Genomic DNA, 115,343 nt, shown 5'->3' with positions numbered 1-115,343 from the left:
CCGTGGTGCGGATCCGCGACATCGGCACGGTCCAGCGCAGCTTCAAGGACCGCGAGACCTACGCCCGGCTCAACGGCCAGCCGGCCATCGCCCTGGAGGTCTCCAAGCGGTCCGGCGAGAACGTGATCGAGACGATCGAATACGTCCGCGCCGTGGTCAACGAGGCCAAGTCCCAGCTGCCCGACGGCATCACGGTCACCTTCAGTCAGGACAAGTCGGACAACATCCGCCTGATGCTGAGCGACCTGCAGAACAACGTGATGAGCGCCATTCTGCTGGTGATGATCGTCATCGTCGGCGCCATGGGCATCCGCACCGCCGGTCTGGTCGGCATGGCGATCCCGGGCTCGTTCCTGCTGGGCATCCTGGTGCTGTCGTCGCTCGGCCTGACAATCAACATCGTCGTGCTGTTCAGCCTGATCCTGGCCGTCGGCATGATGGTCGACGGCGCCATCGTCGTGACCGAGTTCGCCGACCGCAAGATGGCCGAGGGCGTCGGCAAGCGGGACGCCTACCGCCAGGCCGGCCAGCGCATGGCCTGGCCGATCATCGCCTCCACCGCGACGACCCTGGCGGCGTTCTTCCCGCTGCTGTTCTGGCCCGGCGTGGTCGGCGAGTTCATGAAGTTCCTGCCGATCACCCTGCTGGCGACCCTGTCCGCCTCGCTGCTGATGGCGCTGATCTTCGTGCCGGCGCTGGGTGCGCAGATCGGCAAGGCCAGCGCATCGAACGAGTCCGACCGCCGCCAGCTCGCCGCCGCCGAGACCGGCGACCTGAACGACATCAAGGGCTTCACCGGCCTGTATCTGCGGGTGCTGAACGGCGCCCTGCGGATGCCCGGCGCCGTGCTCCTGCTGTCGATCGCCACCCTGATCGGCGTCCAGTACTATTACGCGACCCACGGCAACGGCATCGAGTTCTTCCCCGAGGTCGAGCCGGACCTCGCCCAGGTCTATGTCCACGCCCGGGGCAACCTGTCGGTGGAAGAGAAGCTCGACCTGGTTCTGCCGGTCGAGCGGGTGGTGATGGATGTCGGCGGCTTCAAGTCGCTCTATACCTATGTCGGCTCGGCCAAGCAGGGCGGCGGCGAGGAAGTGGCCGACGACGTGATCGGCAGCATCCAGATGGAGTTCGCCGACTGGCAGCAGCGTCCGCCGGCAAGCCAGATTCTGGCCGAGATCTCCGAACGCACCAAGGACATGGCCGGAATCATCGTCGAGCCGCGCGAGGAGGAAAGCGGCCCACCGACCGGCAAGCCGGTCCAGCTCCAGCTCCGCTCCCGCGACCGCGAGGCGCTGAACGAGGCGGCCGACACTACCCTGGCCAAGTTCCGCTCCATGGACGGGCTGAAGGACCTGGAGGACACCCGCGACGTCCCCGGCATCGAATGGGAGATCACGGTCGACCGGACCAAGGCGGCGCGCTATGCCGCCGACGTCTCCCTCGCCGGGCAGTACGTGCAGCTCGTCACAAAGGGCCTGAAGATCACCGACTACCGGCCGAACGACAGCGACGAGGAGATCGACATCGTCGTGCGCTATCCGGAGGCCTACCGCACGCTGCAGCAGATCGACCGGATCCGCATCGAGACCGCCAAGGGGCTGGTGCCCATCACCAACTTCATGGAGCGCACGGCCGAGCCGAAGGTCGGCAAGATCCGCCGCGTCGACACCCGCGAGGCGATCACGGTGAGGGCCGATGTGCGCGACGGCATCCTGCCCAACAACAAGGTCATGGAACTGCGCGAGTGGCTCGACGGCGCTCCGCTGCCGGCCAACGTGGAGGCGACCTTCAAGGGCGAGGACGAGGAGCAGCAGGCCGCCCAGGCCTTCCTGGTGAAGGCGTTCGGCGTCGCCCTGTTCATCATGGCGATCATCCTGGTGACCCAGTTCAACAGCTTCTATTCGGCCTTCCTGATCCTGTCGGCGGTGATCATGTCGACCATCGGCGTGATCATCGGGCTGATGATCACCGGCTCGCCGTTCGGCATCGTCATGACCGGCATCGGCGTCATCGCCCTGGCCGGCATCGTGGTGAACAACAACATCGTGCTGATCGACACCTTCGACACGATCCGCCCGAACTGCGTGGACACCCGCGACGCGATCCTGCGTACCGGCGCCCAGCGCCTGCGGCCGGTCATGCTGACCACGATCACCACGATCCTGGGCCTGATCCCGATGGTGATGCAGGTGAACATCGACTTCATCTCCCGCGATGTGACGGTCGGCGCGCCGTCCACCCAGTGGTGGGTGGCGCTGGCCACCGCGATCGTCTACGGCCTCGCCTTCGCCACGGTGCTGACCCTCGTTGTCACCCCTTGCGCGCTGATGTTCCGCGACACCGCCGCGGCCGGCTGGCGTGGTTTCAAGGACCGGGTCGGCGGCCTGTTCAACCGCGGGCGCGGCTCCAAGTCGGAAGATGCCGGTGGCGGCAGCGGCGGCCCGGAACCCCAGGCGGCCGAGTAGCCGTCATCCCTCATCCCCGTCATCCCGGACGCGGCCGGACCTGATCCGGTCGCGTCCGGGATGACGAACATTAGCTATCGAAGGATTGGACGGCCTGACCGATACGGCTGGCGGTGGTGAGCCAGCACATCGCGCCGAATATGCCGGCGATCCAGGGGAACCACGCGGGGAACAGGCAGATCGCCACGAAACACGCGATGGTCTCCGCCCCTTCCGTCAGGCCGCCGAGATAGAAGATCGACTTGCGCCCCCGCGCCTCGGTGGTCGACCCGCGCTTGGCGGCGATGATCGCGTAGGCGAGGAAGGACGCGCCGGTGCCGATGAAGCTGAAGATGAGGAAGGCGGCGAACACCGCCTCCTCCGGCCGTCCCAGAGCGACGCCGAAGACCACGGCGCTGTAGAAGATGAAATCCAGCACGATATCCAGGTAGCCGCCGAGATCGCTCGGTCCGGTCGCCCGGGCCACCGCCCCGTCCAGGCCGTCGGCGAGGCGGTTGGCGAGGATCAGCGCCAGGGCGATGTCGTAGCGCTGGAAGGCCAGCGCCGGAACGGCGGCGAGGCCGATCGCGAAGCCGGCGACGGTCACCGCATTGGCGGAGACCCCCGCCCCGGCGAGCCGCCGGCCGGCCGCGTTCAGCGGTGGATCGATGACCCGGCGCAGCGCCGCGTCGAACACGTCACTCCGCCGCCTTGGAGCGCTCCGTTTCCGTTCCCGCCGAAACCTCGGCGTCGCCCGGATTCTGGTGCGGCTGCTCGGACATCTCCTCGGCCGCCCGCAGCAGCTTGCGGTAGGTGTTCACCGACAGGGGGATGGTCGCGAGATAGACGATGAGCACGATGCCCAGCGAGAACCACGGCGCGCTGATCACCGCGGCGATCACCAGACCGGCGCCGATGAGGGTCGGCAGCACCCAGCGCTGCGGCACCTTCATCTGCTTGAAGGAATAGGTCGGGATCTGGCTGACCATCAGCAGACCGATGGCGGTGATCCAGATCGCCACGAAGACCGGTGCGCCCTTCAGGCCGAGCTCGAACTGAAAGTCCAGGATCATCGGCAGCAGGGCGAGGCCCGCCCCGGCCGGCGCCGGAACGCCGGTGAAATAGTTATAGGCGAAGGCCGGCTTGTCGTCGTCCAGGCGCACATTGAACCGGGCAAGGCGCAGCACGCAGCAGGTCGCGTAGAACAGCACCGCCATCCAGCCGAAATTCTGCAGCTCGACCATCGACCACAGGAACACCACGAGGCCCGGCACCACGCCGAAGCAGAGGAAATCCGACAGGGAATCCAGCTCGGCGCCGAACTTGGACTGGGCGCGGAGCAGACGGGCCATGCGGCCGTCCAGCGCATCGAACACCGCCGCCAGCAGAATCATGCCGACCGCGAACTCCCACCGCTCGGCCAAGGCGAAGCGCAGGCCCGACAGGCCGAAGCACAGGGCCATCACGGTGATGATGTTCGGCAGCAGCTTGTTGAAGGACAGGCCGCTGAAGCGTTGACCTCTGCGCCGGCGCAGTCGGGTCATCGCACCGCCCCTTCCCGCGCCTTCTCGCCGCTGTCCAGGTCGGCGATCACCGTCTCGCCGGCGACACATCGCTGGCCGAGCGCCACCAGCGGCGACACGTCCGGCGGCAGGTACACGTCGACCCGGCTGCCGAAGCGGATCATGCCCATGCGCTCGCCCGCCAGCAGGGTCTGGCCCTCGCTGATCTTGCAGACGATGCGGCGGGCGACGAGCCCGGCGATCTGCACGAAGGCGGTGGGCCGGCCGTCCCGGGTCTCCATCGCCACGAGCTGGCGCTCGTTCTGCTCGCTCGCCTTGTCCAGCGAGGCATTCACGAAGGCACCGGGGACATAGGCGAGCTTGGTGATCCGGCCATCGACCGGGATGCGGTTCACGTGAACGTCGAAGACATTCATGAAGATGCAGACCCGCTGCACCTCGCCCTCGCCCATGGCCAGTTCCTTCGGCCAGGGGGCGGGGCCGACCGAGACGACGACCCCGTCGGCCGGGCTGATCACCAGCCCGTCGCGCACCGGCGTCACCCGGTTCGGGTCGCGGAAGAAGTACACGCACCACGCCGTCAGGATCAGGCCGGGGACCAGAAGCCAGTCGGCGATCAGCGCCAGGATGATCGTCGCCACGGCGAAAATCGCGATGAACGGTCGCCCTTCCCGGGCGATCGGTACGAGGATTGAGTTCAGCACGGCTGTTTTCCGTCGATCAGTTCACCGTCGGCAGGCCAAAGACCTGCCCGGGAAAGATCAGATCCGGATCCTGGATCTGATCGCGATTGGCGTCATGGATCTGCACATAGCGCAGGCCCTCGCCGTACACACGGGTCGCAATGACCCAGAGATTGTTACCCGGCTGGATAACCACAAGCCTGTCGTTGGGCAAACCTTTCAGCGGGGCGGCCCGAACGAAGGGGAACGCCACCCGCGCCTGCACCTTGCCGCCGGGCTCGACCTTGTCGACCCGCAGGTTGTAGTTGCCCGGCGCCACCGGCTCCTTCGGCGTGAGCTGCCAGCGCCCATCGTCGTCGGCCTTGGCACTGCCGGCGGACTTGTTGTCGATATAGACTTCCACATCGGCATTCGGCTCGGTCCGTCCGCCGAACACCACCTCGCCCTTGTCGTCGTACTCGATCACATCGACCGACACGTCTCCGGCCTGGGCCACCTCGGCGGCCTCCGGCTGGTCGGCCGAAGACGGTGCCTTGGCCGGTTCCGGGAAGGCCTTCACCGTCGCCGACGGCGCCTGCGTGCCGCCGCTCTGTGCGGTCGCCGCCGGCGGAGTCGCGGTCTCGGCCGCGGTCGGTGCGGTCTGCGCCGCCGCAGTCTCCGGCGCCGTTTTCTGGGTCGCCGCCGTGTTGGTCTGGCTCGTCTCGGTCGCCGCCGTACGGGTTTCGGTCGGCTTGGTCTGATCCGGCGTCGCATCGGCGGTGCCGGACCCGGGCGACTTGGTGTCTCCCGCGGCCGGCGGCGTCGTCTCCGGCGTCACCGGGCCCGCCGTCGGCGCCTGCAGCACCCGGGCGGCGCCGCCCTTCGCCTCGTCGCGCGGCATGACCATCGCCAGCGGCTGGCTCGGCTCGGTCGACGGCCGTCCGGCGATATCCTTGCCGCTCTCCGGCACCACCAGCACCACGGCCTCCTCGGACTCGGAATCCTGGGGCTCGCCGGACTGGCGCAGCGTCAGGGCGAACTGTCCCGGGCCGAGCTGGTGGTCGGGCAGGAAGACCCACTCTCCCCGCTCGTCGCTGGTGACCTTGCCGATCTCGCGGTCGCCGTCGAGGATGGTGACCTCGGCATTCGGCTTGGCCCGGCCGGCGATGACCGTGTTGCCGTCGGGGTCCACCCGTACGATGTCGAAGCTCGGCTTGCGCTTGGCCATGGCGGCCGCGGTCTCATCGGAGCGGTCGGCGCTGGCCGGCGGCTGCTTCGTCGCATCGCGCTTGGGCAGAACCGACCCGTAGTCGGCGGAACCGGTCGACGGCGCGGTCGAACTGCGCTGCTGGTTGCCCGCGGAGGGGGGTGCCGGCGCGCTGACGTTCGTCGCGGGCTCCTCCTCGTCGCCGGGAACCAGCCAAAAGTTCAGACCCAACGCCGTCAGGATCGCGACACCGCCCAGAACGCCCACTATTGCCGGCTTGGAAACCATTAGGCTGCAGCCCTTTTCGTTTCGCTCACATTAAACCTACCAGACGCGTCGTACAATCGCGGTACAGGAGATTGACCTTCCCGGCCGGCGGTGCGAAAGACGGCCCCATGAGCAAGTCATATCCCCAATCCATTTGCGTCTTCTGCGGATCATCTTCCAGGGTTGACGAGGTTTACAAGGCCGCCGCCACCGAAATCGGCGACCTCATCGGCGCCCGCGGCGACACGCTGATCTACGGCGGCGGGCGGGTCGGCCTGATGGGTCTTGCCGCGGACGCCACCCTGGCGGCGGGCGGCAAGGTCGTCGGCGTGATCCCGAGCTTCCTGCAGCACCTGGAGGTCGGCCATGCCGGTCTCAACGAGTTGGTCGTCACCGACAGCATGCACGAGCGCAAGCGCATCATGTACGAACGCGCCGACGCCTTCGTGATTCTGCCGGGCGGGCTCGGCACCCTGGACGAGACCATGGAGGTCCTGACCTGGTCCCAGCTCAAGCTTTCCGACAAGCCGGTGATCATCGTCGACGTCAACGGGTTCTGGCAGCCGCTGCTCGCCCTGATCGAGCACACGATCGGCGCCGGGTTCACCCGCGAGGAGAACCGCGGGCTCTATAAAGTCGTCGACAGTCCCGCGGGCGTCTTCGACGTCATCGGGAACTGGCACGCACCGGAGGGCGACCTGAAGGCCAAGTGGCTGTAAAGGTGGCCTTGAACCGCGGCAAGCCGGTGATATTGTGCGGCCGACCTCACCGAAGTACCGACCCGTCAAACATGTGCAGGAGCGCCCAATGGCGAAGATCAAAGTAGCCAAGCCGATCGTCGAACTCGACGGCGATGAGATGACCCGGATCATCTGGCAGATGATCAAGGACAAGCTGATCTTCCCCTATCTCGACATCGACCTGAAGTACTACGACCTCGGCGTCGAAGCCCGTGACAAGACGGACGACCAGATCACCATCGACTCCGCCAACGCCATCAAGGAGTACGGCGTGGGCGTGAAGTGCGCGACCATCACCCCCGATGAGGCGCGCGTCGAGGAGTTCGGCCTGAAGAAGATGTGGCGGTCGCCGAACGGCACGATCCGCAACATCCTCGGCGGCACCGTGTTCCGTCAGCCGATCATCTGCAAGAACGTCCCGCGCCTGGTGCCGAACTGGACCCAGCCGATCGTCATCGGCCGTCACGCCTTCGGCGACCAGTACCGCGCCACCGACTTCCTGGTCGACGGTCCGGGCAAGCTGACCATCACCTTCCAGCCGGAGAACGGCGAGGCGATCACCCGGGAGGTCTACGACTTCCCGAGCAGCGGCGTGGCCATGGCCATGTACAACCTGGACGACTCGATCCGCGGCTTCGCCCGGGCCTGTTTCAACTACGGCCTCGATCTCGGCTGGCCGGTCTACCTGTCGACCAAGAACACGATCCTCAAGGCCTATGACGGCCGCTTCAAGGACCTGTTCGAGGAGATCTTCGAGGCTGAGTTCAAGTCGAAGTTCGCCGCCAAGGGCATCGTCTACGAGCACCGCCTGATCGACGACATGGTCGCCTCGGCCCTGAAGTGGTCGGGCAACTTCGTGTGGGCCTGCAAGAACTACGACGGCGACGTGCAGTCCGACACCGTGGCCCAGGGCTTCGGCTCGCTCGGCCTGATGACCTCGGTGCTGATGACGCCGGACGGAAAGACCGTCGAGGCCGAGGCCGCGCACGGCACGGTGACCCGTCACTTCCGCCAGCACCAGCAGGGCAAGGAGACCTCGACCAACCCGATCGCGTCGATCTTCGCCTGGACCCGGGGCCTGTCCTTCCGCGCCAAGTTCGACGACACGCCGGAAGTGGCCGAGTTCGCCCAGAAGCTGGAGAAGGTCTGCATCGACACCGTGGAAAGCGGCGCGATGACCAAGGATCTGGCCCTGCTGATCAGCCCCGATCAGCCGTGGTTGACCACGCAGCAGTTCCTCGCCAAGCTGGACGAGAATTTGCAAAAGGCCATGAGCTGAGGACACAGATGTCGCCACGTTCACTGGTTGCTGCCGCCGCGGTCGTCGCGGCGGCACTCGTTTCTCTGAGCGCGGCGGCTACCGCGGAATGCGTCCCCGGTGAATTCAAGGACGGGTGGCTCCTCGAGCAGGAAACCAAGGGGGGTCACACCGTCGACCGCCACGTCGCCAAGAGCGATGCCTGGCTGATCGACCGGCTCAGCCGCGAACCGAAGATTTCCGCCGCCAGTTCCTTTCCAGACCGCGTCACCGCCCGCCAGGTGATCGGCCTCGCCCTGTCGCCGGACAAGACCGACCTCGACGATTGGGCGACCAAGGCCAAGGGCGGCGACGTCGCCGAGATCCGCATGGCCTTCGAGCAGCCGATCGGCCGGCTCGTGCAGCGGGGAACGGCGGCGGCGGTTCCGGCGCACGGTCTGCGGCTGTTCGTGATGGCCGACGGTACCGGGCGGTGCCACCTCCTCACAGCCTACCCGACCACGCACCAGTGATACCCGGCGGTTTCCGCCGGTGATCGAGCCGATGACCGGGCTGGCGCCGCTGCTGATCGCCGCCGTCGCCGGGGGCGCCCTGCTGGGCGGCCTCGCCAGCGGGCTCGCCGGCTTCGCCTTCGCCGCCACGACGCTCGGCATCTACACCCATATCGTCCCGGCGCCGCTGATCTCGCCCCTGATCGTCGCCTGCTCCCTGGCCGTGCAGCTTCAGATCATGCCCATGCTCTGGCGCCGTCTGGACTGGCGCGCCGCCGTCCCCTTCGTCATCGGCGGGGTGATCGGCGTGCCGCTGGGCGTGTGGCTGCTGAGCCGGATGTCGCCGGATACCTTCCGTCTGTTCGCCGGCGTGGTGTTGATCGTCTACGCCACCAGCGCCCTGGCCAGCCGGCGGATGCCCTCCGTCAGGATTGAGAACCGGACGGTCGACGGTCTGATCGGCTGGGCCGGCGGCGTGCTGGGCGGGTTCGCCGGGCTTTCCGGCGTGGTGCCCACGATCTGGTGTTCCCTGCGGCGCTGGCCGAAGGACCGCCAGCGCAGCGTGTTCCAGCTCTTCAACACGGCCATGCATATCGCCACCCTGACCGGCTATGCGATGGCGGGGCGGCTGACAGTCGAGGTCGGGCAACTCTTTCTCGTGGCCCTGCCCGCGGCCTGGCTCGGCGGCTGGCTCGGCTTCCGGGTCTATCGCCGCATCGACGACCAGGCATTCGCCCGTGTCCTGTTGATTCTGCTCGGATTTTCGGGTGTCACCATGGTCGTGCCGCATCTCGTTCGATGACCGCGACAATGGCGTCGGGATATGTTAATTGCTGCACTGCAATATTAAAGAGTGAGCGCCGTATTGTCGGCTGCCGAGTGATAAAATTCATTGAACCGGATTTCAGCGATGACGCTCCCGACTTCGTCGAGCGAACGGATTGGCCGCCTGTTCCGTTACTGGACCGCGCTTCGCAGCCGTGGCGGCGTGCCCGGGATCGCGGCGTTCGACCCGCTCCAGGTGGCGGATCTGATGCCCAATCTCTGGATGGCCGGCTGGAAGGAAGACGTCGGCGACTTCGTCTACCGGGTCGCCGGAGACGCCATCCTGACGACCAACGGTCGGCCGATGCATCGACGCAGCCTGCACGAGATCTATCCCGAATGCCTCGCCGCCAACCTGCGCGACCGTTTCACGCGAATCTGCGCCGAGCGCTGCATCTATCACTCCACGGGAACCGTCTATATCCGCATCGGCCGGTATGGTGTGGGGGAACGGCTGATCCTCCCGTTCCTGGACCGTGATGGCAGCGGCCCCGTCGTCCTCGGCTGCACCGACTACCGGGTGATTTCGAGTGCGGACCGTAGCGGCACCGTCCCCGGGGAAGACGATGTGGAAATCCGGCGTTTTCTCACGCTGGACGGAGATCCGATTGCCAGCGAAGTGGCGAAGGTCACCTCCGGTTCCTTCTGAAACCTTCCTGTTTTTTTATTTTAATTCAATTACTTAAGAGTGTTTCTTAAGAGATCAATTCGCCTGCTTGACAGTTTAAGACTCTTTTAAGCACATTTTATCGACATATAATGAAAGTTTTTAATTTGTTGGGATCCGAGATCGGCAGCACCCTTGGTTCCGTGATCCGAGGCAAACCGCCCAGTGGATGAGGGAAGCGCGATGTCGTTCCCGTTGTGCCGAGACCGCCGTATCGCTCAGTTCTTCGATTATTGGACCGGCCTGAGGGTCTCCGGCGGTATTCCCGAAAATGCGGCGTTCGATCCGACCGAGATCGGCCCCCTGCTGCCCAGCATCTGGAAGCTCCACTGGGAGGACGAGACCCGCGATTTCGTCTACCGGCTGGCCGGTGAGGAGATCCTGGCGATGTTCACCACGCCGACGCGCCACAGGACCCTCGGCGAGGTGCACGATCGCGCGCTGTCGGAGACCTTGCGGAACCGCTACCAGGCGGTCTGCCGAACGCCCGTGGCGTTCTATTCGCGGGGACGGATCTACCGCCATCTCGACCGGTACGGCACCGGAGAACGGCTGGTCCTGCCGTTGATGGACGCCAAGGGTCGACCGCGGATCGTCATCGGCTGCACGGTCTATGCGGCCTCGCGCTGGCCCAACCCGTCCGCCCGCCCGCCCGCGCCGGAGGCGGATCTGGACGTCTTCACCTCGCTGGACGGCGCGCCGCTGGAGCGGATCAGAGAAGCAGGTTGAGATAGCTGCCCGGCGGTGCGTCCGGGTCGATGTTGTCGTTGGCGATCAGCACCATCAGCCGCTGGATCTGACGCTCGATCTCCGCCTCGGTCGTCGCCGTCTTCAGACGATACGCCCGGGTCGGGGCGGCACGTTCGGCCGGTATCGGGGCAGCCGGGGCCGGCGGGGTGTTGACCCGCGCGGGGCCGACCGCCCGGCCGCCCGTGCGGGCCGGGATGCGGGAGTCGTCGGGACCTGTCGGACGCATCGCCATGGAAATCCCTCCGCATCAGCCTCGGATCAGCCTTGGAGCAGGATAGCCGAGTTTCCGGCCGCCGTCAGTCCCCGCGGCCCTGATCGGCGCCCTTGCCCAGGATCGGCTCGAGCCGGTCCAGCCCCTTCTTCAAGGTCTCGGGGCTGGCGGCGAAGCACAGGCGCAGATACCCCTCGCCCGCCGGCCCGAAGGCGCTGCCCGGGGCCAGACCGACATTGGCCTCGTCGATGATCCGCTTGGCCATCTCCAGACTGTCGCTCATGCCCTCGACGGCGAAGAAGGCGTAGAACGCCGCCTTCGGCCGGGCGGCTCGCACCATCGGCCAGGCTTCCAGCCGGTCGAACACGATGTCGCGGCCGGCCTGGCACTGGGCCCGCAGGTCCCGGATGACCTGATCGCCCTCGCGCAGGGCGGCGATCGCGCCGCGCTGCAGGAACTGCGGCACGCCCGACGTGGTGATCTGCACCAGCTTGGCGATCACCGGCGCCAGCTCCGCCGGATGGGTCAGCCAGCCGAGGCGCCATCCGGTCATCATCCAGGACTTGGAGAACGAGTTCACCACGATCAGCCGGTCGTCCGGGCGCGCCACCTGCAGGAAGGACGGGGCCACGTCGCGGTCGAAGACGAGCTGGTGATAGACCTCGTCGGCCACCACCCACACGCCCTTCTCCCGGGCGAAATCCATCACCGCCTTCTGCTGATCCCGTTCCATCAACCAGCCGGTCGGGTTGCCCGGGGAATTGATGAAGATCGCCTTGGTCTTGTCGGTGACGGCGGCGAACAGGGCGTCCAGATCCAGCTCCCAGCCATCCTCCTCCAGGGTGATCGACACGTCCCGCACCGTCCCGCCATGCACGGTGACCGTGGAATAGATGTTGGGCCAGACCGGCCCGACGACCACGACCTCGTCGCCCTGCTCGATCAGCATGTCCATGACCAGATACAGGCCCGACATGCCGGCGGTGACAAGGCTGACCTGGCTGTCGCCGATGCCCACGCCGAAGGTGCGCGCGGTGTAGGCCACCAGTTCGTCGCGCAGCTCCTTGATGCCGCGCTGGTCGGTATAGAAGGTCTCGCCGCGCAGGAGCGCGTCGGAGGCCGCCTTTGCGATGAAATCCGGGGTCGACCGGTCGCCCTCGCCGAACCAGAACGGCACAAGGTCCTTCTTGCCCCAGCCATGCACGGACACCCGCACGATGTCGGTCTCGGCGAGTTCGGCGACATCGTGGCGCAGGTCGGCCAGAAGCGGACGGGACGTGGTTTCGGCGGTCATTCCGGGCTCCCTGATTGAACGCGCCCCCGATACCCCATCGAACCGACAGGCGATAGGGCTTTTTCCGGCGCGCGGGTTGGGCTAATCGAAGCGCATGGACAGCACCATCTACCTCATCCGGCACGGCGAGACCGTGTGGAACCGCACCGGCCGCCTGCAGGGCCATCTCGATGCCCCCCTGACCCATGCCGGCCTCGCCCAGGCCCATGCCATCGGCCGAGACCTGAAGCAGGTGCTGGACGGCGCCGCGCCGGCGATGACCGCCAGCCCGCTCGGCCGCACCCGCCAGACCGCCGCCATCATCGCCGAGCATCTGGATATCGATTTCGAGGCGATCACCCTCGACGAACGGCTCAAGGAGATCACCCTGGGCGACCATGACGGTTATGGCGGCTGGGACAAGATCGACCGGGACCACCCGGAACTGGCCGAACTGCGCCGGCGCGATCCCTGGAACTTCCAGCATCCCAACGGCGAGTCCACCCAGATGGTGCAGGACCGGCTGCGCCCGGTGCTGGAGCATCTGAAGGCGACGCCAGGCATTCATGTGGTGATCGCCCACGGGGTGGTGAACAAGGTGTTCCGCGGGCTGTATCTCGGCCTGTCGAAGGAGGAGACCTTCGCACTGGACCGCCCGCAGAACGCCTATTTCCGTCTCACCGGCGGCACCGAGGCGCGGCTGGACGTGGATGTGGAGGCGACGGTCTCCGCGGGGATCTGAACCACCTCAGGAACACTCCCCGGATTTAGTCCGGGGCCCACGCTGGCCCCCTCCCAAACCTCACCCGATCAGGCACGCCGACGGGTGGACCCCGGACTAAATCCGGGGAATGAGAAAGGGGTTGGGATGAAAAAGCCGTCTCCCCGGCCCTGCGCCGGGGCCCAGGAATGGGGCTGCCGGAGTGCCTGAGGGTCAAGTCAGGCACCCCAACAGCATTTGCTCTCGCTCCCGGCTCAGGGCCGGGACAGGATTCGCCGCGGAGCGGCTAACCCTGCTTCTCGCAGTGATCCCGCACCAGCCGGTCCAGCGCGCGCACGCCGAAACCGGACGCGCCCTTGGGCGTGGTCGGCCGGTCCTTGCGGGACCAGGTGACGCCGGCGATGTCCATGTGGATCCACGGCACCTTGTTCACGAAGCGCTCGAGGAAACAGGCCGCCGTGATCGCCCCGGCCCAGCGCGCGCCGGCGTTCTTCATGTCGGCGACGTCGCTGTCCATCATCTTATTGTAGGCGTCGCCCAGCGGCATCCGCCACACCGCCTCGCCGACCGCGTCGGCGGCGGCCTGAAGCTCGCCCGCCAGCGTGTCGTCGTTGGCGAAATAGCCGCAGGTCTCCTCGCCGAGCGCCACCATCATGGCGCCGGTCAGGGTGGCGAGGTCGATCATGAACTCGGGCTTGTACTTGTCCTGGGTGTACCAGAGCGCGTCGGCCAGAACGAGCCGGCCCTCGGCATCGGTGTTGATGATCTCGATGGTCTGGCCGGACATGGATTTGACGATGTCGGACGGCCGCTGGGCGTTGCCGTCTGGCATGTTCTCCACCAGGCCGATGACGCCGATGACGTTGGCCTTGGCCTTGCGCTTGGCCAGCCCGCACATCAGGCCGGAGACCACGCCGGCGCCGCCCATGTCGAACTTCATGTCCTCCATGCCGCCGGCCGGCTTCAGCGAGATGCCGCCGGTGTCGAAGCATACGCCCTTGCCGATGAAGGCGACCGGTTTCTGGTTCTTCGGCCCGCCTTCCCAGCGCATCACGACCATGCGCGATTCGCGCTCGCTGCCCTGGCCGACGCCGAGCAGCGCGCCCATGCCGAGCTTGGCCATCTGCTTCTCGTCCAGGATTTCGATCTTCAGCCCGAGATCCTTCATCGCGGCGACCCGGTTGGCGAATTCGACCGGGAACAGCACATTCGGCGGCTCGGACACCAGATCGCGGGTGAAGGCAACGCCCTCGGCCACCGCGGCCTCGACGTCATAGACCTTCTTCGCTTCCGTATGGCCGTCGACCGACACCGTGACCTTCGCCAGGGTCGGCTTGTCGTCCTTGGTCAGCTTGGTCTTGTAGATGTCGAAGCTGTAGGACCGCAGGGTGACGCCCAGGGCCAGATGGGCGGCGACCTCGGTACGCTTGTCCTCCGACGCCTCGATCATCACCGTGGCTTCCTTCTCACCGCTGTTGGCGAGGGCCGCGTAGATGGTGCCGCCGGCGGTCTCGGCGAATTTTGCGTCGATCTTCTCCGGATCGCCGACGCCGAGCAGCAGCACCCGTCCGGCGGGCGTGAAAACGGTCAGCGTCTGGTTCGCCTTGCCGGAAAACCGGGAGCCGGCGATCGCTGTTCCGATCAGCCCTTTTGTCTCGCGATCGATCTCTCGGGCGGTGGGCGACAGTTTGCCGCCCTCCATGACGGCGCAGACCACCGCACCCTTTTTCGGGCGGCCGGGCTTGGTGAAGGCGATCTTCATCGAATGCTCCCATGGTTGCGGGCAGGCTGACTTTGGGGTAGCCGTCTGGCTTGTGCGGTGTCAACGCCGCTCCTTGCGGCTATCATGCGCCGCCACAACGAATTTGGCGATACAGGCGAGACTGGCGATCCGGCGCGCGAATGCGGTTGAACCTCTACCTGGTACGACAGATCGTCACCGCGATGGTGTTCATCGTAGTGTCGCTGACCTGTGTGATCTGGCTGTCCCAATCGCTGAGGTTCGTCGATCTGATCGTCAACCGGGGCCTGCCGATCCACACCTTCGTCTATCTCACCGTCATGCTGATGCCGACCTGGCTGTCGATCGTGCTGCCGATCGCCAGCTTCGCCAGCGTGCTGTTCGTCTACAACAAGATGACGGCCGACCGGGAGATGGTAGTGATGGCGGCGGCCGGGCTCAGCCCGCTGCGGCTGGCGCAGCCCGCCCTGATCGTCGCCGTCGGCACCACCGCGCTCTGCTTCCTGATGACCGCCTATCTTATGCCGATGAGCTATCGCGGCTTCAAGGAGCTGCAGTGGCAGATCCGGCATAACTTCGAGAACCTGATCCTGCGCGAGGGCGAGTTCCGCACCCTGGGCGACGACCTGACGGTCTATGTCCGCACCCGCGAGGACGAGGGCACCCTGCTCGGCATCGTCGTGCACGATCAGCGCAACAAGGCGAAGCCGGTCACCCTGGTGGCCGAGCGCGGCGCCCTGGTCAGCACGCCGAAGGGGCCGCGGGTGGTCATGGCCAACGGCAGCCGGCAGGAGCGCGACGTCGAGACCGGGCGCGTGAACATCCTCTATTTCGACCGCTATACGATCGATCTCGGCGGCGCCGACGAGCAGGAACAGCGCAACTACCGCGATGCCAACGAGCTGTTCATCCACGAACTCCTCAATCCGTCGGAGGCGGTGACCACCGGCGGCAATGTCAGCGAGCTGATCGCCGAGGGGCACCAGCGGCTGACCAGCCCGCTGCTGGCCCTGACCCTCACCGCGATCGGACTGGCGGTCCTGCTCTCGGGCGAGTTCTCCAGACGCGGACAGGCGATGCGGATCATCGTGGCGGTGCTGCTCGCCGGCGTGGCCGAGGCGGCCGGGCTCGGCACCAAGTATCTGGCGGCCAAGTCGCCGCCGATGATCGCCGCCATGTGGCTGGCGGTCCTGCTGCCGATCATCATCTCGCTTCTGGTGCTGTCGCGCACGCGGTTGCGCAACCGCGCCGCTGCGTCCTCCGCCCCGTCCTCCGCCGCGGCCGGCTGACGCCATGCGGTTTTCCTGGACCCTCTCGGGCTATATCGGCCGCCAGTTCGCCGTCTGGGTGCTGGGGTCCTTCGCGGCGATCATGGCGATCGTGTTCCTGCTCGACTTCATCGAGCTGCTGCGCCGCGGGGCCGGCAAGGAAAACGCGTATTTCCTCATTCTGCTGCAGATGGCGCTGCTGAAGCTGCCCAACATGGCGCGGCAGATCCTGCCGTTCGCCGTGCTGTTCGGCTCGATGCTCGCGTTCTCCCGGCTCACCCGGACCAACGAGCTGGTGGTCGCCCGCGCGGCGGGCGTGTCGGTCTGGCAGTTCATGATGCCGGCGATCATGGTCGCCCTGACCCTCGGCGCGATCAAGGTGGCCGTCCTCAATCCGATCTCCTCGGTGATGATCGAGCGGTTCCATGCGCTGGAGGATTCCGTCCTGCGCAACCGGGCCGACAGCTTCCTGTCCGTGGGAGCCGGCGGATTGTGGCTGCGCGAGCGGAGCGACGACCGTCAGGTCGTGCTGAACGCCCGCAGCGCCCATGAGCAGGAAGCCCGCCTGGGCGACGTCATGGTACTGATCTTCGACGGCGAGGATCGGTTCCAGCGCCGGATCGACGCCCGCGAGGCGATCCTGGCCGACGGCAGCTGGACGCTGCACGACGTGGTCGTCACCACCGCCCAGAACCGGCCGGAACGGCTCGACGAGATATCCCTGCCGACCAACCTAACCGTCGACAACATCCAGGACAGCTTCGCCTCGCCCGAGACCATGTCGTTCTGGGAGTTGCCCGGCTTCATCGAGGTGCTGGAGAACGCGGGCTTCTCCGCCATCAAGCACCGGCTCTACTGGCATGCGGAGCTCGCCTCGCCCCTGCTGATGACGGCGATGGTGCTGATCGCGGCCACCTTCTCCCTGCGCCTGACCCGGCGCGGCAACGCCTTGTCCTGGGCCTCCAGCGGGCTGTTCTTCGGATTCCTGCTGTATTTCCTGTCCGACATCGTCTTCGCGCTTGGCCTTTCCGCCAGGATTCCGGAAGTTCTGGCGGCATGGACGCCGGCTACCGTTACAATGCTGCTCGGCATGACCAGCCTTTTGCACCTCGAGGACGGATGACCCGCACACAGCTCCTTGCCGCCATCCTGGTTCTCGTATCGGCCCTCGCCTCGACCGCCCGGGTCGCGGCACAGGACGTGAACGTGGAGGAGACCCCGGTCCTCCTGGTGGCGGACGAGGTGGTCTACGACGAATCTCTCGGCATCGTGACCGCGCGCGGCAATGTGGAGCTCAGCCAGGGTCCCCGGGTCCTGCTCGCCGACATCGTGAGCTACAACCGCAAGGCCGATACGGTCATCGCCTCGGGCAACGTGTCGCTGATGGAGCCCTCCGGCGAGGTGCTGTTCAGCGACTATGTCGAGCTGAACGACAAGCTGAAGACCGGAACGATCAACAATTTCCGCGGCCTGCTGGTCGACGGCTCCCGCCTCGCCGCGGTCCAGGGCCGGCGCACGGGCGGTCAGCGCAAGGAACTGGACAAGGCGGTGTTCTCGCCCTGCGACCTCTGCAAGGAGGATCCGACCAAGGCGCCGCTTTGGCAGATCAAGGCGGTCAAGGTGATCCATGACGAGGTCGCCAAGGACATCATCTACGAGGACGCGACCCTGGAGTTCTACGGCTTCCCGGTCGCCTACACCCCGTTTCTGCGCCACCCGGACCCCACCGTCGACCGCCGCTCGGGGCTGCTGGCGCCGACCATGGGGATCTCCGAGGAACTCGGGGTGATCTACGGCCAGCCGTACTACTACGTGATCGACGAGACCAGCGACCTGGTGGTCGAGCCCCGGATGCACTCCACGGCGGGCGGCATCCTGCTGACCGATTACCGCAAGCGGTTCTCGCGCGGCGAGCTCGACATGAAAACCTCCCTCGCCTACGTCGAACAGAGCACCGACGAGCGCGAGTCCGACGAGTTCGATTTCGAGGGCCACGCCGACTGGGAGGGCAAGTTCAGCCTGAACCCGACCTGGCGGGCCGGCTTCGATTTCGAGCAGGCCAGCCAGCGCACCTATCTGCGGCGCTATAACATCGGCGGTCCGGACGTGCTGACCAGCCGGCTGTACGCCGAAGGCTTCCGGGGGCGCAACTACACTTCCGTGGCGGCCTACAAGTTCCAGGACCTGCGCGGCAGCAGCGATCCGGACGACACGCCGATCGTCCTGCCGCTGGCCGAATACAGTCACGTCGGCCAGCCCGGCCGTTTCGGCGGGCGCACCAGCCTGGATGCCAGCCTGCTGGCGCTGACCCGCGACAGCGGCGGCGACACCCGCCGGGCCTCGGCGGTGACCGGCTGGGAGCTGCCCTTCACGTCCGATGCCGGCGAAATCTACACCCTGAACGCCCGCCTGCAGACGGATGCCTACTACGCGACCGACGCCAGCGCGTTGTCGAACGGCGATACCGAGACCACCGGTCGGGCGTTTCCCCAGCTCGGTCTTAAGTGGCAGTACCCGCTGGGCCGGCGCAGCGGCACCACCACCCAGGTCATCGAGCCAATCGCCGGGTTGGTGCTCGGTCCGCGGGGCGGCAATCCGGACGAGATCCCGAACGAGGACAGCCGCTCGTTCGAGTTCGACGAAACCAACCTGTTCCGCCTGAACCGCTATGAGGGCGTCGATCGGGTGACCAGCGGCAGCCACGTGAACTACGGCCTGCGCGCCGGAGTCTACGGCGATGGCGGCGGATCGACCGAGATCCTGGTCGGCCAGAGCTACCGGTTCTACGGCGACGGATCGTTCGAGGAAGGCTCGGGGCTGGAGGAGGATCTCTCCGACGTGGTCGGCGCCCTGTCGGTGCGGCCGACCGGCGGGCCGCTGACCTTCACCTACCGCTTCCGGCTCGATCCCGAGGACGCGACGCTGAACCGCAACGAGGTCGGCTTCAACTTCTCGCAGCCGCGGTTCTATTTCGGCGGCAACTACGTCACCCTGGCCGACAACGCCAGCAGCGACCTGACCGGGGACCGGGAGCAGCTCGACCTGTATGGCGGCGTCACCCTGACCGATCACTGGCGGATCGCCAGCAACCTGACCCACGACCTTTCCCAGGGGCGCAGCCGGTTGCTGCGCGGCCGGTTCGGCTTTACCTATGTCGATGAATGCACCCTGTTCGGGATCGACTTCGAGCGCTCGAACATCAGCGACGAGGATATCGAGCCCGATGACCGGGTCATGTTCCGGCTCATCCTGACCCACCTGGGCGGTCTGGAGAGCAAATAACGCGAAAGGTGTCCCCAACGCGTTGGTGGACATCCGACAACACTGATATTGTTCGCCGCCATTCCGCCCGCACGAGTATGCTGATCCGATGCCTCGACGCCTTGCCCCGCTGTTCCTTGCCGCCCTGGTCTCCGTAAGCGCAGGTGCCATGACCGTGGCGTCGTCGCCGGTGGCGCACGCCCAGCAGATGCAGCGGATCGCCGCCGTCGTGAACGATGAGATCATCTCGGTCCGCGACCTGCGCGACCGCATCGAGATGGTGATCATCACCTCGCAGCTGCCGCGCAACTCGGAGACCGCGCAGCGGCTCGCGCCTCAGGTCCTGCGCAACCTGATCGACGAACAGCTGCAGATGCAGGAGGCCGACCGCCTCAGCGTAAGCATCAGCGAGAGCGAGATGGACCGGGCCCGCAGCGATCTGGAAGCGCGCAACGGACTGCGCCCCGGGCAGTTCAACGATTTCATCACCCAGCTCGGCGTCGATCCGGGCACGGTCGAACGCCAGCTCCGCGCCAACCTGCTCTGGTCCAAACTGGTTCAGCGCCGCTTCGCCAGCCAGGTCGAGATCAGCGCCGAGGAGGTCGACGAGACCCGCGCTCGTCTCGCCGCCGATGTGGGCAAGGAGCAGAAGCGGGTATCGGAGATCCTGCTGACCATCGAGGATCCCACGAAGGAGAACGAGGTCGTGCAGCTCGCGAACCGTCTGGTGGAGCAGATCCGCGGCGGCGCCTCCTTCGGGTCCGTGGCACGGCAGTTCTCCCAGGCGGCGAACGCCAATGTGGGCGGCGATATCGGCTGGGTGCTGTCCGACCAGCTCGCCCCGGAGCTTGCCGAGGTGGTCGAGACACTGTCCGTCGGCGACGTTTCCGACCCGATAAGCACCATCGTCGGCTATCACATCCTGCAGGTTTCCGACACGCGGGTGCTGGCCAAGCCCGACCCGGGTCAGGCGGAGATCCGATTGAGCCAGGTGTTCCTGCCGGTCCGCCCCAGCGACGACGCCGAGCAGCGCCGGACCCAGACGGAGGCCGTGCGGGCCGTCACCGCCCAGGCGACGAGCTGCGACCAGCTGGCGACGCTGGCCAAGGAGGCCGGCTCCCCGGTGGCCCCGGATCTCGGGACGTCGCGCGTGGCCGAGCTGCCCGCGAACCTGCGCACGCAAGTGGCCGATCTTCAGGTCGGCGAGACGTCGGCGCCGATCGACCTGCCGAACGGCGTCATGGCCGTCATGGTCTGCGAGCGCACCGCCCCCGAAAGCAACCTGCCGGATCCGGCGCAGATCCGCCGGCAGCTCGAGAACCAGCGCTTCGAGGTGCTCGCCCAGCGCTATCTGCGCGACCTGCGCCAGGCCGCCTTCATCGAAACCCGTGTCTGACGCCCCTCTCGCCGTCACCCCCGGGGAGCCCGCCGGCGTCGGCGTCGATCTTGCGCTCGGCCTGTGGGCGGTCCGTACGGCGGAGACGCCGGCCTTCTTCCTGATCGACGACCCGGAGCGCGTGGCGGCCCGGGCGCGGCTGCTCGGCATCGCCGCCGCGCTGACGCCGATCGACGATCCGCGCGAAGCGGTCACGGCGTTTCCGAACGCCCTGCCGGTCCTGCGCCATGCCTTCCCCGCACAGAGCGTTCCCGGCCGGCCCGACCCGGCGAACGGGCCGGCCACGGTCGACGCCATCACCCGCGCGGTCGCCCTGGTGCGGGCCGGGGATGCGGCGGCCGTGGTCACCAATCCGATTCAGAAGGAAACCCTCTATCAGGCCGGGTTCGCCCATCCGGGCCACACCGAATACCTCGCGGCGCTCTCCGGCCCGAATGTGGTTCCGGTGATGCTGCTGGCGTCGCCCGAGCTGAAGGTGGTGCCGGTCACCATCCATATTCCCCTCGCCGAGGTGCCGCGTCAGCTCACCACCGGGAAGATCGTCACGACCGCCAGGATCACCGCCGTTGCCCTGCAGCGCGATTTCGGCATCGCGCAGCCGCGTCTGGCGCTTGCCGGCCTCAACCCCCATGCCGGCGAAGGCGGGGCCCTGGGCCGCGAGGACGGTGACATCATCGCCCCCGCCGTGGCCGCCCTGCGCGCCGAAGGAATCGACGCCCGCGGTCCCCTGCCCGCGGACACGCTGTTCCACGAGGAGGCGCGTGCGACCTACGACGTGGTCCTGGGCATGTATCACGACCAGGTCCTGGTCCCGATCAAGACCCTGGATTTCTGGGGCGGGGTCAATGTCACTCTGGGCCTGCCGTTCGTGCGCACCTCCCCCGACCACGGCACGGCCCTGACCCTTGCCGGCACCGGCAAGGCGCGGATCGACAGCCTGCGAGCCGCCGTCGAGTTGGCCCGCGCCATGTCGCGCCGCCGCGCCACCGCGCAATGACCCAGCCCTCCGACGACGACGCCCAGGTTGCCGCGCAGGTGGCTGCTCAGGTCGCTGCCCTGCCGCCCCTGCGCGAGGCGATCGCCGCCGCCGGCATGTCCGCCCGGAAGTCGCTGGGCCAGAACTTCCTGCTCGACCTCAACCTCACCCGTCGGATCGCCCGGTCGGCCGGGGATCTGTCCATCGGCACCACGATCGAGGTCGGGCCCGGACCCGGCGGCCTGACACGCGGCCTGCTGCTGGAGGGAGCCGGCCATGTGGTGGCGATCGAGCGCGACGCCCGCGCCGCCGAGGTCCTCGCGCCGCTGATCGAGGCCTCCGCCGGCAGGCTGACCCTGATCGAGGACGATGCCCTGAAGGTCGATCTCGCCGCACTCGGCCCGGCGCCGAGGCGGATCGTCGCCAACCTCCCCTACAATGTCGGCACCCGCCTGCTGCTGATCTGGCTGCGCACGCCCCAGGCCTTCGAGTCCCTCACGCTGATGTTCCAGCGCGAGGTTGCCGACCGGCTGACCGCCGCCCCGGGAAGCGAGGCCTATGGCCGGCTCACCGTGCTGGTCACCTGGCTGTGCGAGGCCCGCAAGGCCATGGACGTGCCGCCCACCGCCTTCACTCCAGCGCCGAAGATCTGGTCCAGCGTCGTGCGCCTGGTGCCGCGGGCCGCGCCGCTTGCGCCCGCCGACCGCACCGCCCTGGAGACGATCACCGAGGCCGCCTTCTCCCAGCGCCGCAAGATGCTGCGGCAGAGCCTGAAGCGGCTCGGCGGCGATGCGCTGATCAGGGCGGCCGATCTCGACCCGACCCTGCGTCCGGAACGGCTGACGGTCGAGGAATTCTGCCGCCTGGCCAACGCCTATACCGCACTCACCCCACCGGATGGAAACGCCTGATGCAGTCCGACACGATCCTGGCCGAGACCCGCCACTACGACAACGACGTGACGATCCGTCCGGCCGGAGAGGACGACCTGCGCGCCATCATCGCGTTGCTGATCGACGATCCCCTAGGCAAGACCCGCGAACGCCTGGAGGATCCGTTGCCCCGGAGCTATGTCGACGCCCACCGGGCCATGACCGCCCAGGGCGGCAACGTCTATCTCGTCGCCGAACGGGCCGGAACGGTGATCGGCTGCCTTCAGGTCACGTTCATCGCCGGGATCAGCCGAGAAGGCATGACACGCGCCAATATCGAAGGGGTCCGCGTCGCCTCCTCCGCCCGGGGCCTTGGGCTCGGCAAGACGATGATGCGCGACGCCATCGACCGGTCGCGGGAGGCGGGGTGCGGCCTGGTTCAGCTCACCACCGACGCCCGCCGAACCGATGCGCAGAAGTTTTATTCGGCGCTCGGCTTCCACGCCTCTCACGTCGGCATGAAGCTCGATCTCAAGTGATGGATTCAGTCGAAAACCGCCAGCTACATGCTTAACGATTGATTAAATTACCACTTTAAAACATCCGGGCATTCGGGTTTTTCCTTTCTTAGCCGCAGACTCTAAGCGTTATTTTCAGTAACGCTCACCGATCGCTCCATAATGAAATATTAACAGATAAACACTTAATACTCTTTGTCTGGAACACGACAGCCTTTCCTTAAATGGGCCAGTCTTCAGCATACAAGGAGTATTGTCGGTGAACTTGTTTAAAAATGTGCGCATCTCAATGCTGCTGATGTGCCTCTACGGAGCGCTCCTGCTTATCGTGGCGGCGTTCGGGGTGCGCACGATGACTGTGGCCGTTGTCGACGCGCACAGGTCCGGCAAGGTCGTACAGTCGGCAGAGGCGCTCAAGGAGACGTTCGTCGCCCTGCAGAATACCCGGCGCGAGCGTGGTCCGGTCGTCAACATGCTCAAGGCCACCGACGCCGCGAGCGCCGACTTCCTCAAATCCGTGAACGATGTCCGCACCGCGTCGCTGCCCGCCACGAAGACCCTGATCGATCTCTGCGCCGAGATTACCTGTGCCCAGGCGGTGACCGACCAGACGTTGGCAAGCGACCTGGCAAAGATCGAGACGCTGCGCCAGAAGGTCGACGCCGCCCTGAAGCAGCCGCTCTCGGCGCGCCCGCAGGGCCTGGCCGATGAATGGCGCAAGGCGTCCACCAGCATCATCAACCAGTTCGAGACGATCTCGAGCGAGCTGGGCGCGCAGATGCGGATGGTCGATCCGGTCATCGCCGAGCTGGTGTCCATCAAGGACGCCGCCTATCTGACCCGCGACGCGGTCGGTCTGGAGGCGACGGCGATCCAGGCCGCGATCGGCGAGGGCGCGTTCACCGACGCCTCGCGGGCGAAGATCAATCAGCTCCGCGGCAAGGGTCAGGCCGGTTGGCAGCAGCTCAGCGAACTGATGGCCCGCCCCGGCATGCAGCCGGCGCTGAAGACCGACATGGCCAAGGCGACCGACAGCGTCACCAAGGAGTTCCCGCAGAAGCGCGAGGCGGTCGAGACCGCCATCACCGAGGGCAAGGCCGACACGGTCGACCGGGACGCCTGGGAGGCGCTCAACGGCCGCGTGCTGAACGACCTTGTGGCGATCTGCATGACCGCCCTGGACCTCACCATCTCATATGCGGGCGACGAGGCCGCGGCGAACTGGATGGTGGTCTATTTGGTCGGCGCCCTGCTGGTCGGCCTGGTCATCCTCGGCATGGTCAGCCTGCAGGTGATCCGTCGCCGCGTGACCGGCCCGATCCAGAACATGACCCGGACCATGCGGGACATTTCCGGTGGCGATCTGGATGCCGACGTCCCCTATCTCGACCGCAAGGACGAGATCGGCGGCATGGCCGGGACCCTGGAGACCTTCAAGCTGGCCCTGCTGCGCCAGCGCGAGAGCGACGAGGCGGCCAAGGCGGAAGCCGAGGCCAAGCTGAAGCGCGCCCAGGCCATGCAGGAGATCATCGCCGGCTTCCAGAAGGTGGTCGCGGATCTGATCCAGCGCCTGTCGTCCTCCGCCACCGAGATGCAGGCATCGGCGCAATCGATGACCGAGACCGCCGAGCGCACCGAATCCCAGTCCTCGACCGTCGTGCGGGCATCGTCGATGGCATCGAGCAACGTGGAAAGCGCCGCCGCCGCCGCGGAGGAGCTGACCAGCTCGATCGCGGAGATCGGTCGCGAACTCGAGCAGGCTACCCAGATCGCCGGCCGGGCCGTGGATGCGGCCTCGAAGACCAACGAGACGGTTCAGGGGCTCGAGGTGTCCAGTCAGGCGATCGGCGACGTCGTCCGCCTCATTCAGGACATCGCCGAGCAGACCAACCTGCTGGCCCTGAACGCCACGATCGAGGCAGCCCGTGCCGGCGAGGCCGGCCGGGGCTTCGCGGTCGTGGCGTCCGAGGTGAAGGCTCTGGCGACCCAGACCGCCAGCGCCACCCAGGAGATCAGCGGCCGCATCGAGGAGATGCAGACCGCGACCCGGAGCTCCGTCACCTCGATCCAGGAGATCGTGAAGGTCATCGGCGAGATCAACCAGATCGCCACCGTGATCGCCGCGGCCGTGGAAGAGCAGACGGCCGCCACCCAGGAGATCGCCCGCAACGTCAACGAGGCGTCCCGCGGGACCACCGAGGTGTCGAGCAACATCTCCGGTGTCTCGGATGCCGCCCGCCATACCGGCGAAGCCGCCTCCCAGGTGCTGTCGGCCGCCGGCGATCTGAACAAACAGTCGTCGACCCTGGAGACCGAGGTCGGCCAGTTCATCCGCTCGGTGCAGGCTCTCTAAAAACTCCGGGCCGGATCACGAACGACAACAGCCCCGGACCGCAATCCGGGGCTGTTCGCCTTTTCGCTACCTGTTCAGGGGCGGATCAGGCGATCCACTCCGAGACCGGGGCCGCCGCCTCGTGCAGCGGCTGGGAGATGACGTCGACCAGGGTCGGGCCGTCATGCTCCAGCGTCTGCTTCATCACCGAGGCGAAGTCGGCCGGATCCTCCACGGTCCAGGACTTCACGCCGAACGCGCTGGCCACGGCCGCGTGGTCGGTGCGGTTGAAGTCGACATTGTAGTACCGCTGGCCGAAGCCGGACTCCTGGCCGGCCTTGATCCAGCCATAGACCGCGTTGGAGAACACCACCGACTTGATCGGCAGCTTGTTGCGCACGATCGTCTCGTACTCGCCGCAGCAGAAGCCGAAGGAGCCGTCGCCCATGACCGCCAGGACCTGGGAGTTCGGCCGGCCGACCTGCGCCCCCATGGCGGCGGCCAGGGCGTAGCCGAGCGCGCCGTGGGCCCGGTTGGTGATGAAGTGCCGACCCGGAATGCGCCAGCGGTAATGGGCGGAGAAATACGGGCATGGCGTGCCCGGATCGGCGACGATCACCGCGTCGTCATCCAGGATGTCCATCAGCCCCTGGATCACCACTTCCGGCTTGATCGGCCGGTCCCGGCTCGCCGCCAGCGGGCCATAGGCGTCCAGCTTGCCCTGCCAGGCGGCGGCGGCGCGCTCGGCCCCGTTCTGCTGGGCGAGGCCCGACAGGCCCTCCAGCTCTGCCACCAGCGCGTCCAGCGCCAGACGGGCATCGGCGCAGATCGCCACGGCGGTGGAGTAGTTGGCGCCGATCACCATCGGGTCGCTGTCGATATGGATGATGGTCTTGTCGGTCGACGGCCAGCGCCAGCGCTCGGTCGTGACCGAGCCGGCCCGACAGCCGATGAACAGCACCACATCGGCCGCCTCCACCACGTCGCGGGTCGACTGCACGCCGCCATTGGTGCCGACCACGCCGACGGCGCGGGGATCGGTCTCGGCGATGGCCCCCTGCCCCGACACGGTGGTGGCGATCGGCAGGTCGAGAAGGTCCGCCAGCCGGGCCAGCGGCGCCTCGGCTCCGGCGATCACCGGACCACCGCCGCAGATGGCGACGGCGGACTTGGCTTTGGCCAGGATCGCGGCGGCTTCGCGGATCGCGTCCGGATCGGCGCCGGCCCGTTCCGCCGGGTAAGTCTGGTGACGCGGATCGGCCCAGAGCTCGCCAGCGTCCACATAACCCTTCTGGGTGTCGAAGGGCAGTGCCAGATGGACGGCACCCGGCCGGCCGGTGGTCATCGCCCGGAAGGCGGTGCGCATCATCGCCGGCAGGCGGCTGGAATCGTCCAGGCTGGTGTTCCACTTGGTCAGCGGCCGCATCATCGACACCTGATCCAGCTCGGTCAGCGGATAGCGGCCGCGCGCGGTGGTCGACACGTCGGTGGTGATGGCGAGGATCGGCACGGAGCTCTCGTTCGCCTCCACCAGGCCCGGCAGGATGTAGGTGGCACCGCCGCCGGACGGGCCCTCGCAGACGCCGGGCTTGCCGGTGACGCGGGCATAGCCGTCGGCCATGTAGGCGGCGTGGCGTTCGTCGCGGGTCAGGATGTGGTGGATGTTGTGGTCGAGCCGGGCCAGGGCGTCGTAGAACGGCAGCGTCGTGTCGCCGCACAGCCCGAACATATGGGTTACGCCATGGGCTTCCAACATGCGCACCATGGCCTCCGCACCGGTCGGCCGATTGTCGCCGTCACTCGCCATTCTCAGATCCTTCCGTTGATGAAGGCGCGACAATAACCGAGGGTCCGGCAGAAGGACCAGACATGCATGGCGCCGGATGCGCCGCCTCGGGCACGGCTGCGTTTCCGGAATGGGGCGATTGGAAACAAGATGATTGGCGCTGTGCTCCCCGTCTCTCCCCTCCCACGCACACCCCGGCCTCGTGCCGGCGCGAGCGGACGGGTCCGAACCGAACCTCTCCCGCTTCGCATCGACGGACGGGTTCGCCCCGGCCCAAGGCCGGGGAGTGCTCGTACTGAAAGAACGATCCGAGGGGCGTCAGCCCTCGGCGTCAGGGTGTTTCACGCCGGTAGCCCAAGCGAAGCCAACGACCAGCCCCTTCATATAGGGCAGCGCGAGCACGCAGCAGGCGAGCGTCAGCGGCAACCAGATCGACGCCATCACCCAGATCGGCGGCGCCATGTCGCGCGACATCATGACGATGAACGGCATCAGCAGGTGTCCGACCAGGAATATCGCCAGATAGGGCGGAGCGTCGTCACAGGGATAGACGGTGTTGTCCGCCCCGCAGGACTCGCAACGGTCCGAGACCTTGAGGAACTTGCGGAACAGCCGCCCCTCGCCGCATTCGGGGCATTTCAGGCGCAGCCCCCTGCGTATCCCCAAACCGATCGGCCGTTCACTCATCGCGTCCTCCGCTATCCGGATGCCCGGAAGGAACCGCAAAGTGCCGGGCCGCGCAATGCGGCCGACTGACGCCGGGTGTCCGCATCCCGTCGCCCGGTCCGTTGAACTCGGTAAATCCGCGACGGAAGACGACGGGCGCCGCGTTCAACGTGCAGGCCGGTCGAACGCTGCCGCCGCAGACCGCGACGCTTAGCGGACTCCGGGGCTCGCGCGTCATCGAGTTCCGGTCCGTCGGGACCGTCCCCCCCAGTCCCGACCGCACGGCCCCGGATCCCCTCCCCCCTTGGATCCGGGGCCACTGCGCGGGCCGGCGTCAGGCGCTGCGGTACAGCTTGGTGAGCACGAACTCCACATGGCCCAGGGCCTCGGCCGCCGTGTGCCGTCCGTTGGCAGTGCGCACGATCATCTCGATCAGGCTGTCGCCCGCCTCGTCGATGGTCTGGGAGCCCTTCAGCACCCCGGAGACGTCCACGTCCACGTGCTCGCTCATGGTCCGAACCGTGCGCGGGTTACCGGTGATCTTGATGACCGGGACGATCGGGTTGCCGATGACATTGCCCTGGCCCGTCGGGAAGGTGTGGATCACGTAGCCGGCCGCCGCCATCAGGGTGACGCATTCGGCCGCCGCCGAGGAGGTGTCCATGAAATACAGCCCGTTGCCCTTGGCCGGCGCCTCCGCCGGCTCCAGCGCGTCGATATATGTCGAGGTGCGGCCGATCTTCTCCAGGTTGCCGAGCGCCTTCTCCTCGATCGTCGTCAGTCCGCCCAGAATGTTGCCCTTGGTCGGCTGGCTGTCGGACAGGTCGGAGGTCTTGTGCGGCTCGATCACCTCGTCCTGGTAGGCCTGGAACATCTTCATGAACTTGTCGCGCGCCTCGTTGTTGGCCGCCCGGTCGGCGCAGATATGCTCGCCGCCGGTGATCTCCGAGGTCTCGCCGAAGCAGCCGTAGAGCCCGTGCGGCAGCAGCTTGTCGTACATGTTGCCGACGGTCGGGCAGCTCGACAGGCCGGTGGTGGTGTCGCTCTCGCCGCATTTGGTGGAGACCCAGAGCTCGCTCAGCCCGCACTCCTCCTTCTGCTGCTCGGTGGCCCAGTGGACGAACTCCTTGGCCTTCCAGCTCGCCTGACGGATGGTCTCGAAATCGCCCTTCTGCTCGATGGAGAAGCCCTCCACCGGCTTGCCGGTCTTGGCGATGCCGTCGACGATCACCTGGGTCCATTCCGGCTCGATGCCGATCACCACCACGGCGGCGACGTTCGGGTTGGCGCCGGTGCCGATGATGGTGCGGAAATGCAGGTCCAGATCCTCGCCGAACTGCAGCCGGCCATAGGAATGCGGGATCGCCATCGTGCCCTTCACGTTGTTGGCGACGGCCTCGCAGGCGGCGTTGGAGATGTCGTCCACCGGCAGGACGACGACGTGATTGCGCACCGCCACCCGGCCGTTCTCCCGGCGCCAGGCGGTCACGCTCTGATTGGCATAGTCGATCGCGGTTGCCATGGGTCGTTCCTCCTACCAGCGCTTGGTTTTGAGATTGTGCACGTGGACGTGCTTGCCCTTGGCGGCGCTGCCGACCATGCGGCCGATATCCTCGCCGTACTTGATCGCGGTATCGCCTTCGGAGAGGTCGACCAGAGCCACCTTGTGGCCGATCGGCACGTCGTCGAGCACCTTAAGGTGGAACGTCGAGTTGTCTTCGGTGACCCGGCACAGCATGTCGGTACCGGCGGCCAGGTTCTCCACCACGACCACGCCGACATTGTCCCTGCGGTCGTGGACCAGGAGATGCGGTTCATTACTCATGGGTTTCCTCTCTCAGACCTTATTTGCTCCGGGTCTCGTTGACGGGCGCGGTCGAGCCGCGCCCTGAAGGTGCCCGGTCACAGGCAGACTATCGTCTAGGAGGAGAGAACGCCAAGAGACCCAGACCGGCACGGCGGATCGGTACCGTCAGGCCAGCCTGCGGCCGATCCGTCCGAGCTTGTCCGGATTGCGCATCACGTAGATCGCGGCGATGCGGCCGGCACTGAACTCCAGCACCGTCGCCTGCACCGTGTCGCCGATGCGCGAGATCACGGCGGGCTGGCCGTCGACCGTGACGACATCGAGCAGCTCGGCGCGATGGCCGCCGAATTTCTGCGCGAGCCCGCAATACAGCCGCACCGCCTTGTCGACGCCCGTGATGGTGTTGGGAAAGGCAATGACCTTGCCGCCGCCGTCCGACCGCACGGTCACATCCTGCGCCAGCAAGGCGGTCAGTGCCGCCGCATCACCCAGGCGGGCGGCCTCGAAGAACGCCTTCGCCAGGCGCTTGCCCTCCTCCGGATCAACCGGATAGCGCGGCCGCTCGCCTCGCACATGCCGGCGGGCCCGCACCGCAAGCTGGCGCACCGAGGCCGGCGCCCGACCCAGGGTCGCCGCGATCTCCTCCAGCGGCGTGTCGAACACGTCGTGCAGCAGGAACGCGGCCCGCTCCAGCGGCGACAGGCGCTCCAGCGCCAGCATCAGGGAATAGGTAAGGTTGTCGGCCAGCAGCGCCGGATCCGGCGCATCCACCACCGGCTCCGGCAGCCAGTTCCCGACATAGGTCTCGCGCCGGGCCCGGGCCGACTTGAGCTGGTCCAGGCACAGCCGCGTCACCACCCGCCGCAGCCAGCCCGCCGGACTGTCGATGACCTCGCGGTCGGCCTCGCTCCAGCGCAGCCAGCTTTCCTGCACCACGTCCTCGGCCTCCGCCATGGAGCCGAGCATGCGATAGGCGAGACGCAGCAGCGCCGGCCGCTGCGTCTCGAAGTCGTCGGTCGGGTCCTCAGGCCGCATTCTCGGCTCCGGTCGATGCCTCCACCGGGTGACCGTAGCGGAAGCCGACAGCCACGCGGTTCCACACATTGATCGCCCCGACGGCAAGCGACAACCAGGCCCGCTCGGTCTCGTCGAACTGGTCGCAGACCAGGTCCCAGTCGGCATCCGGCGCCCCGGTTTCCGGCAGCCGGGTCAGGGCCTCGGTCCAGGCCAGGGCCGCGCGTTCCCGCGGCGAGTAGAGCGAGGACTCTCGCCAGGCGCCGGTCATGTAGAGCCGCATTTCGCTTTCGCCCTCGCGCCGGGCTTCGGTGGTGTGCATGTGGATGCAGTAGGCGCATCCGTTGATCTGCGAGGCGCGGAGCTTGATCAGGTGAACCAGCGGCTTCTCGATCGGACCGGCCGAGATCGCCTTCTCCAGGGCGACCATCGCGGCGAAGCCGTCCTTGGCGAGCGGATAGGGATTGGCGAGGCGGGGTGTCATGGGGAACTCCATCGTTTGGGATCAACGTGTCGACGGTATCGACACGGACATGACGATGGAGCGGCCCCCGGTGTGACATGGACGGATGGAAAAAGGCGAAGAGGCGCTGCCTAAAACGAAACGGGCGGCCCGTTCTGGACCGCCCGCGCGTCTTCGATCGCTGCCGGGGTCAGGCGGCGCGGACGTCCCGCAGGAACGCCTGAACCCGGTTCTTGAGCCCCTCCGCCTGCTCGGACAGGCTCCGGGCGGTGGTGAGCACCCGACCGGACGACTCACCGGTCTCGCTCGCCGCCTCGCGCACGCCGGAGATGTTCACGTTCACCTCGTTCGCGGCGGTCGCGACCTCCTCGACGTTTCGCGAGATCTCCTTGGTCGCGGAGTCCTGCTCTTCCACGGCGGCGGCAACGGCCGCGGCCACTTCCTGCACTTCGTTCACCCGGGTGACGATCTTGGCGATCGCGCTTACGGCGGTCTTGGTGCGGTCCTGCACGGCCTGGATCTGCGAGGCGATCTCCTCGGTCGCCTTGCCGGTCTGCCCGGCCAGGCTCTTGACCTCGGAGGCCACCACCGCGAAGCCCTTGCCGGCATCGCCCGCGCGGGCGGACTCGATGGTTGCATTCAGGGCCAGCAGGTTCGTCTGCTCGGCGATCTCCTGGATCAGGGTCACCACCGTGCCGATCCGCTGCACCGCCTCGTCCAGCGCCCGGACCTCAGACTCCGTCGACTGCGCGTCGCTCCGGGCCGCACTGGCCAGGCTGTTGGCGTTGGCGACCTGATGGGAGATCTCGCTGATCGAAGCCGAGAGCTCGGTGCTCGCGGTGGCGACGGTCTGGACGTTGGCGGAGGTCTCCTCCGACGCCGAGGCCACCACGGTCGCCCGCTGGGTGGACTGGTCGGCGATGGTGTTCAGCGACTGGGCGGTGCCCTCCAGTTCCGTCGCCGCCGCCGCCACCGCCGCGGTCATCGACTGAGCCTCGGACTCGAACTTCTGGGTGATGTCGCGCAGCGCCTGCGCACGGTCGAGCTCCGCCTTCTGCTTGGCGGCCGCCTCGGCCTGCAGGCGCTCGTTCTCCACCATGTTGCGGCGGAACACCTCGACGGCCTCGGCCATCTGGCCGACCTCGTCGCCGCGTCCCGCACCCGGGACGGTGACGTTGTGGTTGCCGGTGGCCATTTCGCCCATGACACCGGTCATCGCCCGGATCGGCGCGGCGATACCCCGGGTCAGCGCCAGGTAGGCCAGGACGGCGACGAGAACGCCCAGGGCGGCAGAGCCGGCGGCGAACCACTCGACCACCTGAAACACGGAATCCTGGCGTTCTTTGGCTTCTCGAGTGACCTGCGTGCCCATCGCGTTGAGAACGTCGAACTTCTCCGTCAACGCCGCCAGGTACTTCTGCCCGGCGCCGTTGGCCTCGAGCTGGCGCGCCTCGTCGACGGTGAACGGCTGCCGCATCAGGGCGATCTGCCGCTCCGCAGTCTCACGCCAGGTGTGATTGATCGCCACGAACTCCTCGGCAATCTTCCGGGATTCGGCGCTCTGCGACAAAGCGGCTAGAAGCTTGTTCGCCTCCTGGTCGAACGCTTCGCCCTGCTGGCGGTACCGGTCGATCGCGTCCCGGTTACCGGTCAGCAGCAGCTCCTTGATGGAGCCGGACTGATCAACGGCCACGCCCTGCATCGTGTTGAGCGTCATCAGCAGGCCGGTGACCCGCTCGACCTCGTTCGCCGCATCCGACGCGCGGTTGAGCTGATAAAAGGTCAGGGCTCCGGAAGCCACCATGATGGCGACCAGAATGCCGAATGCCGCGGCGAATTTACGCCCGAACTTCAGATCATTGAGAAACGACATGTGTGCCTCCTCAGGCCCCGAGGCCGGCCAGCTTGCGGCGCTCGAGCTCGGTCAGGTTGACTTCCACGGTGATCGCACCGATGGACTGACCCTGGGCGTTTTCGATGGTCAGGTTGATCTGGGCGCGCCAGGTCGCGGTCTCGTCGTTGAGCTCCGGTTCGTCGACGAAGACGCTGCCGGGGCCGACACCGACTGTCTTCTGGAACTTGGCCTCGTCGCCCTGCCAGTAGTCGGAGGTCACCGAGCTCTGGCCGACGTTCAGGCCATTGCGGTCCATGACGAAGACCTCGGTGAAGAGGCCGACCGAGCGTGCCTGGACGCGGTAGAGATAGGACGACAGAGGGTTCGCCAGCACCGAGGTGATCAGGGGCTGGTCTTCCTTCTTGGTTTCCTCGCGCCACTTGGCGTCGAGCGCATCGATCTCGCTCTGCGCGAGCTGGCCGGCACCTTCGTTGCGGCTGCGCAGCGCCTCGGCGACGACCGGGACGTTCACCCACTCGCGGATGTCGGCGATGAGGTCGTCGGTCACGAGTTCTTCAACGGAGAGCGTCAGGGCCTTGGGTTCCGCCTTGACCGGCACGGACGACAGGCAGATCGCAAGCACCGACGCGGCCAGGGTGGCGATGCATGTCCTCCGTGCGGATCGGACACCATCGGCAAGCCTCATTTCCATAATTCCCTCCAGATCTTCGCATTAATCTCCCTCTAATCTAATCGGCAAAAATATAAATATTGGTTAAGAAGCCTGGTTTCTTTACCAAGAAACTCCAGGACTATTAAAACAACAAAAAGTTACCACCGCATGTTTACTTAAACGCATACTCCTTCAATCAGACGGATAAACCGACAAAAGATCGAAAAACCATCATATCATTCTAAGAACGAGCGTGCCCGTTATTGGAACGGCTCTAAAGACGGCCGACAACGAAGGAGCGGTCCATCGGCCCATGGTCGCCGCCTGGCTTCAGTCGGCCCGTCGGGCGACTTTTTCCGGTCCATCGTGAGAATCAACACAGCGGCGCCGTGACCGGTGTGGTCGCATGATCCGGCCTGCAGGTGCAGGCTGAACTCTCGGCGCTCGTCATCTTTGGGGGCAGACCAAGACAGACATAAGAGCGCCTCGCCGGGTCGCCGCCGCATACTCCCGACGGCGGCGGCCCGGCACCCCCGAACTGGAAACGACAGCGGAACCGACCTCTGAAGAATGGATGACGCAGACCCAATCGCCGCCGCCTTTGAACACCTGACTTCGGGGGATGGCGCCACCGTGAGTTGGGCCCGGGACGAAACCGTGGCGGGCTTCGGGATCGGTCTGCGGCAGTCGGACGGTCGCCACATCGACGAGCGGTGTCTCAAGGTCTTCGTTGACGGGAAACGCCCCAGGCATCGCCTCGCTGACCCCGTTCCAGCCTTCATCCTCCATAGAAAGTCCGGCACGGCGGTTCCGATCGACGTCGAGGAGATCGCCCCCCTGCGCAGCCAGGGGGCGGCCCCCGCCGACGGTACGTTGGGAGCCGACCGGAACGCCGTCCGGGCGGATCGTCAGCGCGCCACCTGGGGGTCCTACGGCTATCTGTTGCGACACCGTTTCGACGGACGGACCTACCTGCTGGGCGCGGGCCACGTTCTCGCCGGCGGCCCTGCGCCTCAGGTCGGCGACCGGGTGATGCTCTCCGACGGCACGCCGCACGGTCAGCCCGCGGCACGTCTGGTCGCCTGGACGACCCCGGTCCCGAGCGAGGCGGGCTATCCGAACCGGGTGGACGCCGCCATCGCCGAAATCGATCGACCGGAGACCGTCGCCCGGCTGAGCGGCACCCTGCCCAACGGCATCAGCGGCGACATCCGGTCCGGCATGCGGCTCCATCTGTCGGGTGCGGTCAGCGGGCGCCAGCGCGCCACCGTCGTCTGCGAACGCGCCTCCCTCGCCTTCGAGGCCGAGATCCCCGGCATCGGCCGGCGGCGCGTCGGATTTCGCGACCAGGTCTTCTGCCGGGCCGCGACGCAGCCGGGCGACAGCGGCGCCAGCCTGGTCAACGACCGGGGACGCGCGGTCGGCCTGCATGCCTGGGGCGGCGACGGCCGCGCCGACGAGGGACGCGGGGAGATCAGCGTGTTCACCCCCATCACCACCGTTCTGGACGCCTTCACCAAGACTAGGGAACTCGACCTGGTAACAGACACGGACGTTATCGCCATGCCGCTCGACCGTCCTCCCGTCGACGACCTCGACGACGCCATCGACCTGGTCGCCCGGACTCTCTACGGAGAGGCCCGCCGCGAGCCCCCGGAAACCCGCTTCGCCATTGCCGAGGTGGTCTACAACCGCGCGATAAAGCGCTCGCCGCGGTTCGGCATGAGCGTCGAGGCGGTCTGCCGCCAGCCGGACCAGTTCAGCTGCTGGAACGCGGGCGACCCGAACCGCAACCGCACCCTCTCCATCTCTCTCGCCGACCCCGAGATCGCCGACTGCGTGACGATCGCGCGCGATCTGATCGCCGGCAGGGTCGGCGGGATCACCCTCGGCGCCGACCACTACCACCACCGCCGGGTCTCCCCCTATTACTCCCGCGAACATGCGCCCTGCGCTCAGATCGGCAACTACGTCTTCTTCAACGATATCCCTTAGCTCTTGAAGCTCCCGCCAGGAGACCGGCATGCCCGTTTCCGGATCGCTGATCGACGTGGTTGTCAGCCTTGTCCTCGTCTACATCCTGACCGCCCTGATCTGCTCCGCCGTTCGAGAGTTCTTCGCATCTGCCTTCCAACTCCGGCAGAAGGCCCTGGCCCGGACCATCCGCGACCTGTGCGGCGAGAACGAGGATCCCTGCGTCACCAACAATCTGGCGGGGCGGATCCTGGACCACCCGGCGATCCGCAAGCTCCGCATGCCCGGCAAGATCGGCCCGTCCTACCTGTCCGCGCGGCTGTTCGCCGGCGCCCTGCTGGACGAGCTGACCGTTCTGGCCCAGGCATCGGGCACGGCCCGCCCCAGGGTCGCCGACCTGCTGGCGGCCGCACCGAACAACGATCTGCGGCGAAGCCTCGGCCTGTTCGCCCAGGAAGCCGGGATGGACCGCCAGGCCTTTCGCCAGCGGATCGAGGACTGGTACGACGACGCCATGGACCGCGCCACCGGCTGGTATCGGCGCCGCAGCCGAAGCTGGATCCTGATCTTCGCCGCCGCGGTGGCCGTGGCGCTCAACATCGACACGCTGGAAATCGCACGGATCGTGTGGACCGGCACCGCGGCGTTCGGCGCCGGCGTGCCGGCGGCGGGCTCCCCCCAAGACGCAATTCTCACCGCGGGTCCGGGCATGCCCATCGGCTGGATCTTCGCGGAGGAGAGCCGGCCCTGGACGGCGGGCCTCGCGGCGGTGTCGGTCATCGCCTCCCATCCGTCGAAGCTGCTGGGCTTCCTGATCACCGCCGTCGCCGTGTCGCTCACCGCCGATCTCTGGTTCTCCCTGTTGCGGCGGCGCGGCGGGCTGCGGGCCACCGGCGCCCTGCCCGAACGGCGTATGGCCGGGGTCCACCCGGCCCCCTATCCCGCTATCCAGATGTCCGCCGTCGGTCTGGCGCCGGAGCGGGCGGAAAGCGATCTGGAGGCATCCGGACTGACCCGGGACGATATCGAGGACATCCAGCGGGCCCTCGGCATGACCGGACGCTTCCTGACCGGACATCTCGATCCGGCGACCCGGTCGATGATCGAGGAATACCAGCTCTCTGTCGGCCGACGTCCGACCGGGGTTCTGACGCCGTATCTGGTGGAACGGCTGCTAAATCCATTCGAACGGTAGAAATTTAAATCCTTAATTTCTATTCAAGATCGATGTTCTAAATCGCGGGGCCGATCTACATCTAATTCGCGCGGAGGATCACATCGGTATACGCGGGCGGCGAGAATGTTAAAGTCGCCGACGGTAAACCGATGAGCTGAATATTTATTGCTTCATACGCCTTACACTTGGGGGAAGAGGCGTTGTCAGACGAAGATCGGCGTCCGGTCAAAGAAAGACGCCATCTGACGGTCATGTTCGTCGACCTGGTGGGCTCCACCGGGTTGGTCGACGAGCTCGATCCGGAAGATGCCCAGAACGTCTTCGACGCGTTCTCGGGGAAGTGCGCCCAGTTGATCAAGCAGTTCGGCGGCTACATCGCCCGCATCGAGGGCGACGGTATTCTCGCCTATTTCGGCTTTCCCTCCGCCCGCGAGGATGCCAGCGAGCAGGCCGTGCGCGCGGGTCTGGCGGTCGCCGAGGCCGTCGCCAGGATCCGCACGCCGATGGGCACCAGCCTCGCCTGCCGCACCGGCATCGCGTCCGGCTCCGTGCTTGTCGGCGAGGCCTATACCAGCAGCGGCTCGATCTTCTACGAGGTCATCGGACGCGCGCCCCATGTGGCCCGGCGCCTGCAGGAGCAGGTCGAACCCGGCGAAGTGGCGATCTCCGACGCTGCCTATCGCAAGGCCGGCGGTTTCTTCGTCTGCGCGCCGAACCCGCCGATCCGGCTGAAGGGCTTCCGCAATCCGGAGATGTTCTGGCGGGTGCGCGGCCATCGCGAGCTGCCGCTGCGGTTCCTGGCCCGCGACGCGCTGCAGCGCTGCGCCTTCGTCGGCCGGACCGAGGAGCTGACCGTCCTGCACCGGCTGTGGGACGGGGCGCGGCTCGGCCAGGGGGCCGCGGTCGGCGTGGTCGGCCCGGCCGGCATCGGCAAGTCGCGGGTGATCTACGAGTTCGTCCATTCGGTGGCGGAGGACTCGCCGCACCTGGTGCTGATGCAGGGCAACACCCACCACCGCAACAGTCCGTGGCAGCCGCTGCGCGACGAACTTATCCGCCACCTGGATACCGCCACGCCGCCGGGCGGATCGCGGCTGGAAACCCTGACGCGCGAACTGGCCTCGTCGGCCAGCGCGCAGGAGTTCGAGGACGCCCAGGCGATCCTGCGCATCCTGGAGGACGGGCAGTCCGGTGTCGCCATCTCGCGTCCCGGCGAGGAGCGCGCCCGCGTCGTCGCTGCCCTGGTGCGGCGGCTGGAGGCGCTCGCCGGCCGGGCGCCGGTGATCGTGGTCATCGAGGACGTCCAGTGGCTCGACGACTCCTCCGCCGAGTGGCTGGAGGCGCTGTGCCGGGTGGTGGAGCGGCACCCGATCCAGGTGGTGCTGACCAGCCGGGAGACCCTGTCCGCCCGCCTCAAGCTCGACGTCACCGAGATCCAGCTCTCCGGCCTGACCCAGGAAGACGCGCGGGCGATGGTGGATCTGCTGATCTCGGAAAAGCCGTTCGCCCATCTCGACGCCCAGGCGGTGCTGGCGAAGGTCGGCGGCATTCCGCTGTTCATCGAGGAATACGTCACCCACCAGCTCGACCGGGTCGCCGCCCGCAAGGGGAACGGCGACGGCCGGGAGGTCGATCCGGACGACGCGCCGACCACGCTGATGGACCTGCTGAACGAGCGGATCGACGAGCTCGGCCCCGGCAAGGCCTTCATCCAGACCTGTGCGGTCTGCGGCGACGTGTTCGACCTGCGGCTGGTGGCACGGACGGTCGGGGTCGATGTCGATCACGCCATCGCCGTGATCTCCGATCTGGAATCCCGGGGCATCCTGACCGGCAGTGCCGCGGTCGGCGACGAGTTCCGGTTCCGCCACGCCCTGCTGCGCGACGCCGGCTATTCCAGCCTGCTGAAGGCGGATCGGGCGGCGCTGCACGGCCGGATCGCCCAGGCGATGGAGACCTATGCGGCGGAGGACGGGTTCGCCGCCTCGCCGGAAGTGCTCGCCTGGCATTTCTCCGAGGCCGACGAGGTCGAGAAATGCCTGACCTACCGTCTGGCGGCGGCGGAGAAGTTCAAGGGCCAGTACGCCGCGACGGAATCGATCCACCAGCTCGAACTCGCCGCCGCCGAGGCCGACGCCATGGAGGAAGGCGGCCGCCGCCGGGAATGGCTGGTGCGGATCTACAACCTGATCGGAGCGACCCGGAACATTTTCTACGGCTGGGGCGATCAGGTCGGCCAGGAGATGTTCGAGAAGGCCCTGTCCCTCACGGTCTCCAGCGACGACGGACGCTCGACCTTCGACGCGGTGCGCGGACTCTGGAACGCCAACATGATCCAGGGGAACTATCCGCTGGTCGAGGTTCTTACCCGCCAGCTCAGCGCCATCGCAGCACGGTCCAGAGACCCGATGATGCGGGTCGATGCGGCGAACGCCAACGGCGCCTATCGACTGTGGTCCGGCGGCTTCAAGGAAGCCAACGCGAGCTTTCAGGAGGCCCTGCGACTCTACGGTTCTGCGGGCATCAATCGAGCGATCGGGGCGCAAGGCACAGACCCCGGTGTTGTCGCTCTTTGTCTCAGCGCCTGGAATTTCTGGTTCTTAGGAGATCGAGAAGCCGCTTTCGAGACAATCAAGGCCGCCAAGCAGCGGTCTGAAAGGATGCAGCACGTCTTCGGTCTCGCGTACTCGCACAGTATCTGCGCATCGATGTGGCAGTGCGAGAGAAACCCTGAGCAGGCACTGGCGGAAGCGAACCAGTCAACACTCATCGCGAGCGAAAACAAGTCGGGCATGCGCTACTGGATTGACCGTGGCGGATTTCTCTCTGGTTGGGCGATTTCATTTTCTGGTGACAGGCAAGCTGGAATCACCCGGATTCGCAACTCGATCGACTCCTATAAGAGCAGCGGCGGCGGACAGCTCCTGCCCTATGCCCGAACGTTGTTGGCGGAATGTCTGCTGGCTTCCGACCTTCTTGCGGAGGCCGAAGCCGAACTCACCCAGGCAGGAGCGGACCTCCCGTCAGAGCACCCGTACTATTATGATTCGGAGCGCCTGCGTCTGCACGGTGAGGTGCTGATCCGACGCGGCTATGAGACCGAGGGTGCCGAGGCCCTAGCCTCCGCCTTGTCATCGGCCGAGGCCTTCGACTCTCCGCCCCTTCGAAAGGCGGTCCTCGAAACGCGGGCCCGCCTTCAACGACGTTGACTGGCTTCAAGCGACACGCGGCCACGCCTGGCCTTCCGCCCAGGCGACGAAGGCCCGCCAGGCCGATGTGTCATTGAAGGTGTAGCGCACGGTCTTCGGTTCCAAGAATTCGGCGGCCCGGTCCCGCATCATCGTCAGCAGGGTCTCCGCGTCCTCCGCTTTCACGTCGACGAGCTTTTCGGATACCTGCGCGGCCAGGGTATCGATATCCGCGCGATGACCGCCCCGCTCCAAAGCCCGCGCCGAAATCCGGGACACCGTCCGCTCGCGATATCCCAGGGCCTTTGCCGCGTCCCGATAGAGCGCCAGACTGGTCGGCTCCTCCAGTTTGTCGGCGGGAAAGGCCGCGAGCGTCGCCCGGATGCTGACCATGGCCAGGGTCAGCGGCCGATGGCCGAGTTCCAGCGGCCCATGGGTCACGGCCACCTCGTCGTCATCCTCCAACGCGCCGTCGCGAAACGCCTCGTAGACGCTGCCGACGCCTTCCATGCCGAAGCTTTCGAGCTCGGCCGCGCGCAGGGCGCCGATGCTGGAGGCACCGAGGATATGAACGCCCTGGGCCATGGCCCAGAGCACTTCCTTGTGCCAGACGGAGGGCACGGCATCGAAGAACCCGTCGATGATACCGATTGCCTTGGGGGACTCGCGCAGGGCGAGATACACGTCGCCCTGCCGCGCGGGACCGCGGAGAGACAGTTCCGGGAAGCGCTCCCGCGCGCCGGGCGCCAACGAGGGTCCGCCGAAGACGATCAGGGTCATGACGCCGCTCCCTGCTGCGGATCGATTCCGGCAGCGAGCAGCGCGCGTCGGCCGGGCCGATACAGGCGGGCGTTCGGATTGCCCTCCAGACCGGGCACGATCACCCGCGCCACCGGAATGTTGAACTCGGAGCGGGTGAGATCGACCACGATGACCTGATCCAGACCGATCGCCGAGAGCCGCTCGACCATCCGCTCGATCAGCGCCCGGGAACTGCGCGCCTGAAGGCTGGGAATGTCACCATAGGCCACCGGCGGCGGGGCCGACCGGGTTGCGGTCGCCGGCTCGACGACCGGCACCTCGTCCGGACGCTCGTCGTAATAGGTCGGGTCGATATCGTCGCGCACGCCCGCGATCATGGTGAGCCGACCCTGGGCCGCTTCCGAAAGGGCGCGGGACAGGGCGATATGGGCGAAGGGATGACATCCATGGCCGTCGAATCCGGTGACGGAGATGGGCATCCCGGTGGGCGGCGTCGGGATCCAGACGTTGAAGACCGGCACCCCGATCTCGGAGGTGAGGTTCCAGGCCCGAACCGGCACCTCGGCGGCGGCATAGCGGTCGAGCAGCGCCCGGCAATGGGGATCCGTCACCGTGGACAGATCCAGCTCGCACCGGTCTCGGTCTTCCCGGGATTTCAGCCGCCAGAGCGCCAGGCAGTCGCGCTCGATCACCTCGCTGAGGCCGTGGCAGATCGCCTCTTCTATCGTATTGCCAGAGGCCAGCCCGTTGGAGGTACAGAGAAAATAGCCGCTGCCCTCGGGGAAGGGCGTGCGGAAATCCGTATGGACCGCCTCATAGGGTACCCAGACCGGATCGCCGGAGGTCAGGTCGTAGCCCTGGGTCCACAGCAGCCGAGCCGTCGCCGTCAGATCCTTGCGGGTCGACAGGGCCATCGCCGTGACATCCGCGACCGTCTCGCGGAACCGCAGCTCGTTGTAGGAGCCTAGAAGCAGCGGCGCCAGGATATGCTCGGCATGATGGATCTCGACCGCCTCCATCAGGCCCGAAGCCTTGGCGGCATCCAGGGAGGCGCCCTTGCCCTGAGACACCGAGACGGAGCGGGCGTTCGGGCGGGTGACCATCACCACCGGGATGCCGATGGTGTCGAGGCCGGTCACGTTGGCAACGCGCGTGATGCCGAAGACAGGCAGCAACGGCATCACGCGATCGATCGTTTCGCGCGGTGAACAGGCACGCGTGGTGCCCTCGATTTCGGCGAATGCTATCGGGGCAGCGTCGTTCACCGCTCCCTCCCATCCTCAAAATATGAGGAAGTTGTCCCGTGTTAAGGAACCGATCGGGCTCAGGCCCCGTCGATACCTTCCATGCAGTTGAAGCTGTCGCTGCGGTCGGCGGTGCCGTCGCTGCGCAGCACGAAGGCCTTGTTCGGGAACTGCGCGCCCGCCTTGTTCAGGACCTTCTCGAAATTCGGGTTGCTGTCCAGCCGGTCGAGCAACCGGGCCTTCTTGATCTCGTACCAGTCGCCGTTATCGGCCTGGTAGAAGACACCCACATTCCACACATCGTCGGCCATCGCCCCACTCCTTGAAAATTGCGCACATCGCGGGCCGAAGACTAACACCAACCGGCCCATAGGCTTCACCCATTAGCTGTGTGAGAATTCACACTGACGCCAAGCATGCGCAAGAAAAAGCTGTCGGAGTTCACCAGTAATCTGGCCGGGGGGTTGGGAGCGTGGAAGTCTCGTCGATTGTGGCGCCGAATGCCGATGTGTTCGCGGGCGCCACGCTTAGTCCAACGGCGGTTCCCTGCCCCTGGCCGGCGGCCTCTTCCCCGGCGGCCCCCTCCCCGGCGGCCGGCATGGCCCTGTCGCCGGAGATCGCCGCCGGGTCGTGGTATCTGCTGGCCCTGGCCGAGGACGGATCGCCCGCCCATCAGGGCACGCTGCGGATTTCGCTGGAGGACGGCCGGCTCTGCGTCTCAGGCGACCTGTACCGGGCCCCGCCCGGGATCTCCGCCGCCGACCTGCCCCACCACGGCGAGCGGCTGACGGTCTACGACAGCTGGTTCTGCCAGCCGAACCGCAGCGACTATGCCTGCCACTTCCGCGCCATGGGCGGCGGGCTGGCGGGAAACACCCTGACCGTGCAGACCCGGGTCTTCGCCTGGCAGCCGGCGGTCGGCAGCGCCGCCAGCAACCGGGTCGGCGATTTCGGAAGTTTCGCCGATTGCGTGATGACGCTCGGCCTCCAGCCCTCCCACCATCATCACGCGGCCGCCGCCCCCGCTCCGGTTCTGGCCGGATCGATCCTCTGTGACGGCCGGCCCCACGCGCTGTGGGCGGTCAAGGCCTCGGCCTATCCGCGCGGCATGCGGCTGGTGGTGCATGAGATGGAGGGCCGGCCCTGGCCGGAGGATGAGACCCACAACGCCCGAACCCTGGTGGACATCTACCGCAAGGCCGGCATCGACCTGCACGTGATCCGCCCCCCCGAGAAGCTCCCGGCGGACGACAGCCTGATCCGCAGCGAGCTCGACACGATGCTGGCCGACCAGGTCAATCGTTATGCCGCCGGGCCGCTCTGGATCCAGCACGTGTTCCTGGTGTCCTCGCTGAACTGGTCGGGCCTGGACGGCACCGGCCAGTTCGGCAACATCGCCGGGCTGATGTTCGACAATATCGACCGCCATCGTCAGGGGGCCGCGGTGTTCCTCGATGCCGACCTGGCCAGTTCGGTGGACGAGCTGAACACCCGGATCGACCAGAGCGTCCGCGGCCTGCCGATCGGCCGCTCGGCCCAGGTGACCCTGCGCACCATGGCGCACGAGATGGGACACACGCTGGGGCTGCGCCATTCGCCGGTCGACCGGGCGCAGAATTGCGGGATCATGAACCAGATCCAGGAGCTGCTGCGGATCGTCGACCCGGCGACCGGACCGCTGTTCCCGGCGATCTCCCGGCTGGAGTTCGACGCGGTCGACAGCCGCAACCTGAGCCACCGGCCGGACCCGGAGGTCTGCCCCGGCTGGGGCAACTGGAGCGTGCCGCCCAAGGGGATCGAGATCGGCCTGCAGCCGGATACCGGTCGCACGCCCGGCTTCAAGACCGACCCGGTGCTCGACATCCGGGTATCGGTGCGCCCGGCCAACGAGCTGGCCGCCGAGGACGCGCCCGCCTCGATCAAGCGCAGCTTCGACCTGGGCGAGCCGGTCTTCCTGGAGATGACCCTGCGCAACATCACCGACGCGCCGATCACGGTGCCGGCGTCGGTCACCCTCACCGACGGGCTGACCGAGGTGGCCGTGATGGACCCGGGGGCGGAACGGCGGCGGCTGATCGGTGCGGCCCAGACCCTGTGCGACGGCACCGAAATGGTCAGCCTCGCCCCGGGTGCGCGGCACCGGCATATCCTGCAGTTGCACAGCAGCGGCGACGATCCGGTCTTCACCAAGGTGGGCGACCATGTGGTGGAACTGGCGGTGAACACCCGCGAGCGCGGCTGGATCGAGGGTCCCTCGGTCACGGTGACCGTAAGGGCCGATCCGCCGCTCAGCCGCAGTACCTCGCGCATCACCGCCCGCCGCCCGTTCTGCGACGCCATGGCCCTGGGCTATCTGGCGAGCTATCGCGGGATCGAGGATACCGACATTCTGCTGCGGCAGCCGGCCTATCCGCTGGGTGCGCGGCTCGCCGCCGGCCTGCTGCAGATCGCGACCTTCGCCGCGTCACCGGCCACCGGCAAGACCCGCATGTCGCCGATGCAGCCGAACGCCAAGCGGGTGCAGTCGGCGATCACGGCTCTGAAGCAGACTGGCGTCACCCGGGAGGCGGTGATCGCCATCGCCGACGCGATCAACCCCCTGACGGACAGCCGCTCCGCCATTGCCAAGGCGATTGTGGAGAACTGGTAGCGCCGGTCAGATGTTGGTGATCATCGCCCGCAGCCGCTCGATATCCAGAATCTCGAGAACCTGACGGGATTTCTTGATCAGTCCCTCGCTCTCCAGATAGGCGAGCTCGCGCGAGACCGCCTCGCGGTGGGTGCTGATCCGGTTGGCGATTTCCAGATGGGTCGGCGGGCTCTTGATCCGGCGAACGCCGCCCGCCTCTTCCGGTGCGTCGCCCGCCATGCGCACCAATTCGGCGTGGATGCGGTTGTTCACCGCCAGGGTACTGAACTCGAACACCCGGTCGCTCAGGCTGCGGACCTGCTGCACCAGTTCCTTGATGAAGCGCATGGCGACGGCCGGATGCTCCTGGATCAGTGTCAGGAATTCCGACTGGCCGAGGACCGCGGTCTCGCAATCGGTGAGCGCCACGACGGTCGCCGAGCGTGGCCGGGCGTCGATCGCCGAGTACTCGCCGAACGTGGCCCCCTCGTCGAGGTCGCGGTACGAGACTTCCTTGCCGCTGGTCGAGAAGCGCTTGGCCCGCACCTTACCTGCGGTGAGGATGTACACCACGTTGGTCATATCCTGCTCGCCGACGATCTGGCGGCCCTTCTGGTATCGGCGCCAGTCGCACAGATCGGCGATCCGATCGAGCACGACATCGTCGAGATCGCTGAACAGATAGGCTTTCTTCAGCTTGACGGCGCGCGCGTTCATGGCCCCCACCAGCTCCCCATTGCGTCGGCAATAGCACCAGATGGCGGTCCCGAGAAATCCCAGGCCGCCGAGATGCATACAAAGTTAACTCATCCCGCGGTATCGAAACACCGTTTGAGTGCATCCGGCAACGGGGCCCGTCAGACGCCGATACAGAGGGATCGACCGACGGATACGGGGATCCGCCGACTGAGCGCGCGGACGGCCGTCTCTAGCGCACGGAAAAAGCAGAGAAATCAGGGTATCGAGACGGGAGCGCGACTGGAGGCGAACCAAATGCGCGCCAAGGCTCTGCCTCCCGGAGCAGCTCTTCGGACAGTGTCGCGACGGACCTCAGAGCGGGGCCGCGGCGGCTTTCGCAGTGGCGGCTGCGCCATCGCCATGCACCCGGACCTGGTTCTTTCCGTCCCGCTTCGCCCGATACAGGGCCTTGTCCGCCAGCGTGATCACCTGGGACAGACCCGCCCCATCGCGCGGATAGAAGCCGATACCGACGCTGGCGCCGATCCGCAGGGCCAGCGGTTTGCGGCCGTCGCTCCTGGACACCTGGAACGGCTCCGATATCTGGTCAACGATCCGCGCGGCGACCCGGCGGATCGGGCTGTCGATCGAGGACTCCGCCATGACCAGGAAGGCCAGGAATTCGTCACCCCCGCTGCGGACGAGAAAATCGCCCGCCCGCATGCACCCGCGCAGGCGACCGGCGACCTCCTGCAGGACGACATCGCCGGCATCGTGGCCGTGATTGTCGTTCACCTGCTTGAACCCATCGAGATCGATCGCCAGGACGGCATAGGCCCCCTCGGAGTGCTGCCGCAAGGCAATGAATTTTTCCAGGGACGCCCGGTTTCCGAGGTCGGTCAGCGGGTCGTTGAAGGCCTGGTCGGTCACGGCGTCCAGGTCCGTCTGCTTGGCGATCAGGGACCCGACCAGATCCGCGAACGCTTCGGAGAGCACTTCGATCTCGCGGGGGCCGCGGATCTTCGGAAAGGCCGCCGTCTGATCCTGCCGCAGGGCGTGCGCGGCCCGGGAAAGGGCCTTTACCGGACCGGCGATGCGGCTGGAGATGACCCAGCCCAGGGCGGCGGCGAGGGCGGCGAAGACCAGCCCGATCGCCGCGATCCGCGTGGCCAGATCGGTGATCGGCTGAAAGGCGACGGCCACCGGGCTGCGGGCCAGCACCACCCAGCCGAACCCTTCGAACCGCCCATGACCCCGTACTTCCGTGAACCCGGTCAGGTAGTCCTCGCCATCGGCCCAGGTCTCGATCGCCCAGCCGGTCCGTCCGGCCATCGCTTCGGTGATCGCCGGAAACGCCAGGGACTGACCGAGAAGACTCAGATCGGGACCGAGGAGAACGGTCCCATCCGCGGATACCACGAACAGGTCCACGTCACGGCGGCTGGCCGCCCCACTGAGCAGTGCCTGCTCGACCGATCTCACCCAGCTCCAGCTCAGGTGGGTGGCGAGGACACCGGCCGTTTCGCCGTCCGGGCCATAGATCGGCATGGCGATGTCGACGAACTTCATCGGCTCGCCGGTCGGATTTTCGATCAGCGACGCCAGCAGTACGGCGTCGTGGACGTCGCCGACGAACCGCTCCTTGATGCCTTCGATGAAGACCGGTCTGTGGCTGATATTGACGCCTTCCAGGACCCGGTCGGTCGCGGCTACCACCGTGCCGCCGGTGTCGAGTACACCGATCCAGGAGAACTCGGGGACCGATGTCTGCAGATGCTCGATCACCGACCGCGTCTGCGTCACGTCCTGAACGTCTCCGAGCGCCGGCAGACCTGCCAATACGTTGACTTCGGCAATTCGCACGGCCATTTCTCGGCTCAGGCGATCGGCCATCTCGGTGGAAAGGTCGCTCAGGCTGACGCCGATACGTTCCCGGATCTGGTCTGTCACGAGATCGCCGACCACAAGCGCAAGGGCCGCGGCGACGGCGATCGCCAGACCGAGGGTGGCGCCTATGATCTGGCCCTTGAGGGTCATCGGGTCGTCGGTCTCCTGGTCTGCCGATTGCGCTGGCGTGCGGCGGAGGCGACATATGGAAGCTGCCGCCTGGCACATACTTTGATATAAACCCTAAAACACCGTAAATTTTCATGCTCACTCGACGTCAAATGATAGCCTCTCTCGCTCTCGGGGCCCTTAGCGCCCGGGGAAAACAGGCGTTTGCGCGCTCTCGAAGCGATGAGAACCCCTATCAATGGACTGTCTTTTACGCAGAGGAGGCAGCGTTCGAAACGCTGCTCCCGTACGACCTGCTGATCTTCGATCGCACGGCGCATCCGCCGCTCGAGCCGCTCATCGATGCCGGCAAAACGGTGTTCGGATACATCAGCCTGGGTGAGATGAACCGGCAGCGCGACGTGTTCGCCCGGCTGCAGGACTGGGGAATTCTCGGCGAGGAGAACCCGAACTGGGAAGGCAGCTATTTCATCGATGTGCGCGATACCCGCTGGGTCGCTCTGGTGATCGAGGAGATGGTGCCGGCAATTCTGCGGCGCGGATTCCAGGGTCTTTTCCTCGATACGCTGGACAATCCGATCGAGCTTGAACGGCGCGATCCGGTGGCGAATGCCGGCATGACAAAGGCCTCTGCACGGCTGATCAAGGCCCTGAAGCTGCACTGGCCCGAGGTGCCGATCATCCTGAACCGGGGCTATGAATTGCTCGACCAGGTGGCGTTCGATATCGACCATGTCCTGGGCGAGTCGGTGTATGCCGACTATGATTTTTCTACCAAAACCTATCAGAAAGTTCCCGACCCACTCTATCGAGAGCAGGTCGAAATCCTGCAGCAGGCGCAGCGAAAGAACCCCGATCTCAGCGTCCTGAGCCTCGACTACTGGGATCCGGCCGACACCCGGACCATCGCCGAGATCTACCGCGTCCAGCGCGAAAACGGCTTCTCGCCCTATGTCGCGACGATAGATCTCGACCGCATCGTGCCGGAACCGACCGGCTGATGGTGCACCGCTTCGGCCTGGTCATCGCCCTGATCTGCGGGTGGTTGCTGCCGGCCCCGATCCACGCGCAGACAGACACCCGGCCCGCGCCGCAGGCGGATATTCAGCCCGCACCGCAGGCCGAGCATGTCCCGGTCCCCCGTACCGTCATCGCCCTGGTCGAGGGCGGTTCCGACTTCCGCCTGCGCGATACCCGCAGCCACGTCATGGCGACCATGCCGCTGGAGCAGCTCGGCCTGGTCGTGGAGTACTATCGCGCCGACCGGCCCCTGCCCGATCTGACCGGTCGTCCCGACGTGCGCGGGGTCTTCACCTGGCTGGCGGCAACCTCCCGGCCCGGTGCCGAACGCCTGCTGACCTGGTACGAGCGGGCCGTCGACCTGGGCAAGAAGCTGGTGGTTTTCGGCGAGCTGGGCGTGTCCGCCGACCCGGAGACCGGTCCCCTGCCGAGGCGGCGCATCAACCGGCTGATGGAACATCTGGGCGTGCATATGGGCGAGGGCTACGCGTCCTATACCGCCGGCACCGCCTACCGGGTCCGGGACCGGAACATCTGGGGCTTCGAGCACACCCCGCCGCTGCCGCCACCGTTCTCGGAATACACCATCGTCGACCCGCGGGTCACATCGCACCTGACCCTGGAATCGACCGGTCCCGAGCCGGTCCATGGCGACCTGATCGTCACCGGCCCCAATGGCGGCTTCGTCGCCCCTTTCTTCGCGGCCGAGATGGACCCGCCATCCAATATCCGCCGGTGGCTGGTCGATCCCTTCGCGTTCTTTCGGCTGGCCTTCGCCACGGACGACCTGCCGAAGCCGGATACCACCACCCTCGCCGGCCGCCGGATTTACTACGGTCACGTCGATGGCGACGGCTGGCGCAGCATCTCCGAGGTGAAGATCGACGACGAGCCCGCCAGTGCCGCCCGCGTGCTGCTGGAACGGGTGGTCGAACGCTTCCCCGACCTGCCCGTCACGATCGCGCCGATCGCTGCCGAGCTCGACCCGGACTGGGTCGACGATACCGAAGCCCGGCGCGTCACCCGGGCGTTCTTCGAGCTGCCGCATGTGGAGGCCGGCTCCCACACCTACAGCCACCCGTTCCGCTGGGCCTTCTTCGAGCACTATGATCGGGCGGTCGAGCAGGAGATCGTGCGGCGGAACGGCACCGATCACGATATCCACGCGGGCTATGCCCGGCTTGCGGACGAGCAGGACGCCGCCGGCGTCGACGAGACCAAGCTGGATATCGGCAAGTACAGCCTGCCCCGGGCATTCTTCGCCGAACCGTTCGACCTGCAGCTGGAGATCGACGGGTCGCTCGACCGTATCGCCGAGGTCGGCGGCCAGAGTGTGAAGGTGGTGCAGTGGTCGGGGGACACCTCGCCCTTCGAGGCGGCCCTGGCGGCGACCCGCGAGGCCGGCGTGCCAAATATCAACGGCGGCGACACGCGGTTCGACAGCGACTACCGCTCCTACGGTTTCGTCGCGCCGATCGGCATCCCCGTCGGCGCCGAGCGGCAGATCTACGCCTCGATGAGCAACGAGAACACCTATACCGATCTCTGGACCGGCCGGTTCTTCGCCTATCGCCATGTGCTGCAGACGATCCGGAACACCGGACTGCCGATCCGGGTCAAGCCGATCAACCTGTACTATCACAGCTACGCGGCGGAGAAGCTGGCCTCGACCAATGCCCTGCTGCAGGTGCATGAGTCGATGCGCGGCCGGGAGATCGCCCCGGTCACCACCTCCCACTTCGCCCGGATCGCCGGCGGTTTCTATACCACCCGGCTGATCCCCCTGGGCCCGCGGCGCTGGCGGGTGGAGGAACGCGGCGCGCTGCAGACCCTGCGCTTCGACCGCGCGACCCGCACGGCGGTCGACTTCGCCGCCTCCTCCGGCGTGCTCGGCGCCCGTCCGGCCCATGGCAGCCTGTACGTGGCGCTCGATCCGGAGGTCGCCGCGCCGGTAGTGGCCCTCACCGACCGCGGCCACCCGCTCGACCCGGATCCGGCGCCGCATCCCTATCTGTTCGACAGCCGCTGGCCGGCCTATGCGCTGACGGTCGACGGCGACGCGGCGACCGTCTCGGCCCGGGGATTCGGTGCCCTGTCGATGACGTGGATCGTGCCCCGGACCGGCACCTGGCGGGTCCGCGTCAGCCAGGACGGCGACACGGTCTGGAGCGAGACCGTCGAGATCGACGGGGACCGGCGGCTGTCGATCGCACCGGGTGACGCCGCCGAGGCGACGGCCGAAGCCAGGATCCGGATCGAGCGGATCGGCGACTGATGCGCCAGTTCGCGATCATCACCGCCTTCGTCGTGGTCGTGGCGTTGGCGCTGAGCTTCCTGCTGCTGCCGAGCCAGAAGGAACTCGGCACCATGCTGCTGCGCGACCGCGAGTACGAGGAATCGCGCAGATACTTCGAGGAACAGATCGCCGCCGGCGATCGCTCGCCCCAGGTGGTGACCGGGCTGCTGGAGATCTACATCCGCAACGGCGATGTCGATCAGGCGATCGCTCTCGTCGGCAGCTACGAGGAGGCGATCGGCACCGGGCCGGACATCCTGCGGCGCCTGGCCGAGCTGTACCGCCAGGACCGCCGTTTCGGTCTGTACCTGCAAACCCTCGAGCGTCTGACGGCCATCGAACCGACGGCGGAGCGGATCGGCGACCTGGCCGACGCCTATTACAAGGCCGGCAGGACCGAGAAGCAGGTCTCGGCGCTCAAATGGCTGCGCTCGACCGGTTCCGCCCCGGTGGATCGCCAGGTGGAGCTGGCCGAGCTGCAGATCGCCACCGGGGCCTATGAGGCCGCGGCCGACAGCCTGACCCGGCTCCTCGACGCCTCCCCGGACGCGCTCAGCGCCTCCTACAAGCTGCAGCTCTTCGACCTCGCCCTGCACCTCGGCGACCGGGACCGCGCCGTCCATGTCGCGGACCGGACGCTCACGCCGGACGCCCCGGGCAGCCTGGCCGTCTCCTTCGCCGACACCGCACTCTACCGCCACGCGCCGGAGCTCGGTCTGCGGCTGCTGCACGCGCACCGGGAACTGGAAGCCAGCGATCCGGACTGGCGCCGGCTGCATGCCAACGGATTGCGGGCGGTCGGCCGGGACGACGAAGCCTGGGCGGAACTGAAGGGCTGGTGGCAGGAGGACATGCTGCCGCCGGCCAGCGCCGGCAGCCTGGTCGAACTCGCCATCCGGCGCGCCGAGCTGACCCTCGCCCTCGACGCTTTCTCCCATTTCGGCCTGGAACAGGTCGGCTCCGAGATCGCCCTGTCGCTGGTCGGCGAGCTGCACCGCGCGGGCCGAGCCGACGCCGTGGACGCGATGCTCGCCACCCTGGGGCCGGATGCCCTCGACGCCGATCCGATCCTGGGGGCGGAGATCATGATGGGGCGCGGCGACATGGCCGCTGCCGGGCGCTTCGCCGACCTCGCCCTGGCGCGGAGCACGGCCACGATGGGCGAGCGGCTGGCGCTGGCCAGCGTCCTGGCCCGGCTGGAGCGCGCCGACGAGGCCTTCGACCTGCTGCACCCCTACATCGCCGAACCGGCCCTGCCGGTCGAGGGCGCGCTGCTTCTGGCCGAGCTCTACGTCCGCCTGGACCGGGCGGAGGACGGGTTCTGGGATGTGGCGGCCCTGCTCGCCCAGCGCAGCTCGCCGCGTCTGCGGGCGATTTGGGCGCAGCTCGCGCTGGCGACCGGACGAACCACCCTGGTGGCCGAATGGCTGGAGCGCGAGCCGACCCTGGATCCGAGGACGGCGATCGACATCTACTTCCTGGCCGAAGGACGCCAGGCCTGGGACGCGGCGGTCCCCGCGGCGCGCCGGCTCACCGCCCTGGAACCCGGAAACGAGTCCGCCCAACGCCTGGCCTATGCCCTGTTCCAGAACGGCGAGGCCGAGGCCGCGCTCGACGCCCTGCGGCCCCTGATCCCCGACAATCCGGATGCCGAGCCTCTGTATGCCGACATTCTCGGCGCCCTCGGCCGTACCGACGAGTTGGTCGACCTCTGGACCCGACAGATGGGCCGGCCCGGCCTGAGCGACGAGGACCGGGAGGGCCTGGTCTACAACCTGCTGCAGGTCGGTGCCGATGCCGCCGCCTGGGATCAGCTTCTGGCACTGGTGGAGAGCCAAGGTGGCGGCTGGTGGTATACGGCAGCCGCCGCAGCCAAGCGTCTTGGGCGGGTCGAGGCCTTTGCCGAGGTCGCCCGCAGCAGCCTTCAGGACGTCGACCCGGCGTCCGAGGAGGCGACGGCCATCGTCTATGCCGTGGCCGATGCCGACCGGGACGCCTCGGTCCCGCTGTTCCGCAGCCTGGCCGAGCGCGCGCCGGCGCAATGGGACCCGGCCTATATGGGCGTGCTGCGCGACCTCGGGCGCCGCCAGGAGCTGATCGCCTGGACCACCGACCGGCTGGCGCAGACGCGGGATCCCGAGACCGCCCTGTCGCTCGCCTATGGCCTCGCCGAGATGGATCCGGCCGCCGCTGCCAAGGCGGTGGCACCGCGGGCGGAGAGCAGCCGCGCCTTCGCCGATCTCTATGCCGACCTGCTGCGCCGCGCGGGCCAGCGGGACAAGGCGCTCGCCTTCGAGCTGGCCCTGGCACAGAGCGGCCGCTTCGGCGCGGACTACACCCGCGAGGCCGCCTTCCGGGCGCTGGAGTCCGGCGACCGGGCGACCGCCGAACGCCTGTTCCGCCGGGTCGCCGCCGATGCGCCGCCGGACAGCGACAGCGTGCGCCAGCTGTTCTATCTCTGGGGCCCGCGACCCCGCCCCGAGGCGCTCGACTGGATCGAGGACCGGGCGCGCCGGGCCACCGGAGAGGACCGCGACGCCTGGCTCGACACGCTGATCGAGATGCGCGCCGGCAAGCGGGTCGCCGCCATCATCGGCGGCCTCGACGGCGCCACGACCGACCGCGAGCTGCTGCATCTCGTCAACGCCTATGCCCAGATCGACGACAGGCAGGGGGAGAGCCGCCAGAAACTGCGCGACGCCATGCTCCAGGCGATCGCCCGGATCGAGCAGCCGGAACGGCTGCGCGGCCTCGCCCGGATCGCCGAGAACACCCGCGACCGCGCCCTGATCACCGCCGCCTGGCGGGCGGTGCTGGCGGCGGCACCGGCAGATCCGGAGGCGCAGCGCACCCTCGGCCTCATCGCCTATGACGAGGGGCGGCTGATCGATGCCGAGCGTCTGCTGGGCGCCTACCTGGCCAATGGCGAGGGGGACTACGAGGCCAATTACTACTATGCCGACACCCTGGCGCGCACCGACCGCACCGCCCAGGCGATGCCGTTCTACCGCCGCGCCCATGCCCAGCTTACGCAGATCGAACCCCGCGATTTCACACAGGAGGTCGCACGGGCTAATCTGCTGCGCCGGCTGGGCCGCACCGCCGAGGCAGTGGCGTTGATGGACAAACTGGTGCGGCAGCGACCGGAGGATGAAGGATTGCGTGCCGACTTCGCCGACCTGCTGATCGAGTCCGGGGACCTCCGGCGCGCCCGCTCGATTCTGAAGCTGAAGTGAGCGGCGTATGCGCCTTCTCCTCGCCCTGACCGCCTCGGCCCTGGTCTGGAGCCTGCTCCAGGCGCCGGCCGCGCACGCACAGGTGCCGGTGACGCTGCAGGCCAATCCGGGCAACGGGACCGCGCTCGACCTGGTGATCCGCGGGGCCGCGCCCCAGGACACCGAGCTGGACGGCCGGGAGGTGGTGCTGCGCTTCGCCGGACCCATCGATCCGCGCGAGGTCGAGGCGGCCGCCCAGGACGGTGCCGCCTGGATCGAGACCATCGAGTACGGCTACGATTCCCTGCTGATTCGCTTCGCCGAGGGGGTCGAGGTGCTGGTCGAGCCGGCGGCCGACGGGGTCACCCTGTTCGCCAGCCGGCCCGCCATCGAGGCAGCCCCCGCCGCCGAGACGCAGACCGATCCCCAACGCATCCGCCTCGACTACTATCGCGCGCTGGCGCAGATCGAGTCAGGCGCGGTGGCGGACGGGCGGGCGATCCTGGTCAGTCTGTTGCGCGCCGATCCGCGCAACATCGAGGTCATGCTGCTGCTGGCCCGGGCGGAGGAGCAGCTCGGACGGCCGCGCCATGCGGTGGCGCTGTACGACCGGGCGCTGGCGCTCGACCCGAACCTTCCCGGCGCGATCCGCGACCGCCAGCGCCTGGCCCGCGACCTGGCCGACACCGCCCGCATCGCCACCCGCTACCAGGACGTGGAGAACGGCGAGACCCAGATCATCACCGCGGTCGACGGACAGGTCTCCAGCGGCGAAGGGCTCAGCCTGGCGTACCGGCTGGAGAATCGGCACATGGTGGCGGGACAGGTCACCCGGCGCGACGGCAGCGTCGAGCGCTTCGAGGGCGACCGCCAGCGCGCCTCCCTCACCCTCACCCCGCCGCGCACCGGCAACCTGCAGGTCGCCGGCAACCTCTACGCCTCCAACTACGTCGCCGGCGCCGGGGTTGCGCTCGACCTGGACGCGGGCACCAGCCGGATGGGGCTGGAGGCGCGCTGGTCGGAGCCGGACTTCAACTTCGTGGAAGGCATCGTCTCCGGCGGCGCCCGCGACCGGGTCGCGGTCGACTGGCAGTGGCAGGCGGCCGAGGTCTACGAATTCACCGCCGGCACCGCGCTGAACCGCTACAGCCTGGAGGGCGACCATGCCGGCACCGGCGCCGAGTTCGTGCTGGAAGCCCGCCGTCGGCTGCCGGAGCACTGGCCGCTGTCGACGGTCGGCTACCGCTTCGACGCCGAATACATCCTCAATTCCCAGACCAATCCGGCCAGCGGCGCCGACCTGCTGCCGCTCAGTTCGCGCGAGGGTCACACGGTGGATGCCACGGCCGAGCGCGACCTGGGTCCGTATATCCGCGCCCAGGGCCTCGCCGGCTACACCTACGACCGGCTGAACGGCGGCGGTCCGCTGGCCGAGGTCAACCTGATCTACGAGCCGCTGGTCGATCTGGAGATAAGTACTACCCTCGGGACAAGTCTCAACGAATCCCGGGGCACCGAGAACCAGCTCTTCTACGGAGGGCTGTCCCTGAGAACCCGGTTCTGACCGCGTCCGGCGCGGCACAGAGGAGGAACTATGACGACGATCGCAACCCCGCTGGCGACGGCCGCCCGAAGCCTGGCGGTCCTGGCCCTCTGCCTGGTTCTGGCGAGCTGCGCCTCGACCGACCGCCAGGCGCGCGACTATGTCGATCCGACGGCGGATTTCGCCGCGATGAAGGTGGCCGTGCTGCCGTTCGAGAACCTGACCAACTACCCCAATGCCGGCCGGATCGCGACCGAGCTGCTGGCCACCGAGCTGTACCAGCGCGGCGTGTTCCAGCTGCAGGAGGATACCGAGACCCGCCGAACGCTCGCCCAGCTCAAGATCGACCCGGAGAACCTGACCTCCGTCGCCGCCGCCCAGCAGGCGGCCGGCCTGCTCGAGGTCGACGCCATCATCGTCGGCAGCGTGTCCGAGTTCGGCTATCAGCAGGGCCTGCGCGAGGAGCCGGTGGTCGGGTTGAACGCCCGGCTGATCGAGGCCGGCACCGGCAACGTGCTGTGGGCGTCGAGCCACTCGGTGATGGGCGGCGGCTACCTGGAGCGCGGCTCGCTCAACGCCACGGCCCAGCGGGTGGTCAGCTCGATGGTCGCGCCGCTGGTCGACCGCTGACCGGCCGGTAACGCCCCGCCTCCCCCGGACGCCCGATGACCGACCATCCCACCGCCGAGCCGCCGGCCGCGCCGCCCGCCCCGCGGACGGTCCTGGGCGTGCGTGCCGTCGCCTGGCTGGAGATCCTCCTGTTCTTCGCCGCGGCGCTGGCCATCGACTTCTTCCTGCTGGAAGGCGACCGGTTCTGGGACGTGCGCCCGCACCCGTTCTGGCTGATCGTCATCCTGCTGGCGGTGCAGTACGGCGCCAATGCAAGCCTTGTGGCCGCGCTGGCCGCGACCCTGGCGCTCACCGTGGGAAACCTGCCGCCGCAGGAGCTGGGGGCGGACGTGTTCGAGTACTGGGCGGGCATCGGCCTGCGCCCCGCGCTCTGGGTCGGCGTTGGCCAGATCCTGGGACAGATGCGCGACCGGGAACTGGCGGAACGCGTGCAACTGCGGTCGCGGATCTCGATGCTGGAGCACCAGAACCAGCTGATCGCCCAGGGCTTCGAGGAACTGAAACGCACGAAGTCGGCGCTGGAGGCCCGGATCGCCCGGCAGTTCCGCACGGTGATCACCACCTACCGGGCCGCCCAGTCCATGGACGTGACCGACGAGGCGCGGCTGTCCCGGGGGCTCGACCAGCTCATCCAGTCGGTCCTGTCGCCGCAGAAATACTCCCTGTGGACGCTCGGCCCCGACGGCTTCGAGCTGGAGCGCAGCGTCGGCTGGCAGGAAGCCGATACCTTCGAGCGCCGGCTCGAGCTGTCCCATCCCATGGTGCAGCACCTGCTGGCCCGCGAGGCCGCCCTGTGCGCCGCCCGCCCGAGCGACGAGCGCAAACTGATGGGTCAGGGCCTGCTGGCCGGGGCGATGACCGACCTGGACAGCGGTGAGATCGTCGGCATGCTGAAGATCGAGGAGACCGCCTTCCTCGACTTCAACCTCTACACCCTGGAGAACTTCAACGTGATCTGCTCCTGGATCGCGGCGGCGCGGATCCGCGCGCGGCGGTGGCGGACCCTTCAGGCCGACCGGGTGACCGGTGCCAACGACCTGCTGATGACGGCGGAGGTCTCCGAGCGGATCTACGCGCTGCTGGGCCAGCTCGGTCGGCGCAAGGGTTTCTCCTCCAGCCAGCTCGTCGTGTGCGCCCATGACCCCGACGCACTGGCGCCCGAACAGCATTCGATCCTGGCCCTGGCGCTGGGCGAGGCGGCGCGCACCACCTTCCGGGCCACCGACCTGGCCTTCGAGCGCGCAACCGAGGATGCCGAATACGCCATCCTGCTGCCCGGTACCCCGCTCCACGATGCCGAGCTTCTGGCGGGCAAGCTGCGCGACGCCATCGGCCTGCACCTGCCGGCCAGCATCCCGCTCGCCACGGTGCTGATCGAGGCGCGGCCGATCGAGGACGCGGCCCCCGCCCCGGCCGAAGGGGGGGCGGCATGAGCACCGCCACGCCGCTGGAGTTCCCCACCGAGCGTCCGGTGCGCGCCAGGGAGGTCGTCCCGGAGATCGCCGTCGCACAGGCGGTGGAAGCTGCCCTGCTATGGACGGTGCTGGACGGACGGCTCGACTGGCCGACCGCCCTGACCGGCCATGGGGCATTCGGCGTACTTCTCGGTGCCTATGCGCTGTGGCAGGCGCGGCGCGGCCGCGACACCCGACTGCTGTCCTGGCTGACCTGGATGACCCTGACCCTGGGTCCGGCCGGACCCCTGGCGACCGGCCTGCTGGCGGCCATGACCGCCGCGTTCACCCGCACCGCACGGCCGTTCGACGAATGGTACGACAGCCTGTTCCCCGACGACCATGAGACCCGCAGCGAGCTGCTGTACCGCCGCCTGCTGGAGGGTCGAGAGGACGCCGTGGCCGAGGGGTCGGTCAACTCGCTGACCGACGTGCTGTTCACCGGCACGACCCGGGCGAAGCAGGCGGTGGTGGCCCTGCTGGCCCGACGGTTCCGCAGCGAGTTCGCCCCGGCCCTGCAGATGGCTCTGTCTGACCCGGAAGCCTCCATCCGCGTGCAGGCGGCGACGGCGGCGAGCACCATCGAGGAGCGCTACCACGCCGGCCGCCTGGAGCTGGAGGACGCCGTCCGCGCCGCTCCGGAGGAGGCCGACGCCCTGCTCGCCCTGGCCCGTCACCTGGACGATTACGCCTATGCCGGCGTGCTGGACGACGACCGGCAGCGGGTGGTGATGGCCGATGCACTCGACGCCTACCGCGCCGCCAACCGGCGGCTCGGCGCGCGGGAGGACATCGATCTGGCGATCGGCCGCCTGATGCTGCGCCTGGACATGATCGAGGAGGCGGAGCTGCACCTGTCGGGACTGTCCCTGCGCTACGAGGATCCGCGCCCGATGCTGTGGCACGCGGAGTGCCTGTTCCGCCTGCGCCGCTTCGCCGAGCTGCGGCAGGTACTCGACGACCCGAAGCTGGCCCAACTCGGCCTGCGCGAGGAGTACACGGGCATCAATCCGGTGATCAATCTCTGGCAGGTCTCCGCCCTGACCGGCCTGCAGCCCCTGGAGCCGACCCCGTGAGCCCCGGCGCGACGGTGCCGGAGGCCGATGTCTGCCTGATCCTCGAGGGCTCCTACCCCTATGTGGCGGGCGGGGTGTCGACCTGGACCCATGACCTGATCAAGGCCCAGGCCCCGATGACCTTCTCGGTCGTCGCCCTCACCGCCGACGAGAAGCCGCGGGAGCCACGCTACGAGCTGCCGGAGAACGTTCTCGGGGTCGTCGACCTGCCGCTGCGATCCCGCGCCGGCGGACCGCAGAGGCGGCTTGGCGCGACCCGGATGATGCGCGAGCTGACCGGGGCCCTGATCGCCATGCGCGGAGACACCGCCCCGCACGGGTTCCGGCGGGCGGTGGAGCTCGTCGCCCGAGCCCGGGGCTCGGTCGGCACCCAACTGCTGATGAACTCGCCGGCGGCCTGGGAGATGATCACGGCGATGTACCGCGAGGACGCGCCGGAGAGCTCGTTCCTGGAGTATTTCTGGACCTGGCGGGCGCTGTTCGGCGGCCTGTTCGCCACCCTGCTCTGCGAGTTGCCGAAGGCGCGGGCCTACCACACGATCTCCACCGGCTATGCCGGGCTGGTCGCGGCCCGGGCGGCGCTGGAGACCGGCCGGCCGGCGGTGCTGACCGAGCACGGGATCTACACCAACGAGCGCCGCATCGAGATCACCATGGCCGAATGGCTCTACGACGCGGCGGAGAGCTGGTACCAGATCGAGACTCCGCGCTGGGACCTGCGCCAGCTCTGGATGGCGGCGTTCCAGGCCTATGCCCGGGTCTGCTACGAGTGCTGCACCGAGATCACCACCCTGTATGGCGGCAACCAGATCCTGCAGCGCGCCGACGGGGCGCCGCCCGAACGCATGCGGATCATCCCCAACGGCATCGACTACGATCTTTACAGCGCTCTGGCGCGCGACACCGGTGATCGGCGGCCGACCGTCGCCCTGATCGGCCGCGTCGTGCCGATCAAGGACATCAAGACCTATATCCGCGCCGCCGACGTGCTGCGCAGATCCGTGCCCGACGTGCTGTGCTGGGTCATGGGGCCGGCCGACGAGGACGCGGAATACGCCGCCGAATGCTTCGAGCTGGTGCGCTACCTGGGGCTCGAGGAGACGGTCGTGTTCCTCGGCCGGGTCAAGATCGCCGACTATCTCGGCAAGATCGATGTGCTCGCCCTGACCTCGATCTCCGAGGCCCAGCCGCTGGTGATTCTGGAGGCCGGGGCCGCCGGCGTGCCGACCGTGGCGACCGATGTGGGCGCCTGCCGGGAAATGCTGGAGGGACACCCGGACGAGCGCCCGGCGCTGGGGGCCGGGGGCGAGGTGGTGCCGCTGTCCTCGCCCAACGCCGCCGCCGCCGCCATGGCCCGGCTGCTGATCGACCCGGACTGGTGGCAGCGCTGCAGCGACGCGATCCGCACCCGCACCGAGCGCTACTACAACAAGCGCGAGATCGACCGAATCTACGGCGACATGTACCGCGACATGATCGGCCGCCCCGACGGCTTCCGGGTGGACGGCTTCCGGGTGAACGGCGGCGCGGCGCCGTCGGGCGGCCTGGCGCCGGTCGCCGCGACGGGACGGCGCTGATGGCGGGGATCGGCTTCACCCTGCGCCGGCTGACCCAGCGCGACGACCTGATCGGCGCGGTGATCGGCTACGGCCATTCGGTGTTCATCTCGGCCGGACCCTGGCTGTTGACCGTGCTGGCACTGGTCGCGATCACCGTGATCCTGGGAGACGCCATGCCGCGGGAGAGCCTGGAGCTGTTCCGCTCGATCATCGTCTATAATTTCTCGGTCAGCCTGGTGATCACCGGGCCGGTGATCCTGGTCGCCACCCGCTATCTGGCCGATCGGGTCTTCGAGAAGCGGGTCGACACCGCCCCGGCCCTGATGGTGACGGCGATGGTGCTGGGCACCGCGCCGGGACTGGCATTGGCGGTGTGGTTCTACTTCTTCGTCTGCACCATCCCGATCCCGCTGGCCCTGCTTGCGCTGGCGAACTACGCGGTGATCTCGGCGATATGGGTGGCCGGGCTGTTCCTGTCGGCGCTCAAGGCCTATGTGCGGGTGACCGTGTCCTTCGGCCTCGGCATGACCGGGTCGGTGGCGCTGACCTATTTCGTCGGCGCCGGGTTCGGAGCGACCGGCGCCCTGGCGGCGTTCAGCGGCGGGCTGGCGCTGACCATGCTGGTGCTGATGGCGACGGTGCTGGCCGAGTACCGCTATCCCATGACCCGGCCGGGCAGCCTGCTGCGGTATTTCCGCGACTACTGGGAACTGGCGCTCGGCGGGCTGGTCTACAACCTGGCGATCTGGATCGACAAATGGGTGATCTGGGCGACCGTGCCCGACACCTCGGTGGTCGGCGGCGCGCTGGTCACCATGCCGCTCTATGACGGGGCGATGTTCCTCGCCTACCTGACCATCGTGCCGGCCCTGGCGATCTTCACCGTGGCGGTGGAGACCCGGTTCTTCGAGGACTACCAGCGCTTCTACCGGCAGATCGGCGACCACGCGACCCTGGAGGCGATCCAAGAGAACCAGCGGAGCGTGGAACGCTCGGCGACCGACGGGCTGCGCTCGGTGATGGTCATCCAGATCGTGATCTCGGTGCTGGTGATCTTCTTCGCGCCGGCGATCCTGGAGGCGGCCGACGGGGCGTCGCGGCAGATCGCCATGTTCCGCTTCGGCGTGTTGGGGGCGCTGTTCCACGTGATGATGCTGTTCTGCGGCATCCTGCTCATGTATTTCGACGCCCGGCGACCGTCGCTGATCCTCAACCTGGTGTTCCTGCTGGCCAATGGCGGCTTCACCTGGGCGACCGCGCAGCTCGGCTTCCCGTATCTCGGCTACGGCTATTTCGCGGCGACGCTGCTGTGCTTCGCGCTGGGAGTGGTGCTGGTGTTCAACGTCTTGCGCCAGCTGCCCTACTTCACCTTCGTGCGCAACAACCCCTCCGTCACCGGGGCATAGGAGAGCACCGCCATGCGCCGGGGCAGCCCGATCTTCGAGTCCGTCGTCCGGGATCCGGACCTGGCTTCCCTGCGCATCCTGCGCCACGGGTTGCGCGACGCGCTGGGGCGGTCGGACATCCCGCGCCGCCTCGCCCAGGACCTGCAGCTCGCCCTGCAGGAATACGCCACCAACCTGATCGTCCACGGTGCCCCGGCCCCGGCTGAGATCACCGTCCACCTGCACAATGACGGCGCCGTCTGGGAGCTGGAGATCTTCGACGACGGCGGTGCCTTCCAGAACTTCGACGCCTATCTGGCGCTCGCCACCTTCGCCGACCGGCGCCAGGGCCCGCGCAGCCACGGCATGGGGATGAAGTTCATCGGCACCCGCTTCGCCGATTACGAATACGACGCGGGCAACGGTCTTACCCGCCCCAACCGCCTGTCCCTCCATTTCCCGCCGCGGGCAGAGTTCATCATCCGACCTGTCATCGTCGTCATCGAGGACGAGCCGCTGACCCGCCAACTCATCAAGTCGATCCTGCGCCGCGACTTCCGGGTGTTCGACTTCGAGCTGCCCGGACAGGCCCTGCGGCTGATCCGCAGCTATCCGCCGGACCTGATCCTGTCGGATATCGGCCTGCCGGAGATGGACGGCATTGCCCTGCGCAAGGAGCTGGCCCGGGATATCGACACCGACATCGTGCCCTTCGTCTTCCTGTCCGCCCACGGCGACGAGCGCACCATGTCCGAGGCCGGCGACCTGGGCATCGACGATTTCGTGCCGAAGCCGATCGACCCGCCCATCCTGCTGCGCATCGCCCGGCGCCTGATCACCCGGTCGCGCAAGGTCCGCGAGGCACTGATCGCCAAATCCGCCAAGGATCTGACCGAGGGGCTGCAGCCGAACCTGCCGGCGCGCTTCGAGGGATTCGATATCGGCTTCGCCTCCGAGCCGGCGAGCCTGGGCGGCGGCGACCTGATCCAGTCCGGCCAGATCGGCGACCGGCTGATCGTGCTGCTGGCCGACGTCATGGGCCACGGCCTGGCCGCCCGGTTCTACGCCCATGGGGTGGCCGCCTATTTCCGCGCGATCATCCTCGGTGCGGAGCCGGGCACCGAGATCGACGATCTAATGACCCAGCTTTCCGACAGCCTGTTCGCCGACCCGACCTTCGAACGTACAATCGTGTCGATCCAGTTGGTGGCCCTCGATCGGGAGGGTGGCGTGGAGATCTGCTCGGCCGGACACCCGTTCCCGGTGGTGATCGTCGGCGGAACGGCGCGCTGGGCGGAGATCAGCGGACCGCTGCCCGCCCTGGAGCAGAACCTGCCCTTCCCCACCATGCGGCTGGAGCCGGAGCCCGGGAGCCGCCTGCTGCTCTATACCGACGGCCTGTCGGAGGTGGAATCGGTGCGCCGCAACCCGGCGGCGGCCGGGGATCGTCTGTTCGACATGCTGCGGCGGCATGCCGGCGACCCGGTCGTCGATATGCCGTCACGGGTGCTGGAGGATCATCTCGCCTCGACCCGCACGCTCGCCGACGATACCAGCCTGATCGCGATCGGCCGGCGCCGCCCCGGGTAGCGCCGCCCCGGGTAGCGCCGCAGGGTCAGGCCACGCCGACGGCGATCCGGGCCTCGCCGGGGGAGTCGGAAAACGCCATGAAACGGTCGAGCTGGGTCGCCTTCAGCAGCTCCAGCGGCTGGTCGCTGGCGCCGCAGATCGCCACCTTGGACCGCTTGGCGCTCAGCGCCCGGAAGGCATGGACGATCAGCCCGATGCCGGAGCTGTCGATGAACTCGACGGCGCTCAGATCGAACACCAGGGGCTTGCCTTCGCCGATCAGGGCTTCGACCTCGCCGCGCGCCATCTGCACTTCGGCCGAGTCCAGGTCCCCCTCGAAGGCGATCACCGAATGGCTGCCCGCCTTGTCAATGGTAAAGCCCATTCCAACCCCCGTCTGTGCCCGTATCGCTCGCATATCGAGCCGCCTTTCAATGGTTCCTCAAGAGTCCAGGTCCAGGGCATAATCCGCGCGCAGCAGACGCCGCAAACCCTCTTCAAGGCTCACCTCCGCCCGTGTCCGCATGCGGAGGATCGCCAGATCCGGATTGCCGATCGACACGCGAATGTCGCCGGCGCGGGCCGGCCCGAAGGCGATCTCGCCCGGGCTGCCCGTCATGGATTTCAGCGTCTCGGCCAGGCCGAGCACGCTGGTCGGCTGGCCGGTGCAGACATTTGCCACCGGCGCCGCGATGTCAGCGGCCTGGAGTGCCGCCAGGATGTGCGCGACCACGTCACCGACATAGACGAAGTCGCGGATCTGGCCACCATCGCCATGGATGCTCACACCCTCCCCCCGCGCAAGGCGCGAGGCGAAAATGGAAATCACCCCGGAGTAGGGCGAGGAGGGATCCTGGCGCGGACCGAAGACGTTGAAGAACCGCAGCCCGAAGCTCGGCACCCCGTGAATGCGTCCCGCGACCCCTGCATGAAGCTCCGAGCCGTATTTGTCGACCCCGTACGCGGTCAGCGGCGCCGGAACCTCCCGCTCGCTGAGCGGGGTGTTCGTGTTATCGCCGTAGATCGCCGCCGACGAGGCATAGACCACGGAAATGCGGCCGGCATCCCGCGCCGCCTCCAGCACCGTCACCGTGCCGCCGACATTGACCGCATGGCTCGCGGCCCAGGTCTCGTTGCATTTCTGCACCGAGGCGATCGCCGCCAGATGCACCACCGCCCCGCAGCCGTTGATCGCCCGCGCCACCGCGTCGCGATCCTCGATCGAGCCTTCGAACAGCTCGACCCGGTCGGGCAGGTTCGCGCGCCGGCCGGTGGACAGATCGTCCAGGACCACGGGCACATCGCCCCTGGCCAGCAGGGCGTCGACCACATGGCTGCCGATGAACCCACACCCGCCTGTCACCAGGATTCTCACGTCTCACTCCAACCGATGGGGCAGGTTGATACTTATGCGAACTTCACACTGATCGGCACCGTGTGCGACCGCAGAAAACAACAAAACGACTTAATATTCGTTAAATTTCACAAGATTTTTTGGGACATGCAGCCATGGCGGATTGTCCCCGGAGTTCTGTTCGCGCAAGGGCCGTAGGGCCTGCCCGAACGTCGGCGACGCGCATGGCGACGTTCGGCGGTCCGAACGACCCGGCATAAGAAAACCCCTCCCCGGCAGACCGGAGAGGGGTCGGTGGCGATGCCCTGAGGCGCCGCAGCGTTACTGCACCTGTGTTACAGCACCTGTGTCACTGCGGCAGGCTGTCGTCGATGCCCTGCACGTACCAGTTCATGCCCAGCAGGGTGCCGTCGTCCAGAACCTTGCCCTCTTCGACCGCCAGGGTGCCGTCCTGCTTGTAGATCGGGCCGGTGAACGGGTGGAATTCGCCCGAGGTGATCTTGGCCTCGGTTTCCTCGGCCATCGCCTTCACGTCGTCCGGCATGTTGGTGTAGTCGGCCATGACGACCATCTCGGCGCCCATGCCGCCCCAGACGTCACCGGACGTCCAGGTGCCGTCGAGGACCGCCTTGGTGCGCTCGATGTAATAAGCAGACCAGTCGTCGATGATCGCGGTGAGCTGGGCCTTCGGCGCGAACTTGATCATGTCGGAGGCCTGGCCGAAGCCGGTCACGCCCTGCTCCTCGGCGATCTGCAGCGGGGCCGTCGAATCGGTGTGCTGGGTGATGATGTCCGCACCCTGGCCGATCAGCACCTTGGCGGCATCGGCTTCCTTGCCGGGATCGAACCAGGAGTTCACCCACACGACCATCAGTTTGAAGTCCGGGTTGATCGACTGGGCGCCCAGCAGGAAGGCGTTGATGCCGCGCACCACCTCGGGAATCGGGAACGAGGCGACATAGCCGGCGACGCCGCTCTTCGACATCCTGGCGGCGATCTGGCCGATCACGTAGCGGCCCTCGTAGAACCGGGCCGAATAGGTGGCGACGTTGTCCGCCTGCTTGTAGCCGGTGGCGTGCTCGAACTTGATCTCCGGGAACTTCTTGGCGACCGCCAGGGTCTGCTCCATGAAGCCGAAGGAGGTGGTGAAGATCAGACCGGCACCCTGGCGCGCCAGGCGGGTGATCGCCCGCTCGGCGTCCGGTCCCTCGGCCACCTTCTCCACGTACACGGTCTCGACCTTGTCGCCGAACTCCTTCTCGATGGCGAGGCGGCCCTGGTCATGCTGGTAGGACCAGCCGTGGTCGCCGATCGGGCCGACATAGATGAAGCCGACCTTCAGCGGGTCGGCGGCACTCGCCGGCGTGGCGGCGAAGGCGCCGGCGGCGAGCATCGCGGCGGTGACCGCGAGCTTGAATAACGTCCTCATTGTCCCCGTCTCCTGTCCTGTTTCTCGGGATTGCGTCCTCACCGGTCCGGCACGAAGGTCTGGCCGATGCAGGCCGGTGTGTTGATCTTGGTCAGCGTCCTGTTCCGCGAGATCAGGACCAGCACCAGAATGGTTATCAGATAGGGGAAGGACGACAAGACCTGGGACGGGATACCGATCCCCAGGGCCTGGGCGTACAGCCCCATGATCCAGACCGCCCCGAAGAGATAGGCGCCGATCAGCACCCGTCGAGCGATCCAGGTGGCGAAGACCACCAGCGCCAGCGCGATCCAGCCGCGCCCGGAGGTCATGTTCTCCACCCATTGCGGGGTATAGGCGAGCGAGAGATAGGCGCCCGCCAGCCCGGCGCAGGCGCCGCCGAACAGAATACAGCCGTAGCGCACTGCGATCACGTTGTAGCCCAGCGCATGGGCCGAATGATGGTTGTCGCCCACCGCCCGGATGACCAGCCCCGTGCGGGTGCGGCTCATCGTGTAGGACACCGCGAAGACCAGCGCGAAGGAGGTGTAGACCAGCACGTCCTGGCCGAACAGGATCGGCCCCAGGAACGGGATGTCGCTCAGCACCGGGATGTCCAGCGGCTGCAGCTTCACGCCTGGCAGGCCGGTGAAGCTCTCACCGATCACCCCGGACAGGCCGAGCCCGAGCAGGGTCAGCGCCAGTCCGGACGCTACCTGGTTGGTGGCGAGCGACTGGGTGAGAAACCCGAACAGCAGGGCCATGCCCATGCCGGCCAGCACGCCCGCCAGCACCCCGAGATAGGGCGACCCGGTGGTGTAGGCCGTGGCGAAGCCGCAGACCGCGCCGACCACCATCATCCCCTCGACCCCGAGATTAAGGACGCCGGAGCGCTCCACCACAAGCTCGCCGATGGCGGCGAGCAGCAGCGGCGTGGAGGCCGTGATGATCGTCAGGATGACCGCTTCCAGACCTGTCATCGCCCCGCCCTCACGCCGTATGCGGGCGCAGCAGGCGGATCCGGTAGAGGATCAGCGTGTCGCAGGCCAGGATGAAGAACAGCAGGATGCCCTGGAACACCTGGGCGGTCTTGTCGGAGATGCCGAGATCGATCTGCGCCGCCTCGCCGCCGAGATAGCTGATGCCGAGCATCACGCCGGCGACCAGCACCCCCACCGGATTCAGGCGGCCGAGAAAGGCGACGATGATCGCGGTGAAGCCGTAGCCGGGAGAGATCGCCGGCTGCAGATGGCCGCTCGGCCCCGCCACCTCGCAGATCCCGGCCAGCCCCGCCAGCCCGCCGGACAGCAGCAGGCAGAACCAGACCATGCGCTTGGAGGAGAAGCCGGCAAAGGTGCCGGCGCGCGGCGCCGTGCCGACCACCCGGACCTCGAACCCCTTCAGGGTGCGGGACATGACGACATAGAGCACCGCGACCGCCACCAGCGCCAGACCGGCGCCCAGATGGATGCGCCCGTCGCCCAGGGTCGGCAGCAGCTGCCAGCCCTCGAACTGGACGGATTTCGGGAAGTTGAAGCCGGCGGGGTCGCGCCACGGACCGCGGATGAACCAGTCGGCGATGAGCTGCGCGACGTAGACCAGCATCAGGCTGGTCAGGATCTCGTTGGTGCCGAAGCGGGTGCGCAGAAAGGCCGGGATCGCCGCGTAGAGCGCCCCACCCAGCGCGCCTAGCGCCAGCATGAGTACCATAACCGGGAAGCTCTGGAACTCGTGCCACAGGATCGGCAGGGCCGAGCCGAACAGCGCGCCCATGGTGAGCTGGCCCTCGGCCCCGATGTTCCAGACATTGGCCCGGAAGCACACCGCCAGCCCGACGCCGATCAGCACCAGCGGGGCGGCCTTGACCACCAGCTCCTCCAGCGACCACCACCACAGCACCGGCTCCAGGAAATAGACGTAGAGCGCGCGGGCCGGATCGAGGCCCATCAGCGAGAAGATCACCGCGCCGGTCACCAGGGTCAGCCCCACGGCGAGCAGCGGCGACAGCCAGGTCATCAGCTTCGAGCGCTCGGCCCGTCTCTCCAGCACCAACCTCATGACGCCGCCTTATCATGGGAGGCGGTCTCATGCGCGCCGGCCATCAGCAGACCGATCGCCTCGCGGTCCAGGGTGGCGGTCGGCTTCGCCTCGGACAGCTCGCCGCGGGAAATCACCGCGATGCGGTCGGCGATGGCGAAGATCTCGTCCAGGTCCTGGCTGATCACCAGCACCGCCGACCCGCCCTCGGCCAGATCGATCAGCGCCTGGCGGATCACGGCGGCGGCCCCCGCGTCCACGCCCCAGGTCGGCTGGTTGACCACCAGCAGCCGCGGCTTGCGGTCCAGCTCGCGGCCGATCACGAATTTCTGCAGGTTGCCGCCGGACAGCGACCGCGCCTCCGGGTCGTTGCTGGAGGTGCGCACGTCGAACGCTCCGGCCACCCGGCCCGCCACGTCGCCGGCCAGCCCGAGATTGACCAGCCCGCGCCGCACCATCCCGTCATCCACGGCGAAGCGGGTCAGGATCACGTTCTGCGACAGCGGAAAGTCGGGCACCGCGCCGTGACCGAGCCGCTCTTCCGGCACAAAGGCCGCCCCCAGCGCCCGGCGCGCCTTGATCCCGCGCCCGGCACAGACCTGGCCGGCGAGAGTGATGCTGCCGGTTAGGCCATCCACCCGCTCGCCGCTGACCGCGTCGAACAGCTCCGACTGGCCGTTGCCGGCGACCCCGGCGATGGCGACGATCTCGCCGGCGCCGATCCGCAACGACACGTCGCGCAAGGCCGTGCCGAACGGCCCGTCCGCCGGCAGCGAGACATGGTCAAGGGTCAGGATCGGCTCTCCGGCCACCGCGCCGGCCCGGGTCGAGACGACGGCCACGTCGACGCCGACCATGTGGCGGGCGAGCGAGGCGGCGGTCTCCCGGCGCGGATCGACGGTGGCGACCACCTTGCCCCGGCGCAGGATCGTCGCCTCGTGGCACAGGGTCTTCACCTCCTCCAGCCGGTGGGAGATGTAGAGGATGGCGCAACCTTCCGACGCCAGCCGGCGCAGGGTGACGAAGAGCTGGTCCGCCTCCTGGGGGGTGAGCACCGCGGTCGGCTCGTCCATGATCAGCAGCGCCGGTTCCTGCAGCAGGCAGCGCACGATCTCGATGCGCTGGCGCTGACCGACGGACAGGTCGGCCACCAGCGCGCCGGGCTCCAGCGGCAGGCCGTATTCCCGCGATACCGCGGCGATCCGCGCCGAAAGCTCCTGCATGCCGGCCTTGCCCGGCAAGGCCAGCGCGATGTTCTCGGTGACGCTCAGCGCCTCGAACAGGGAGAAATGCTGGAACACCATGCCGATGCCCAGAGAGCGGGCGGCGGCCGGATTGGCGATGCGCACGGGCTTGCCGCGCCAGTGCAGTTCGCCCTCGGTCGGCTGCAGGGCGCCGTACATCATCTTGACCAGGGTCGACTTGCCCGCACCGTTCTCGCCCAGCAACGCGTGGATCTCGCCGGGTCTAAGCCGCAGAGTCACGTCGTCATTGGCGGCGAAGTCGCCGAATTTCTTGGTGATATGGACGGCCTCCAAAAGGAAGTCGCTCATTCGGCCCTTGCCCCCGCCGGGATGGTCGCGTGTCGATCCTCTTGGGTAGAGGCTGGCGACGCCGGAGTCGAGCGTCTTGTTGCAGCGCACGCTGAACCTTTGGGGTGCATGGCCCGGAGGACGTGTCCTAGACTGCGGCGGACCGAGCCCGCGCGAGACGGGACCACGATTTACAGGAGGGGAGGAGCATGGCCGCCGGCAGGGACAGGCTTGCAGGGAAGACCGCGCTGATCACCGGCGGCGCCTCCGGAATCGGCCGCGCCATCGCCGAGATCTTCGTCGAGCAGGGCGCGACCGTCGTCATCGCCGATATCGATGCCGAGCGCGGCACCGCGGTCGCCTCCCAGATCGGCGCGACCTTCGCCCTTCTCGACGTGCGCGACGAGGACGGCTGGCAGCGGGTGACCACCGAGACCCTCGACCGCCACGGCCGCCTGGACGTGCTGGTGAACAATGCCGGCACCGGCGGCTCCGGCGGATCGATCGAGGACGCCTCGGTCGACGACTGGGACCGGGTGATGGACATCAACGCCAAGGGCGTGTTCCTGGGCTGCAAATACGGCGTGGCGACGATGAAGGCGAACGAGGCCCCGTCCGGCGGCTCCATCGTCAACATGTCGAGCATCGCCGGTCTGGTCGGCGCGCCCGCGATTCCGGTCTATTCCGCATCGAAGGGGGCCGTGCGGCTGCTGACCAAGTCGGTCGCCCTGCACTGCGCCAAGAAGGGCTACGGCATCCGCTGCAACTCGGTGCACCCGTCCTATACCGACACGCCGATGGTCGACCGCATGGTCGACGGCCACCACAACCCCGAGCGCCTGCGCCAGGCCATCGTCGCCGCCGCGCCGCTCGGCCGCATTGGCGCGCCCGCCGACGTGGCCGGAGCCGTCCTGTATCTGGCGAGCGACGACAGCGCCTTCGTCACCGGCACCGAGCTGACGGTCGATGGCGGCATCTGCGCGATGTAAGCCCGGCCGAATTCTTCTGGAGGAGAAACGCATATGTTCGATCTGACCGGCAAGGTGGCGCTGATCACCGGCTCGTCGCGCGGCATCGGCAAGTCAATCGCCGAATGCATGGTGAAACAGGGGGCCAAGGTGGTGATCTCCTCGCGCAAGGCCGAGGCCTGCACGGTGGTCGCCGACGAGATCAAGGCTTCCGGCGGCGAGGCCGTGGCGATTCCCTGCAACATCGGCCGCAAGGAGGAACTTCAGGCGCTGGTCGACGGCACCCGAAAGGCCTTCGGCAAGATCGACATCCTGGTCTGCAACGCCGCCACCAACCCGGTCTTCGGCCCGATGACCGACGTGTCCGACGACGCCTACGACAAGATCATGGACACCAACGTGAAGGGCGCCTTCTGGCTCTGCAACATGGTGCTGCCCGAGATGGCGGAGCGCGGCGACGGGGCGGTGATCCTGATCTCCTCCATCGCGTCAATGTACGGTAACCGCAAGCTCGGCATCTACGGCATCTCCAAGGCGGCCGAGCAGCAGCTCGTGCGCAATCTGGCGGTCGAATGGGGACCGAAGAACATCCGGGTCAACGCCATCGCCCCGGGCCTGATCCGCACCGACTTCGCCCGCGCCCTGTGGGAGGACGACAAGCGGCGCACCATCATGGAGACCGTCACCCCGCTGCAGCGCATCGGCGAGCCGGAGGATATCGGCTGGCTGGCGACCTACCTCGCCTCCGACGGCGCGCGCTTCGTCACCGGCCAGACCATCGTGGCCGATGGCGGTCGGACCATCGGCGACCCGTCCTGAGGGGATCGGCATGGCGCATCTCGGCCCGGTCACCGACGCCCACCGCTTCGACGAGGCGGGACTGGCCCGCTATCTGGCCGACCAGGGGCTGGATGGTGTTGCGTCCGGCCTGACCGTCCGGCAGTTCCAGGGCGGCCAGTCCAACCCGACCTTCCGGCTCGACACCGCCGACGGCAACGCGTCCTACGTCCTGCGCAAGAAGCCGCCGGGCGACCTCCTGCCGTCGGCCCATATGGTCGAGCGCGAGTACCGGGTGATGGCGGCGCTGGCGCAGACCGACGTGCCGGTGCCGATGATGCGGCATCTCTGCGAGGACGCGTCGATCATCGGCACGGCGTTCTACGTGATGGACTATCTCGACGGCCGCATTCCCGACGAGCCGTCGCTCGACGAGGGCTACAGCCCGGAGGAACGCACCGCGATCTGGGACAGCGCCAATGCCGCACTGGCCAAGCTCCACACGGTCGATCCCGAGACGGTGGGGCTGGGCGATTTCGGCCGACCGGCGAATTACTGCGGCCGGCAGATCGCCCGCTGGACCAAGCAGTTCGAAGCCTCGAAGACCGATCCGATGCCGGACATGGACCGGCTGACCGAATGGCTGAACGCCCATCCCGGGGTGCCGGACGCGGTGTCGATCGTGCATGGCGACTACCGCCTGCCCAACATGATGCTGCACCCGATCGAGCCGCGGGTGATCGCCATCCTGGACTGGGAACTGGCGACCCTGGGCCATCCGCTGGCCGATGTCGCCTATACCTGCATGCCCTACCACATGACCCATGCGGAGAAGGCGCTGAAGGGCATGGTCGGCCTCGACCTGGAGGCCATGGGCATCCCGAGCGAGGCGGAATACCTGGAAAAGTACCGGGTTCGGACCGGGCGAGAGGCGATGCCGGACATGCGGTACTTCCTGGCGCTGTCGTTCTTCCGTCTGGCCGCGATCTGCCAGGGCGTCTATTTCCGCGGACTCAAGGGCAATGCGAGCTCGGCGAATGCCCTGGAGGTCGGGGCCAAGGCACCGCGCCTGGCCGAGATCGGCTGGGCCATCGCCAGCCGGGAGGGGTGAGGACATGGCGCAGATCAAGATCCACGCGCGGCGCGGCTTCATCGACCGGCACCGCCAGACCCTGTCCGACGCGATCCACGGGGTGATGATGGAGGCGCTCGGCCTGCCGGAGGACAAGCGCTTCCACCGCTTCATTGCCCTGGACGACGTCGATTTCATCCACCCCGCCGACCGAGGCGACGGCTATACGGTGATCGAGATCCTGATGTTCGAGGGCCGCAGCGACGCCGCCAAACGGGCCTGCCTGCGCGGGCTCATGCGGGCGGTACCGGAGGCGGCCGGGATCCCGGCGGCGGCGGTGGAGATCACGATCATCGAGACCCCGATGGCCAACTGGGGCATCCGGGGAAAGATCGGTGACGAGCTGACGCTGAATTACAAGGTGGAGACGTAGGAGGCAGCCTGTTGTCCATTACGTTCCACACTCCCCGGACCTGTTCCGAGGCCTACCCTTCCGCCGTACGATGATCGGAAGGTTGCGAATCACGTTCCACCGTGGGCCCCGGAACAGGTCCGGGGAGTGAGTCAGGGGTGGGGAGCGAAACCGCCCCTCACCGGGTGCCACTGAACCGCTTCTTTCCTTCCTTCGCCGCCATCAGCCGGGCGTAAAGGTCGATATAGCGTTCCGCCGGGCCGTCCCAGCCGACCGGGTGGCGCATGGCGTTGCGCTGCATCTGACGCCACAGGGACCGTTCGGAGAACACCGCGAAGACCTTGGCGATCGCGTTGGCGAAGGCCTCGCGCGAGCCCGGGTCGAACTGGAAGCCGGTGGCCACGCCGGCGCTGACGGCGGCCGAGTTGGCGTCGATGACCGTGTCCGCCAGCCCCCCCGTCCGCGCCACCACCGGCAGGGCCCCGTAGCGCATCGCGTACATCTGGGTCAGCCCGCAGGGCTCGAAGCGCGACGGCACCAGGACCGCGTCGGACCCGGCGTAGATCCGGTGCGCCAGATCCTCGTCATAGCCGATGCGCACGCCGACCGAGCCCGCATGGTCGCGGGCGGCGGTGAGGAACGCCTGCTCCAGCCGCCGGTCGCCGCTGCCCAGCAGGACCAGGGACCCGTCGACCCGCAGCATGTCCGGCAGGATACCAAGCAACAGGTCGAGCCCCTTCTGGTCGGTCAGTCGGCTGACCACGCCGAACAGCGGGCCGGTACGACCGGCATCCAGGGAAAATGTCTGCAGCAGGGCCTTGCGCGCTGCCTTGCGACCGGAGAGGGATCGCGAGGTGAAGGACGGCACCGCCGGATCGGACATCGGGTCCCATAACTCGGTGTCGATCCCGTTGAGGATGCCGATCGCCCGTTCCTGGCGCGCGGCCAGCACCCCTTCCAGGCCCCAGCCGAATTCCGGGCTCTCCAGCTCGCGGGCATAGGTCGGGCTGACCGTGGTCACCAGGTCGGAGTGGATCAGACCGGCCTTCAGGAAATTGACCTTGCCGTAGAACTCGTAGCCCTGGGCGGTGAACCCCGTCTCCGGTAGCTTGAGGTCGCGGCGCAGCTCGGCTTCGCACACGCCCTGATAGGACATGTTGTGAATGGTCAGGATGCTGGCGACATCGCGCACCCCCCAGTCCTGCAGATAGAGCGGCGCCAGGCCGGTCTGCCAGTCATGGGCATGGACGATGTCGGGACGCCAGCCGTCCGCCAACCCGTCGCGGGCGATCCCTGCCGCCACCCAGGACAGGGCGGCGAAACGGAACGGGTTGTCGGGCCAGTCCTCGCCCTCGGGCGTGACGTAGAGGCCGTCGCGCTCGAAATACGCCGGCATGTCGAGGGCGAGCACGTCGAGGCCGCCGACCGGCGCGCGGCGGACCGTCGCCGGCTGACCGAACACGTCGGCCTCCCGCCAGACGGCTTCGCCCTCGGCGGACGGCGCCGTCACGCCGGGATAGCCGGGCAGCAAGACGCGCACGTCCACGCCCCTTGAGGTCAGCGCCTTGGGCAGGGCGCCGGCCACGTCGGCCAGCCCCCCGGTCTTCACCAGCGGCACGCATTCCGAGGCGACGAAAAGCACTCTCATCGGGCGGCAATCCACCGCTCGATCATCGGACGGGTGATCAGGCAGGTTCCGGCGTCGGTCCGGCGGAACCACCTGGCGTCCTCCTCCGGGTCCTCGCCGACGACCAGGCCCTCGGGGATCTCCACTCCGCGGTCGATCACCACCCGCTTCAACCGGGCGTGCCGGTTCACCACCACCTTCGGCAGGGCGACGACCTCGAAGAGCTCGGAGAAGGAGTGGGTGTGGCACTTGGTGAACAGCAGCGAGCGCTCGATGTTCGAGCCGGAGATGATGCAGCCACCCGACACCATGGAGCTGACCGCCCGGCCGCGGCGGTTCTCCTCGTTATGGATGAATTTCGCCGGCGGCACGACCTCGCCATAGGTCCAGATCGGCCAGTCCTCGTGGAACAGGTCGAGGCCGGGAACGAAATCCGTCAGGTCGATATTCGCCTCCCAGAACGCATCGACGGTACCCACGTCGCGCCAGTACGGGGCCGGCTCCAGCCCACTCATCACGCAACTGTCCGAGAAGAAATGGGCATAGGCGCCGCCGCCCTTCACCATGGCGGGGATGATGTCCTTGCCGAAATCGTGGCTGGAGGTCGCATCATCGGCGTCGTCCAGCAGCAGCTCGCGCAGAACCGACCAGTTGAAGACGTAGATGCCCATGCTCGCCAGCGCCTTGTCCGGATCGTCCGGCAGCGGCGGCGGGTCGGCCGGCTTTTCGACGAAGTCGACGATGCGGGAATTGTTGTCCACCGCCATGACGCCGAAGGACGACGCCTCCTGCCGCTTCAGCGTCAGGCAGCCGACCGTCACGTCCGCGCCGGTCTCCACGTGCTGCATGAGCATCCGCTCATAGTCCATCTTGTAGATGTGGTCGCCGGCCAGGATGACGATGTATTCGGGTTCGTAGCTGTCGATGACGTCGATGTTCTGCGCGACCGCGTCGGCGGTACCCAGATACCAGTTCTCGCCGCCCGACTGCTGCGAAGCCGGCAGGATGTCGAGGAACTCGTTGCGCTCGGCCCGGAAGAAGCTCCAGCCGCGCTGCAGATGGCGGATCAGGCTGTGGGCCCGATACTGGGTCGCCACAGCGATGCGGCGGATACCGGAATTCACCGCATTCGACAGCGCGAAGTCGATGATCCGGCTCTTGCCGCCGAAATAGACCGCCGGCTTGGCCCGCCGGTCGGTCAGTTCCATCAGGCGGCTGCCGCGGCCGCCGGCTAGGACGAAGGCCATCGACTGCTGCGCCAGCCTCGTCGGCCCCGGTGTGTGGACCATCATCCCCTCCCCTTGCGCGCCGAGACTGCCTGGAACGGCGTCGCGGATCTCGTTCTACAAGAGTGGGGCCGAACGGTCAGCAGTACACCCCCCGATCGAACAAGATCCGCAGCCGTCTGTTGCGCAGGTCGGGTCTGGGTCACGGACCCTCACTGTCACGCCTCGGCCAGGGCGGTCTCCACCTCGCGCTCCAGCCGGCGCCGCAGGTCGTCCGGCAGGCGCAGGGCATCGCCCAGCCGCTGCTTGTAGCGGGCATCGCCGGGCACGCCCGGGTCCAACACCACCAGGGAGGCCAGGTAGACCTCGGTCGCCTGGGGTTCGTCGGCGCAGAGCGAGGCGATGGCGATCGGATCGGCCGGCCGGTCGAGTTGCTCGGAGATGAAGCGGCGCTCGTCCTCCGCTAGGTCGGACGACTGGATCTGCTGATCGATCAGCGCCTGTTCGTCGGCGTTGATATGGCCGTCGGCCAGCGACGCGCTGACCATCGCGCGCACCAGCGTGAGGCGAAAATCCTCGCCCCGGCTGTCGCGCAGACGCGCCGGATCGAAGCCGCTGTCCGCCGGCGGCGCCGAGGGGGCCGCTGTCGAGGCGTCCTCGGGGCGATTGGCCTTATGGTCGCTCCAGGCCTTGTAGGCGAGGCCGCCCAGCACCGCGAGGCCGCCATAGGTCAGCGCCTTGCCGCCGAGCTTGCGCGCCTTCTTGGAACTCAGCAGCGCGGCGACGAGGCCGCCGGCTGCGGCGCCGCCCATCAGGCCGCCTGGCATGTTGCTGGCGAGGCCGCCCGCCATTCCGCCGAGCCCGGATTTCGACTTTGAGCCCGATCCGTTGCCCAGGAACCCATCCAGCAGCCGTTGTACGTCCATCGCCTCGTTACCTCGCCAGAAATTTCGGTACCGGCGAGAAGGGGATTTGGGCGGCGGTTTTCAATAGCGACCGGATGCCGTCGGTCAGGCGTTCTTCTTCAGCTCCGACCGGGCGATCGATTCCAGATGCACCTCGTCCGGGCCGTCGGCCAGACGCAGCGCCCGGCTGTGGCCATAGGCATGGGCCAGGTGGAAGTCCTGGGAAACCCCGCCGCCGCCATGCACCTGGATCGCCTTGTCGATGACGTCGCAGGCCATGCGCGGGGCGATGACCTTGATCATGGAGATTTCCTGCCGCGCCGCCTTGTTGCCGACCGTGTCCATCTTATGGGCGGCGTAGAGCACCATGAGGCGGGCCTGATCGATGTTGATGCGGCACTCGGCGATGGTGTGGCGCAGCGCGCCCTGGTCGGACAGCGGCTTGCCGAAGGCGACGCGGGACCGAGCCCGCGCCTTCATCGATTCAAGTGCGCGCTCGGCCTGGCCGATCAGCCGCATGCAGTGGTGGATGCGCCCCGGGCCAAGACGCCCTTGCGCGATCTCGAAGCCCCTGCCCTCGCCCAGCAGCACGTTGGAGACCGGCACCCGGGCGTTCTCGAAGGTGACCTCCGCATGGCCGTGCGGCGCGTGGTCGTAGCCGAATACGGTCAGCGCCCGCTTCACCGTCACCCCCGGCGTATCGAGCGGCACCAGGATCATCGACTGCTGGCGGTACTTCTCCGCGTTCGGATCGGTCTTGCCCATGAAGATCATGATCTTGCAGCGCTCGTCGAGCGCGCCCGACGTCCACCACTTGCGGGCGTTGATCACGTACTCGTCGCCCTCGCGGGTGATCTGCGCCTCGATATTGGTGGCGTCGGAGGACGCGACCGCCGGCTCGGTCATGGCGAAGGCTGAGCGGATCTCGCCGTTCAGCAGCGGTGTCAGCCAAGCTGCCTTCTGCTCCTCGGTGCCGTAGCGGACCAGCACCTCCATGTTGCCGGTATCCGGGGCGGAGCAGTTGAATACCTCCGAGCCCATGGACGACCGGCCCATGACCTCGCAGATCGGGGCGTAGTCGCGGTTGGACAGGCCGGCGCCGAGATCGCTCTCCGGCAGGAACATGTTCCACAGCCCGGCGGCCTTCGCCTTGGCCTTGAGCTCCTCCATGATCGGCGGGGCGGACCAGCGGCTGGCGCCCTCGGCGACCTGCTCCTCGTAGATGTGCTCGGCCGGATAGACATGCTCGTCCATGAAGGCCTGCACGCGGTTGCGCAGCTCGGCCGCCTTGTCGCTCATCTCGGGGATCATGGAGGTCCTTCCCTTATGCCATGTCGACGATGCGGCTCAGATGATGGCCGGCATTGCCGAAGGTCACGTCGATCAGCCGAAGCCGCTTGAAATAATGGCCGACCGCCATCTCGTCCGTCATGCCCATTCCGCCATGGAGCTGGACGGCCTCCTCGCCGACCATCTTGCCGGCGCGGCCGATCTCGGCCTTGATCATCGAAGCGGCGCGGGCGCGCTCCACCCCGCCCACGCTGTCCATCAGCCCGGCCGTGCGGTAGCACAGGGCGTGGGCGAAGCGGGTCTCCGACAGCATGTCGACGGCCCGGTGCTGCAGCACCTGGAAGCTGCCAAGCGGCTTGCCGAACTGGGTGCGGGTCTTCAGATACTCGGTGGTCAGGTCGACGGTCGCCTGCATGGCGCCAACTCCTTCCGCCGCCAGGGCGACGCTGGCCCGATCCACGACCCCTTCGACGATATCCAGCGCCTTGCCCATCTCGCCCAGCACCGCGTCGAGACCGACGCGCACGCCGTCGAATTCCAGATCGGCGCCACGCATGCCGTCGATGGTCGGATAAGTCCGCTTGGTCAGCCCCTCGGCATCGCCGGGCACCAGGAACAGGGTGATGCCGTCGCGCTCGTCGTCGCGCCCGCCGGTGCGGGCCGAGACGATCAGCGTGTCGGCGCAGTCGCCGTGCAACACCACCGCCTTGTGCCCGTCGAGAATCCAGCCTTCGTCGCTCTCGGTGGCCATGGTCGAGACCCGCGGCAGGTCGTAGCGGCTGTTCGGCTCGCTATGGGCGAAGGCCAGCAGGCGCTCGCCGGCCGCCACCTGGGGCAGGATCTCGGCGGCACGCTCCGGATCGGCCCGGGCGACGATCTCCGCGCCCAGCACGATGGTGGCGATGAACGGCTCGACCACCAGGGCCTTGCCGAAGGCTTCCATCATCAGCGCCAGATCGACGGTGGAGCCGCCCAGCCCCCCATGCTCCTCGGCGATCGGGAAGGCGAGCCAGCCGAGTTCGGCGAAATCCTTCCAGACCTGGCGCGACCAGCCGCCCTCGCCCTTGCGGATCCTGTTGCGCTGCTCGAAGCCGTACTTGTCGGCGAGATAGCGCTCGATGCTGTCGGCAAGCTGCCGCTGATCGTCGGTGAACGTGAAACTCATAGGCCAAGCACCATCTTCGCCAGGATGTTCTTCTGGATCTCGTTCGATCCGCCGTAGATCGAGGCCTTGCGCCAGTTGAAATACAGCGGCGCCAGGGCCGGGCCGTAATCCGGGCCGACCGGCTCCTCGTTCCAGCCGTCGTCGCGGAAGGCTTCCGGCTGGTACGGGGCGGCATAGGGGCCGATGGCCTCCATCAGCAGCTCGGTCAGGCCCTGCTGGATCTGCGTGCCCTTGATCTTCAGGAAGGACGGCTCGGCTCCGACCGGCCGGCCCTCGCTCTCGGCATAGAGGGTGCGCAGGACCAGGCTCTCCAGGGACAGCAGGTCGATCTCAATCTGCGCCAGGCGGCGGGCGTAATCCGGGTCCTTGATGATCGGCCGGCCGCCGGCCAGCTCGGTTCGGGCGATGCTCTTCAGCTTGCGCAGCTGCGCCTTGGAGCGGCCCACCGCGGCGATGCTGGTCCGCTCATGACCGAGCAGATACTTGGCGTAGGTCCAACCCTTGCCCTCCTCGCCGATCCGGTTCTCCACCGGTACGCGGACGTCCTCCAGGAAGACGCTGTTGATCTCGGCGCTGCCGTCCAGGGTCGTGATCGGGTGGACGCTGATCCCCGGGCTCTTCATGTCGATCAGCAGGAAGGTGATGCCCTCCTGCGGCTTGCCGGTGTCCTGGGTGCGCACCAGGGTGAACATCCAGTCGGCATGCTGGGCCAGGGTGGTCCAGGTCTTCTGGCCGGTCACCACGTAGTGCTCGCCGTCCAGCACCGCCTTGGTGCGCAGCGACGCGAGGTCGGAGCCGGAGCCGGGCTCGGAGTAGCCCTGGCACCACCAGTCGTCGGAGCTGAGGATGCGCGGCAGGAAGCGCTGCTTCTGCGCCTCGTTGCCGAACTTCATGATCACCGGCGCCACCATGGTCACGCCGAACGGGATCACCATCGGCGCGCCGGCCAGCGCGCATTCCTCATCGAAGATGTGCTTCTGCATCGGCGTCCAGCCGGTGCCGCCATGCTCCACCGGCCAGTTCGGCGCGATCCAGCCCTTCTCGTGCAGGATCTTCTGCCAGCGAACGTGATCGTCCTTGGAAATGCGGAAGCCGTTGCCGGTCTTCTCGGCGATATCGGCGGGGAGTTTCTCCTTCAGGAAGTCGCGGACCTCCTGGCGGAAGGCCTCCTCCTCGGGTGACAGAACCACGTCCATGGCCATCTTCTCCTCGTCGATCTTCTCAGGCGACTTCGAACAGCCCGGCCACGCCCTGGCCGCCGCCGACGCACATGGTGGTGACGACGTATTTCGCCCCGCGCCGCCGGCCCTCGATCAGCGCATGCCCGACCATCCGCGCCCCGGTCATGCCGTAGGGGTGGCCGATGGAGATCGAGCCGCCGTTGACGTTCAGCCGGTCGTTGGGGATGCCGAGTTTGTCCCGGCAGTAGATCACCTGACTGGCGAAGGCCTCGTTCAGCTCCCACAGGTCGATATCGTCGACCTTAAGCCCGGCCCGCTCCAGCAGGCGCGGCACGGCGAAGACCGGGCCGATGCCCATCTCGTCCGGCTCACAGCCGGCGGCCACCAGACCGCGATAGATGCCGAGCGGCTCGATGTTGCGGCGCTCCGCCTCCTTGGCGTCCATTACCACACAGGCCGACGCGCCGTCGGAGAGCTGGCTGGCATTGCCGGCGGTGATGAACTGGTCGGGACCGCGCACCGGCTCCAGGCCGGCCAGGCCTTCGGCGGTGGTCGACGGCCGGTTGCCCTCGTCCTTCTCCAGGGTAACCGTCTTCTCGCTGACCTCGCCGGTCTCCTTGTCCTTGACCAGCATGGTGCTCTGCAGCGGCACGATCTCCTCGGAGACGCGGCCTTCGGCCTGGGCGGCGGCGGTGCGGCGCTGGCTCTCGGCGGCGTATGCGTCCTGCGCCTCGCGGCTGACACCGTAGCGCTGGGCGACGATGTCGGCGGTCTCGATCATCGACATCCACAGCGCCGGCTTGTGCTCCATCAACCAGGCTTCGGTCAGGTGGACCTTGTTCAGGTTAGCCTGGGTCAGACTGATCGACTCCACCCCGCCGGCGACCATGGCCGGCACGCCGTCCACGATCACCCGCTGGGCCGCCATGGAGATGGTCTGCAGGCCGGAGCTGCAGAACCGGTTCACCGTGGTGCCGGCGGTGCTGACCGGCAGGCCGGCGCGCACGGCGGCGAGGCGGGCGATGTTCTGGCCGGTCGCCCCTTCGGGCAAGCCGCAGCCGATGATAGCGTCCTCGATTTCCGCCGGATCGAGCCCGGAGCGGGCGACCGCGTGGCTGATCGCATGGCCGGCGAGAACGGCGCCGTGGGTGTTGTTGAAAGCGCCGCGAAACGCCTTGCCGATCGGTGTCCGGGCAGTGGACACGATGACCGCCTCACGCATGAGGCCCTCCCTCTGACATTCCCCTTCGACACCGGGCAGCGGCGCCGGGATTTGGTTCTAGCATCGATAGCAGGCGCACGGTGGCACGGGAACCATGATCGTGCCAACGCCAACCCTGATCTCCGGCGTTTCGCCCTCTTGTCAGCGCAGCGTCCAGGGGGTCTCCTCACTGGCGACAAGAAGCATTCGGCCAAAAGCCTACGGGAGGAATTCATGAGCGCATCGCCGCGCCTTTTCGAGCCGCTGACCATCGGATCGACAACCCTGAACAACCGCATCGTCATCTCGCCGATGGACCAGTACTCGGCCGTGGACGGCGTGCCGACGGCGTATCACCTGGTGCATTACGGCAAGTTCGCCATGGGCGGCGCCGGGGCCGTGATCGTCGAGGCGACCGGCGTGTCCGAGGCCGGGCGAATCACCAACGGCTGTCCCGGTCTGTACAACCAGGCGCAGGTCGACGGCTTCCGGCCGATCACCGATTTCATCCGCCAGCAGCGGTCGGTGCCGGGGGTGCAGATCGGCCATGGCGGGCGCAAGGCCTCCACCCAGCGGCCCTGGGAGGGCGGCGGTCCGGTCGGCCCGAAGGAGATCGCCAACGGCGACAAGCTCTGGCAGCCCTACGGCCCCTCCGACCTCGCCCTGACCGACGGCTGGCTGACGCCGAAGATGATGGACGACGCCGATCTGAAGCAGACCAAGCAGGACTTCGCGGACGCCGCCAAGCGGGCACTGGATGCCGGGTTCGAGCTGGTCGAGATCCATATGGCCCACGGCTACCTGCTGCAGACCTTCCTGTCGCCGCTCTCCAACACGCGGAACGACGGCTATGGCGGCGATATCGAGGGGCGGATGCGGTTCCCGCTGGAGGTGGCCGAGGCGGTGCGCGCGGCCTGGCCGGCCGACAAACCGCTGTTCGTGCGGATCTCCTCGGTCGATGGCATCGACGGCGGCTGGGAGATGGACGACAGCGTGCTGCTTGCCAAGGCGCTGAAGGAGCGCGGGGTCGACGTGATCGACTGTTCGTCGGGCGGCAACTCGCCCAAGGGTGCCACCAACGCCAACCTGAAGCGCGGCCCGGGCTATCAGGTGCCCTTCGCCGAGCGCATCAAGCAGGAGGTCGGCATCCAGACCATGGCGGTCGGGCTGATCCGCGAACCCGATCTGGCCGAGCGGATCCTGCAGGAGGGTCGCGCCGACCTGGTCGCCATCGGGCGTCAGGCGCTGGTCGACCCGTTCTGGCCGCTGCACGCCGCCCAGCATTTCGACATCGATCCCGATTTCGAGAAGTGGCCGCACCAGTACGCCTGGTGGCTGGAGAAGTGGGACAAGGGGCTGCGCGCCTATGCCCGCGAGCAGGCGGCCGAATAAGGCTCCGAAACGAAGAAGCGCTGGCGTCGGGGGAACGCCAGCGCCTGGAACGGAACAGTGGTGTCGGGGAAGACTCTCACCGTTCCGGAAACCCGTGGGACGGTCTCACCGCTCGATCGGCGGCTTCTTGTCCTTGTGGTTCTCCTCGTGGTCCGCATCGGCGGCATCCGGCGCCTTGGGACGCGGCGGCCGCGAGAACGGCACCGTGCCCGGCTGCAGCGGGTCGACCGGATGGTCGGGGGGATTTGTCTTGTCGGCCATGACTCTGCCTCTCGGACGGTTGCGTCTGTCGATGGCAACGCGCGGGCAAGACAGAGGTTCCCGACCGTCGGCATGTATAGCTCGACGATTCTAAAAGTCTTCTGACAATAGCGCGCATAACACCGGTTTCGCCTCTGCCTGAGAAATGACTGACGTCACTTACCCATCTCGGGAACCGGTAAATGGGGGTCTGCGTTCTCCCAGTACCCCCCACCGAATATCGAGGCAAAGTCATGAATTGGGATCAAATCAAAGGTAACTGGAAGTCCGTCAAGGGTAAGGCGCAGCAGCAGTGGGGCGACCTTACCAACGACGAACTCGACAAGGCCGAGGGCAGCCAGACAGAGCTGGAAGGCCTGATCCAGCAGCGCTACGGCAAGTCTCGCGAAGAGGCGAAGCAGGAAGTGCGCGACTGGGCAGACCGGATCTGATCGGCCTGCGCTGAACGAGGGAGGGCCGCACCATCTGTGCGGCCTTCTCTGCTTGGGCCGTCTCTGCAGGGCCTGTTTGACGCGAACGCAGAGTGCCGTGGCCAACTCGACCGCGGGTCAACACCCTCAATACTCGGCGTAGATTTCGATGACGTTGTTCTCCGGGTCCCGGAAGAACAGGGTGCGATGGCGCCAGCTCGGCAGGTCCGTCGGTTCGCGTACGATCGGCACCCCATGGGCCAGAAGCTCGCGGTAGCAGGTGTCCACCGAGGGCGGCGGCACCCGGAAAGCGAGCTGCACCGAGGCAGATCCCGTCACCGCCGGCCCGTCCTGCCAGATCGGCATGCCGTCGCGCGGGCGCAGGGTCAGCAGCGTGGCACCGATGCGGAAACTCACCCATGCCGGCGTGTCGGTCTCGACCGCGAACCCCATCACCTCCTCATAGAACCGCCGCGTCGCCGCCATGTCGGTGCAGAGCAGCACGGCGTAGTCCAGATTGTGGTTGTCCTTCAGGCTCATGGACGCGTCCTCCGGAGTGTACGAACCTGCGGAACGGGCCCGGTCATCGTGCCGCCGGCCGACGGCACGCATCCACGATGACCTCAGGGTCGTACGGTTTGCCGAAAAACTGGCTGCCGCTCACGTTCCGCGTCGGGTCGATCGCGTTACCGGATGCATAGATCACCCGCACGTCGGGCCGCTTGATCCGGGCCTCTTCCGCCACGTCCCAACCGGTCAAGGCCCCGCCCAGCCGGATATCGGTGAAAACGACATCGATCTGCGAATCGTCGGACAGGATCTCGACGGCCTGTTCTCCGCTTTCGGCTTGCAAAACCACGAATCCGGCTTCGGTGAAGGTCTCGCATGCCGACAGTCTGATAAGAAATTCGTCCTCGACGATTAGAACAGTTTGAGCGGTGGTCATTAAAACCCCTAATGCCGCGCGGCGGCCCCAAGTACATAAACGTCCTTACGATCCGAGGGTTCCTAGCGGTTCACACAAAAACACCCGTCACGCTTCGCCGTGTCAGCGCCGGCGAGGCGTGTGCGGGTCAATATCACCGACCGGCCCCCGGCTTGCGCGCCGGGATGTCAACGTTGAAACAAACGATGTCTTCGTCGCAGGTGACACCGATCTCTCCGCCATGGGCGGAGACGATCTCGGACGAGATGAACAGTCCGAGCCCCAGCCCGTGCGGACTGGACTGCGAGCCGCCCTTGAAGAACGGCTGGTAAAGCGTGTCGAGGGACGATGCCGGAATCGGCTGTCCCGAGTTGCAGACCGATATCTTCAACCGGCCATCCGAGAACACGGCATCGACCTGGATCGGGTCGCCGGGGTCCCCGTGGGTGACGGCGTTGCCGAGAAGATTGGACAGGACCTGCATGATCCGGGGGCCGTCGCAATACACCTCGCCCCGGATATCGGTGGTGAGCTCGATCACCGTGCCGTCAAACGCGGTCTGAATCTCCTGGACGATTTCCGCCGCTTCGCCGGCGAAGTCCGGTATCACGGCCCGTTCCAGTCCGATGCCGTCGCCGAGCCGGACCCGCGCGAAGTCCATCATGTTCGTGACCAGTTCGGCCATCCGCGCGCCGCTGGCCTGCATATGCCGCAGAACCTGGAGCGAGCGCTCGCTCTGCTCTTCGCGCAGCAGCAGATTGACGCCCGAGATGACGGAGGACAGGGGGTTGCGCAGGTCATGACCCAGAACGGCCAGGAACTGCTCTCTCAGCATCGCCTCGTCGCGCTGAGCCTGGATCACCTCATCGCGTTGCTTTTCGTCCGTGACATCCCGGACGATGCAGTAGAAATGCTCCCCCTCCGGCACCGCCACCCAGGAGAACCAGCGGTAGTCGCCGTCGGTCGTGCGATAGCGGTTTTCGAAACGGAGAACGGGTTTGCCGCTCTTCACCTCCTCGAATGCGCCGTTTGACCGGTCAACGTCCCCGGCGTGAAGGAAATGAAGGTAAGGCTGCCCGACTATTTCGTCCTCCGCCCACCCGAGCGTCGCGGTCCATGCCGGGTTGACGGCGGCGAAGCAGCCATCGCGGTCGATGATGCACATCAGGTCGGGGCTGACCCGCCACGTATTCGTGGCGATACGGCTTTCCTCCAGCATGCTTCCCTCCAGCCCCCAATGCTTCAGCACCGCCGATGATCCTTACAGAGCGCAACCATCGCACTCAAGGCCGGCCGCCGGTTCCAGGACTGATACGGTCTCGTCAGGGCGCCACGATGTACAGGGCGATGGCTTCGGCGACGCAAGCGGGTTTGTCGCCGCCCTCGATCTCCACGGTCACGGTCAGGTGCACGCGGATCGTGTCCGGCTTCTGGCGCAGCACCCGGTCGAGCACCACCCGCCCGCGGATCCGGCTGTCGGACGGAACCGGAGCAAGGAAACGGACCTTGTCGAGGCCATAGTTGATGCCCGCCACCCTCGGCTTCAGCGTGAACACCTCCGCCGTAATCCGCGGCAGCATGGACAGGGTCAGATAGCCATGGGCGACCGTGGTGCCGTAGGGCGACTCCGCCTCGGCCCGGACCTCGTCCAGGTGAATCCACTGGCGGTCGTCGGTCGCGTCGGCGAAGCGCAGAATTCGCGACTGGGACATCTCGATCCAGTCGCTGACCCCGAGTTCTTCGCCGACACAGGCCTCCAGCGCCTCGACGGTGTCGAAGCTCCGGGGATCAGTCACGGGTCGGGTCCGCGGAGACGCGGATGAGCTGCTTGCCGAAATTCCGGCCCTTCAGCAGGCCGACGAAGGTCTCCGGCGCGTTCTCCAGCCCCTCCACGATATCCTCGCGGTATTTCAGTTCGCCGGAGCGGATATAGCCGCCGACCTCCTTCACGAAGGAGCCGAAGCGGTCCCAGCGCTCGGTGACGATGAAGCCCTGGATGTGCAGACGGTCGGTGAGGATCTGCCGCATCAGGCTGGCCCGGCTCGGCCCACCGTCCAGCGACGTGGCGTTGTACAGCGAGATCATGCCGCAGACCGGGATGCGCCCGAACGGGTTCATCAGCGACAGGGCCGCGTCCAGGGTGGCGCCGCCGACATTCTCGAAGTACACGTCCACGCCCTTCGGGCAGGCCGCCTTCAGGTCGTCCTTCAAGCTGTCGGAGCGGTGCGACACGCAGGCGTCGAAGCCGAGTTCGTCCTTCACGAAGGCCACTTTCTCCGGCGAGCCGGCGACGCCGACCACCCGCGCGCCCTTGATCCGGGCGAGCTGGCCGACGACCGAGCCCACCGCCCCGGACGCGGCCGAGACCACAACCGTCTCCCCCGCCTTCGGCTGGCCGATGTCCAGCAGGCCGACATAGGCGGTCAGGCCCGGCATGCCGAGCACGCCCACCGCCGTCGAGATCGGCGCGTCCGCCGGGTCGAGCTTGCGCAGGCCCTTGGCGTCGACCACGTCGGCGCTCTGCCAGCCGGACATGGAGAGCACGAAATCGCCCTCCTTGAACTTGTCGGCGCGCGACTGCACGACCTGGCAGACCGTGCCGCCGGTGATCACCCCGCCGATCTCCACCGGCTGGGCGTAGGACCGGGCATCGCTCATCCGGCCGCGCATATACGGGTCGAGCGACAGGTAGATGGTGCGCAGCGCCACCTGCCCCTCCCCGACCTCGGGAAGATCGATCTCGACCTTCTCGAAATCGCCGGCCACGGGCTCGCCCTTAGGGCGGGAGGCAAGACGGATCTGGGTGCTCTTCATGGGGAAATCCCTCAGTTCGGATGGTCTTCGCGGATCATGTCGGAGGCTTTCTCTCCGATCATGATGGCCGCCGCATTGGTATTGCCCGACACCATGGTCGGCATGATGGAGGCGTCCGCCACCCGCAGCCCGGCGATGCCGTGCACCCGCAGGCGGCTATCGACCACGCAGTCCTCGCCCGGCCCCATGCGGCAGGTACCCACCGGATGAAAGGCGGTGTTGGCGGTGTTGCGCACGTGGTTCAGCAGATCCTCGTCGCTGGTCGCCCCGCTGCCCGGTTCCACCTCCTCGCCGCGCAACGGATCCATGGGTGCGGCCTCCGCCACCTTGCGGATCAGCCGCAGCCCGTCGGTCATGGTCTGCCGGTCGAGCGCGTCGGACAGGAAGTTGAAGCGGATCTCCGGATGCTCGCGGGCATCGGACGAGCGGACATGGATGGTCCCCAGGCTTTCGGGGCGCAACTGGTAGCAGGTCATGGTCATGCCCGGCCAGTCATGCAGCAGGCGGCGTTTGGCGTCGCGGATGACATAGGGCATCACATGGACCTGGATGTCCGGCGTCTCAAGCTCCTGCCGGGTTTTCAGGAAGCCGAGGATCGGCGCGGAGGGCATCGCCATGAATCCGCGCCTTGTGGTCAGGTAGCGCAGGAACTGCCAGCCGCGCGGGATCAGCCCGGCCATGCGCTCGTTATAGGACACGCCACGCTGCTTCAGCCGCCAGACCATGCGGGCGTTGATGTGGTCGCGCAGGTTCTCGCCCACCGCCGAGAGCTCGTGCTTCACCTCGATGCCGAGCGGCTTCAGCACGTCCGGCCGGCCGATGCCCGAAAGTTCCAGAAGCTGCGGGGCCGCAACGCCGCCGCAGGAGACGATGACCTCGCGCCCGGCGCGGACCTCGACTTCCTCGCTGTTGGCGATCCGGTAGGCCACGCCGACGCAGCGCTTGCCCTCCAGGATCAGCCGGGTCGCCAGCGCGCCGGTGACGACCTGCAGGTTCGGCCGCTTGCGCGCCGGCTCCAGATAGGCGACCGCCGTGCTCTGCCGGAACCCGTTCTTGATGGTGGTCTGGGTCCGCACGAAGCCTTCCTGCTCGGCGCCGTTGTAGTCCGGGTTGCGGCGGATGCCGATCGCCTCGCCGGCGCGGAAGATCGACTCGTAGAGCGGGCTCTGATCGTAGGACTCGCAGACATGCAGCGGGCCGCCTTGGGCGCGCATGTCGTCGGCGCCGTGCTCGTAATTCTCCATCCGCTTGAAGATCGGCAGCACGTCGTCGAAGCTCCAACCGCGATTGCCGCGCTGAGCCCAGGTGTCGTAGTCGAGCGGCTGGCCACGCACATAGACCAGTCCGTTGATCGAGGAGGAGCCGCCGAGCAGCTTGCCGCGCGGCACCGCAATTTCCCGGTTTGCGGTCGCCGGCTCGGGCGTGGATTTGTAGCACCAGTTGGCCGCCGGGTCTGAAATCAGCAGCCCGAAGCTCGCCGGCATGCGGCTGTACGGGTGGCTGGCCGCCCCCGCCTCCAGCAGCAGGACCTTGTGTTTTCCGCTTTCCGTCAGCCGGTTGGCGAGTGCCGCGCCGGCCGATCCCGCGCCGACAATGATGAAATCGACCTCGGCTGCCATCGCGCCCGAGTTCCCTTGCGCTGCTTGCATCGTCCATCCCTCCCATGCTGCCCTTGTTTCCGCGCAGCTTCGTGGAATGCGAGCACGGCGCGCGTGATCTGTCGAGCCGCCAACCGAGCCGCGCTATGCTGCCGAGGAACGACCAATCTAAGGATTGCCGGAATGCCCGTTACCGCCTTCGACTCCGCCCTTACCGCGCCGCTCCTGTCCGACCCGGAGACGGCAGCCCTGATCGACGACGCCGCCGTGACGCGGGCGATGGTCGAGGTCGAGCGCGCCCTGTCCCGGGTCGAGGGGCGGTGCGGCGTGATTCCGCAGGACGCGGCGGCGGCAATCGACAGCGCCCTGGACGGCTTCATGCCCGACATGGAGAAACTCGGTGCCGGCATGCAGACGGCCGGCGTGCCGATCGTCTCCCTGGTCAGCCAGCTCCGCGACAAGGTCGGCGCGCCCGCCTGCGACTATGTCCATGCCGGCGCCACCAGCCAGGACATCTACGACAACGCCCTGCTGCTCTGCTTCGCGGCGGCGACCGACCGCATCAAGGCGCGGCTCGACGCGGTCATCACGTTGCTGTCGATCCTGGCCGACGAGCACCGCTACACGGTCATGGCCGGCCGCACCCGCACCCAACAGGGCATTCCGATCAGCTTCGGCGCCAAGGTCGCCGGCTGGCTGGCGCCGCTTAAACGCTATCGCGAGCGGCTGATCTGGGTGCGCGAGGAACTGCTGGTGGTGCAGTTCGGCGGGGCCGCCGGGACGCTCGCCGCCATCGGCCCGGGCGGCATGGACGTCGCCGACATGCTGGCCGACGAGTTGGGGCTGGATCGGCCGGTCTCGCCCTGGCACACGGCGCGCGACGGCATGCTCGGCCTGGGCGACTGGCTGTCCGGCGTTACCGGCACCCTGGGCAAGATCGGCGCCGACCTGCTGCTCATGGGCCAGAACGAGGTCGGCGAGATCCGCGCCGGCGGCGGTGGCGGGTCCAGCGCCATGCCGCAGAAGGCCAATCCGATCGGCATCGAGATGCTGGTCACCCTGGCGCGCGCCAACGCCACGAACCTGTCGGGCCTGCATCATGCGGCGATCCAGGAACACGAGCGCGGCGGGCCGGGCTGGACCCTGGAATGGGTCTGTCTGCCGCCGATGGTGCTGGCCACGGCGGCGGCCCTGCGGATCGTGAGCGAGACGCTTGCGGACCTCACGGTTGACGCCTCCCGCATGCGCGCCAACCTGGATCTCGGCACCGGCCTGATCATGGCCGAGGCGGTGACGACGGCGCTGGCCCAGCATGTGGGCAAGGTGAAGGCCCAGGCGCTGGTCAAGCAGGCCTGCCAGGACGCGCCGGGCTCGGGCCGCTCGATCACCGAGCTGCTGCGCGAGCGGTGCGACGCGCCGGTGGACTGGGACGCGGCGGCCGACCCTTTGAACTACCTCGGCGCATCGCAGGAGATCATCAACCGGGTGCTGGCGCTCTAAAATCCTGGCGCTTTAAAATCAATGACGACCGTCACCCCGGGAGCGCCCGGGGCCCGCCGGGATGACGGAGTAGTGTCAGGGTGGGCGCGCTGCTGCCCTCACCCCTTCGCGTAGGGCGGCGGCGTGTAGTAGCGCGGGTACGGGCCGATCGCGGCCATGTCGACTTCCACCAGCGCCGGACCCGGCACGGCCAGCGCCTCGCTCAGCGCCGCCTCCAGCGCGTCCATCGACCGCACCACCGCGTAGGGCATGCCGCTGCCGTCGGCCAGGCGCTTGAAGTCCGGCGGGGTCGGGTCGGCGAAATGGTGACGGCCGCCATACAGGCTGTCCTGGATGTGTTTGATCACCCCGAAACCGTGGTCGTTCATCACCAGGAACACCACATCTGCCTGCTCGTCCGCCGCGGTCCACAACTCGCCCAGGTTCATCGCGAAGCCGCCGTCGCCGCTGATGCAGAGCGTCTTGCGCCCGCCCGCCCCGAGGGCCGCGCCGATGCCCATGGACAGGCCCGGCCCGATCGCCGCCCCCACCGGGTACAGCGTATCGCGCGGTCCGTAGACCTCGAACGCCTTGTGGCCCCAGGTGGTGTGGGACAGGGTGACGTCGCGCACGAACACCCCGTCGCGCGGCAGCACCCGGCGCACGATCTCCGGCATGGCGGCATAGCCGTCCAGAAAGGCGCTGTAGGCGGTCTTCGCCGCCTTGCGTGCCGCCGCCACATCTCCCGCCAGGGCGGGATCGAGGGACAGGCCGCCCGCCAGCCGCCCGGCCAGGGCCGACAGGGTCGCCCCCGCCGCGCCGCGCACGAACAGGTCTGTCGTGTAGGTCCGCCCCTGGGCCTTGCCGTCGATGTCGATCTGCACCCGACGGGCCGGCAATGCCAGCGACTGATCCTGTGTCTCGTGCCCGCGCAGCCGCGAGCCAGCGACGATCAGCAGGTCGACGGTGTCGAGAAACGCCTGGATCTCCGGCAGCCCGGCCCCGGCGGCGAGCGACAGCGGATGGTCCTCCGGCACCGCCCCGCGGCCGTTCCAGCTGCTGATCACCGGGATGCCCAGATCCACCAGCGCCTGCACCGCGCCGGTCGCGTGCTTGGCCCCGTTGCCGACCCAGAGCAGCGGTCGCTTGGCGGCTTTCACCGTGTCCACCAGCGCCGACAACGAGGCGTCGTCCGGCAGGTCGGCGGCCGCGCGCGGCAGGGTCAGGGTCTCCAGCTCGGCCGGTCGGGGGATCTCGGCGCGCTGCACGTCGATCGGGATCTCCACGCTGACCGGTCCGGTCGGCGCGGTCAGGGCATCGGCCACCGCCCGGGTCAGGATGCCGAGAGCTTGGCCGGGGGACAGGATTCGGTAGGCGCTCTTGCAGACCGAGGCGAGCATCGCCGACTGACCCGGCACGTCATGCACTGGCCCCATGTCGCGGTCGAGCATGGCGGTCGGCGTCTGGCCGGTGATGTGCAGCAGCGGGGTGGAGGCGAACCCGGCCTCGACCAGCGCCGGCACCGCGTTCGCCGCGCCGGGCCCGGTGCTGGAGATCAGCACGCCCAGCCCGCCATGCACCCTTGCATAGGCATCGGCCATGTGGCCGCCGCCGTATTCGCTGCGGGCGGTGACGAAGCGGATGGCGTTGCGGCGGCCGATGGCATCGAGCGTGGGGATGTTATGCACAGAGACGATGCCGAACACCGTCTCCACGTCCATGCGCTGCAGAAAGTCGGCGACGAGGTCGCCCACACGATACGTCTCGGCCATTACTGTCCTCCCAGGAACTCTCGGTTTGTTTTCCGGGAGTATGGCGAGGCCGCAGCGGGTGTGCCTAGAGACCGAATCTCTTAGAGATCAAATCGTTCAGGCCGGCACGGCTGCAATGCGTCCTCGGAACGACCGTCCAGGATCTCCGCCGCCGCCAGCCGGCCGATTACCGGAGCCAGGATGATGCCGGCGTGCATCACCGCCAGATACAGCCCGCCGATGCCCGGCATGAAACCGACGAGGGGCGCGCCGTCCCGCGGCATCGGTCGCCAGCCGGGAACGGCGTCGATCAGCGCGATGTCCTGCGCGCCCCGCACACCGGACCGCACCGCCTCCATGACGCGACGGCCGATCGCCATCGGGCCGTTCTCCGGCGTCTCGTCGATATAGCCGGCGGCAGACAGCATCAGCGTGTCGCCGGCCTGGCGGATCTCGAAACCCGGCGAGCAGACGATGCCCCGAACCAGACGCCCGGCGGTGCGCATCCGCACCAGGGTCGCCGGCGAGACCCGCAGCGGCAAATCGAGGCCCACGCCCCGCACCAGGTCGGCCGATCCGACCCCGGCGGCCATGACCACGATGTCGGCGGCGATCTCCCCGTCCTCCAGCGCGAGGCCGGTCACCCTGCCGCCGGCCTCCATCAGCCCGGCGACACGCTCCCCGAACCGCAGCACCGCCCCCGCCTCCCGCGCGGCGGCGCAGAGCGCCCGGGTCGCGACCACCGGATCCACGCTGCCCTCCCCCGGCGCATGGGCCGCTATCCGGGGCGGCGCGATCAGGCCCGGCTCCAGGTCCGAGATCTCCGAGCCGGTGACCAGGCGCACATCGTATCCGGCGGCGGCATGGTGGGCGACGAGACGTTCGGTCTCGCCCAGGTCCTCGTCCCAGCTCAGTGCGCCGGTCCAGTTCACCGTCACCGCACCGTCGAGTTCGGCCTCCAGCCGGTGCCAATCGCCGATCGCCGCCTGCCGCAGGTCCTGATAGGCATGCGGGTCGGTGTGGGCGATGTTGATCCAGGAGAACGCCCTTGCCGTGACACCGGAGCCCGGCTCCGCCACGTCCACCAGGGTGACGCGCGCCCCGCGCAGCGCCAGGTGATAGGCCATGGACGCGCCGACGATTCCGGCACCGACGACCGCTATCCTAGGACTGCTCACCCTAGGACTGCTCACTGGCGGATCTCGGTCTCCAGGGCCGAGCGCATCGCAGTCTCGACGGCGGAGGCGATCTCGGGATCCAGCCCCGGCCGGTGCATCAGCACCAGGTGCGACGGCGGCACGGCCGGCAGCCCTCGGATACGCTCGACTCCTCCCATCTCCTCCCCTTCCAGCGTTCCCATCAGCGCGACGGCCAGCCCCGAGCGCACAGCCGCCCGCACTCCTGCAACGGACTCGCTCGTATACACCACGCGGTAGGGTCTTCCGTCTCGCTCCAGAGCCTCCACCGCCAGAGCCCGCCAGGCGCACTCGCGGTCGAACAACGCCACCGGCAGCGGGTCGTATTCCTCCAGGCGTTGCGCCGAAGCGGCAACCCATACCCGCTCCACCGTCGCGAGCACTGGCCAATCCACCTCCCCTTTCTCCACGTCGCAGACAGCGGCATCCAGATCGCCGGTTGCGATCGCGCCGGGAAAGCCGGAGCTGAGCCCGCAGCGCACGGCAAGGTCTACCCTGGGATGTTCGCGGACCAGCCGGGCAACCACGGTGGAGAGCGCCGACTCCCCAACCTCTTCCGGAACGCCGAGACGCAGCGTCCCGAGCAGATCCCCGGCCCGGGCCTCGGCAACCGCCTCGTCGAGCAGACCCACCACCCGATCGGCTATCGGCAGCAGGGTCGCGCCGTAGGCAGTCAGCGTGACGCCGCGTCCACGCCGCTCGAAGAGACGCCGACCTAAGATCGCTTCCAGACGTTTGATCTGCAGGCTGACCGCCGATTGCGATCGCAGCACCCGCTTTGCCCCGTCGGTGACGCTGCCCGACGCGGCCACCGCACGGAACGTCCGCAGCAGATCGCTGTCCAACGGTGGGACAAATCTATTTATCAAACTCATATGAAACATCCATGCTACTCGTTTCACAAATACCCTAGCAGTCTCCACACTTCAGGCAACGAGGTGCTCGCAGGAGTGAAGAACCGTGACGACGGCACAGAAGCCGATCAGGCAGCGCGGCTGGAAACCGCTCTGGATCGCCATCGCCGGGACAGCCGTCGGTCTTATCGGTCTGCTCCGCCCGGAGCTCGCTTTGGGCACGCTGAATTTCGTTCTGTCGAGCTTCGTTGCGGTCGCCCCGCTGGTGATCCCTGGCCTGCTCCTGTCGGCCGCGATCCTTGCCAGCGGTGCCGGCGCGCGGCTGTCGGGGAGCCTGAAAGGGAATGTCGGCGTGGCCGTGCTGACGGCCGCAGCCCTCGGCACGGTGACGCCCGTCTGCGGCGTGACCGTTCTACCCTTGATGACCGGGCTGCTGGCCGCCGGCGTTCCGCTGGCGCCGGTGATGGCATTCTGGCTGTCCTCGCCGGTCACAGATCCGGCGATGGTCGCGGCCACCGTCGCCGTCCTCGGCGTTGAATTGGCGGTTGCCAAGACCCTGGCCGCCTTCCTCATCGGACTCGGCGGCGGCGGCGTGGTGGCCGTCCTGGCGCGGCAGCCCTGGATCGCCAAGCCGCTGCGCGCGACGCTCTCTTATCCGTCGGACTGCGACGCACGGATCGCTGGGACGGACAGGACCGGTGCGGTGGTCTGGCGGTTCTGGCAGGTGCCTGCCCGTCGGGAGCGGTTCCTGCGGGAGGTCCGGTCGATGACCCGGCTGATCCTGATCTGCCTCACACCCGCCTTTGCCGCTGAATACCTGCTGCAGCGATTTCTGGCGCCCGAAACGTTCGCGGACCTGCTCGGCACCGACAGCCCCTGGGCGATCCCACTGGCGGTCTTCGTCGGAGCGCCGGCCTATATCGACGGCTATGCCGCCCTGCCGCTGACCCGGAGCCTGATGGACCATGGCATGGCCCCGGGTGCGGCTCTCGCATTTCTGGTCTCCGGCGGCGTGGTCAGTATCTGGGGCGCCCTGGCGATCGTGCCCGTGCTCCGGATCCGGCCTTTTGTTCTGTATCTCGCGCTGGGAGTGGGCGGATCGCTCGCCGCCGGCTACCTCTACGCAGCCATCGCCTGAGGTCCGCCCCACAGTCCCCGGTGCGCGAAACCGGTTGCGCGCGGCCAGGCCGCCTCTATATCGATCGTTCGGTATAGAAGGAGCCCACCATGCCGCGTCCGGCTGCCCCGCGCGAAGAGATCGTCGACCGATTGGGCGACGTGTTCCGCCGTCACGGCTACGGCGGCGCCAGCCTGAAGCTTCTGTCCGACGCCACCGGGCTCGGCCGCTCCAGCCTCTATCACTACTTTCCCAACGGGAAGGAAGACATGGCCCTGGCCGTCCTCGACAGCGCGGAACGGTGGATGGGCGACGAAGTGGTCCCGATTCTGGAAAGCGCCGCCTCGCCGCAGGAGAAGGTCCGCGCCGTGGTGGCGGCGCTCGACCGGTTCTATCTGGGCGGCCGGCGCTCCTGTCTGCTGGAGCTGTTCGCCATCGGCGATGCGCGCGAGGTGTTCGGCCCGCGGGTGTCGCAGCGTCTGGCCAACCTGCGCTCGGCCCTTGCCGGGATCGCCCGGGAGGCCGGCCATCCGCCCGACGATGCCACCCGCCGGGCGGAGGATGCGATGATCGCCATCCATGGCGGCCTCGTGGTCTCCCGCGGTCTGGGAGACACCACCCCCTTCCGCCGTGTGCTGGACGGGCTGGAGAAGACGCTGATCGGGTAGCCGCCCGAAACCCGGCTTGTCGGCGCCCGCCGCACACCCCAACCAAAAAGATAATTCGGCCCACACCCCTTGATCTTCGGCGCAGGCAAAATATGTACCGATCGTTCGGTTTATTCCTTCTCAGGAGCATCCCGTGTCCACCACGATCAAGCTGTACGGCACCCCCCTGTCAGGCCATTGCCACCGCATCGAGCTCGCCCTGTCCCTCCTCGGGCTGCCCTATGAGACGATGCCGGTGGACATGCGGGCCGGCGCCCACAGGAAACCGGAGTTCCTCGCCCTGAACCCGTTCGGCCAGGTGCCGGTCATCGACGACGCCGGCACGGTGATCGCCGACAGCAACGCCATCCTGGCCTATCTCGGCGCCAAGTATGACGACGGCACGCTGATGCCCCGCGATCCGGTGGAGGCGGCCGGGGTGCAGCGCTGGTTCTCGGTCGCCGCCGGCGAGATCAAATACGGCCCCGGCGCGGCCCGGCTGGCGCGGGTGTTCGGCGCCCCGATCGACCACGCGGCGGCCGCGGCGATCGCGACGCAGATTCTGTCCCTGCTCGACACCCATCTCGCCGACCGCGACTATCTGGCGGCCGGACGGCTGACCTTCGCCGACGTGGCGATCTACAGCTATGTCGCCCATGCGCCGGAGGGCGATATCGACCTTTCCCCCTATGCCCATGTGCGACGCTGGCTGGCACGGCTGGAGGCGCATCCCCGCTTCGTCCCGTTCCCCGCCGCGGCCGACATCCTCGGCTGACCCGATCTCCCCGGCTGCGTCAGGAGCACGCCATGTCCAGCCCGTCGCCCGATCCGACCCCGTTCCATCCAGGCGAACTCGCGGTGCAGGAGCGCGCCGGGGTGCGCGAGCAGATAGCCCCGGTCGGCGCCTTCAACATCCGGCGCTTCCTGCCGGACCAGCACCGCCGGTTCTTCGCCGATCTGGATCTGCTGTTCGTGGGTGCCGTCGACCCCGCGGGCCAGCCCTGGGCGACGGTGCTGGCGGGCGACCCGGGCTTTATCGCCTCGCCCACCCGCACCTCGCTGACCGTCGCCCTGCTGCCGGAGGCGGACGATCCGGTGCTCCCGGGACTGCGGGCGGGCGCGCCCCTGGGCCTGCTCGGGCTGATGCCGCAGAACCGGCGGCGCAACCGGGCCAACGGCAGGATTGCCGCCCTGGACGCGGCCGGCTTCACCCTGGAGGTGACCGAAAGCTTCGGCAACTGCCCGCAATACATCCATACCCGCAGCCGCGAGCCGGCGGCGGTCGCCGGCCGCCCCGCCGCCGAGGTCGCCGACCGGATCGGCGATGAGGCGCGGGCGCGGATCGCCGGCGCCGATACGTTCTTCATCGCCACCAACGCACCCCAGGGCGTGGACGTCTCCCACCGGGGCGGGCGGCCGGGCTTCGTGACGGTGACCGAGGACGGCGCGGTGCTGTGGCCCGACTTCTCCGGCAACAACTTCTTCAACACGCTCGGCAACCTGGCGGTGGATCCCCGCGCCGGCCTGCTGTTCGCCGATTTCGAGAGCGGCGACCTGCTGCAGCTCGCCGGCACGGCGGAGACGATCTGGGACGGCCCGGAGCTGGCGGCGTTCCGCGGGGCGGAACGGCTGGTGCGGTTCACGCCGAGCGCGGTCGTGCTGCGCCGGGGCGTGCTGCCGGTAAGGTTCGCGCCGCAGGAGGCCTCGCCCGTCCTGGTCGCCACCGGCACCTGGGATGAGGCGGCGCAGACCCGGGCGGCCCTGGCCGAGCGCGACACCTGGCGGCCCTTCACCGTCGCTCGGGTCGAGGCGGAGAGCGCGACGATCCGCTCGATCTACCTGACCCCGGCCGATGGCGGCGGCATCGCCCCGCACCGGGCCGGCCAGTACCTGCCCCTGCGGCTGACCCTCCCCGGCGGCGACCGGCCGCTGCTGCGCACCTACACGCTGTCGGACGCCGCCCATCCCGGGCATCTGCGGATCAGCGTGAAGCGCGAGGCGGGCGGCGCCGCGTCCGGCTTCCTGCATGATCGGCTGGCGCCCGGCGACACGGTGGAGGCCATGGCGCCGCGGGGCGAGTTCGTGCTCGATCCGGAGTCCCGGCGACCGGTGGTGCTGCTCTCCGCCGGGGTCGGGATCACGCCGATGATCGCGATGCTCAACGAGCTGGTGCGCGACGGCCTGCGCAGCCGCAGCCCGCGCGAGGTGTATTTCATCCACGGCGCGCGCGACGGATCCGAACAGGCGTTTGCCGATCATCTCCGCCAGCTCGCGCTATACGCGCCGGGGGTGAACCTGCACATCCGCTTCAGCCGGCCGCGATCCCAGGACGTGCTGGGAGAGAACTATGCCAGCACCGGGCGGGTGGACCTGGACCTGCTGCGGGGCCTGCTGCCGTTCGGGGATTACGACTTCTATCTCTGCGGGCCGGGCGGTTTCGTCGCCGACCTGCATGCGGGCCTGCGCGGGTTGAACGTCGCGGCCGAGCGGATCCATTACGAGTTCTTCGGCCCATCCTCGCTGCCGGGCGAGGTGCCGGCCCTGGTCGATGCGATGCCGGCGGAGGTCACCTTCGCGGAGAGCGGCAAGACCGTCGAATGGACCCCCGCGGCGGGCAGCCTGCTCGACCTCGCCGAGGCCTCGGGCGTGCCGATCGACTTCTCGTGCCGCTCGGGCCGGTGCGGTACCTGCGCGGTGCGGGTGCTGTCGGGAGAAATCGGTTACGCGCAGACGCCGGAAGCGGCGCTTTCGGACGGGTATGCGCTGGCCTGCCAGGCCCATCCGAGGGGAGCGATAAGCCTTTCCGTCTAACCCCGATCCGCCATCCCGGGAGCGCCCCGACCTGATCCGGGAGCTACCCGGGACCCAGCCGTGGCGGTGGGCATTGGGTCCCGGCCGAGCCCCGGGTCGAGCCCGAGCCTCGCCGGGATGACAAGTTTTTTTAGAGAGCGTTAGTTGCCCCTACGCCGCCACCGGCTCCGTGCCGCACCAGTCGGCGATGAACAGGGCGATGGCCTTGGTCGACTCGCGGATCGACTCGATGCTCACCCGCTCGTCGAAGCCGTGTACGTTCTCCGCATGGGCGCCGTAGACCAGGCAGGGGATGCCCGCGTAGAGCACGAAGACCCGGCTATCGATATAGGCGGTGGCGATCCGCTCTTCCAGCGGCTTGCCGGACACCGCCTCGTGCTGGCGGGCGAGCGTCAACTCGGCGTCGCTGCCCGGCTCCAGGTCGTAGCCCTCGGTGAAGAAGCCGTTGAACTCGACATCCGGCGGGCTGTTCGACAGGAACGGATGGTTGGCCGAGGCCTTGCGGATCGTGTCCTCGATGTCGCGCGCCATCTCCTGCGGCTTGAAGCCCGGGAAATAGGACACCCGGCAGTCGAAGGTGCACCAGGCCGGCACCGAAGAGGCCCAGTCGCCGCCCTCGATCTTGCCGATGTTCAGGTTCACGGGATGCTTGGCGTCCTTGTAGTTCTTTGTATCGCCCTTCTTGGCGTTCCAGCGCGCCTCCAGCTCCTTCAGATCCTTCATCAGGTCGTAGGCGGCCATGATGGCGTTGGAGCCGCTGCCGGCGGTGGCGACATGGACCGGGAAGCCGCGTACATGCACGCGGAACCAGGTCACGCCCATGACGGCCCGGTTCACATGACCGGAGGACGGCTCGCTGATCAGGCAGGCATCGGCGGTGTAGCCGCGCACCAAGGTGGCCAGCGCGCCGTTGCCGGTGCTCTCCTCCTCGCAGACGCTTTCCAGATGCACCCGGCCGGCCGGCTGAACCCCGGCGGCCTTCAGCGCGTCGAGCGCGAACATGTTGGAGACGACGCCGGCCTTCATGTCGCCGGCCCCGCGGCCGTACATCCAGTCACCGTCGATGCGCGGCTGGTAGGGCGGGCTGGTCCACATGTCGAGCGGCCCCTCAGGCACCACGTCCACATGGCCGTTCAGCACAAGGGAGCGGCCGGTCTCATTGCGCGGGCGGTGGGTGCCGACGACGTTCCAGGCGTTGGCGTAGTCGACCTTGATCGGCGAGAAGCCTTCGTGATGCTTGATGTCGTCCTCGCGGACCAGCCAGCGATCGACGGCATAGCCGCGCTTGGCCATGGCCGAGGCCATGAGGTCCTGGGCGAGGTGCTCCTGGCCGCGGATGGACGGACGGGAGACCAGCTCCTTGGTGAACTCGATCTGGGAATCGAATGCGGCGTCAACCGCATCGGAGATGCGCTTGGCGAGGTCAGGGTCGAGTTTTCCGGGAGCGGAGGCGGTCATCGTACGATCCTTCGGCCGTTTGGGAGGGGAACGGACCGAAGGATCGTACGGTGCGCGGCTAGCGCGCAAGCCGGGGAATTCGAATGCGTATCAGGCGGAGATGTCGAGAAGCTGGCCGCGGCCCGAATCGGCCGGCGGGGCCGGCGGCGTCGCGGTGGACGATGCGGTCTGGGCGGTGCGGGTATTGCCCGTCTCGGTCTCTTCCACCGCGGTAGGCGTGATGTTGGTCGCGGCGGAGGACTGGGTCGGACCCTGGATCCGCGTGCCCTGGCCACCAGCCTGCTGGGTGGCCTGAGTGCCGCCCTGACCGCCGGCCTGGCCGGTGCCGAGCGTCTGGCTCGCCTGCAGCCCCTGAAGTTGGCTCAGACCCTGGGAGCCCAACCCGGTGCCGGCACCGATACCGCTGATCGCCATATGACGTCCTCCTGAAGACTTCTGTGTTGTTCTGAGCGGAGTATCGCCGGACGGTCTAAAGATTCGGTAAACGCGGAAACAATTTTTTCGTGTGGTTTGTCACGCGCACATCACCACCACGTCATCCCGGCGAGCGCCGGGATGACGGTGCGGATTGGATGCCGGAAAGGTCCGCTCAGTAGCACCCGGCGGTGCGGCCGCGCATCTTCACCATGCCGAGCACCAAGTCGATGGTCGGTGTCGCCACGCCGGTCAGGCGCCCGAGTTCCTGGACGGAAGCGACCAGGGCATCGATCTCCATCGCCCGGCCGCGCTCCAGGTCCTGAAGCATGGAGGTCTTGTGCGCCCCCACCGCCTCGGCGCCGGCGATCCGCTTGTCCACGTCGATGGCGAACTTCACGCCCAGGGCCTCGCCCACCGTCTGGCCCTCGACCATCATCGCCCGGGCGACGGCGCGGGTCTCGGGATCGCGGCAGATCTGCTCGAGCGTGGCGCCGGTCAGCGCGCTGATCGGGTTGAAGGACAGGTTGCCCCAGAGCTTCACCCAGATCTCGTCGCGGATGCGCGGCCGCACCGGGGCCTTCAGCCCGCCCGCCCGCATCGCCTCAGACAGCGCCTGCACCCGCTCGGTCTTCTCGCCCGACGGCTCGCCCAGGGTGAAGCGGTCGCCGTCCTGATGGGTGATCACCCCCGGCTCCTCGATCTCGCAGGCCGGATAGACCACGCAGCCGATCGCGCGCTCGGGGCCGAGCGTGTCCCACTGCACCCCGCCCGGATCGACGCTCTCCAGCCGCGTGCCCTCCAGATCGCCGCCGAGCCCGTGAAAATACCACCAGGGCACGCCGTTGACCGCCGTCACCACCGATGTGCCGTCATGGAACAGTGCCGTCATCTTCTCGGCCACCGCCGGCACCGAATGAGCCTTCAGCGCGACGATCACATGGTCCTGCGGGCCGAGCTCCGCCGGATCCTCCGAGGCATTCAGGCGCACCGTCTCCCGCTGTCCGTCCTGCAGCAGGGTGAGGCCGTTCTCCCTGATCGCCGCCAGGTGCGGGCCGCGGGCGACGAGGCTGACCTCGCAGCCGGCCCGGGCCAGGGCCACGCCGAGAAACCCGCCGATCGCCCCGGCGCCGTAGATGCAGACCCGCATGCCTAGTCCTCCAACCCGAGCTTCTTGGCCAGACCGATGCGCTGCAGCTTGCCGGTCGCCCCCTTCGGGATCTCGTCCAGGATGACCAGCTTGCGCGGCACCTTGAAGTCCGCCAGCCGGGCGGAGACGAACTCCTTCAGCTCCTGTTCGCTGGCGCTCTTGCCCTCGCCCAGGACGACGGCGGCGCCGACCTCCTCGCCGAGCTTGGGATGGGCGACGGCGAAGGTGACCGCCTGGGCCACAGCGTCGTGATCCATCAGCACCTCGTCGACCTCGCGCGGCGCGATCTTCTCGCCGCCGCGGTTGATGATCTCCTTCAGCCGGCCGGTGATGGAGAGATAGCCGTCGGCGTCGAGCCGGCCCTCGTCGCCGGTGCGGAACCAGCGCGCCCCGCCATCCGGATCGTCGGGGAAGTTCTCGGCATTGGCCTTGGGGTTGTTCTCGTAGCCGGCGGTGACGTTGGGGCCGCGGATCACGATCTCCCCCGCCTCGCCCGGTGCGGCGAAGCGGCCGTCCGCGTCCATCAGCCGGATCTCCGGGCCGGCGGCGATGCCGACGGTGCCCGGCTTGCGGTCTGCCGGCGGCAGCGGGTTGGAGGACATCTGGTGCGAGGCCTCCGTCATGCCGTAGCTCTCGATCACCGGACAGCCGAACACGGACTCAAGCTCGGCCATCACCTGCGGCGGCAGCGAGGAGGAGGACGAGCGGATGAAGCGCAGCTTCAGGCCGTCGATGACCTCCCTGTTGCGCGCCGCGCGGCCGAGGATCGCCTGATGCATGGTCGGCACCGCCGTGTACCAGGTCGGCCGCACCTCCTCGAACTGCTGGAAGACCCGCAGGGCATTGAAGCCCGGCGCGCAATGGACCGAGGCGCCGGCGCGCATCGAGGCGCTGACCGCCGCCATCAGCCCGTGGATGTGGAACAGCGGCATGATGTTGAGGCAACGGTCGGTCCGCTTCAGCGCCAGGGAGGTGGCGATGTGTCCGGCCGAAGCCGCCAGGTTGGCGCCGGACAGCGGCACGATCTTCGGCCTCGAGGTGGTGCCGGAGGTGTGCAGCACCAGGGCAGTGTCCCCCGGATCGGCCGGCGGGGCGGCGTCGGGCAACGAGCCGCCCACATCCAGCATGAAGCTGCCGGCCGGGCCGCTGTCGTCCTCGGTCAGGTCGATGACCGTGGCCCCGTGCTTCTCCGCCACGGCGCGGGCGGGCGTGTCCTCTCCGGCGGCGACAATCACCGCCTTGGCCTTCAGGTCGGAGATGTAGAAGTCGAACTCGTCCGCGCGGTAGCCCGGGTTCAGCGGGGCGGCGGTCGCATGGGCGGCGACGGCGAGGAAGCAGGTGGCCATGGCCGGACCGTTCGCCAGCACGATGCCGACCCGGTCGCCCGGGCCGATCCCGGCTCCGGCCAGCGCCCGGCCGGTCGCCTCCACCAGGTCGCGCAGGCCGGCATAGCTCAGGTCTCCCCGGCCGGGCGCCCCGATCGCCGGGTCGCTGCCGGCACCTTGCTGCAAGAGCTCGTAGACACTCCTCGGCGAAGCCATGCACGTTCCTCCCATGGGTGTTTTTTGTTTATTGCCCACAGCATGGGACCGAAGGACGGCCGGACGCAACGGCGGGATTGAAGGTATGTGGCCCCCTCCCCATTCACCCGCGGCCCCCATCAACCGCTCCCCGACCTTGTGCCGGGGTAACCGCCAGGGTCGGTGACGGGCCGTGAAACCCGGGCACGATCGGAAGCACCGCGCGAGCTTCTGGCCTTGCCCCGGCACAAGGCCGGGTCGTGCGGAAGAGCGGCGGTGATCCGCCTCGCCCTTTCCTTTCCCGTCATCCCGGCGACTTCCGGGCTCGACCCGGAGGTCGGCCGGGACCCAGCCATAACGCCTCGGGGGTCCCGGGCAGCCCCCGGATCAAGTCCGGGCGCTCCCGGGATGACGACGGAGGGAGGAATAACCCCCTCAGGTGATGTGCGCGCCCCGCGTCTCCACATAGACCGCGTAGATCGACTGGCTGGCGGTCATGAACAGACGGTTCCGCTTGGTGCCGCCGAAGCACAGGTTGGAGCAGATCTCCGGCAGCTTGATCTGGCCGATGCGGTCGCCGTTCGGGGCGAAGATATGCACCCCGTCATAGCCGTCGCCGACCCAGCCGGCACTCGACCACACGTTGCCGTCCTCGTCGCAGCGGATGCCGTCGGCGAAGCCCGTCCTGCCCTCCCATTCCATGCTGGCGAAGGTGCGGGGATTGGACAGCGTGTCGCCGTTCAGGTCGTACTGCCAGATCTGGCTCTTCGCCTCGGGATAATGCGACACGCCCGTATCGGCGACATACAGCTTCTTGTAGTCGTGGGAGAAGCACAGCCCGTTCGGCTTGAACGGCTCGTCGGCGACCTTGGTGATCGCGCCGGAATTAGCGTCGATCCGGTACACCGCCTCCTTGCGGTTCGGCTGCACCGAGCCGGTGTCGAGCCGGTTGCCCTCGTATTCCATCAGCCCGCCATAGCCCGGGTCGGTGAACCAGATCGAGCCGTCGTCGGGATGCACCACCGCGTCGTTCGGGGCATTGAACTCACCACCCTCGAAGCTGTCGGCCAGCACCGTGATCGACCCGTCGTATTCGTAGCGCACCACCCGCCGGTTGCCGTGCTCGCAGGCGATCTGCCGGCCGCGATAGTCGAAGGTGTTGCCGTTGGAATTGCCCGAAGGATAGCGGAAGCGGCGGGTGACCTGCCCCTCCTCCTCGACCCAGCGGAGCTGTTCGTTATTGGGAATGTCGCTCCAGATCAGGTAGCGGCCCACCCCGTTCCAGGCAGGGCCCTCGGCCCAGAGCGTGCCGGTGTAGAGCCGCTGGATCGGGGTATTGCCGAGCTTGTACTTGAAGCGGGGATCGAGGCCGATGACGTCGGGCTCCGGATAGCGCACCGGGTCGGCATTCGGCCCGAAGTTGCGGGCGAAGGCATCGGGCGCCATCGCCGTCGTCGCCGCCACGGCCGCCGCGGCGGTCAGGAATTTTCGGCGATCGAAACCGCCGGATCCGGTTTTCGAAACAGAGTCAGAGGGTTGTCCGCTCGACAGCGGCGCTGCACGCTTGAACATGTCGTCCTCCCGAAGGTTCTTGTTATTCCGACGTTCGCCGGTTCTTTGGACCGGTCGGACAGCCGGCCGGGAGAGCGTACACTATCTTTGCGTGTCGTTCAGGAATTTGCGACGGGCTTGATATCCTGGGTTCCCCGGCGGGCATCGAGTTCGCTGTCCTCGAGATCGCAGTGCAGGGCGACGAAGGGGAATTCGGTCTTCACCGCGTCGTGCAACCGATGGGCGACAGTGCGCAGGGTGGCGTGCACCGTCTTGCCCGACCGCAGCTCCGCGACATAGGCCATCTGCCGAAGATCGTAGACCACCCGGCACGGGACCAGCAGGCCGAGCGGCAGGTAATTCTGGCGCTCCTCGTCGGTAGTGGCGAGCTTCTCGGCCGCCGCCCGCTGCTCGGCCATGCGTGGCTCGACCGAGGCGCGGGTCTCCGCCGGCAGGCTCTCCAGGTACCAGGGATGAAAGCCGTGGGCCCAGCTCAGCAGCGGCATCTCGCAGAAGCCGTTGCGGTGGCGCTGGATGTCGCGGAACGAGCCGAAATCCAGCAGGAACTGGCACTCGAACGAGGCGTAGGAGCCGGCGCGGCGCGGCAACGGCTCGTATTTCGGCCGGTCGGTGAAGATCCGCCGGTCCAGCATGTCGATGCCGGCGCGATCGGCGGTACAGACATAGGCGAAGGCCGGGTGATCCTCCTGGCCTCGATAATACGCCCCCTCGCCCGCCGCCATCGCCCGGTAGGCGGACTGGGCCGGATAGTCCTTGTGGCTGAACGACCCCGGATAGCGCTCCTTCAACTCCGCCAGGATCTTCGCCGCGGTGTCCCGGGCCTCCGCCAGCGGATGCACGGCCAGGTCGCGCAGATGATCGGCCGCCTGGCGCAGGTTGGTCGTCCAGGAGAGCTGGGAATGGATGCCGGCCGGCAGGAACCCACGGGCGATGTCGAAGGCGCGCGCCTCCAGAGTCTTCGCCCAGACCCCCTCCTTCACCCCGTCCGGGCAGGGTTGGGTGGCGGTCAGCTCCACCAGGGTCTCGGCATTGACCTGGGCATAGAGGTCGAGCCAGCCCCGGATCACCGCCTCGGACTCCGACGATCCCACCGGGTCGCTGTAGCCCTGGGCGGAGAAGTCGAGATAGCGGGTGGAGGTCTCCTGGCCGAAATACAACGGGGTATCCTGCACCGCCTTGCAGGTCAGGATCGAGACGTCCTCGATGAAGATGGTGGTGAAGCCGCAGTCGCCGATCGATTCGTGACCGTAGCCCACATAGTAGCTTTCCATGAACTTGCGGAAGCCGCGCTCCTGCACGCGGGCCAGGTGGTCGACGACGCTCGACGCCGACCGGCTGTACAGCGCCTGGAGCATGGCATTCGCCTCCGGCGCCACGCCGTCCTCGATCACGATCCGCATATCCGCATTCCCTCGCGCGACCCCACCCGTCACCGGACCGGCGGGCCGCCGACCGATCCTGGCCGCAATATATAGCGTCCGAATACCCGGCGCACCCCAGTCGTAGCGGATCACCCCGCTACCCATACGTCGCTGCCGGTGATCTGCCCGTCAAGTCGGGCCGCCCGCCGGCGAATCGATATCCGCGGGACCGGCTCTCGCCCCGAGCCGGCAACGGTGAGCGACAACGGAGACCAGAAACGAATACACCCAACCAGACGAGGGTAATTCCATAAGAATTAGTTCAATTCTCTTTGATTTGCGGTATGACTTCGGCACTGGTGGGGGACGTTGGAACACTACAATGGACGCAGAGGCGGGCAGCTTCGCGAAGGACATAGAGAACATCCCAAGCGCGGCGACTCCGTCGATCGTGCTGGCCTCTCTGATCTCGAACCTGATGGCTACGGGCCTGCCGATCGCCATCCTGATCATCTATGACCGGGTGCTGCCGAACGCATCCGAGTATACGCTCGGCCTGCTGACCGCCGGCGTACTGGCGGCGTTGGCGATCGACGTGATCATCCGCATCGCCCGCGGCGCCATCGTCAGCCACCGGGCGGCGCGCTACAGCCACCGGGCCTTCCTCGGCGTCATGGAGAAGGTGTTCGCCGCCGACCCGCGCAGCTTCCAGGCGGAATCGACCGCCGTACATCTGGAGCGGCTGGGGGCGATCGACGCGATCCGCGAATCCCGGGCCGGCTACCTGCCGCAGCTCCTGGTCGACTTCCCGTTCTTCGTGCTGTTCGTCGCGCTGGTCTTCCTGATCGGCGGGCCGCTGGGCTTCGTGCTGCTGGCCTTCGTGGGATTCACCGCGATCGCCGCGATCGTCAGCGGGCTGAGCGTGCGCAGCCGGATGGAGGCGCGCCAGGCGAACAATTCCGCCCAGTCGAACTTCCTGACGGAGGTTCTGAGCGGCATCTCCACCATCAAGTCCTACGCCATGGAGCCGCTGATGAAGCGGCGCTACGAGCGGGTGATGGAGTCGAGCGCCACGATTACGGCCAATCTGATCCAGGGCAGCATCTCGGCCCAGGCGCTGACCAACCTAGTGACCCAGGCCGCCCAGATCTCCATCGTCGCCGCCGGCAGCCTCGCCGTGATCAACGGCGGCATGACCATCGGCGGGATCGCCGCCTGCATGCTGCTGACCGGGCGCGCCCTGCAGCCGCTCAACCGTGCCTCCATGCTGTGGAGCCAATACCAGTCGGTGCGCATCGCCAAGCAGCGCATCAGGGAACTGGCCGCCATGCCGACTATCGCCAGCGGCGGCGGCATCGTGCGGGACTCCCTGCACGGCGCCATCGAGTTCCGCGACGTCACCTTCAGCTATTCCAATGGCCGGACGGTGTTCGAGAACCTGTCCCTGGCGGTCGAGCCGGCGGAGACCGTGCTGATCTCGACGCGCGGCAACTGGGGCGGCAGGTCCACCCTGCTGGCTCTCGCCGGTCACATCCTGCTGCCGGACCGGGGCACCGTGCTCTACGACAATGTCGAGGCCGAAGCGTTCGACGACGAGTGGCTGCGCTCGCGCATCGCCTATCTCGGCCCCAACCCGGCCCTGTTCGAGGGGACGATCTTCGACAACATCACCGGTTTCGACCCGTCGCCGGAGCACATCGCCGAGGTCGAGGACGTGGCCGAGGAACTGGGGCTGACCGAGGCCGTGTCGAAGCTGCCCATGGGCTTCCAGACCGAGGTCCGGGCCGGCGCCGGCGATACCCTGCCGGCCTCGATCCGCCAGCAGATCCCCATTGTCCGGGCCCTGGCCCGGCTGCCGGACATCGTCCTGATGGACGAGTGCAACTCCAACCTGGACCGCGACGCCGACGACCGCCTCCGCGCGGCCCTGGCCCGCCGGCAGACCAGCACCACCATCCTGCTGGTCACGCCGCGCCCGTCCTTCCAGGCGCTGGCCCATCGCGAGATCACCATCGGGTCAGACGAGGTGGCGGACGGCGCAGGCGACGACGCGCCGGCGGTCGAGGTTCACGCCGAGCTGCGGGTCGTCGGCGCGGGAGGTGCCGCGCAATGAGCACCATGACGGTCCGCGACGGGCTGGCCGATGCCCTGCGCCAGGAGGAGATGGGCCGCTTCGAGCTCGCCTCCGACTTCGCGTCCTGCCTGATGCCGCTGCTGACCGCGCTGGGCTGGGTGCCGGATCCGGACAAGCTGCTGCGCGCGCTGCCCCACGTGGCCGAGCGCATCGACCTGATCGACTTCCGCAACGTGCTGGCCGAACTCGGCTATGTCAGCGTGCGGCACAAGGGCCGGGCCTCCGACATCGATGCGCGTCTGACGCCCTGCCTGTTCGTGTCGGAGACCGGCGTGCCCCTGGTGATCCTCACCCGCAGCGGCGGCGAGGTCACAGCCTTCGACAGCCGCAGCCGCGAGGTGGTTCGGTTCCGGGCCTCCAAGGTGATCGGCTACTACTACACCTTCGCCCGAGACCAGCACGAGGACGACGCGGCGGAGCCGGACACCTCCTTCGTCGGCGTGCTGTTCCGCCGCTTCCGCCGCGAGATCGCCATGGTCGCGATCACCAGCGTGATCGGCTCCGTATTCGGGGTGATCGTGCCGATCTTTGTGATGACCGTGTATGACAGCGTCATCCCGGCCGCCTCGCCCACCAGCCTTTACTGGCTGCTGCCGGGGGTGGCACTCGCCCTGTTCGTCGATTTCTGCCTGCGCCAGATCCGCGGCGCCTCGGTCGCCCATGTGGCCGGACGCATCGACTTCCTGCTGTCGACCGAGGCGTTCCGCAAGATCCTCTCGCTGCCGCCGAGCGGGACGGAGGGCAACACGCTCGGCTCCCAGCTCGCGCGGTTCCGCGGCTTCCAGGGCCTGCGGGACGTCATGAACTCGCCGGTCATGACCCTGCTCCTGGAGGTGCCGCTGATCCTCACCTCGATCCTGGTCATCGCGCTGATCGCCCAGCCGATCGTCCTGGTGCCGCTGCTGGGCCTGGTCGCCATCGGCCTGCTCGGCGCCCTGTTCGTGCCGTCGATCCAGCGGGCCGAGCGCGACGCGGCGGCCGCCCGGGCGGCGCGCGACCAAGTGGCGACCGAGGTGATCTCCAAGCAGCGCGGCATCCGCGCCACGGTGATGGGCGCCGCCTTCATGGACCGCCTGCGACCGCTCTCCGCCCGCACCGCCCTGGAGCGCAACCGCGTGTCCCGACTGAACACGGTGCTGCAGTCGCTGCTGCACGGGGTGCTGATGGCGACCGGGCTGATGACCCTGTTCTTCGGCGCCGAGGCCGTCATCGACCAGCGCATGACCACCGGCGCGCTGGTTGCCTCCATGGCCCTGGTGTGGCGCATCCTGGTCCCGGCCCAGGTCGGCTGCCAGAGCCTTCCCCGCCTGGTGCAGATGCGCGGCACCATCGCCCAGGTCGACCGGCTGATGCGGGCCAAGTCGGAGGACACGACGACCGACGCCCGGGTGGCCGACCACCGTTTCACCTCCAACATCGCCGTGCGCCGGCTGTCGGTGCGCTACAACCAGGAGACCGACCCGGCCCTGCTCGCCGTCTCGCTGGACGTGAAACCGGGTGAGATGGTCGCGCTGATCGGACCGAGCGGATCCGGCAAGTCGACCCTGCTCAAGGTCATGGCCGGGCTGCTGCGCCCGCAGGCCGGCACGATCTTCTTCGGCGGGGTGGAGATGCGCCACCTGGGGCCGGTCGAGCACCGCCGTAATGTCGGCTACCTGTCCCAGACCACCGACCTGTTCCACGGCACGATCGCCCAGAACCTGCGTCTCGCCCGCCCCGACGCGCCGTTCCAGTCGCTGCGCGACGCCTGCGACCGGGCCGGGGCACTCGACGAGGTCGAGGCACTGCCCGAGGGATTCGAGACCGTGATCGGCGACGAGAAGAGCGTCAGCCTGTCTGAAAGCTTCCGCCAGAAGCTGTCGCTCGCCAGGATCTGGCTCAAGGACAGTCCGGTCATGCTGCTGGACGAGCCGGCCCAGAACCTGGACGGCATCGGCGACGTCGCGCTGACCCAGGAGCTGCAGTCGCTCAAGGGCCACCGCACCATCTTCTTCGTGACGCACCGGCCGAGCGCGATGCGCCTCGCCGACCGTGTCTTCGAACTCAACCAGGGCCGCCTCACCGAGGCCAAGCGCGACTCCTTGTCGATCTCCGGGATCCAGAACCCATGAGCAACCTCACCGTCTCCCCCCGTCCCGGGCGATCCGCCGGCACGCCGGCGGTGCGCCGCACCTCCTATCTCGCCCAGTCGATCCACCTGGAGGAGAGCAGCTCGCCCCGGCTGATCCGGCTGACCATCCTGCTGATGGCCTTCGCCGTGGCCGGCGCGGTCGCCTGGGCGGCGACCGCCCGGCTCGACCAGGTGGCGCGGGCCGACGGCTCGGTGATCCCGTCGTCCAACGTGACCGTGCTGCAGCATCTGGAGGGCGGCATCGTCGAGCAGGTGCTGGTCCGACCCGGCGACATCGTCGAGCCCGGCCAGACCGTCATACGGATGAGCGGCACCGGCGCCGGCTCGGAACTGCGGCAGCTGCGCACCCGCGAGGCGTCGCTGGCGGCCCGGCTGGAGCGGCTCTACGCCCAGATCCAGGACCGCGAGCCCGATTTCTCCCCCTGGCGGGACTCCTATCCGGAACTGGCCAACGAGCAGAGCGAGCTGCTGGCCGCCAGCCGGGCGACCCGCAGGGACCGTATGCAGCTGTTCGAGGAACAGCTCAAGGACCAGAACATCCAGCTGGCCACCCTGCTGTCCCAGCGCACGACCATCGAGGACAGCATCAAGCTGATCGAGGAGGAGGAGCGGCTGCGCAAGGAGCTGCTCGACAAGGGGCTGACCCGGCGCTTCACCTATCTCGACGTGCTGCGCGACCTGAACCGCACCCGCGGCCAGCTCGTGCAGCTCGAGGGGCTGATCTCCCGCAACCGCCAGGAGATCGCCGAGATCGAGGCGCGGCGGGTGTCGTTCGAGAGCACCGACGACAGCCAGGCCCTGACCGAGATCACCACCATTTCATCCGAGCGCGCCGAGGTGAAGGAGTCGATCAGCCGGTTCGAGGACCGCTTCGCCCGGCTCGACATCACCTCGCCGATCCGCGGCGTGGTCCAGGAGCTCGTCTTCACCTCCTCCGGCTCGGTGGTGGCCCCGGGCGCGGCGGTCGCCCAGATCGTGCCGATCGAGGACGACTATGTGGCGGAAGTGCTGCTGAACCCGAAGGACGTGGCCTTCGTCGCCCCCGGCCAGGAGGCCACGGTGCGGGTGACGGCCTATGACTTCGCCCAGTTCGGCGGCATGCCGGGCAAGGTGGAACGGATCTCGCCGACCACGGTGACCACGAACAACGGAGGCAGCTTCTACAATGTGGTGATCCGGCTGGAGCACAACCATTTCGGCGAGGAGCCGGGCAAGCACATGATCCTGCCGGGCATGATCGTGCAGGCGGATATCCGCACCTCGGACCGGACCCTGCTGGACTACCTCGCCAAGCCGATCACCCGCGCCTTCCAGGTCGGCTTCACGGAGCGCTGAGGGGACGGCGGCGCCGGTGCTTCCGGCGTCTTCCCGCTACGATCCCTACCCATCCATCCGCCTGCCCGGCCTTGCGCCGGGGCCGAAGACGATGCCCTGCGGAACCGGTCCGATCGATCCGGAAACGCTCCACAAAGCCGACGTCTCGATTCTGGCGTGAGGCCGGGAAACCGGCGAATGGGATAGGGCGCGCCGCCTCACCCGAAGCCGGCGACCTGCATGTTGTCGTCGAGATCCTCGCCGGCCGGAGTCCCGCCGCTGTCCGCGCCGCCTCCGCTGTCGCCACCGTCGCCGCTGTCGTTCCAGCCGTCGCCGCCGCTATCGTCGCCGGCATCGCCACCGTCGCTGACCTGATCGCCGGACTCGCCCTCGCTGAGCGAGACCCAGTCCTGGCTCTGGGCGGCCGCGTCGCCGGATTCGACCTCGGCGAACAGGGCGGCGTCCTCGTCGGCCCCGTCACCGCCATAGAGCACGTCGTCGTCATGGCCGCCGATCACCGTGTCGTCGCCGTCACCGCCGGCGACCGTATCCCGGCCGTTGCCCGCCGACAGGGTGTCGTCGCCGGCCCCGCCGGACAGCACATCACTGTCGTGGCTGCCGTCCAGCAGATCGTCGCCGGCCCCGCCGGACAGGGTGTCGGCCCCGTTGCCACCGGACAGCGTGTCGTTCCCCGCCCCGCCCGACATCGCGTCGTTATCGTGGCTCCCGGCCAGGGAGTCGTCGCCATCGCCGCCGGCGAGGCTGTCCATCCCGTTGCCACCGGACAGGGTGTCGTTGCCGGACCCGCCGTCGAGCAGGTCGGCGTCGTGGCTGCCCTCCAGCCGGTCGTTACCGGCGCCGCCGGACAGCGTGTCGCTGCCGTTGCCGCCCTTCAGGGTGTCGTCGCCCTCGCCGCCCTGGAGCGCATCGCGATCATGACTGCCGTCGAGGGAGTCGTTGCCGGCGCCGCCGGACAGGGTGTCGCTGCCGTTACCGCCGTTCAGCGTGTCATTGCCGCTACCACCCGATATCAGATCGTCACCGTGGCTACCGTTCAGCCGCTCGCCGGTGTCCTCCGATACCGGGCCGACACGGGCAGCGCCTGAGACGATCCCGCCCCGATCGCCGCCTCTGCCGGAGGAGAACCGACTGCGGGAGATCTCCTCGTCAGCACCACCGTCTCCAGCCTCGTTACTGCCTGCGCCGTTATTGCCTGCTCCGCCGTCCTGATAGCCGGCAGATCCGGATCGGTTGCCGTTTCCGGACGGTCCCGCGACGAAGCTCAGGTCCGTGGTTTCGCCATTGCTGGTCGCGGAGACCGATGCGAAATCGCCGTTCATGGAGAAGGCGCCGTCACCCTCGCCGTCGCCGTCGAGATCGATGCTCACCTCGGTGGTGGTTCCGTCCGACTGCAACGCGACATTGTCGGTCCCGACACTGGCGTTGATCCGGACCACGTCCTGGTCGCCGTAATCGGCGATCACGTCGCCATCGGTGGCCACGAAGGTATCCCTGCCGTTGCCGCCCATCATCGTGTCGGCGCCGGAGCCGCCGTCGAGATAGTCGTCGTTCTCGCCGCCGGAGAGCGTGTCGCTGCCGGAGCCGCCATAGAGCCGGTCGGATCCGTTGCCGCCGATCAGCAGGTCGTCACCGTCCTGACGGACCGCCGGGGAATCCTCGCCCGCACCGCCCGACACGCTGTCGTTGCCCGCGCCGCCGCTCAGCGTATCGGCACCGGCATCGCCGGAGACGCTGTCGTTGCCTTCGCTACCGCTGAGCGTATCGGCACCGGCGTCGCCGGAGACGCTGTCATTCCCGTCTCCGCCGCTCAGCGTATCGGCGCCAGCGTCGCCGGAGACGCCGTCGTTGCCCGCGCCCCCGCTCAGCGTATCGCCGCCGGCATCACCGGAGACACTGTCATTCCCTTCGCCACCGCTCAACGTGTCGGCGCCAGCGTCGCCGGAGACGCTGTCATTACCCTCGCCGCCACTCAGGGTATCGGCACCGGCGTCACCAGAGACACTGTCGTTCCCTTCGCCACCGGTGAGGGTGTCGTGGGCAGCGCCGCCGCTCAGGGTGTCGGCGCCCTCGCCGTCGACCGCGTCCGGGCGTTCGTCCGCGATGTCGAGTCCGGCGGTCGCCGCCTCGTTGCGGGCGCCGTGCTCGTCCTGGACCACCACGCTGATCCGCGCCTCGCTGCCGCCGGACGGGGTCTCCGACAGGCTCAGCGACACCGACCGCAACGCCTCGGTATAGCGCGAGGGCGGGGCGTCGCCCTCGAAGGTGACGATGACGCTCCCGTCCTCCTGGGCGACGACCAAAGCGGTGATGCCGGCGACGCCCGTGGCGACGGTGACCGTGCCCGCCCCGCCCAGGTTCTCGACCCGGACCTCGGCCCGGCTGATGCTGTCCTCGCGGTCGGAATCGCTGACCTCGACCTGGGACAGCAGTGCGATACTGCCCGGGCTGGCGTCGCCCGAGCCGGAGGAGACCGCCAGATCGGCCGGGTTGCGTCCACCGCCGACGGTCGCGCCGGCGAGCCCACCGGACTGCCCGATGGACAGGCTGACCGGCTGCACGCCGGTGACGACCGGACCGCGGTTGAGGTCGGCGACCTCGCCGTCGACGACGAATTCCACATTCTCGAAACTGTCGATCGTCAGATCGAGCCCGTCGAACGTCCGGCTGGAGTCGGCATCGGCCAGACCGTCGCGGATGTCCTGGAAATGGTCCTTCAGGGCGAACAGATCGTCGCCGGCACCGCCTTCCAGTCGCTCGGAGGAGACCTCGACCCTCAGCGTGTCGCGGCCGGAGCCGCCCTGGTAGTCGTCGGAGCCTCGGGTGTTGCGGTTGGCATCGACGTCGAACACGCCGACGTCGTTGCCGGCGCCGAGATCCACCGTATCGGCCCCGGCCCCGCCGGCCACCGTGTCATTGCCGTCCCCGGCCAGGATCCGGTCGTTGCCGGCACCGCCGGACAGGGCGTCGCGGCCGCTACCGGCGCTGATCGTGTCGTTTCCGGTGCCGCCGTCGACCTGGTTGTCGCCGTTCCCCGCCCGCAGCAGATCGTTGCCGGCGCCCCCCGACAGGGTGTCGCGGCCGGAGCCGGCGGTCACGTTGTCGTCGCCGCCGCCCGCCGCCACGCTGTTGTGGCCGTCCCCGACCCGGATCGTATCGTCGCCCCGCCCGGCGGACACCGTGTCCGAGCCGCTTCCGGCCGACACGACATTATCCCCGTGCCCGGCATTGACCTGGTTGGACCCGTCGCCCGCATAGATCGTGTCGTCGCCGCTGCCGGCGGAGATCACGTCGCTGTCGCGCCCGGCGCTGACATGGTTGTCGCCGTCGCCGGCATCGACCGTGTTGCGGCCGTCGCCGACCACAAGGCGGTCGTCGCCGCTCCCGGCCGATACCCGGTCCGCACCGGAGCCGGCGCTGACGATGTTGTCGCCCCTGCCCACGTCGATGTCGTTGTTGCCGGAACCGGCATAGACCGTGTCGTCGTGGTTGCCCGTGCGGACCGTGTCCGAGCCCGAGCCGGCGGTGATCTGGTTCTCGCCATGACCGGCGGAGATCACGTTGCTGCCGTCGCCGGCGCGGATCGTGTCGTCGCCCGAGCCCGACGAGATCGTGTCGCTGCCCGACCCCGCCGTCACCCGGTTGTCGCCGTCGCCCGCACCGATCCGGTTGGACCCGTCGCCGCCATAGATCGTGTCGTCGCCGCGGCCGGCGGAGATCACGTCGCTGTCGCGCCCGGCGCTGACATAGTTGTCGCCCGACCCGGCATCGACCGTGTTGCGGCCGTCGCCCACCAC

General features: G+C 67.9%; 93 protein-coding genes and 1 pseudogene (1 of these 94 cut by a window edge). 44 read left to right on the top strand and 50 right to left on the bottom strand.

The genetic code is table 11. The features are described from left to right. Positions 1-2,468: the 3' portion of an efflux RND transporter permease subunit gene (locus BLS34_RS00465; protein WP_093147382.1), read on the top strand. It extends 748 nt beyond the left edge of the window; only the last 2,468 of its 3,216 coding nucleotides appear in the window; the start codon falls outside the window, past its left edge; it ends in the stop codon at positions 2,466-2,468. A gap of 70 nt (positions 2,469-2,538) precedes the next feature. Here BLS34_RS00465 and BLS34_RS00460 read toward each other — a convergent pair whose 3' ends face one another. The 4 genes from BLS34_RS00460 to BLS34_RS00445 are packed head-to-tail and all read right to left on the bottom strand — an operon-like array spanning position 2,539 to position 6,127. Then, positions 2,539-3,144, bottom strand: a complete 606-nt coding sequence (locus tag BLS34_RS00460; protein ID WP_093147380.1) for a CDP-alcohol phosphatidyltransferase family protein — start codon at positions 3,142-3,144, stop codon at positions 2,539-2,541. A gap of 1 nt (position 3,145) precedes the next feature. Next, the gene (locus tag BLS34_RS00455) at positions 3,146-3,991 is read right to left on the bottom strand and encodes a CDP-alcohol phosphatidyltransferase family protein (RefSeq protein ID WP_093147378.1); all 846 of its coding nucleotides are present in this window, start codon (positions 3,989-3,991) and stop codon (positions 3,146-3,148) included. Continuing rightward, positions 3,988-4,674, bottom strand: a complete 687-nt coding sequence (locus tag BLS34_RS00450; RefSeq protein ID WP_093147376.1) for a phosphatidylserine decarboxylase — start codon at positions 4,672-4,674, stop codon at positions 3,988-3,990. Before BLS34_RS00450 ends, BLS34_RS00455 begins: the two co-directional genes overlap by 4 nt. 16 nt (positions 4,675-4,690) lie before the next feature. Then, entirely contained in the window at positions 4,691-6,127 is a 1,437-nt protein-coding gene (locus BLS34_RS00445; protein WP_139189040.1) for a LysM peptidoglycan-binding domain-containing protein, read from the bottom strand. Between the two features lie 107 nt (positions 6,128-6,234). Between BLS34_RS00445 and BLS34_RS00440 the strand changes: the two genes are divergently transcribed. From BLS34_RS00440 to BLS34_RS00415, 6 genes are all read left to right on the top strand, one after another. Further along, entirely contained in the window at positions 6,235-6,825 is a 591-nt protein-coding gene (locus BLS34_RS00440) for an LOG family protein (RefSeq protein WP_093147372.1), read from the top strand. Positions 6,826-6,913: 88 nt separating this feature from the next. Then, on the top strand, positions 6,914-8,125 hold the full coding sequence (locus tag BLS34_RS00435) for an NADP-dependent isocitrate dehydrogenase (protein ID WP_093147371.1): 1,212 nt from the start codon (positions 6,914-6,916) through the stop codon (positions 8,123-8,125). Positions 8,126-8,133: 8 nt separating this feature from the next. After that, on the top strand, positions 8,134-8,616 hold the full coding sequence (locus BLS34_RS00430; RefSeq protein ID WP_093147369.1) for an RNase A-like domain-containing protein: 483 nt from the start codon (positions 8,134-8,136) through the stop codon (positions 8,614-8,616). A gap of 19 nt (positions 8,617-8,635) precedes the next feature. After that, the gene (locus BLS34_RS00425; RefSeq protein ID WP_093147367.1) at positions 8,636-9,397 is read left to right on the top strand and encodes a sulfite exporter TauE/SafE family protein; all 762 of its coding nucleotides are present in this window, start codon (positions 8,636-8,638) and stop codon (positions 9,395-9,397) included. A gap of 108 nt (positions 9,398-9,505) precedes the next feature. Continuing rightward, a complete protein-coding gene (locus BLS34_RS00420) occupies positions 9,506-10,069 on the top strand; it encodes a PAS domain-containing protein (protein ID WP_093147366.1) in 564 nt (187 codons plus the stop codon). 201 nt (positions 10,070-10,270) lie between these two features. Next, positions 10,271-10,816 carry a PAS domain-containing protein gene (locus BLS34_RS00415; RefSeq protein ID WP_093147364.1) on the top strand — a complete coding sequence of 182 codons (546 nt, stop codon included), beginning with the start codon at positions 10,271-10,273 and terminating at the stop codon, positions 10,814-10,816. Here BLS34_RS00415 and BLS34_RS00410 read toward each other — a convergent pair. Both BLS34_RS00410 and BLS34_RS00405 read right to left on the bottom strand, forming a co-directional pair. Further along, positions 10,800-11,069, bottom strand: a complete 270-nt coding sequence (locus BLS34_RS00410; protein WP_093147362.1) for a hypothetical protein — start codon at positions 11,067-11,069, stop codon at positions 10,800-10,802. The genes BLS34_RS00415 and BLS34_RS00410 overlap by 17 nt on opposite strands. 64 nt (positions 11,070-11,133) lie before the next feature. Continuing rightward, on the bottom strand, positions 11,134-12,342 hold the full coding sequence (locus tag BLS34_RS00405) for a pyridoxal phosphate-dependent aminotransferase (protein ID WP_093147360.1): 1,209 nt from the start codon (positions 12,340-12,342) through the stop codon (positions 11,134-11,136). Between the two features lie 94 nt (positions 12,343-12,436). On the opposite strand from BLS34_RS00405, the gene BLS34_RS00400 reads away from it, so the two are divergent. Then, the gene (locus BLS34_RS00400) at positions 12,437-13,063 is read left to right on the top strand and encodes a histidine phosphatase family protein (protein WP_028793016.1); all 627 of its coding nucleotides are present in this window, start codon (positions 12,437-12,439) and stop codon (positions 13,061-13,063) included. 265 nt (positions 13,064-13,328) lie between these two features. On the opposite strand, the gene BLS34_RS00395 is transcribed toward BLS34_RS00400, so the two are convergent. Next, entirely contained in the window at positions 13,329-14,804 is a 1,476-nt protein-coding gene (locus tag BLS34_RS00395; RefSeq protein WP_093147358.1) for a leucyl aminopeptidase, read from the bottom strand. Between the two features lie 140 nt (positions 14,805-14,944). Between BLS34_RS00395 and lptF the strand changes: the two genes are divergently transcribed. From lptF to BLS34_RS26595, 8 genes are all read left to right on the top strand, one after another. Then, the gene (lptF, locus tag BLS34_RS00390) at positions 14,945-16,072 is read left to right on the top strand and encodes an LPS export ABC transporter permease LptF (RefSeq protein ID WP_038013396.1); all 1,128 of its coding nucleotides are present in this window, start codon (positions 14,945-14,947) and stop codon (positions 16,070-16,072) included. Between the two features lie 4 nt (positions 16,073-16,076). Continuing rightward, positions 16,077-17,174, top strand: a complete 1,098-nt coding sequence (gene lptG, locus BLS34_RS00385; RefSeq protein WP_028793013.1) for an LPS export ABC transporter permease LptG — start codon at positions 16,077-16,079, stop codon at positions 17,172-17,174. Then, a complete protein-coding gene (locus tag BLS34_RS00380) occupies positions 17,171-19,333 on the top strand; it encodes an LPS-assembly protein LptD (protein WP_175474052.1) in 2,163 nt (720 codons plus the stop codon). Before lptG ends, BLS34_RS00380 begins: the two co-directional genes overlap by 4 nt. Before the next feature lie 88 nt (positions 19,334-19,421). Continuing rightward, a complete protein-coding gene (locus BLS34_RS00375) occupies positions 19,422-20,708 on the top strand; it encodes a peptidylprolyl isomerase (protein ID WP_093147354.1) in 1,287 nt (428 codons plus the stop codon). Then, on the top strand, positions 20,701-21,705 hold the full coding sequence (pdxA, locus tag BLS34_RS00370; protein ID WP_093147352.1) for a 4-hydroxythreonine-4-phosphate dehydrogenase PdxA: 1,005 nt from the start codon (positions 20,701-20,703) through the stop codon (positions 21,703-21,705). The genes BLS34_RS00375 and pdxA overlap by 8 nt, the downstream gene beginning before the upstream one ends. Next, a complete protein-coding gene (gene rsmA, locus BLS34_RS00365) occupies positions 21,702-22,595 on the top strand; it encodes a 16S rRNA (adenine(1518)-N(6)/adenine(1519)-N(6))-dimethyltransferase RsmA (protein WP_084618655.1) in 894 nt (297 codons plus the stop codon). Before pdxA ends, rsmA begins: the two co-directional genes overlap by 4 nt. Beyond that, entirely contained in the window at positions 22,595-23,095 is a 501-nt protein-coding gene (locus BLS34_RS00360) for a GNAT family N-acetyltransferase (protein ID WP_051243790.1), read from the top strand. Before rsmA ends, BLS34_RS00360 begins: the two co-directional genes overlap by 1 nt. Before the next feature lie 238 nt (positions 23,096-23,333). Further along, entirely contained in the window at positions 23,334-25,427 is a 2,094-nt protein-coding gene (locus BLS34_RS26595; RefSeq protein WP_139189038.1) for a methyl-accepting chemotaxis protein, read from the top strand. A gap of 85 nt (positions 25,428-25,512) precedes the next feature. Here the strand turns inward: BLS34_RS26595 and BLS34_RS00350 are convergent, their stop codons facing one another. The 8 genes from BLS34_RS00350 to BLS34_RS00315 form a co-directional block, all read right to left on the bottom strand. After that, positions 25,513-27,213 (bottom strand): thiamine pyrophosphate-binding protein, encoded by a 1,701-nt coding sequence (locus BLS34_RS00350; RefSeq protein ID WP_093147348.1) that lies wholly within the window; start codon positions 27,211-27,213, stop codon positions 25,513-25,515. A gap of 297 nt (positions 27,214-27,510) precedes the next feature. Then, positions 27,511-27,879, bottom strand: coding sequence for a DUF983 domain-containing protein (locus BLS34_RS00345; protein ID WP_093147346.1), 369 nt, complete (start codon positions 27,877-27,879; stop codon positions 27,511-27,513). A 313-nt stretch (positions 27,880-28,192) separates the two neighbouring features. Next, on the bottom strand, positions 28,193-29,380 hold the full coding sequence (locus BLS34_RS00340) for a UxaA family hydrolase (RefSeq protein ID WP_093147344.1): 1,188 nt from the start codon (positions 29,378-29,380) through the stop codon (positions 28,193-28,195). Positions 29,381-29,392: 12 nt separating this feature from the next. Continuing rightward, positions 29,393-29,683 carry a UxaA family hydrolase gene (locus BLS34_RS00335; RefSeq protein ID WP_028793006.1) on the bottom strand — a complete coding sequence of 97 codons (291 nt, stop codon included), beginning with the start codon at positions 29,681-29,683 and terminating at the stop codon, positions 29,393-29,395. 147 nt (positions 29,684-29,830) lie between these two features. Continuing rightward, on the bottom strand, positions 29,831-30,700 hold the full coding sequence (locus tag BLS34_RS00330; RefSeq protein ID WP_093147342.1) for a sigma-70 family RNA polymerase sigma factor: 870 nt from the start codon (positions 30,698-30,700) through the stop codon (positions 29,831-29,833). Further along, positions 30,690-31,163, bottom strand: coding sequence for a carboxymuconolactone decarboxylase family protein (locus BLS34_RS00325; RefSeq protein WP_093147341.1), 474 nt, complete (start codon positions 31,161-31,163; stop codon positions 30,690-30,692). Before BLS34_RS00325 ends, BLS34_RS00330 begins: the two co-directional genes overlap by 11 nt. A 169-nt stretch (positions 31,164-31,332) precedes the next feature. Then, positions 31,333-33,015 (bottom strand): methyl-accepting chemotaxis protein, encoded by a 1,683-nt coding sequence (locus tag BLS34_RS00320; RefSeq protein ID WP_093147339.1) that lies wholly within the window; start codon positions 33,013-33,015, stop codon positions 31,333-31,335. Between the two features lie 10 nt (positions 33,016-33,025). Beyond that, complete coding sequence (locus BLS34_RS00315) at positions 33,026-33,688, bottom strand: hypothetical protein (RefSeq protein WP_215906010.1); 663 nt, start codon at positions 33,686-33,688, stop codon at positions 33,026-33,028. Between the two features lie 594 nt (positions 33,689-34,282). On the opposite strand from BLS34_RS00315, the gene BLS34_RS00310 reads away from it, so the two are divergent. The 3 genes from BLS34_RS00310 to BLS34_RS00300 all read left to right on the top strand — a co-directional run bounded on the left by BLS34_RS00310 (position 34,283) and on the right by BLS34_RS00300 (position 40,009). Next, positions 34,283-35,644 carry a cell wall hydrolase gene (locus BLS34_RS00310; RefSeq protein ID WP_139189036.1) on the top strand — a complete coding sequence of 454 codons (1,362 nt, stop codon included), beginning with the start codon at positions 34,283-34,285 and terminating at the stop codon, positions 35,642-35,644. 28 nt (positions 35,645-35,672) lie between these two features. Continuing rightward, positions 35,673-36,818 (top strand): peptidoglycan-binding domain-containing protein, encoded by a 1,146-nt coding sequence (locus tag BLS34_RS00305; RefSeq protein WP_093147334.1) that lies wholly within the window; start codon positions 35,673-35,675, stop codon positions 36,816-36,818. A 182-nt stretch (positions 36,819-37,000) separates the two neighbouring features. Next, positions 37,001-40,009, top strand: coding sequence for an ATP-binding protein (locus tag BLS34_RS00300; RefSeq protein ID WP_093147333.1), 3,009 nt, complete (start codon positions 37,001-37,003; stop codon positions 40,007-40,009). A 6-nt stretch (positions 40,010-40,015) separates the two neighbouring features. Here BLS34_RS00300 and BLS34_RS00295 read toward each other — a convergent pair whose 3' ends face one another. Genes BLS34_RS00295 through BLS34_RS00285 form a run of 3 tightly spaced genes read right to left on the bottom strand, consistent with a single transcriptional unit; the run spans position 40,016 to position 42,305 of the window. Continuing rightward, positions 40,016-40,768, bottom strand: coding sequence for a TfuA-like protein (locus tag BLS34_RS00295; protein WP_093147330.1), 753 nt, complete (start codon positions 40,766-40,768; stop codon positions 40,016-40,018). Continuing rightward, positions 40,765-42,015 carry a YcaO-like family protein gene (locus tag BLS34_RS00290; RefSeq protein WP_215906009.1) on the bottom strand — a complete coding sequence of 417 codons (1,251 nt, stop codon included), beginning with the start codon at positions 42,013-42,015 and terminating at the stop codon, positions 40,765-40,767. The genes BLS34_RS00295 and BLS34_RS00290 overlap by 4 nt, the downstream gene beginning before the upstream one ends. A gap of 59 nt (positions 42,016-42,074) precedes the next feature. Next, positions 42,075-42,305: a hypothetical protein gene (locus tag BLS34_RS00285; RefSeq protein ID WP_028792999.1), complete on the bottom strand. Its 231-nt coding sequence runs from the start codon at positions 42,303-42,305 to the stop codon at positions 42,075-42,077. Positions 42,306-42,592: 287 nt separating this feature from the next. Between BLS34_RS00285 and BLS34_RS00280 the strand changes: the two genes are divergently transcribed. Further along, complete coding sequence (locus tag BLS34_RS00280; RefSeq protein WP_093147328.1) at positions 42,593-44,644, top strand: hypothetical protein; 2,052 nt, start codon at positions 42,593-42,595, stop codon at positions 44,642-44,644. Between the two features lie 6 nt (positions 44,645-44,650). Here BLS34_RS00280 and BLS34_RS00275 read toward each other — a convergent pair whose 3' ends face one another. Continuing rightward, positions 44,651-45,340 (bottom strand): Crp/Fnr family transcriptional regulator, encoded by a 690-nt coding sequence (locus BLS34_RS00275; RefSeq protein ID WP_051243774.1) that lies wholly within the window; start codon positions 45,338-45,340, stop codon positions 44,651-44,653. Positions 45,341-45,673: 333 nt separating this feature from the next. After that, positions 45,674-47,338: a sensor domain-containing diguanylate cyclase gene (locus BLS34_RS00270; RefSeq protein ID WP_175474051.1), complete on the bottom strand. Its 1,665-nt coding sequence runs from the start codon at positions 47,336-47,338 to the stop codon at positions 45,674-45,676. A 113-nt stretch (positions 47,339-47,451) separates the two neighbouring features. On the opposite strand from BLS34_RS00270, the gene BLS34_RS00265 reads away from it, so the two are divergent. From BLS34_RS00265 to BLS34_RS00225, 10 genes are read left to right on the top strand one after another with little or no spacing between them, the layout of a single operon-like run. Next, entirely contained in the window at positions 47,452-48,318 is an 867-nt protein-coding gene (locus tag BLS34_RS00265) for a glycoside hydrolase family 191 protein (RefSeq protein WP_028792996.1), read from the top strand. Beyond that, complete coding sequence (locus tag BLS34_RS00260) at positions 48,318-50,612, top strand: polysaccharide deacetylase family protein (protein ID WP_093147321.1); 2,295 nt, start codon at positions 48,318-48,320, stop codon at positions 50,610-50,612. The genes BLS34_RS00265 and BLS34_RS00260 overlap by 1 nt, the downstream gene beginning before the upstream one ends. Next, positions 50,612-53,869, top strand: coding sequence for a tetratricopeptide repeat protein (locus tag BLS34_RS00255; protein ID WP_093147319.1), 3,258 nt, complete (start codon positions 50,612-50,614; stop codon positions 53,867-53,869). Before BLS34_RS00260 ends, BLS34_RS00255 begins: the two co-directional genes overlap by 1 nt. A gap of 7 nt (positions 53,870-53,876) precedes the next feature. Then, positions 53,877-55,412: a tetratricopeptide repeat protein gene (locus tag BLS34_RS00250; protein ID WP_028792995.1), complete on the top strand. Its 1,536-nt coding sequence runs from the start codon at positions 53,877-53,879 to the stop codon at positions 55,410-55,412. 30 nt (positions 55,413-55,442) lie between these two features. Continuing rightward, the gene (locus tag BLS34_RS00245; RefSeq protein ID WP_051243763.1) at positions 55,443-56,021 is read left to right on the top strand and encodes a CsgG/HfaB family protein; all 579 of its coding nucleotides are present in this window, start codon (positions 55,443-55,445) and stop codon (positions 56,019-56,021) included. Between the two features lie 35 nt (positions 56,022-56,056). Further along, the gene (locus tag BLS34_RS00240) at positions 56,057-57,454 is read left to right on the top strand and encodes a hypothetical protein (protein WP_028792993.1); all 1,398 of its coding nucleotides are present in this window, start codon (positions 56,057-56,059) and stop codon (positions 57,452-57,454) included. Next, positions 57,451-58,551 carry a tetratricopeptide repeat protein gene (locus BLS34_RS25765; RefSeq protein WP_175474050.1) on the top strand — a complete coding sequence of 367 codons (1,101 nt, stop codon included), beginning with the start codon at positions 57,451-57,453 and terminating at the stop codon, positions 58,549-58,551. Before BLS34_RS00240 ends, BLS34_RS25765 begins: the two co-directional genes overlap by 4 nt. After that, positions 58,548-60,128, top strand: a complete 1,581-nt coding sequence (gene pelF, locus BLS34_RS00235) for a GT4 family glycosyltransferase PelF (protein ID WP_175474049.1) — start codon at positions 58,548-58,550, stop codon at positions 60,126-60,128. Before BLS34_RS25765 ends, pelF begins: the two co-directional genes overlap by 4 nt. Next, positions 60,128-61,516, top strand: a complete 1,389-nt coding sequence (pelG, locus tag BLS34_RS00230) for an exopolysaccharide Pel transporter PelG (RefSeq protein WP_093147316.1) — start codon at positions 60,128-60,130, stop codon at positions 61,514-61,516. Before pelF ends, pelG begins: the two co-directional genes overlap by 1 nt. A gap of 12 nt (positions 61,517-61,528) precedes the next feature. Beyond that, positions 61,529-63,085: a SpoIIE family protein phosphatase gene (locus BLS34_RS00225; RefSeq protein WP_093147314.1), complete on the top strand. Its 1,557-nt coding sequence runs from the start codon at positions 61,529-61,531 to the stop codon at positions 63,083-63,085. Positions 63,086-63,110: 25 nt separating this feature from the next. Here the strand turns inward: BLS34_RS00225 and BLS34_RS00220 are convergent, their stop codons facing one another. The 6 genes from BLS34_RS00220 to BLS34_RS00195 form a co-directional block, all read right to left on the bottom strand. Beyond that, on the bottom strand, positions 63,111-63,449 hold the full coding sequence (locus BLS34_RS00220) for an STAS domain-containing protein (RefSeq protein WP_028792989.1): 339 nt from the start codon (positions 63,447-63,449) through the stop codon (positions 63,111-63,113). 57 nt (positions 63,450-63,506) lie between these two features. Then, positions 63,507-64,439, bottom strand: coding sequence for an NAD-dependent epimerase/dehydratase family protein (locus BLS34_RS00215; RefSeq protein ID WP_093147311.1), 933 nt, complete (start codon positions 64,437-64,439; stop codon positions 63,507-63,509). A 328-nt stretch (positions 64,440-64,767) separates the two neighbouring features. Beyond that, positions 64,768-65,847, bottom strand: a complete 1,080-nt coding sequence (locus BLS34_RS00210; RefSeq protein ID WP_093147310.1) for a BMP family ABC transporter substrate-binding protein — start codon at positions 65,845-65,847, stop codon at positions 64,768-64,770. A gap of 38 nt (positions 65,848-65,885) precedes the next feature. After that, positions 65,886-66,806, bottom strand: a complete 921-nt coding sequence (locus tag BLS34_RS00205; RefSeq protein WP_093147307.1) for an ABC transporter permease — start codon at positions 66,804-66,806, stop codon at positions 65,886-65,888. Between the two features lie 10 nt (positions 66,807-66,816). Next, positions 66,817-67,884 carry an ABC transporter permease gene (locus BLS34_RS00200; RefSeq protein ID WP_028792985.1) on the bottom strand — a complete coding sequence of 356 codons (1,068 nt, stop codon included), beginning with the start codon at positions 67,882-67,884 and terminating at the stop codon, positions 66,817-66,819. Beyond that, the gene (locus BLS34_RS00195) at positions 67,881-69,416 is read right to left on the bottom strand and encodes an ABC transporter ATP-binding protein (protein ID WP_093147305.1); all 1,536 of its coding nucleotides are present in this window, start codon (positions 69,414-69,416) and stop codon (positions 67,881-67,883) included. The genes BLS34_RS00200 and BLS34_RS00195 overlap by 4 nt, the downstream gene beginning before the upstream one ends. Positions 69,417-69,604: 188 nt before the next feature. Between BLS34_RS00195 and BLS34_RS00190 the strand changes: the two genes are divergently transcribed. Genes BLS34_RS00190 through BLS34_RS00175 form a run of 4 tightly spaced genes read left to right on the top strand, consistent with a single transcriptional unit; the run spans position 69,605 to position 72,645 of the window. Next, complete coding sequence (locus BLS34_RS00190) at positions 69,605-70,384, top strand: glucose 1-dehydrogenase (RefSeq protein ID WP_093147302.1); 780 nt, start codon at positions 69,605-69,607, stop codon at positions 70,382-70,384. Positions 70,385-70,417: 33 nt separating this feature from the next. Continuing rightward, positions 70,418-71,182, top strand: coding sequence for an SDR family NAD(P)-dependent oxidoreductase (locus BLS34_RS00185; RefSeq protein WP_093147301.1), 765 nt, complete (start codon positions 70,418-70,420; stop codon positions 71,180-71,182). Between the two features lie 10 nt (positions 71,183-71,192). Continuing rightward, the gene (locus tag BLS34_RS00180) at positions 71,193-72,251 is read left to right on the top strand and encodes a phosphotransferase (RefSeq protein ID WP_215906008.1); all 1,059 of its coding nucleotides are present in this window, start codon (positions 71,193-71,195) and stop codon (positions 72,249-72,251) included. Positions 72,252-72,255: 4 nt separating this feature from the next. Continuing rightward, positions 72,256-72,645 carry a tautomerase family protein gene (locus tag BLS34_RS00175; protein WP_093147297.1) on the top strand — a complete coding sequence of 130 codons (390 nt, stop codon included), beginning with the start codon at positions 72,256-72,258 and terminating at the stop codon, positions 72,643-72,645. A 157-nt stretch (positions 72,646-72,802) separates the two neighbouring features. On the opposite strand, the gene glgA is transcribed toward BLS34_RS00175, so the two are convergent. From glgA to BLS34_RS00140, 7 genes are all read right to left on the bottom strand, one after another. Then, positions 72,803-74,272, bottom strand: a complete 1,470-nt coding sequence (glgA, locus tag BLS34_RS00170) for a glycogen synthase GlgA (protein ID WP_093147295.1) — start codon at positions 74,270-74,272, stop codon at positions 72,803-72,805. Then, on the bottom strand, positions 74,269-75,540 hold the full coding sequence (gene glgC / locus BLS34_RS00165) for a glucose-1-phosphate adenylyltransferase (protein ID WP_093148085.1): 1,272 nt from the start codon (positions 75,538-75,540) through the stop codon (positions 74,269-74,271). The genes glgA and glgC overlap by 4 nt, the downstream gene beginning before the upstream one ends. A 155-nt stretch (positions 75,541-75,695) precedes the next feature. Beyond that, positions 75,696-76,403, bottom strand: coding sequence for a tellurite resistance TerB family protein (locus BLS34_RS00160; protein WP_093147293.1), 708 nt, complete (start codon positions 76,401-76,403; stop codon positions 75,696-75,698). A gap of 84 nt (positions 76,404-76,487) precedes the next feature. Further along, on the bottom strand, positions 76,488-77,693 hold the full coding sequence (locus BLS34_RS00155) for an acyl-CoA dehydrogenase family protein (RefSeq protein WP_093147290.1): 1,206 nt from the start codon (positions 77,691-77,693) through the stop codon (positions 76,488-76,490). A 13-nt stretch (positions 77,694-77,706) separates the two neighbouring features. Continuing rightward, positions 77,707-78,837 carry an acyl-CoA dehydrogenase family protein gene (locus BLS34_RS00150; protein ID WP_093147288.1) on the bottom strand — a complete coding sequence of 377 codons (1,131 nt, stop codon included), beginning with the start codon at positions 78,835-78,837 and terminating at the stop codon, positions 77,707-77,709. Further along, positions 78,834-80,033, bottom strand: a complete 1,200-nt coding sequence (locus tag BLS34_RS00145) for an acyl-CoA dehydrogenase family protein (RefSeq protein ID WP_028792976.1) — start codon at positions 80,031-80,033, stop codon at positions 78,834-78,836. Before BLS34_RS00145 ends, BLS34_RS00150 begins: the two co-directional genes overlap by 4 nt. Positions 80,034-80,058: 25 nt before the next feature. Continuing rightward, entirely contained in the window at positions 80,059-81,240 is a 1,182-nt protein-coding gene (locus tag BLS34_RS00140; protein ID WP_028792975.1) for an acetyl-CoA C-acyltransferase, read from the bottom strand. Between the two features lie 213 nt (positions 81,241-81,453). On the opposite strand from BLS34_RS00140, the gene BLS34_RS00135 reads away from it, so the two are divergent. Continuing rightward, entirely contained in the window at positions 81,454-82,611 is a 1,158-nt protein-coding gene (locus tag BLS34_RS00135) for an NADH:flavin oxidoreductase/NADH oxidase (protein WP_093147286.1), read from the top strand. Positions 82,612-82,716: 105 nt separating this feature from the next. Here the strand turns inward: BLS34_RS00135 and BLS34_RS25760 are convergent, their stop codons facing one another. After that, entirely contained in the window at positions 82,717-82,872 is a 156-nt protein-coding gene (locus BLS34_RS25760; protein WP_156907184.1) for a hypothetical protein, read from the bottom strand. 233 nt (positions 82,873-83,105) lie between these two features. Here BLS34_RS25760 and BLS34_RS00130 point away from each other — a divergent pair, with 233 nt between their 5' ends. After that, entirely contained in the window at positions 83,106-83,303 is a 198-nt protein-coding gene (locus tag BLS34_RS00130) for a CsbD family protein (RefSeq protein ID WP_093147284.1), read from the top strand. Positions 83,304-83,429: 126 nt separating this feature from the next. Here the strand turns inward: BLS34_RS00130 and BLS34_RS00125 are convergent, their stop codons facing one another. The 6 genes from BLS34_RS00125 to BLS34_RS00100 form a co-directional block, all read right to left on the bottom strand. Next, a complete protein-coding gene (locus BLS34_RS00125; protein ID WP_175474048.1) occupies positions 83,430-83,822 on the bottom strand; it encodes a VOC family protein in 393 nt (130 codons plus the stop codon). 43 nt (positions 83,823-83,865) lie between these two features. Further along, entirely contained in the window at positions 83,866-84,228 is a 363-nt protein-coding gene (locus tag BLS34_RS00120) for a response regulator (protein ID WP_028792971.1), read from the bottom strand. A 133-nt stretch (positions 84,229-84,361) separates the two neighbouring features. After that, positions 84,362-85,426 (bottom strand): PAS domain-containing sensor histidine kinase, encoded by a 1,065-nt coding sequence (locus BLS34_RS00115; RefSeq protein ID WP_093147280.1) that lies wholly within the window; start codon positions 85,424-85,426, stop codon positions 84,362-84,364. 103 nt (positions 85,427-85,529) lie between these two features. Then, the gene (locus tag BLS34_RS00110) at positions 85,530-86,003 is read right to left on the bottom strand and encodes a MaoC family dehydratase (RefSeq protein ID WP_093147279.1); all 474 of its coding nucleotides are present in this window, start codon (positions 86,001-86,003) and stop codon (positions 85,530-85,532) included. Continuing rightward, positions 85,996-87,021, bottom strand: a complete 1,026-nt coding sequence (locus BLS34_RS00105) for an NADP-dependent oxidoreductase (RefSeq protein WP_093147276.1) — start codon at positions 87,019-87,021, stop codon at positions 85,996-85,998. Before BLS34_RS00105 ends, BLS34_RS00110 begins: the two co-directional genes overlap by 8 nt. An 11-nt stretch (positions 87,022-87,032) precedes the next feature. Next, a complete protein-coding gene (locus BLS34_RS00100; RefSeq protein ID WP_211228846.1) occupies positions 87,033-88,670 on the bottom strand; it encodes a GMC family oxidoreductase in 1,638 nt (545 codons plus the stop codon). A 132-nt stretch (positions 88,671-88,802) separates the two neighbouring features. Here BLS34_RS00100 and pcaB point away from each other — a divergent pair, with 132 nt between their 5' ends. Next, positions 88,803-90,119, top strand: coding sequence for a 3-carboxy-cis,cis-muconate cycloisomerase (gene pcaB, locus BLS34_RS00095; RefSeq protein WP_093147273.1), 1,317 nt, complete (start codon positions 88,803-88,805; stop codon positions 90,117-90,119). Positions 90,120-90,217: 98 nt separating this feature from the next. Here pcaB and BLS34_RS00090 read toward each other — a convergent pair whose 3' ends face one another. The 3 genes from BLS34_RS00090 to BLS34_RS00080 form a co-directional block, all read right to left on the bottom strand. Next, positions 90,218-91,870 (bottom strand): thiamine pyrophosphate-binding protein, encoded by a 1,653-nt coding sequence (locus tag BLS34_RS00090; protein ID WP_093147272.1) that lies wholly within the window; start codon positions 91,868-91,870, stop codon positions 90,218-90,220. An 80-nt stretch (positions 91,871-91,950) separates the two neighbouring features. After that, positions 91,951-93,027 carry an NAD(P)/FAD-dependent oxidoreductase gene (locus tag BLS34_RS00085; protein ID WP_139189034.1) on the bottom strand — a complete coding sequence of 359 codons (1,077 nt, stop codon included), beginning with the start codon at positions 93,025-93,027 and terminating at the stop codon, positions 91,951-91,953. A gap of 11 nt (positions 93,028-93,038) precedes the next feature. Then, a complete protein-coding gene (locus tag BLS34_RS00080) occupies positions 93,039-93,920 on the bottom strand; it encodes a LysR substrate-binding domain-containing protein (protein ID WP_175474047.1) in 882 nt (293 codons plus the stop codon). A gap of 85 nt (positions 93,921-94,005) precedes the next feature. On the opposite strand from BLS34_RS00080, the gene BLS34_RS00075 reads away from it, so the two are divergent. The 4 genes from BLS34_RS00075 (at position 94,006) to BLS34_RS00060 (ending at position 98,474) form a co-directional block, all read left to right on the top strand. Then, positions 94,006-95,037, top strand: a complete 1,032-nt coding sequence (locus tag BLS34_RS00075) for a permease (RefSeq protein WP_215906006.1) — start codon at positions 94,006-94,008, stop codon at positions 95,035-95,037. Between the two features lie 89 nt (positions 95,038-95,126). Then, a complete protein-coding gene (locus tag BLS34_RS00070) occupies positions 95,127-95,684 on the top strand; it encodes a TetR/AcrR family transcriptional regulator (protein ID WP_093147267.1) in 558 nt (185 codons plus the stop codon). A gap of 133 nt (positions 95,685-95,817) precedes the next feature. Next, a complete protein-coding gene (locus BLS34_RS00065; RefSeq protein WP_093147264.1) occupies positions 95,818-96,438 on the top strand; it encodes a glutathione S-transferase family protein in 621 nt (206 codons plus the stop codon). 32 nt (positions 96,439-96,470) lie between these two features. After that, the gene (locus tag BLS34_RS00060) at positions 96,471-98,474 is read left to right on the top strand and encodes a 2Fe-2S iron-sulfur cluster-binding protein (RefSeq protein ID WP_093147263.1); all 2,004 of its coding nucleotides are present in this window, start codon (positions 96,471-96,473) and stop codon (positions 98,472-98,474) included. 150 nt (positions 98,475-98,624) lie between these two features. Here BLS34_RS00060 and BLS34_RS00055 read toward each other — a convergent pair whose 3' ends face one another. The 6 genes from BLS34_RS00055 to BLS34_RS00030 all read right to left on the bottom strand — a co-directional run bounded on the left by BLS34_RS00055 (position 98,625) and on the right by BLS34_RS00030 (position 105,988). Further along, a complete protein-coding gene (locus tag BLS34_RS00055) occupies positions 98,625-99,932 on the bottom strand; it encodes an ArgE/DapE family deacylase (protein WP_093147261.1) in 1,308 nt (435 codons plus the stop codon). Positions 99,933-100,022: 90 nt separating this feature from the next. Next, positions 100,023-100,346, bottom strand: a complete 324-nt coding sequence (locus BLS34_RS00050) for a hypothetical protein (RefSeq protein ID WP_093147259.1) — start codon at positions 100,344-100,346, stop codon at positions 100,023-100,025. Positions 100,347-100,521: 175 nt separating this feature from the next. Beyond that, positions 100,522-101,496, bottom strand: a complete 975-nt coding sequence (locus BLS34_RS00045; protein ID WP_028792957.1) for a 2-dehydropantoate 2-reductase — start codon at positions 101,494-101,496, stop codon at positions 100,522-100,524. Positions 101,497-101,498: 2 nt separating this feature from the next. Next, positions 101,499-103,037 carry an acyl--CoA ligase gene (locus tag BLS34_RS00040; RefSeq protein WP_028792956.1) on the bottom strand — a complete coding sequence of 513 codons (1,539 nt, stop codon included), beginning with the start codon at positions 103,035-103,037 and terminating at the stop codon, positions 101,499-101,501. A gap of 414 nt (positions 103,038-103,451) precedes the next feature. After that, complete coding sequence (locus BLS34_RS00035) at positions 103,452-104,588, bottom strand: SMP-30/gluconolactonase/LRE family protein (RefSeq protein WP_175474046.1); 1,137 nt, start codon at positions 104,586-104,588, stop codon at positions 103,452-103,454. 98 nt (positions 104,589-104,686) lie between these two features. Next, positions 104,687-105,988, bottom strand: a complete 1,302-nt coding sequence (locus BLS34_RS00030; protein WP_175474045.1) for an FAD-dependent thymidylate synthase — start codon at positions 105,986-105,988, stop codon at positions 104,687-104,689. A 343-nt stretch (positions 105,989-106,331) separates the two neighbouring features. Between BLS34_RS00030 and BLS34_RS00025 the strand changes: the two genes are divergently transcribed. Genes BLS34_RS00025 through BLS34_RS00015 form a run of 3 tightly spaced genes read left to right on the top strand, consistent with a single transcriptional unit; the run spans position 106,332 to position 111,549 of the window. Further along, positions 106,332-108,062: a peptidase domain-containing ABC transporter gene (locus tag BLS34_RS00025; RefSeq protein WP_028792953.1), complete on the top strand. Its 1,731-nt coding sequence runs from the start codon at positions 106,332-106,334 to the stop codon at positions 108,060-108,062. Then, complete coding sequence (locus BLS34_RS26590) at positions 108,059-110,194, top strand: peptidase domain-containing ABC transporter (RefSeq protein ID WP_093147255.1); 2,136 nt, start codon at positions 108,059-108,061, stop codon at positions 110,192-110,194. The genes BLS34_RS00025 and BLS34_RS26590 overlap by 4 nt, the downstream gene beginning before the upstream one ends. Then, positions 110,191-111,549, top strand: coding sequence for an HlyD family type I secretion periplasmic adaptor subunit (locus BLS34_RS00015; protein WP_093147253.1), 1,359 nt, complete (start codon positions 110,191-110,193; stop codon positions 111,547-111,549). Before BLS34_RS26590 ends, BLS34_RS00015 begins: the two co-directional genes overlap by 4 nt. A gap of 197 nt (positions 111,550-111,746) precedes the next feature. On the opposite strand, the pseudogene BLS34_RS00010 reads toward BLS34_RS00015, so the two are convergent. Further along, positions 111,747-115,343: pseudogene (locus tag BLS34_RS00010) on the bottom strand (hypothetical protein); the annotation flags it as partial.

The sequence above is a fragment of the Thalassobaculum litoreum DSM 18839 genome (assembly GCF_900102465.1).
GTDB classification, from domain to species: Bacteria; Pseudomonadota; Alphaproteobacteria; order Thalassobaculales; family Thalassobaculaceae; genus Thalassobaculum; species Thalassobaculum litoreum.
The sequence above is the reverse complement of the archived record's forward strand: the minus strand, read 5'-3'. Positions and strand labels throughout refer to the sequence as shown.

Excerpts from the sequence above, each read along its gene's own strand:
- BLS34_RS00285 (WP_028792999.1), bottom strand. The coding sequence starts at position 42,305 with ATGGCCGACGATGTGTGGAATGTGGGTGTCTTCTACCAGGCCGATAAC.
- BLS34_RS00360 (WP_051243790.1), top strand. The coding sequence starts at position 22,595 with ATGCAGTCCGACACGATCCTGGCCGAGACCCGCCACTACGACAACGAC.
- BLS34_RS00135 (WP_093147286.1), top strand. The coding sequence starts at position 81,454 with ATGAGCGCATCGCCGCGCCTTTTCGAGCCGCTGACCATCGGATCGACA.
- BLS34_RS00275 (WP_051243774.1), bottom strand. The coding sequence starts at position 45,340 with ATGAACGCGCGCGCCGTCAAGCTGAAGAAAGCCTATCTGTTCAGCGAT.
- BLS34_RS00205 (WP_093147307.1), bottom strand. The coding sequence starts at position 66,806 with ATGACAGGTCTGGAAGCGGTCATCCTGACGATCATCACGGCCTCCACG.
- BLS34_RS00185 (WP_093147301.1), top strand. The coding sequence starts at position 70,418 with ATGTTCGATCTGACCGGCAAGGTGGCGCTGATCACCGGCTCGTCGCGC.
- BLS34_RS00140 (WP_028792975.1), bottom strand. The coding sequence starts at position 81,240 with ATGCGTGAGGCGGTCATCGTGTCCACTGCCCGGACACCGATCGGCAAG.
- BLS34_RS00045 (WP_028792957.1), bottom strand. The coding sequence starts at position 101,496 with ATGCGGGTCTGCATCTACGGCGCCGGGGCGATCGGCGGGTTTCTCGGC.
- BLS34_RS00040 (WP_028792956.1), bottom strand. The coding sequence starts at position 103,037 with ATGGCTTCGCCGAGGAGTGTCTACGAGCTCTTGCAGCAAGGTGCCGGC.
- BLS34_RS00120 (WP_028792971.1), bottom strand. The coding sequence starts at position 84,228 with ATGACCACCGCTCAAACTGTTCTAATCGTCGAGGACGAATTTCTTATC.
- BLS34_RS00115 (WP_093147280.1), bottom strand. The coding sequence starts at position 85,426 with ATGCTGGAGGAAAGCCGTATCGCCACGAATACGTGGCGGGTCAGCCCC.
- BLS34_RS00295 (WP_093147330.1), bottom strand. The coding sequence starts at position 40,768 with ATGACCCTGATCGTCTTCGGCGGACCCTCGTTGGCGCCCGGCGCGCGG.
- BLS34_RS00240 (WP_028792993.1), top strand. The coding sequence starts at position 56,057 with ATGACCGACCATCCCACCGCCGAGCCGCCGGCCGCGCCGCCCGCCCCG.
- BLS34_RS00325 (WP_093147341.1), bottom strand. The coding sequence starts at position 31,163 with ATGACACCCCGCCTCGCCAATCCCTATCCGCTCGCCAAGGACGGCTTC.
- BLS34_RS00180 (WP_215906008.1), top strand. The coding sequence starts at position 71,193 with ATGGCGCATCTCGGCCCGGTCACCGACGCCCACCGCTTCGACGAGGCG.
- BLS34_RS00245 (WP_051243763.1), top strand. The coding sequence starts at position 55,443 with ATGACGACGATCGCAACCCCGCTGGCGACGGCCGCCCGAAGCCTGGCG.
- BLS34_RS00250 (WP_028792995.1), top strand. The coding sequence starts at position 53,877 with ATGCGCCTTCTCCTCGCCCTGACCGCCTCGGCCCTGGTCTGGAGCCTG.
- BLS34_RS00270 (WP_175474051.1), bottom strand. The coding sequence starts at position 47,338 with ATGACCCTCAAGGGCCAGATCATAGGCGCCACCCTCGGTCTGGCGATC.
- BLS34_RS00280 (WP_093147328.1), top strand. The coding sequence starts at position 42,593 with ATGGCCCTGTCGCCGGAGATCGCCGCCGGGTCGTGGTATCTGCTGGCC.
- BLS34_RS00220 (WP_028792989.1), bottom strand. The coding sequence starts at position 63,449 with ATGGGCTTTACCATTGACAAGGCGGGCAGCCATTCGGTGATCGCCTTC.
- BLS34_RS00410 (WP_093147362.1), bottom strand. The coding sequence starts at position 11,069 with ATGGCGATGCGTCCGACAGGTCCCGACGACTCCCGCATCCCGGCCCGC.
- BLS34_RS00255 (WP_093147319.1), top strand. The coding sequence starts at position 50,612 with ATGCGCCAGTTCGCGATCATCACCGCCTTCGTCGTGGTCGTGGCGTTG.
- BLS34_RS00260 (WP_093147321.1), top strand. The coding sequence starts at position 48,318 with ATGGTGCACCGCTTCGGCCTGGTCATCGCCCTGATCTGCGGGTGGTTG.
- BLS34_RS00195 (WP_093147305.1), bottom strand. The coding sequence starts at position 69,416 with ATGAGCGACTTCCTTTTGGAGGCCGTCCATATCACCAAGAAATTCGGC.
- BLS34_RS00080 (WP_175474047.1), bottom strand. The coding sequence starts at position 93,920 with ATGAGTTTGATAAATAGATTTGTCCCACCGTTGGACAGCGATCTGCTG.
- BLS34_RS00150 (WP_093147288.1), bottom strand. The coding sequence starts at position 78,837 with ATGAGTTTCACGTTCACCGACGATCAGCGGCAGCTTGCCGACAGCATC.
- BLS34_RS00125 (WP_175474048.1), bottom strand. The coding sequence starts at position 83,822 with ATGAGCCTGAAGGACAACCACAATCTGGACTACGCCGTGCTGCTCTGC.
- BLS34_RS00190 (WP_093147302.1), top strand. The coding sequence starts at position 69,605 with ATGGCCGCCGGCAGGGACAGGCTTGCAGGGAAGACCGCGCTGATCACC.
- glgC (WP_093148085.1), bottom strand. The coding sequence starts at position 75,540 with ATGGTCCACACACCGGGGCCGACGAGGCTGGCGCAGCAGTCGATGGCC.
- BLS34_RS00440 (WP_093147372.1), top strand. The coding sequence starts at position 6,235 with ATGAGCAAGTCATATCCCCAATCCATTTGCGTCTTCTGCGGATCATCT.
- glgA (WP_093147295.1), bottom strand. The coding sequence starts at position 74,272 with ATGAGAGTGCTTTTCGTCGCCTCGGAATGCGTGCCGCTGGTGAAGACC.
- BLS34_RS00060 (WP_093147263.1), top strand. The coding sequence starts at position 96,471 with ATGTCCAGCCCGTCGCCCGATCCGACCCCGTTCCATCCAGGCGAACTC.
- BLS34_RS00395 (WP_093147358.1), bottom strand. The coding sequence starts at position 14,804 with ATGAAGATCGCCTTCACCAAGCCCGGCCGCCCGAAAAAGGGTGCGGTG.
- BLS34_RS00455 (WP_093147378.1), bottom strand. The coding sequence starts at position 3,991 with ATGACCCGACTGCGCCGGCGCAGAGGTCAACGCTTCAGCGGCCTGTCC.
- BLS34_RS00200 (WP_028792985.1), bottom strand. The coding sequence starts at position 67,884 with ATGAGGTTGGTGCTGGAGAGACGGGCCGAGCGCTCGAAGCTGATGACC.
- BLS34_RS00420 (WP_093147366.1), top strand. The coding sequence starts at position 9,506 with ATGACGCTCCCGACTTCGTCGAGCGAACGGATTGGCCGCCTGTTCCGT.
- BLS34_RS00375 (WP_093147354.1), top strand. The coding sequence starts at position 19,422 with ATGCCTCGACGCCTTGCCCCGCTGTTCCTTGCCGCCCTGGTCTCCGTA.
- BLS34_RS00415 (WP_093147364.1), top strand. The coding sequence starts at position 10,271 with ATGTCGTTCCCGTTGTGCCGAGACCGCCGTATCGCTCAGTTCTTCGAT.
- BLS34_RS00430 (WP_093147369.1), top strand. The coding sequence starts at position 8,134 with ATGTCGCCACGTTCACTGGTTGCTGCCGCCGCGGTCGTCGCGGCGGCA.
- BLS34_RS00305 (WP_093147334.1), top strand. The coding sequence starts at position 35,673 with ATGCCCGTTTCCGGATCGCTGATCGACGTGGTTGTCAGCCTTGTCCTC.
- BLS34_RS00400 (WP_028793016.1), top strand. The coding sequence starts at position 12,437 with ATGGACAGCACCATCTACCTCATCCGGCACGGCGAGACCGTGTGGAAC.
- BLS34_RS00055 (WP_093147261.1), bottom strand. The coding sequence starts at position 99,932 with ATGACCGCCTCCGCTCCCGGAAAACTCGACCCTGACCTCGCCAAGCGC.
- BLS34_RS00405 (WP_093147360.1), bottom strand. The coding sequence starts at position 12,342 with ATGACCGCCGAAACCACGTCCCGTCCGCTTCTGGCCGACCTGCGCCAC.
- BLS34_RS00330 (WP_093147342.1), bottom strand. The coding sequence starts at position 30,700 with ATGCGGCCTGAGGACCCGACCGACGACTTCGAGACGCAGCGGCCGGCG.
- BLS34_RS00435 (WP_093147371.1), top strand. The coding sequence starts at position 6,914 with ATGGCGAAGATCAAAGTAGCCAAGCCGATCGTCGAACTCGACGGCGAT.
- BLS34_RS00320 (WP_093147339.1), bottom strand. The coding sequence starts at position 33,015 with ATGTCGTTTCTCAATGATCTGAAGTTCGGGCGTAAATTCGCCGCGGCA.
- pcaB (WP_093147273.1), top strand. The coding sequence starts at position 88,803 with ATGCCCGTTACCGCCTTCGACTCCGCCCTTACCGCGCCGCTCCTGTCC.
- BLS34_RS00100 (WP_211228846.1), bottom strand. The coding sequence starts at position 88,670 with ATGCAAGCAGCGCAAGGGAACTCGGGCGCGATGGCAGCCGAGGTCGAT.
- BLS34_RS00335 (WP_028793006.1), bottom strand. The coding sequence starts at position 29,683 with ATGAGTAATGAACCGCATCTCCTGGTCCACGACCGCAGGGACAATGTC.
- BLS34_RS00105 (WP_093147276.1), bottom strand. The coding sequence starts at position 87,021 with ATGAAGAGCACCCAGATCCGTCTTGCCTCCCGCCCTAAGGGCGAGCCC.
- BLS34_RS00445 (WP_139189040.1), bottom strand. The coding sequence starts at position 6,127 with ATGGTTTCCAAGCCGGCAATAGTGGGCGTTCTGGGCGGTGTCGCGATC.
- BLS34_RS00265 (WP_028792996.1), top strand. The coding sequence starts at position 47,452 with ATGCTCACTCGACGTCAAATGATAGCCTCTCTCGCTCTCGGGGCCCTT.
- lptF (WP_038013396.1), top strand. The coding sequence starts at position 14,945 with ATGCGGTTGAACCTCTACCTGGTACGACAGATCGTCACCGCGATGGTG.
- BLS34_RS00340 (WP_093147344.1), bottom strand. The coding sequence starts at position 29,380 with ATGGCAACCGCGATCGACTATGCCAATCAGAGCGTGACCGCCTGGCGC.
- BLS34_RS00380 (WP_175474052.1), top strand. The coding sequence starts at position 17,171 with ATGACCCGCACACAGCTCCTTGCCGCCATCCTGGTTCTCGTATCGGCC.
- BLS34_RS25765 (WP_175474050.1), top strand. The coding sequence starts at position 57,451 with ATGAGCACCGCCACGCCGCTGGAGTTCCCCACCGAGCGTCCGGTGCGC.
- BLS34_RS00030 (WP_175474045.1), bottom strand. The coding sequence starts at position 105,988 with ATGCGGATCGTGATCGAGGACGGCGTGGCGCCGGAGGCGAATGCCATG.
- BLS34_RS00025 (WP_028792953.1), top strand. The coding sequence starts at position 106,332 with ATGGACGCAGAGGCGGGCAGCTTCGCGAAGGACATAGAGAACATCCCA.
- BLS34_RS00175 (WP_093147297.1), top strand. The coding sequence starts at position 72,256 with ATGGCGCAGATCAAGATCCACGCGCGGCGCGGCTTCATCGACCGGCAC.
- BLS34_RS00350 (WP_093147348.1), bottom strand. The coding sequence starts at position 27,213 with ATGGCGAGTGACGGCGACAATCGGCCGACCGGTGCGGAGGCCATGGTG.
- BLS34_RS00090 (WP_093147272.1), bottom strand. The coding sequence starts at position 91,870 with ATGGCCGAGACGTATCGTGTGGGCGACCTCGTCGCCGACTTTCTGCAG.
- BLS34_RS26590 (WP_093147255.1), top strand. The coding sequence starts at position 108,059 with ATGAGCACCATGACGGTCCGCGACGGGCTGGCCGATGCCCTGCGCCAG.
- BLS34_RS00345 (WP_093147346.1), bottom strand. The coding sequence starts at position 27,879 with ATGAGTGAACGGCCGATCGGTTTGGGGATACGCAGGGGGCTGCGCCTG.
- BLS34_RS00160 (WP_093147293.1), bottom strand. The coding sequence starts at position 76,403 with ATGGACGTACAACGGCTGCTGGATGGGTTCCTGGGCAACGGATCGGGC.
- BLS34_RS00130 (WP_093147284.1), top strand. The coding sequence starts at position 83,106 with ATGAATTGGGATCAAATCAAAGGTAACTGGAAGTCCGTCAAGGGTAAG.
- BLS34_RS00145 (WP_028792976.1), bottom strand. The coding sequence starts at position 80,033 with ATGGACGTGGTTCTGTCACCCGAGGAGGAGGCCTTCCGCCAGGAGGTC.
- BLS34_RS00225 (WP_093147314.1), top strand. The coding sequence starts at position 61,529 with ATGCGCCGGGGCAGCCCGATCTTCGAGTCCGTCGTCCGGGATCCGGAC.
- BLS34_RS00015 (WP_093147253.1), top strand. The coding sequence starts at position 110,191 with ATGAGCAACCTCACCGTCTCCCCCCGTCCCGGGCGATCCGCCGGCACG.
- BLS34_RS00315 (WP_215906010.1), bottom strand. The coding sequence starts at position 33,688 with ATGGAAATGAGGCTTGCCGATGGTGTCCGATCCGCACGGAGGACATGC.
- rsmA (WP_084618655.1), top strand. The coding sequence starts at position 21,702 with ATGACCCAGCCCTCCGACGACGACGCCCAGGTTGCCGCGCAGGTGGCT.
- BLS34_RS00035 (WP_175474046.1), bottom strand. The coding sequence starts at position 104,588 with ATGTTCAAGCGTGCAGCGCCGCTGTCGAGCGGACAACCCTCTGACTCT.
- BLS34_RS00070 (WP_093147267.1), top strand. The coding sequence starts at position 95,127 with ATGCCGCGTCCGGCTGCCCCGCGCGAAGAGATCGTCGACCGATTGGGC.
- BLS34_RS25760 (WP_156907184.1), bottom strand. The coding sequence starts at position 82,872 with ATGGCCGACAAGACAAATCCCCCCGACCATCCGGTCGACCCGCTGCAG.
- pelG (WP_093147316.1), top strand. The coding sequence starts at position 60,128 with ATGGCGGGGATCGGCTTCACCCTGCGCCGGCTGACCCAGCGCGACGAC.
- lptG (WP_028793013.1), top strand. The coding sequence starts at position 16,077 with ATGCGGTTTTCCTGGACCCTCTCGGGCTATATCGGCCGCCAGTTCGCC.
- BLS34_RS00210 (WP_093147310.1), bottom strand. The coding sequence starts at position 65,847 with ATGAGGACGTTATTCAAGCTCGCGGTCACCGCCGCGATGCTCGCCGCC.
- BLS34_RS00050 (WP_093147259.1), bottom strand. The coding sequence starts at position 100,346 with ATGGCGATCAGCGGTATCGGTGCCGGCACCGGGTTGGGCTCCCAGGGT.
- BLS34_RS00155 (WP_093147290.1), bottom strand. The coding sequence starts at position 77,693 with ATGATCCCCGAGATGAGCGACAAGGCGGCCGAGCTGCGCAACCGCGTG.